Source organism: Puerhibacterium sp. TATVAM-FAB25, from assembly GCF_046535855.1.
Taxonomy (GTDB): domain Bacteria; phylum Actinomycetota; class Actinomycetes; order Actinomycetales; family Cellulomonadaceae; genus Puerhibacterium; species Puerhibacterium variabilis_A.
The window spans coordinates 1-112,670 of sequence record NZ_JAXUAK010000008.1 but is presented as its reverse complement, the minus strand read 5'-3'; the positions used below and the strand labels follow the sequence as shown (position 1 = coordinate 112,670).

The 112,670-nt window shown below is 75.9% G+C and carries 106 protein-coding genes and 1 tRNA gene (1 of these 107 running past the window's edge); 40 read left to right on the top strand and 67 right to left on the bottom strand.

Annotated features, from left to right (window positions below; translation table 11 throughout):
* Both U5M74_RS09715 and U5M74_RS09710 read right to left on the bottom strand, forming a co-directional pair.
* On the bottom strand, positions 1–1,044 hold the 5' portion of the coding sequence (locus tag U5M74_RS09715; protein WP_410908489.1) for a tRNA (adenine-N1)-methyltransferase. 123 nt of this gene lie to the left of the window's left edge; only the first 1,044 of its 1,167 coding nucleotides appear in the window; it begins with the start codon at positions 1,042–1,044; the stop codon falls past the left edge of the window.
* Between the two features lie 119 nt (positions 1,045–1,163).
* On the bottom strand, positions 1,164–2,357 hold the full coding sequence (locus U5M74_RS09710; protein WP_410908487.1) for a site-2 protease family protein: 1,194 nt from the start codon (positions 2,355–2,357) through the stop codon (positions 1,164–1,166).
* Positions 2,358–2,430: 73 nt separating this feature from the next.
* On the opposite strand from U5M74_RS09710, the gene U5M74_RS09705 reads away from it, so the two are divergent.
* Positions 2,431–3,348, top strand: a complete 918-nt coding sequence (locus U5M74_RS09705) for a RecB family exonuclease (protein WP_410908485.1) — start codon at positions 2,431–2,433, stop codon at positions 3,346–3,348.
* Between the two features lie 27 nt (positions 3,349–3,375).
* Here U5M74_RS09705 and U5M74_RS09700 read toward each other — a convergent pair whose 3' ends face one another.
* Positions 3,376–4,065, bottom strand: coding sequence for an HAD family hydrolase (locus tag U5M74_RS09700; RefSeq protein WP_410908483.1), 690 nt, complete (start codon positions 4,063–4,065; stop codon positions 3,376–3,378).
* A gap of 122 nt (positions 4,066–4,187) precedes the next feature.
* Between U5M74_RS09700 and U5M74_RS09695 the strand changes: the two genes are divergently transcribed.
* The 3 genes from U5M74_RS09695 to U5M74_RS09685 are packed head-to-tail and all read left to right on the top strand — an operon-like array spanning position 4,188 to position 6,815.
* The gene (locus U5M74_RS09695) at positions 4,188–5,123 is read left to right on the top strand and encodes a PfkB family carbohydrate kinase (RefSeq protein ID WP_410908481.1); all 936 of its coding nucleotides are present in this window, start codon (positions 4,188–4,190) and stop codon (positions 5,121–5,123) included.
* Between the two features lie 31 nt (positions 5,124–5,154).
* The gene (surE, locus tag U5M74_RS09690) at positions 5,155–5,928 is read left to right on the top strand and encodes a 5'/3'-nucleotidase SurE (RefSeq protein WP_410908479.1); all 774 of its coding nucleotides are present in this window, start codon (positions 5,155–5,157) and stop codon (positions 5,926–5,928) included.
* Positions 5,925–6,815, top strand: coding sequence for a PAC2 family protein (locus U5M74_RS09685; protein ID WP_410908477.1), 891 nt, complete (start codon positions 5,925–5,927; stop codon positions 6,813–6,815). The genes surE and U5M74_RS09685 overlap by 4 nt, the downstream gene beginning before the upstream one ends.
* Positions 6,816–6,901: 86 nt before the next feature.
* On the opposite strand, the gene mshC is transcribed toward U5M74_RS09685, so the two are convergent.
* Positions 6,902–8,173, bottom strand: coding sequence for a cysteine--1-D-myo-inosityl 2-amino-2-deoxy-alpha-D-glucopyranoside ligase (gene mshC, locus U5M74_RS09680; RefSeq protein WP_410908475.1), 1,272 nt, complete (start codon positions 8,171–8,173; stop codon positions 6,902–6,904).
* Between the two features lie 69 nt (positions 8,174–8,242).
* Entirely contained in the window at positions 8,243–9,112 is an 870-nt protein-coding gene (gene uppP / locus U5M74_RS09675; protein WP_410908473.1) for an undecaprenyl-diphosphatase UppP, read from the bottom strand.
* Positions 9,113–9,205: 93 nt separating this feature from the next.
* Between uppP and U5M74_RS09670 the strand changes: the two genes are divergently transcribed.
* Positions 9,206–10,150 carry an aldo/keto reductase gene (locus tag U5M74_RS09670; RefSeq protein ID WP_410908471.1) on the top strand — a complete coding sequence of 315 codons (945 nt, stop codon included), beginning with the start codon at positions 9,206–9,208 and terminating at the stop codon, positions 10,148–10,150.
* An 83-nt stretch (positions 10,151–10,233) separates the two neighbouring features.
* Here the strand turns inward: U5M74_RS09670 and U5M74_RS09665 are convergent, their stop codons facing one another.
* Positions 10,234–10,542, bottom strand: a complete 309-nt coding sequence (locus tag U5M74_RS09665) for a primosomal protein (RefSeq protein ID WP_410908469.1) — start codon at positions 10,540–10,542, stop codon at positions 10,234–10,236.
* 64 nt (positions 10,543–10,606) lie between these two features.
* On the opposite strand from U5M74_RS09665, the gene U5M74_RS09660 reads away from it, so the two are divergent.
* Both U5M74_RS09660 and U5M74_RS09655 read left to right on the top strand, forming a co-directional pair.
* Positions 10,607–10,834, top strand: a complete 228-nt coding sequence (locus tag U5M74_RS09660) for a DUF5703 family protein (protein ID WP_069983582.1) — start codon at positions 10,607–10,609, stop codon at positions 10,832–10,834.
* 10 nt (positions 10,835–10,844) lie between these two features.
* Positions 10,845–11,657, top strand: a complete 813-nt coding sequence (locus U5M74_RS09655; protein WP_410908467.1) for a fructosamine kinase family protein — start codon at positions 10,845–10,847, stop codon at positions 11,655–11,657.
* 60 nt (positions 11,658–11,717) lie between these two features.
* Here U5M74_RS09655 and U5M74_RS09650 read toward each other — a convergent pair whose 3' ends face one another.
* The 6 genes from U5M74_RS09650 to U5M74_RS09625 form a co-directional block, all read right to left on the bottom strand.
* Positions 11,718–13,463, bottom strand: a complete 1,746-nt coding sequence (locus U5M74_RS09650) for a RecQ family ATP-dependent DNA helicase (RefSeq protein WP_410908465.1) — start codon at positions 13,461–13,463, stop codon at positions 11,718–11,720.
* Between the two features lie 112 nt (positions 13,464–13,575).
* Entirely contained in the window at positions 13,576–14,931 is a 1,356-nt protein-coding gene (locus U5M74_RS09645) for a M20/M25/M40 family metallo-hydrolase (RefSeq protein ID WP_410908463.1), read from the bottom strand.
* Between the two features lie 3 nt (positions 14,932–14,934).
* Positions 14,935–17,049 (bottom strand): M3 family metallopeptidase, encoded by a 2,115-nt coding sequence (locus tag U5M74_RS09640; protein ID WP_410908461.1) that lies wholly within the window; start codon positions 17,047–17,049, stop codon positions 14,935–14,937.
* 83 nt (positions 17,050–17,132) lie between these two features.
* Positions 17,133–18,773, bottom strand: coding sequence for an ABC-F family ATP-binding cassette domain-containing protein (locus U5M74_RS09635; protein WP_410908459.1), 1,641 nt, complete (start codon positions 18,771–18,773; stop codon positions 17,133–17,135).
* A gap of 197 nt (positions 18,774–18,970) precedes the next feature.
* Positions 18,971–19,564 carry a GNAT family N-acetyltransferase gene (locus U5M74_RS09630; protein WP_410908457.1) on the bottom strand — a complete coding sequence of 198 codons (594 nt, stop codon included), beginning with the start codon at positions 19,562–19,564 and terminating at the stop codon, positions 18,971–18,973.
* Between the two features lie 33 nt (positions 19,565–19,597).
* Entirely contained in the window at positions 19,598–20,818 is a 1,221-nt protein-coding gene (locus U5M74_RS09625) for an AI-2E family transporter (protein WP_410908455.1), read from the bottom strand.
* 204 nt (positions 20,819–21,022) lie between these two features.
* On the opposite strand from U5M74_RS09625, the gene U5M74_RS09620 reads away from it, so the two are divergent.
* A tRNA-Leu gene (locus U5M74_RS09620) sits at positions 21,023–21,106 on the top strand.
* A gap of 51 nt (positions 21,107–21,157) precedes the next feature.
* On the opposite strand, the gene U5M74_RS09615 is transcribed toward U5M74_RS09620, so the two are convergent.
* Complete coding sequence (locus U5M74_RS09615; RefSeq protein WP_410908453.1) at positions 21,158–21,415, bottom strand: hypothetical protein; 258 nt, start codon at positions 21,413–21,415, stop codon at positions 21,158–21,160.
* 116 nt (positions 21,416–21,531) lie between these two features.
* Here U5M74_RS09615 and U5M74_RS09610 point away from each other — a divergent pair, with 116 nt between their 5' ends.
* Positions 21,532–22,113, top strand: coding sequence for a hemerythrin domain-containing protein (locus U5M74_RS09610; RefSeq protein ID WP_069983282.1), 582 nt, complete (start codon positions 21,532–21,534; stop codon positions 22,111–22,113).
* A 54-nt stretch (positions 22,114–22,167) separates the two neighbouring features.
* On the opposite strand, the gene U5M74_RS09605 is transcribed toward U5M74_RS09610, so the two are convergent.
* The 4 genes from U5M74_RS09605 to U5M74_RS09590 all read right to left on the bottom strand — a co-directional run bounded on the left by U5M74_RS09605 (position 22,168) and on the right by U5M74_RS09590 (position 26,174).
* On the bottom strand, positions 22,168–22,797 hold the full coding sequence (locus U5M74_RS09605; RefSeq protein WP_410908451.1) for a PilZ domain-containing protein: 630 nt from the start codon (positions 22,795–22,797) through the stop codon (positions 22,168–22,170).
* A 113-nt stretch (positions 22,798–22,910) separates the two neighbouring features.
* Positions 22,911–24,641: a putative bifunctional diguanylate cyclase/phosphodiesterase gene (locus tag U5M74_RS09600; RefSeq protein ID WP_410908449.1), complete on the bottom strand. Its 1,731-nt coding sequence runs from the start codon at positions 24,639–24,641 to the stop codon at positions 22,911–22,913.
* Positions 24,642–24,798: 157 nt separating this feature from the next.
* Entirely contained in the window at positions 24,799–25,755 is a 957-nt protein-coding gene (locus U5M74_RS09595) for a hypothetical protein (RefSeq protein WP_410908447.1), read from the bottom strand.
* Positions 25,756–25,928: 173 nt separating this feature from the next.
* Positions 25,929–26,174 carry an acyl carrier protein gene (locus U5M74_RS09590; protein ID WP_410908445.1) on the bottom strand — a complete coding sequence of 82 codons (246 nt, stop codon included), beginning with the start codon at positions 26,172–26,174 and terminating at the stop codon, positions 25,929–25,931.
* Between the two features lie 197 nt (positions 26,175–26,371).
* Between U5M74_RS09590 and U5M74_RS09585 the strand changes: the two genes are divergently transcribed.
* The 3 genes from U5M74_RS09585 to U5M74_RS09575 are packed head-to-tail and all read left to right on the top strand — an operon-like array spanning position 26,372 to position 29,833.
* Complete coding sequence (locus U5M74_RS09585) at positions 26,372–27,520, top strand: zinc-dependent alcohol dehydrogenase (protein ID WP_410908443.1); 1,149 nt, start codon at positions 26,372–26,374, stop codon at positions 27,518–27,520.
* Between the two features lie 11 nt (positions 27,521–27,531).
* Complete coding sequence (locus U5M74_RS09580; RefSeq protein ID WP_410908441.1) at positions 27,532–28,158, top strand: hypothetical protein; 627 nt, start codon at positions 27,532–27,534, stop codon at positions 28,156–28,158.
* Between the two features lie 10 nt (positions 28,159–28,168).
* Positions 28,169–29,833 (top strand): ATP-dependent DNA ligase, encoded by a 1,665-nt coding sequence (locus U5M74_RS09575; RefSeq protein ID WP_410908439.1) that lies wholly within the window; start codon positions 28,169–28,171, stop codon positions 29,831–29,833.
* 2 nt (positions 29,834–29,835) lie between these two features.
* Here the strand turns inward: U5M74_RS09575 and U5M74_RS09570 are convergent, their stop codons facing one another.
* Both U5M74_RS09570 and U5M74_RS09565 read right to left on the bottom strand, forming a co-directional pair.
* Positions 29,836–30,528 (bottom strand): hypothetical protein, encoded by a 693-nt coding sequence (locus tag U5M74_RS09570; protein ID WP_410908437.1) that lies wholly within the window; start codon positions 30,526–30,528, stop codon positions 29,836–29,838.
* Positions 30,525–31,298, bottom strand: coding sequence for a MerR family transcriptional regulator (locus tag U5M74_RS09565; protein WP_410908435.1), 774 nt, complete (start codon positions 31,296–31,298; stop codon positions 30,525–30,527). Before U5M74_RS09565 ends, U5M74_RS09570 begins: the two co-directional genes overlap by 4 nt.
* Positions 31,299–31,633: 335 nt before the next feature.
* On the opposite strand from U5M74_RS09565, the gene U5M74_RS09560 reads away from it, so the two are divergent.
* A complete protein-coding gene (locus U5M74_RS09560; RefSeq protein WP_410908433.1) occupies positions 31,634–32,299 on the top strand; it encodes a phosphatase PAP2 family protein in 666 nt (221 codons plus the stop codon).
* Between the two features lie 5 nt (positions 32,300–32,304).
* On the opposite strand, the gene U5M74_RS09555 is transcribed toward U5M74_RS09560, so the two are convergent.
* Positions 32,305–32,970: an O-methyltransferase gene (locus U5M74_RS09555; RefSeq protein ID WP_410908431.1), complete on the bottom strand. Its 666-nt coding sequence runs from the start codon at positions 32,968–32,970 to the stop codon at positions 32,305–32,307.
* Between the two features lie 201 nt (positions 32,971–33,171).
* Between U5M74_RS09555 and U5M74_RS09550 the strand changes: the two genes are divergently transcribed.
* From U5M74_RS09550 to U5M74_RS09520, 7 genes are all read left to right on the top strand, one after another.
* Positions 33,172–33,972: a metal-dependent hydrolase gene (locus U5M74_RS09550; protein WP_410908429.1), complete on the top strand. Its 801-nt coding sequence runs from the start codon at positions 33,172–33,174 to the stop codon at positions 33,970–33,972.
* 60 nt (positions 33,973–34,032) lie between these two features.
* Complete coding sequence (locus U5M74_RS09545; protein WP_410908427.1) at positions 34,033–34,611, top strand: DUF6529 family protein; 579 nt, start codon at positions 34,033–34,035, stop codon at positions 34,609–34,611.
* Positions 34,612–34,624: 13 nt separating this feature from the next.
* The gene (locus tag U5M74_RS09540) at positions 34,625–34,882 is read left to right on the top strand and encodes a hypothetical protein (protein WP_410908425.1); all 258 of its coding nucleotides are present in this window, start codon (positions 34,625–34,627) and stop codon (positions 34,880–34,882) included.
* A 314-nt stretch (positions 34,883–35,196) separates the two neighbouring features.
* A complete protein-coding gene (locus U5M74_RS09535; RefSeq protein ID WP_410908423.1) occupies positions 35,197–36,024 on the top strand; it encodes a serine protein kinase RIO in 828 nt (275 codons plus the stop codon).
* Between the two features lie 208 nt (positions 36,025–36,232).
* The gene (locus tag U5M74_RS09530; RefSeq protein WP_069983815.1) at positions 36,233–37,255 is read left to right on the top strand and encodes a 3-oxoacyl-ACP synthase III; all 1,023 of its coding nucleotides are present in this window, start codon (positions 36,233–36,235) and stop codon (positions 37,253–37,255) included.
* Positions 37,252–39,948 carry an alpha/beta fold hydrolase gene (locus U5M74_RS09525; RefSeq protein WP_410908421.1) on the top strand — a complete coding sequence of 899 codons (2,697 nt, stop codon included), beginning with the start codon at positions 37,252–37,254 and terminating at the stop codon, positions 39,946–39,948. The genes U5M74_RS09530 and U5M74_RS09525 overlap by 4 nt, the downstream gene beginning before the upstream one ends.
* On the top strand, positions 39,945–40,913 hold the full coding sequence (locus U5M74_RS09520; RefSeq protein ID WP_410908419.1) for an NAD-dependent epimerase/dehydratase family protein: 969 nt from the start codon (positions 39,945–39,947) through the stop codon (positions 40,911–40,913). The genes U5M74_RS09525 and U5M74_RS09520 overlap by 4 nt, the downstream gene beginning before the upstream one ends.
* 10 nt (positions 40,914–40,923) lie before the next feature.
* Here U5M74_RS09520 and U5M74_RS09515 read toward each other — a convergent pair whose 3' ends face one another.
* From U5M74_RS09515 to U5M74_RS09505, 3 genes are read right to left on the bottom strand one after another with little or no spacing between them, the layout of a single operon-like run.
* Positions 40,924–44,538: a PHP domain-containing protein gene (locus U5M74_RS09515; protein WP_410908417.1), complete on the bottom strand. Its 3,615-nt coding sequence runs from the start codon at positions 44,536–44,538 to the stop codon at positions 40,924–40,926.
* The gene (locus U5M74_RS09510; RefSeq protein ID WP_410908539.1) at positions 44,531–46,147 is read right to left on the bottom strand and encodes a DNA polymerase Y family protein; all 1,617 of its coding nucleotides are present in this window, start codon (positions 46,145–46,147) and stop codon (positions 44,531–44,533) included. The genes U5M74_RS09515 and U5M74_RS09510 overlap by 8 nt, the downstream gene beginning before the upstream one ends.
* A 57-nt stretch (positions 46,148–46,204) precedes the next feature.
* Positions 46,205–47,302 (bottom strand): hypothetical protein, encoded by a 1,098-nt coding sequence (locus U5M74_RS09505; protein WP_410908415.1) that lies wholly within the window; start codon positions 47,300–47,302, stop codon positions 46,205–46,207.
* 371 nt (positions 47,303–47,673) lie between these two features.
* Between U5M74_RS09505 and U5M74_RS09500 the strand changes: the two genes are divergently transcribed.
* Both U5M74_RS09500 and U5M74_RS09495 read left to right on the top strand, forming a co-directional pair.
* On the top strand, positions 47,674–48,204 hold the full coding sequence (locus U5M74_RS09500; RefSeq protein WP_410908413.1) for a YbhB/YbcL family Raf kinase inhibitor-like protein: 531 nt from the start codon (positions 47,674–47,676) through the stop codon (positions 48,202–48,204).
* Positions 48,201–48,785, top strand: a complete 585-nt coding sequence (locus U5M74_RS09495) for a YbaK/EbsC family protein (RefSeq protein ID WP_410908411.1) — start codon at positions 48,201–48,203, stop codon at positions 48,783–48,785. Before U5M74_RS09500 ends, U5M74_RS09495 begins: the two co-directional genes overlap by 4 nt.
* A gap of 135 nt (positions 48,786–48,920) precedes the next feature.
* Here U5M74_RS09495 and U5M74_RS09490 read toward each other — a convergent pair whose 3' ends face one another.
* The 9 genes from U5M74_RS09490 to U5M74_RS09450 all read right to left on the bottom strand — a co-directional run bounded on the left by U5M74_RS09490 (position 48,921) and on the right by U5M74_RS09450 (position 59,752).
* Positions 48,921–49,502, bottom strand: coding sequence for an SRPBCC family protein (locus U5M74_RS09490; protein ID WP_410908409.1), 582 nt, complete (start codon positions 49,500–49,502; stop codon positions 48,921–48,923).
* Positions 49,503–49,643: 141 nt separating this feature from the next.
* Positions 49,644–50,696 carry a siderophore-interacting protein gene (locus U5M74_RS09485; RefSeq protein WP_410908407.1) on the bottom strand — a complete coding sequence of 351 codons (1,053 nt, stop codon included), beginning with the start codon at positions 50,694–50,696 and terminating at the stop codon, positions 49,644–49,646.
* A 50-nt stretch (positions 50,697–50,746) separates the two neighbouring features.
* Complete coding sequence (locus tag U5M74_RS09480; RefSeq protein ID WP_410908405.1) at positions 50,747–51,586, bottom strand: TrmH family RNA methyltransferase; 840 nt, start codon at positions 51,584–51,586, stop codon at positions 50,747–50,749.
* A 51-nt stretch (positions 51,587–51,637) separates the two neighbouring features.
* On the bottom strand, positions 51,638–52,969 hold the full coding sequence (locus tag U5M74_RS09475) for an endo-1,4-beta-xylanase (protein ID WP_410908403.1): 1,332 nt from the start codon (positions 52,967–52,969) through the stop codon (positions 51,638–51,640).
* A 68-nt stretch (positions 52,970–53,037) separates the two neighbouring features.
* On the bottom strand, positions 53,038–54,972 hold the full coding sequence (locus U5M74_RS09470; RefSeq protein ID WP_410908537.1) for an ABC transporter ATP-binding protein: 1,935 nt from the start codon (positions 54,970–54,972) through the stop codon (positions 53,038–53,040).
* 122 nt (positions 54,973–55,094) lie between these two features.
* Positions 55,095–56,846, bottom strand: a complete 1,752-nt coding sequence (locus U5M74_RS09465; protein WP_410908401.1) for an ABC transporter ATP-binding protein — start codon at positions 56,844–56,846, stop codon at positions 55,095–55,097.
* A 204-nt stretch (positions 56,847–57,050) separates the two neighbouring features.
* On the bottom strand, positions 57,051–58,226 hold the full coding sequence (locus U5M74_RS09460) for an SPFH domain-containing protein (RefSeq protein ID WP_410908399.1): 1,176 nt from the start codon (positions 58,224–58,226) through the stop codon (positions 57,051–57,053).
* Positions 58,227–58,289: 63 nt separating this feature from the next.
* Positions 58,290–58,739, bottom strand: a complete 450-nt coding sequence (locus U5M74_RS09455) for an NfeD family protein (RefSeq protein WP_410908397.1) — start codon at positions 58,737–58,739, stop codon at positions 58,290–58,292.
* A 200-nt stretch (positions 58,740–58,939) separates the two neighbouring features.
* Complete coding sequence (locus U5M74_RS09450; protein ID WP_410908395.1) at positions 58,940–59,752, bottom strand: ABC transporter ATP-binding protein; 813 nt, start codon at positions 59,750–59,752, stop codon at positions 58,940–58,942.
* 60 nt (positions 59,753–59,812) lie between these two features.
* Here U5M74_RS09450 and U5M74_RS09445 point away from each other — a divergent pair, with 60 nt between their 5' ends.
* Positions 59,813–60,586 carry a hypothetical protein gene (locus U5M74_RS09445; RefSeq protein ID WP_410908393.1) on the top strand — a complete coding sequence of 258 codons (774 nt, stop codon included), beginning with the start codon at positions 59,813–59,815 and terminating at the stop codon, positions 60,584–60,586.
* A 74-nt stretch (positions 60,587–60,660) separates the two neighbouring features.
* Here U5M74_RS09445 and glgA read toward each other — a convergent pair whose 3' ends face one another.
* Positions 60,661–61,893 carry a glycogen synthase gene (gene glgA, locus U5M74_RS09440; RefSeq protein WP_410908535.1) on the bottom strand — a complete coding sequence of 411 codons (1,233 nt, stop codon included), beginning with the start codon at positions 61,891–61,893 and terminating at the stop codon, positions 60,661–60,663.
* Positions 61,894–62,009: 116 nt separating this feature from the next.
* Here glgA and glgC point away from each other — a divergent pair, with 116 nt between their 5' ends.
* Both glgC and serB read left to right on the top strand, forming a co-directional pair.
* The gene (glgC, locus tag U5M74_RS09435; RefSeq protein ID WP_410908391.1) at positions 62,010–63,251 is read left to right on the top strand and encodes a glucose-1-phosphate adenylyltransferase; all 1,242 of its coding nucleotides are present in this window, start codon (positions 62,010–62,012) and stop codon (positions 63,249–63,251) included.
* An 88-nt stretch (positions 63,252–63,339) separates the two neighbouring features.
* On the top strand, positions 63,340–63,969 hold the full coding sequence (gene serB / locus U5M74_RS09430) for a phosphoserine phosphatase SerB (RefSeq protein ID WP_410908533.1): 630 nt from the start codon (positions 63,340–63,342) through the stop codon (positions 63,967–63,969).
* Positions 63,970–64,023: 54 nt separating this feature from the next.
* Here the strand turns inward: serB and U5M74_RS09425 are convergent, their stop codons facing one another.
* The 5 genes from U5M74_RS09425 to fabG all read right to left on the bottom strand — a co-directional run bounded on the left by U5M74_RS09425 (position 64,024) and on the right by fabG (position 68,408).
* Positions 64,024–64,626, bottom strand: a complete 603-nt coding sequence (locus U5M74_RS09425; protein ID WP_410908389.1) for a cysteine hydrolase family protein — start codon at positions 64,624–64,626, stop codon at positions 64,024–64,026.
* A complete protein-coding gene (locus U5M74_RS09420) occupies positions 64,623–66,110 on the bottom strand; it encodes a purine-cytosine permease family protein (RefSeq protein ID WP_410908387.1) in 1,488 nt (495 codons plus the stop codon). The genes U5M74_RS09425 and U5M74_RS09420 overlap by 4 nt, the downstream gene beginning before the upstream one ends.
* Before the next feature lie 65 nt (positions 66,111–66,175).
* Positions 66,176–66,694, bottom strand: coding sequence for a SixA phosphatase family protein (locus U5M74_RS09415; protein ID WP_410908385.1), 519 nt, complete (start codon positions 66,692–66,694; stop codon positions 66,176–66,178).
* A gap of 36 nt (positions 66,695–66,730) precedes the next feature.
* Entirely contained in the window at positions 66,731–67,498 is a 768-nt protein-coding gene (gene fabI / locus U5M74_RS09410) for an enoyl-ACP reductase FabI (RefSeq protein WP_410908383.1), read from the bottom strand.
* A 142-nt stretch (positions 67,499–67,640) separates the two neighbouring features.
* Positions 67,641–68,408 (bottom strand): 3-oxoacyl-ACP reductase FabG, encoded by a 768-nt coding sequence (gene fabG, locus U5M74_RS09405; protein ID WP_410908381.1) that lies wholly within the window; start codon positions 68,406–68,408, stop codon positions 67,641–67,643.
* A gap of 227 nt (positions 68,409–68,635) precedes the next feature.
* On the opposite strand from fabG, the gene U5M74_RS09400 reads away from it, so the two are divergent.
* The 4 genes from U5M74_RS09400 (at position 68,636) to U5M74_RS09385 (ending at position 71,420) form a co-directional block, all read left to right on the top strand.
* Entirely contained in the window at positions 68,636–69,136 is a 501-nt protein-coding gene (locus tag U5M74_RS09400; RefSeq protein ID WP_410908379.1) for a DUF3099 domain-containing protein, read from the top strand.
* Positions 69,136–69,387 (top strand): hypothetical protein, encoded by a 252-nt coding sequence (locus U5M74_RS09395; protein ID WP_410908531.1) that lies wholly within the window; start codon positions 69,136–69,138, stop codon positions 69,385–69,387. Before U5M74_RS09400 ends, U5M74_RS09395 begins: the two co-directional genes overlap by 1 nt.
* A complete protein-coding gene (locus U5M74_RS09390) occupies positions 69,384–70,310 on the top strand; it encodes an SURF1 family protein (protein ID WP_410908377.1) in 927 nt (308 codons plus the stop codon). Before U5M74_RS09395 ends, U5M74_RS09390 begins: the two co-directional genes overlap by 4 nt.
* Before the next feature lie 201 nt (positions 70,311–70,511).
* Positions 70,512–71,420 carry a DUF559 domain-containing protein gene (locus U5M74_RS09385; protein ID WP_410908375.1) on the top strand — a complete coding sequence of 303 codons (909 nt, stop codon included), beginning with the start codon at positions 70,512–70,514 and terminating at the stop codon, positions 71,418–71,420.
* Between the two features lie 86 nt (positions 71,421–71,506).
* Here the strand turns inward: U5M74_RS09385 and U5M74_RS09380 are convergent, their stop codons facing one another.
* Positions 71,507–72,400, bottom strand: a complete 894-nt coding sequence (locus U5M74_RS09380) for a neutral zinc metallopeptidase (protein ID WP_410908373.1) — start codon at positions 72,398–72,400, stop codon at positions 71,507–71,509.
* Between the two features lie 138 nt (positions 72,401–72,538).
* On the opposite strand from U5M74_RS09380, the gene U5M74_RS09375 reads away from it, so the two are divergent.
* A complete protein-coding gene (locus U5M74_RS09375) occupies positions 72,539–74,137 on the top strand; it encodes an ABC-F family ATP-binding cassette domain-containing protein (RefSeq protein ID WP_410908371.1) in 1,599 nt (532 codons plus the stop codon).
* A 107-nt stretch (positions 74,138–74,244) separates the two neighbouring features.
* Here the strand turns inward: U5M74_RS09375 and U5M74_RS09370 are convergent, their stop codons facing one another.
* Positions 74,245–75,612, bottom strand: coding sequence for a permease prefix domain 1-containing protein (locus U5M74_RS09370; RefSeq protein ID WP_410908369.1), 1,368 nt, complete (start codon positions 75,610–75,612; stop codon positions 74,245–74,247).
* Positions 75,609–75,995 (bottom strand): PadR family transcriptional regulator, encoded by a 387-nt coding sequence (locus tag U5M74_RS09365; protein WP_410908367.1) that lies wholly within the window; start codon positions 75,993–75,995, stop codon positions 75,609–75,611. Before U5M74_RS09365 ends, U5M74_RS09370 begins: the two co-directional genes overlap by 4 nt.
* Before the next feature lie 141 nt (positions 75,996–76,136).
* Between U5M74_RS09365 and U5M74_RS09360 the strand changes: the two genes are divergently transcribed.
* The 3 genes from U5M74_RS09360 to U5M74_RS09350 all read left to right on the top strand — a co-directional run bounded on the left by U5M74_RS09360 (position 76,137) and on the right by U5M74_RS09350 (position 79,604).
* On the top strand, positions 76,137–77,138 hold the full coding sequence (locus tag U5M74_RS09360) for a LacI family DNA-binding transcriptional regulator (RefSeq protein WP_410908365.1): 1,002 nt from the start codon (positions 76,137–76,139) through the stop codon (positions 77,136–77,138).
* 172 nt (positions 77,139–77,310) lie between these two features.
* A complete protein-coding gene (locus U5M74_RS09355; RefSeq protein WP_410908363.1) occupies positions 77,311–78,477 on the top strand; it encodes a Gfo/Idh/MocA family protein in 1,167 nt (388 codons plus the stop codon).
* Positions 78,478–78,509: 32 nt separating this feature from the next.
* Positions 78,510–79,604, top strand: a complete 1,095-nt coding sequence (locus tag U5M74_RS09350; protein ID WP_410908361.1) for a Gfo/Idh/MocA family protein — start codon at positions 78,510–78,512, stop codon at positions 79,602–79,604.
* A 67-nt stretch (positions 79,605–79,671) separates the two neighbouring features.
* On the opposite strand, the gene U5M74_RS09345 is transcribed toward U5M74_RS09350, so the two are convergent.
* On the bottom strand, positions 79,672–80,772 hold the full coding sequence (locus U5M74_RS09345) for a PucR family transcriptional regulator ligand-binding domain-containing protein (RefSeq protein ID WP_410908359.1): 1,101 nt from the start codon (positions 80,770–80,772) through the stop codon (positions 79,672–79,674).
* 185 nt (positions 80,773–80,957) lie between these two features.
* Here U5M74_RS09345 and U5M74_RS09340 point away from each other — a divergent pair, with 185 nt between their 5' ends.
* The 3 genes from U5M74_RS09340 to U5M74_RS09330 all read left to right on the top strand — a co-directional run bounded on the left by U5M74_RS09340 (position 80,958) and on the right by U5M74_RS09330 (position 84,202).
* Positions 80,958–82,271 (top strand): cytosine permease, encoded by a 1,314-nt coding sequence (locus U5M74_RS09340; protein ID WP_410908357.1) that lies wholly within the window; start codon positions 80,958–80,960, stop codon positions 82,269–82,271.
* Positions 82,272–82,273: 2 nt separating this feature from the next.
* A complete protein-coding gene (locus U5M74_RS09335) occupies positions 82,274–83,806 on the top strand; it encodes an amidohydrolase family protein (protein ID WP_410908355.1) in 1,533 nt (510 codons plus the stop codon).
* Positions 83,807–83,953: 147 nt separating this feature from the next.
* Positions 83,954–84,202, top strand: coding sequence for a LuxR C-terminal-related transcriptional regulator (locus U5M74_RS09330; protein ID WP_069982480.1), 249 nt, complete (start codon positions 83,954–83,956; stop codon positions 84,200–84,202).
* Between the two features lie 239 nt (positions 84,203–84,441).
* On the opposite strand, the gene U5M74_RS09325 is transcribed toward U5M74_RS09330, so the two are convergent.
* The 13 genes from U5M74_RS09325 to U5M74_RS09265 all read right to left on the bottom strand — a co-directional run bounded on the left by U5M74_RS09325 (position 84,442) and on the right by U5M74_RS09265 (position 94,924).
* Positions 84,442–84,783: a YciI family protein gene (locus tag U5M74_RS09325; RefSeq protein WP_410908353.1), complete on the bottom strand. Its 342-nt coding sequence runs from the start codon at positions 84,781–84,783 to the stop codon at positions 84,442–84,444.
* 440 nt (positions 84,784–85,223) lie between these two features.
* Positions 85,224–85,454, bottom strand: coding sequence for a hypothetical protein (locus U5M74_RS09320; protein WP_410908351.1), 231 nt, complete (start codon positions 85,452–85,454; stop codon positions 85,224–85,226).
* Between the two features lie 349 nt (positions 85,455–85,803).
* A complete protein-coding gene (locus U5M74_RS09315) occupies positions 85,804–86,319 on the bottom strand; it encodes a hypothetical protein (RefSeq protein WP_410908349.1) in 516 nt (171 codons plus the stop codon).
* A gap of 48 nt (positions 86,320–86,367) precedes the next feature.
* Positions 86,368–87,513, bottom strand: a complete 1,146-nt coding sequence (locus U5M74_RS09310) for a DUF1963 domain-containing protein (protein WP_410908347.1) — start codon at positions 87,511–87,513, stop codon at positions 86,368–86,370.
* Positions 87,447–87,779, bottom strand: a complete 333-nt coding sequence (locus U5M74_RS09305) for a hypothetical protein (RefSeq protein WP_410908345.1) — start codon at positions 87,777–87,779, stop codon at positions 87,447–87,449. Before U5M74_RS09305 ends, U5M74_RS09310 begins: the two co-directional genes overlap by 67 nt.
* 257 nt (positions 87,780–88,036) lie before the next feature.
* Complete coding sequence (locus tag U5M74_RS09300) at positions 88,037–88,399, bottom strand: metal-sulfur cluster assembly factor (RefSeq protein ID WP_410908343.1); 363 nt, start codon at positions 88,397–88,399, stop codon at positions 88,037–88,039.
* 11 nt (positions 88,400–88,410) lie between these two features.
* The gene (sufU, locus tag U5M74_RS09295; RefSeq protein ID WP_410908341.1) at positions 88,411–88,893 is read right to left on the bottom strand and encodes a Fe-S cluster assembly sulfur transfer protein SufU; all 483 of its coding nucleotides are present in this window, start codon (positions 88,891–88,893) and stop codon (positions 88,411–88,413) included.
* A gap of 49 nt (positions 88,894–88,942) precedes the next feature.
* The gene (locus U5M74_RS09290; protein ID WP_410908339.1) at positions 88,943–90,268 is read right to left on the bottom strand and encodes a cysteine desulfurase; all 1,326 of its coding nucleotides are present in this window, start codon (positions 90,266–90,268) and stop codon (positions 88,943–88,945) included.
* Between the two features lie 28 nt (positions 90,269–90,296).
* Positions 90,297–91,064: a Fe-S cluster assembly ATPase SufC gene (gene sufC, locus U5M74_RS09285; RefSeq protein WP_069982493.1), complete on the bottom strand. Its 768-nt coding sequence runs from the start codon at positions 91,062–91,064 to the stop codon at positions 90,297–90,299.
* 50 nt (positions 91,065–91,114) lie between these two features.
* Positions 91,115–91,459 (bottom strand): non-heme iron oxygenase ferredoxin subunit, encoded by a 345-nt coding sequence (locus U5M74_RS09280; RefSeq protein WP_410908337.1) that lies wholly within the window; start codon positions 91,457–91,459, stop codon positions 91,115–91,117.
* Entirely contained in the window at positions 91,456–92,676 is a 1,221-nt protein-coding gene (gene sufD / locus U5M74_RS09275; protein WP_410908335.1) for a Fe-S cluster assembly protein SufD, read from the bottom strand. The genes U5M74_RS09280 and sufD overlap by 4 nt, the downstream gene beginning before the upstream one ends.
* A gap of 1 nt (position 92,677) precedes the next feature.
* The gene (gene sufB, locus U5M74_RS09270) at positions 92,678–94,105 is read right to left on the bottom strand and encodes a Fe-S cluster assembly protein SufB (RefSeq protein ID WP_410908333.1); all 1,428 of its coding nucleotides are present in this window, start codon (positions 94,103–94,105) and stop codon (positions 92,678–92,680) included.
* A gap of 12 nt (positions 94,106–94,117) precedes the next feature.
* Positions 94,118–94,924, bottom strand: coding sequence for a helix-turn-helix transcriptional regulator (locus tag U5M74_RS09265; RefSeq protein WP_410908331.1), 807 nt, complete (start codon positions 94,922–94,924; stop codon positions 94,118–94,120).
* Positions 94,925–95,160: 236 nt separating this feature from the next.
* Here U5M74_RS09265 and U5M74_RS09260 point away from each other — a divergent pair, with 236 nt between their 5' ends.
* The 3 genes from U5M74_RS09260 (at position 95,161) to U5M74_RS09250 (ending at position 97,980) form a co-directional block, all read left to right on the top strand.
* Positions 95,161–96,114, top strand: coding sequence for an ABC transporter ATP-binding protein (locus U5M74_RS09260; protein WP_410908329.1), 954 nt, complete (start codon positions 95,161–95,163; stop codon positions 96,112–96,114).
* On the top strand, positions 96,111–96,917 hold the full coding sequence (locus U5M74_RS09255) for an ABC transporter permease (protein WP_410908327.1): 807 nt from the start codon (positions 96,111–96,113) through the stop codon (positions 96,915–96,917). Before U5M74_RS09260 ends, U5M74_RS09255 begins: the two co-directional genes overlap by 4 nt.
* Positions 96,918–97,050: 133 nt before the next feature.
* Positions 97,051–97,980, top strand: coding sequence for a COX15/CtaA family protein (locus U5M74_RS09250; protein ID WP_410908325.1), 930 nt, complete (start codon positions 97,051–97,053; stop codon positions 97,978–97,980).
* 128 nt (positions 97,981–98,108) lie between these two features.
* Here U5M74_RS09250 and U5M74_RS09245 read toward each other — a convergent pair whose 3' ends face one another.
* The 12 genes from U5M74_RS09245 to U5M74_RS09190 form a co-directional block, all read right to left on the bottom strand.
* The gene (locus tag U5M74_RS09245) at positions 98,109–98,768 is read right to left on the bottom strand and encodes an NUDIX domain-containing protein (protein ID WP_410908323.1); all 660 of its coding nucleotides are present in this window, start codon (positions 98,766–98,768) and stop codon (positions 98,109–98,111) included.
* A complete protein-coding gene (locus U5M74_RS09240; protein WP_410908321.1) occupies positions 98,765–100,441 on the bottom strand; it encodes a CTP synthase in 1,677 nt (558 codons plus the stop codon). Before U5M74_RS09240 ends, U5M74_RS09245 begins: the two co-directional genes overlap by 4 nt.
* Before the next feature lie 66 nt (positions 100,442–100,507).
* On the bottom strand, positions 100,508–102,289 hold the full coding sequence (murJ, locus tag U5M74_RS09235) for a murein biosynthesis integral membrane protein MurJ (protein WP_410908319.1): 1,782 nt from the start codon (positions 102,287–102,289) through the stop codon (positions 100,508–100,510).
* Entirely contained in the window at positions 102,286–103,137 is an 852-nt protein-coding gene (locus tag U5M74_RS09230) for a hypothetical protein (protein ID WP_410908317.1), read from the bottom strand. The genes murJ and U5M74_RS09230 overlap by 4 nt, the downstream gene beginning before the upstream one ends.
* Positions 103,137–104,129 carry a copper transporter gene (locus tag U5M74_RS09225; RefSeq protein ID WP_410908315.1) on the bottom strand — a complete coding sequence of 331 codons (993 nt, stop codon included), beginning with the start codon at positions 104,127–104,129 and terminating at the stop codon, positions 103,137–103,139. Before U5M74_RS09225 ends, U5M74_RS09230 begins: the two co-directional genes overlap by 1 nt.
* Positions 104,130–104,226: 97 nt before the next feature.
* Positions 104,227–105,429 (bottom strand): putative cytokinetic ring protein SteA, encoded by a 1,203-nt coding sequence (steA, locus tag U5M74_RS09220; RefSeq protein WP_410908313.1) that lies wholly within the window; start codon positions 105,427–105,429, stop codon positions 104,227–104,229.
* Between the two features lie 7 nt (positions 105,430–105,436).
* A complete protein-coding gene (gene recN, locus U5M74_RS09215) occupies positions 105,437–107,170 on the bottom strand; it encodes a DNA repair protein RecN (RefSeq protein WP_410908311.1) in 1,734 nt (577 codons plus the stop codon).
* A 1-nt stretch (position 107,171) separates the two neighbouring features.
* A complete protein-coding gene (locus U5M74_RS09210; RefSeq protein WP_410908309.1) occupies positions 107,172–108,122 on the bottom strand; it encodes an NAD kinase in 951 nt (316 codons plus the stop codon).
* Entirely contained in the window at positions 108,119–109,039 is a 921-nt protein-coding gene (locus U5M74_RS09205; protein WP_410908307.1) for a TlyA family RNA methyltransferase, read from the bottom strand. The genes U5M74_RS09210 and U5M74_RS09205 overlap by 4 nt, the downstream gene beginning before the upstream one ends.
* A complete protein-coding gene (locus tag U5M74_RS09200; protein WP_410908305.1) occupies positions 109,039–109,365 on the bottom strand; it encodes a hypothetical protein in 327 nt (108 codons plus the stop codon). The genes U5M74_RS09205 and U5M74_RS09200 overlap by 1 nt, the downstream gene beginning before the upstream one ends.
* Before the next feature lie 188 nt (positions 109,366–109,553).
* Positions 109,554–110,567: an HAD-IIA family hydrolase gene (locus U5M74_RS09195; protein ID WP_410908303.1), complete on the bottom strand. Its 1,014-nt coding sequence runs from the start codon at positions 110,565–110,567 to the stop codon at positions 109,554–109,556.
* Positions 110,564–111,301 carry a hypothetical protein gene (locus tag U5M74_RS09190; RefSeq protein ID WP_410908301.1) on the bottom strand — a complete coding sequence of 246 codons (738 nt, stop codon included), beginning with the start codon at positions 111,299–111,301 and terminating at the stop codon, positions 110,564–110,566. Before U5M74_RS09190 ends, U5M74_RS09195 begins: the two co-directional genes overlap by 4 nt.
* On the opposite strand from U5M74_RS09190, the gene U5M74_RS09185 reads away from it, so the two are divergent.
* Positions 111,290–112,531, top strand: a complete 1,242-nt coding sequence (locus U5M74_RS09185) for a hypothetical protein (RefSeq protein WP_410908299.1) — start codon at positions 111,290–111,292, stop codon at positions 112,529–112,531. The genes U5M74_RS09190 and U5M74_RS09185 overlap by 12 nt on opposite strands.
* Positions 112,532–112,670: the final 139 nt, after the last annotated feature.

Below are 112,670 nucleotides of genomic sequence, written 5' to 3'. Positions count from 1 at the left end.
CGGCTCGAGGACGGAGCCGGCCGGCTGCCGGGACGCCTCGGCGGCCGACGCCGCGGCGGCCTGGGCCGACTCGGCGACGTCGCGCCGCACGCGGCGCAGCTTCTTGTCGGACACCGGGCGCTGGCCGAGCTCCTCCTCGCCCCACGCGGCGTCGGCGTCGGCGTCGGGCTTGGTGCCCTGCGGGCGCCGCTTGCGCTCGGGCGGCACGACGCCGTCGGCGAGCCGGCGGGAGGTCAGCAGGAACCCGGTGTGGCCCACCATGCGGTGCTGCGGGCGCACCGCGAGGCCCTCGAGGTGCCAGCCGCGCACCATCGACTCCCACGCGACGGGCTCGGCGAACCGGCCGTGCGCGCGCAGGTCCTCCGCGAGGCGGGACAGCTGCGTGGCGGTGGCGACGTAGGCGAGGAAGACGCCGCCAGGCACGAGCGCCTCGGCCACGGCGTCGAGGTTCTCCCACGGCGCGAGCATGTCGAGCACCACGCGGTCGACGGAGCCCGGCTCCGCGACGGTGGGCAGCACGTCGGACAGGTCGCCGATGCTCAGCCGCCAGGCCGGGTGCGGGCCGCCGAAGAACGTCTCGACGTTGCCGCGCGCGATGTCGGCGAAGTCCTCGCGCCGCTCGATCGAGTGCAGCTCGCCCTGGTCGCCGACGGCGCGCAGCAGCGACATGGTCAGGGCGCCGGAGCCCACGCCGGCCTCGACGACGCGGGCGCCGGGGAAGATGTCGGCCATCTGCACGATCTGCCCGGCGTCCTTGGGGTAGACGACGGCCGCGCCGCGCGGCATCGACAGCACGTAGTCGCTCAGCAGCGGCCGCAGCGCCAGGTACTCGACGTCGGCGGTGTTGGTGACGACCCAGCCCTCCGGCCGCCCGATGAGCTCCTCGTGCCGGAAGAAGCCCTTGTGGGTGTGGAACGTGGCGCCCGGCTTCAGCACGATGGTGTGCATCCGACCGCGCGGGTCGGTGAGCTGCACCTTGTCCCCGACCCGGAAGGGGCCACGGCGGATGTCGGCGCCCGTGGGGCGGTCAGCGGAGGAAGTCACGACGGGCCAGTCTAGTGGCGCGCGGTCGGGCCCGGGTCGGGCCCGGGTCAGATCCGGGTCAGATCCGGGTCGGGCCCGGGTCGGGCCTGGGTCCGTGGCCGGGCCGGCGCGCGGGCGGGTCAGCGCCGGCGGACGGCGCGCGCCACGTGCGCGACGTCGAGGACGCCGCCCACGCGGCCGTGCTCGAGGACCGGCACGACCCGGGCGCCGGCGGACGTGGCCGCCACGTGCTGCAGCAGGTCGGCGCCCGCGAGGTCCGCGTCGACGGCCGAGCCCGCGGGGAACGGCACGACGACGGCGTCCACAGGCGTCGTGGCCGCCGCCGCGGGCGGGACCGCGGAGGCGGCGGCGGGGTCGACCCAGCCGACCGGCTCGCCCGCCGGGGTGACCACGACGACCGCGGCGTCGGGCACGCCGGCCACCGCGCGGGCGGCGTCGGCCACCGATGCGCCCGACCCGACCACGACCGCGCGGGTGCCGAGCCCGCGCGCGGTGAGCCCGGCGACCGCCTCGCGGCGGCGGCCCGCGGCGACGGCCTCCCCCGCCCCGGACCACAGGAACGCCGCGAGCAGCGCCGACCACATGACGGTGACCCAGTCCGGGCGCACGCCGGCGACGAAGGGCCACACCAGCGCCCACGCCAGCACGCCCAGCGCGACGACGCGGCCGGCCCAGCCGGCGGCGACGGTGCCCTTGACGCGCGACCCGGTGACGGCCCACACCAGCGACTCGAGGATCTGCCCGCCGTCGAGCGGCAGCCCGGGCAGCAGGTTGAACAGGCCCACGAACGCGTTGGAGAACGCCGCCGCGTACAGCAGCAGCGCCGGGACGGAGGCGACGGGCGACAGCTGGAACAGCACCCAGAACACCACGGCGAGCACGACGTTGGTGAGCGGGCCGACGACGGCGACCAGCGCCCCGTCCACGGGCCGCCGGGTGGTGCCGGTGTAGGCGGTGTGGCCGCCCCACAGGGTCACGGCCAGCTCGGTGACGCGGTGCCCGCGCGCCCGCGCCACCAGGGCGTGCGCGACCTCGTGCAGGAACACCGAGCCGAACAGCAGCAGCACGAAGGCGAACGCGACCACCACGACGCCGCCGCCCTCCACGGCCGGCGCGAGCCGGCGCACCGTCGGCGCGAACACCAGGGTGAGGACGACGGCGGCCAGCACCCACGACGGCGTGATCACGACGGGCGCGCCGGCGACGCGTCCCACGACCCAGCCGCGCGACCGCGGCTCGGTGCGCACCCGGCTGGTCGGGTCGTTCGGGCCTCGGGAGGCGCCGGGCGGGGTCTGCGGCGCGGGCGTCGTCACCCGGCCAATCTATCCGTGCCGCCTGGGGACGACCTGGACGGCGGTGTGGGCGGCAGCGCCTAGGGTTGCTGGCATGACGACGACGGCCGCGACCGACCTGCTCCCGGAGGCCCTGGGCGACGGCCCGGTGCCCACCGAGGCGCCGGCGGAGCCGCGCCGCCCGGCGCTGTCGCCCTCGCGCGCCAACGACTTCATGCAGTGCCCGCTGCTGTTCCGCTACCGCGTGGTGGACCGGCTGCCGGAGCCGCCCAGCTCGGCCGCCGCGCGCGGCACGCTCGTGCACGCCGTGCTCGAGCGGCTGTACGACGCGCCGCTGGGCGAGCGCACGCGCGAGGCCGCGCTGAACCTGCTGCCGGGCGAGTGGGACCGCCTGCTGGAGGCCGAGCCGCGCTACGCGCAGCTCTTCCAGCCCGGTGGCGACGCCGAGGGCACGGCCCCGGACGCGTGGCTCGACGGCGCCGGAAAGCTGCTCGGCACGTACTTCACGCTCGAGGACCCGAACCGGCTGCAGCCCGAGGCGCGCGAGCTGCGGGTCGAGACGCAGCTGGACGGCGGGCCGCTGCTGCGCGGCATCGTCGACCGGTTGGACGTGGCCCCCGACGGCGCGATCCGGGTGGTCGACTACAAGACCGGCAAGTCGCCGCGGCCCGGCTTCGAGGCGGGCGCGCTGTTCCAGATGCGCTTCTACGGGCTGGTGCTCTGGCGCGAGCGCGGCGTGCTGCCCAAGATGCTGCAGCTCGTCTACCTCGGCGACGGGCAGGTGCTGCGGGCCGAGCCGCGCGAGCGCGAGCTCGAGGTCGCCGAGCAGAAGGTGCGCGCCCTGTGGTCGGCGATCGAGACGGCCGCGCGCACCGGCGACTTCCGGCCGCGCCAGAGCCGGCTGTGCGGCTGGTGCGCCCACCAGGCCGTCTGCCCCGCGTTCGGCGGCACGCCGCCGGAGCTCGACCCGGAGCTGGTCCGCGAGCGCCTGGGCGTCACCGTCGAGGCGTGAGCGGCCGAGGCGTGAGCCGCCGCGGGCTCAGGTGAGGTCGAGCACCTCGCCGGCGGCGATGCGCGTCATGGTCGCCACGTCCACCTTGGTCAGCGACGCCGCCCGGCTCAGGCCCTGCAGGTGCGGCACCGGCACGACCGCCTCGACGCCCAGCGTCGGCACGCCGGCCGCCATGGCGGAGGCGATGCCCGTGGGCGAGTCCTCGACGGCGACGCACGCGGCCGGGTCGACGCCCAGCCGGGCGGCGGCGGTGAGGTAGGGCTCCGGGTGCGGCTTGCCCTCCGTGACCTGGTCGCCGGTCACCAGGGTGCGGAACACGTCCGTGGGCCCCTGCGCGACGACCTCCTCGGCGAGCGAGGCGTACGACATGGTCACCAGGGCGCAGGGCACGCCGGCCGCGGCGAGGTCGCCGAGCAGCTCGAGCGCCCCCGGCTGCCACGGCACGCGGACCCGCACCTGGGCGATGACGCGCTCGAGCAGCCAGTCGACGATCTGCGGCGGCTCCAGGTCCACGCCGGCGTCCCGCAGGATCTCGGCGGACGTCAGGAGCGGGTTGCCCACGAGCTGCAGCGCCTGCTCGTGCGACCACGACCCGCCGTGGGCCTCGACCAGCTCGTGCTCCGCGGCGATCCAGTACGGCTCGGTGTCGACGATCGTGCCGTCCATGTCCCACAGGACGGCGGCGGGCAGGGCGGAGCGGGGCGAGGTCTCGGGCACGGCCCCAGCCTACGGGCGCCGTCCCGGTCCCCGTCCCCGCGGGCGTCCGACCGTCCCGCCCCGGGCACCACCTCGTCCCCGCCCGGCGGGTGAGCACCCCGGCCCCTGCCTAGGGTCGGGCCATGACTGACGACCGTGCACCCGCCCTGTGCGTCCTCGCCCCGGACCCGCTGCTCGCCGTCGAGATCGAGGAGGGCCGCGCCGGCGGCGGCCCCGAGATCCACGTCCACCTCGGCGGGCAGGGGCTGTGGCTCGCCCGCATGGCCTACTCCCTCGGTGCCCGCGTGGTGGTCTGCGGGCCGTTCGGCGGCGAGGTGGGCGACATCACCGCGCACCTGGCCCGTTCGGCCGAGCTCGAGCTGCGCACCACCGGGACGGCCGGTGCCGGCGCGCTCGTGCAGGACCGCCGCAGCGGCGAGCCCGAGGAGATCGCCACGATGCACGCCCAGCCGCTCGACCGGCACGGGCTCGACGACCTGTACGGCACCACGCTCGTGACGGCGCTGGAGTCCGACGTGTGCGTCCTGACCGGCTCGCGGTCGGACATCGGCGTGCCGGGCGACTTCTACGGCCGGCTCGTGGCCGACCTGCGCGCCTCCGACCGCCCGATCGTCGCCGACCTGTCCGGGGAGCCGGCTCGGGCCGTCGTCGAGGCCGGCTGCACCGTGCTGAAGATCAGCCACGACGAGATGGTCGAGGGCGGGTTCGCCAAGAGTGCCGAGCTCGACGACCTGCGCGGCGCGGCCCGCGCGATGGTCGGCGAGGGCCCGGCCGCCGTGGTGGTCTCCCGCGCCGACGAGCCGACGCTCGTCGTGTCGGGCGACGGCGACTTCCTGGTCATCGCGCCGCCGATGACCACCGTGGACCACCGGGGTGCCGGCGACTCCATGACGGCCGGCATCGCCGTCGGCGTCGGCCGCGGCGTGCCGCTGCCGCAGGCCGTCGCGCTCGGCGCGGCGGCCGGGGCGCTCAACGTGGCACGGCACGGGCTCGGCACCGGCCGGCGGGAGCAGATCGAGGCGTTCGCGGAGCGGGTGACGGTCGAGGGGCTGTCGTGAACGGGCGGGACCACCGACGGAAGGGGACGACGTGCTGGCACTGGTGACGAACGACGACGGGATCCGCTCCCCCGGCCTGGCGGTGCTGGCGCGCGTCGCCCACCGCGCCGGCTACGACGTGGTCGTGGCCGCGCCGGAACGGGAGTCGTCCGGCGCCTCGGCGGCGCTGCACGGCGCCGAGGAGGACGGCCGGCTGAGGATCGACGAGGTGCGGGCGCCGGGCCTGCCCGACGCCGTGCGCTCCCTGGCCGTGGCGGCCGACCCGGCGCTCATCGCGTTCGTCGCGGCGTACGGCGCGTTCGGCGCCAAGCCCGACGTCCTGCTGTCCGGGGTCAACCGCGGCCCGAACGTCGGCAACGCCGTGCTCCACTCCGGCACGGTGGGGGCTGCCCTGTCGGCCACGTCGCTGGGGATCCGGTCCATGGCCGTCTCCCTGGACGCCGCCGACCCGGCGCACTGGGAGACCGCCGAGGAGGTGGCGGAGCACGCCTTCGCCTGGTTCCACGGCACGGACCTCGGCCGGCGCACCCTCAACGTCAACGTCCCCGACGTGGCGCCCGCGGAGCTCGAGGGCCTGCGCCAGGCGCCCCTGGCGACGTTCGGCGCCGTGCACGCGCGTCTCGCCCGGGAGGACGAGGCTGGCGGCGTGCTGGTGACGTACGAGGGCACCGAGCGCGCCACCGAGCCGGACTCGGACGCCGGCCTCCTGGCGCGCGGGTGGGCGACGGCCACCCTCCTGGTCGCGCCGTGGGCGGACACGTCCCTCGAGGTGCCGCCCCTGGCACGCAATATGGTGGGCGGATGAGCACTCCGGACCACGAGCACGCCGTGCCCGAGCCCGTCGGCCGCCACGCGGCCCGCCACCCCGTCATGATCGCGGCCTTCGAGGGCTGGAACGACGCCGGGGGCGCTGCGACCGCCGCCCTCGAGCACCTGGCAGGGGTCTGGAACGCGCGCAAGGTGCACGAGCTCGACCCGGAGGAGTACCACGACTTCCAGGTCAACCGGCCGGTCGTGGGCCGCGGCCCCGGCGGCGAGCGGACCATCACCTGGCCGACGACGACGGTGTGGGTGGCCGAGCTGCCGCAGCGCACCGTCGTGCTCGTGCACGGCATCGAGCCGTCGATGCGCTGGCGCCGCTACTGCGCCGAGCTGCTCGACGTGGCCGAGGAGTGGAACGTCCGCACGGTCGTGACGCTCGGGGCGCTGCTGGCGGACGTGCCGCACACCCGACCCATCCCGATGACGGCGACGTCGGACGACGACGGGCTGCGCGCCGTGCTCGACCTGGAGCCCAGCACGTACGAGGGCCCGACCGGCATCGTCGGGGTGCTGCAGCACGCCGCGGGCGAGCGGGGCAGGCAGTCCGTGTCGCTGTGGGCGGCGGTGCCGCACTACGTGGCCAACCCGCCGTCGCCCAAGGCGACGCTGGCCATCCTGGCGCGGGTGGAGGAGCTCCTCGCCGAGCCGGTCCCGCTCGGCGAGCTGCCCGAGGACGCCGAGGCGTGGCAGCACGGGGTGGACGAGCTCGCGAGCGAGGACGCCGAGATCGCCGAGTACGTCCAGCAGCTCGAGGAGGCCAAGGACACCGCCGAGCTGCCCGAGGCCTCCGGCGAGGCCATCGCCCGGGAGTTCGAGCGGTGGCTGCGCCGCCGGGACACCGGCAAGCCGGACGGCGGCGACCGCCCCTAGCCGCCGACCTCAGCGCTGTGGGTACAGAACACGCCGGGCGTTCCGCGGAACGCCCGGCGTGTTCTGTACCCACAGCGTGGGAGGGGTCAGAGGCGCACGCCGAGCAGCGCGTCGACCGTCGCGACGACGAGCCCCGGGTCGTCCGACGCCGGGTCCGCCGCCCACGCGTCCACGGCGGCCAGGGCGGCGGGCGCGTCGAGGTCGTGGGCGAGCGCGCGGCGCACGGCGGCCAGCACCGTGCCGGGCTGCCCGGCCGCCGGGCCGGCGCTCTCGGCGGCGGCGCGCCAGCGGGCCAGGCGCTGGTGGGCGCCCTCGAGGTCGGCGTCCGTCCACTCCCACTCGGTGCGGTAGTGGTGCGCCAGGAGCGCCAGGCGGATCGCCGCCGCCTCCACGCCCGCCTCGCGCAGGCGCGAGACGAGCACGAGGTTGCCGAGCGACTTGCTCATCTTGGCGCCCTGGTAGGCGATGAGGCCGGCGTGCACGTGCACCCGCGGCGCGCCGTCGGCGCCGCGGCCCGACAGCAGCCGGTCGTGCGACGTCGACATCTCGTGGTGCGGGAACAGCAGGTCCGCTCCCCCGCCCTGCACGTCGAACGGCAGGCCGAGGCCGTCGCGGGCGATCACGGCGCACTCGATGTGCCAGCCGGGCCGGCCGGTGCCGAGCGAGCCGCCGTCCCAGGCGGGCTCGCCCGCGCGCTCGCGGCGCCACAGCAGCGGGTCGAGCGGGCTCTTCTTGCCGTCGCGCTGCGGGTCGCCGCCGCGCTCGGCGAACAGCGCGGTCATCGTCGCGCTGTCGAACCCCGACACGCGGCCGAAGTCGACGTCCGCGGTGAGGTCGGCGTAGACGTCGCCGAGCTCGGGGGCGTCTCCGCCGGCGCCCGGCTCGACCGGCACGCGGTAGGCGGCGCCCGCCTCCAGCAGCGCCTGGACGGCCTCGACGACGGCGGGCACCGACTCGACCGCGCCGGTCCACGTGGCCGGCGGCAGCATCCGCAGCGCCGTCATGTCCTCGCGGAACAGCTGCGTCTGCTCGGCGGCCAGGTCGCGCCAGTCGACGCCGGTGGCGTCCGCGCGCTCGAGCAGCGGGTCGTCGACGTCGGTGACGTTCGAGACGTAGGTCACGGCCTTGCCGGCGTCGAGCCACGCGCGCTGGAGCAGGTCGAACGCCAGGTAGGTGTTGGCGTGGCCGAGGTGCGTGGCGTCGTACGGGGTGATGCCGCACGCGTACAGCCGGGCGCTCTCGGCGGGCGCGGCCTCGACCAGCCCGCGGGTGGTGGAGTCGTGCACGACGACGGGGTCACGCCGTCCGTCCTGCGGTCCGGGGAGCTGAGGGATCTCGGGGGCCTGCCAGGTGCGCACCCGTCCACGATACCGGCCGCGGGCGGGCCGTCCTGACCGGGCGCCCCCGACGAGCGGCAGGGCCGCGGCTCAGACGACGAAGCCGCCCGTGGCGCTCAGCACACCGGTCAGCAGGAGCACCACCACGACCGCCGCCAGCACGATCCGGTAGACCACGAACGGCTTGTACGAGTACGTGGAGACGATCTTGAGGAACCCGATGATCACGACGTAGCCGACGCCGAACGCCACGATCGTGGCCAGCAGCGTCGCCAGCGCCCCGGGCGTGCCGGGCGCCGGGTCCTCGCCGACGGACTTGGCCAGCTGGTAGAAGCCGGACCCGAGCACGGCCGGGATGGCCAGGAGGAACGAGTAGTCCGCGGCGGCCTTGCGGGTGAAGCCCATCAGCAGGCCGGCCGTGATCGTGCCGCCCGAGCGGGACACGCCGGGCACGAGGGCGAGCGACTGCGCGAGGCCGAACGCCAGGGCACGGGGCGGCGTCAGCGCGTCGAGCGTGCGGCGGCGGGCCCCGACCCGGTCGGCCCAGCCCAGCAGCAGCGCGAACACCACGAGCATCGTCACGGTGATCCAGAGGTTGCGCAGGCTGGTCTCGATCCAGTCCTGGAACAGCAGCCCGAGCACGACGATGGGGACGGAGCCGAGGGCGATGTACCAGGCCATGCGCGCCTGCTCGTCGTGGGCGCCCATCCGGGCGCGCCAGCCGGTGCCGTCGCGCCCGCGCAGGGCGCGCCACCAGGCGACCAGGATGTCGCGGATCGTCCGGCGGTAGTACAGGACGACCGCGGCCTCGGTGCCGATCTGGGTGATCGCCGTGAAGGCCGCGCCCGGGTCGGACCCCATCAGATCCCCGACGATGCGCAGGTGCGCGCTCGAGGAGATCGGCAGGAACTCCGTCAGGCCCTGGACCAGACCCAGAAACATCGCTTCCCACGCACTCACGAGCGCCGACCCTACCCGCCGCGGGCGGGGCGCGCGGTGCGCGGGACCGGACGGGCGGGCCCGCAGGGCGCCGCCGCCGGTAGCCTGCACGGCATGGATCGACGGCGGGTGGGCAGGTCAGGGCTGCGCGTGTCGTGCCTCGGGCTCGGCACGATGACGTGGGGCCGGGACACCGACGAGGTGGACGCCGGCGAGCAGCTGCGCGACTTCCTCGACGCCGGCGGCACCTTCCTCGACACGGCGGCGGCCTACGGCGACGGCGGGGCCGAGAGCGTGATCGGCACGCTGCTGGACGGCAAGGTCGCCCGCGACGACGTGGTGCTGTGCACCAAGGGCGGCGGCCGCGGCGACGCCTCGCGCGGCAGCCTGCTGGCCGACCTCGACGCCTCGCTCGCCCGGCTCGGCACCGACCACGTCGACCTGTTCCTCGCCGCCGCCCCCGACCCCGGCACGCCGCTGGAGGAGACGGTCGGCGCCCTGCGGCACGCCGTCGACTCGGGCCGGGCCCGCTACGCGGGCCTGTCCAACCACCCCGGCTGGGCCACGGCGCGCGCCGCGAGCCTGCTGGAGCGCGCCGGCCTCGGGCTGACGGCTGCCGAGGTGGAGTACTCGCTGCTGCAGCGCGGCGTGGAGCGCGAGGTGGTGCCCGCCGCGGGCGCGCTCGGCGTGGGCGTGCTGGCCTGGTCGCCGCTGGGCCGCGGGGTGCTGACCGGCAAGTACCGCCGCTCCGTGCCGGCCGACTCCCGGGCCGCGTCCCCGCACCTGGCCGGCTTCGTCGAGCCGTACCTCGACGCGGCGTCGTCGGCGGTCGTGGCGGCCGTGGTCACGGCGGCCGAGGGCCTGGGCCGCACGCCGACGGAGGTGGCGCTGGCCTGGCTGCTGGCCCGCGGCGCGGTCGCGGCCGCGATCGTGGGCGCCCGCACGCCGCGGCAGCTGGCGACGTCGCTGGCCGCCGCCGACCTCGAGCTGCCGGCCGAGGTGCACGCGGCGCTCGACGACGTCTCCGACCCCGGCGCGGGCTACCCCGAGCGCTGGTGACCGGCCGCCCGCCGGCGCCCCTGGCGGGAACCGGCCCCGGCGGTGCCCCTGCGCGGCGGCGGTGACCCCGCGGCGCTGACGCCTCAGCGCGAGCGGTCGAGCTCCGTCGCGAGGTCCTCGTCGAGCTCGTCGACGTCGTCCGCCTCGTCGACGTCCTCGGCGTCCTCGGCGTCGTCCCCCTCGTCGTCGTCCTCCTCCTCGAGGACGAACGGCGTGACCTCCCCGTAGACCTGGGCCAGCGCGTCGTCGTAGACCTCGAACGCATCGGCGAGGACGTCGTAGGCGTCGTCGACCCGGGGGTCGTCGTCGCTGCGGCGTGTCGACACCGCGGTGAAGTGCGCCTCGAGCGCGGCGACGAGACGGTCCAGCGCGGCACGCGGGTCTGCGGTCATGGTCCGACGCTACCGCCGCCGGGGGCAGAATGGGGACCGGAAACCACGAGGAAGGACGGTGACGATGGCGGCGACCGACCATCAGCGGACCTCGGCGTGGCGCGCCCACGGCCAGTACGAGTACCGCGTCCTGACCATCGACCGCACGACGAGCGTCCCGGACGCCCGCCGCATGCTGACCGACGAGGCGGAGTACGGCCGCTGGGAGCTGGCGCGCACGCGCATCTCCATGGGCGGCACGCGCAAGGTGTGGCTCCGCCGCAAGATCATCAAGGTCGCCTCGACCCTGTGAGGGGCGCCCCGTGAGCGACGCCCCGGGCGCCGCGCCGGCCGTGTTCCGCAAGGCGCGCACCGGCGCGCCCGACGGGTTCTTCGCGTGCGAGGCGGCCGGGCTCGCGTGGCTCGCCGAGCCCGCGGGCGGCCCGCGCGTGGCCCGGGTGCTGGACGTCGGCGCCGACCACCTCGACCTCGAGCGGGTGCCCCCGGCCCCCGCCACGGCCACGGCGGCGCGCGCCCTCGGCGCCGCGCTCGCCGCCCTGCACGACGCCGGCGCGCCGGCGTTCGGCGCGCTGCCGCCCGGGTACGCCGCGGCGCGGCCCGGCGCGGCCGGGTTCTTCGGGCCGCTGGACGACCCGCTGCCGATGCCCGGCGGGGCCTGGCCGGGCTGGGCCGAGTTCTACGCCGAGGCCCGGCTGCGGCCGGTCGTCGCCCAGGGCCGCGCCCGCGGCGTGCTCGACGCCGACGACGAGCGGCTGGTGGAGCGCGTGTGCGCCCGGCTGCCGCGGCTGGCCGGGGCGTCGGCCGACGACGTGCCGGCCCGCCTGCACGGCGACCTGTGGTCCGGCAACGTGCTCTGGTCGCCCGACGGGGCCGTGCTGATCGACCCGGCCGCGCACGGCGGGCACCGGGAGACCGACCTGGCGATGCTGGCGCTGTTCGGCGCGCCGCACCTGGCCGAGATCCTCGCCGGCTACGCCGCGGCGCACCCGCTGGCTCGCGGCTGGCAGCACCGCGTGCGGCTGCACCAGCTGTACCCGCTCGCGGTGCACGCCGTGCTCTTCGGCGGCGGGTACGTGGCCCAGACGCGGGCGCTGCTGCGCGAGCTCGCGGGCTGAGCCGGGCCACGGACCGCGACGCCGGCCCGGAGCCGGGTGCCGCGGCCGGGCCCGAGGCGGTCAGGCCCGCTGCCCGGCCGCGCCGTCGGGCTCGAGCAGCCCGTGCTCGACGACCGCGAGCGCCAGGGTGCGGTACCCGTGAGCCTCGAACAGCACCGTGACGCGGTCGTCGGCCTCGTAGCCCATCACGGTGCCCGGGCCGAACTCGCGGTGCCGCACGCCGGCGCCCACGGCGAACGGCCGGTCGGCGGCGTCGACGTCGTGCTCGGCCGCCGTGCCCTCGCGGCACGTGTCGCACCGCCCGCACGGCGTGTCGAGGTCCTCCCCGAGGTAGGCCAGCAGGTACTGCAGCCGGCACTGCCCGGTCTCGGCGTACCCGCGCATCATCTCCACGCGCGAGTCGTCCATCCGCCGCCGCTCCTCGGCGAGCTCCACCGCGGCGTCGGCGACGGCGGCCGGGCGCGCGTCGCCGCTTGCCAGCGCGCGGGCGTCCTCGACCAGGGACCGCAGCCGGGCGAGCCGGCGCGGCAGGCCCGACGGCGTACGGTGGCCGCCCCGGCGCCCCTCCTGGGGCAGCGTGCCCGCCACCTCGAGCAGGTCATCCCGCCGGGGCGTGCCGCCGGCGAAGAAGCGGCGCAGGCCCAGGTCCTCGGGCCGGTAGAACAGCACGGCGGCGGCGTCCTGCCCGTCGCGGCCCGCGCGGCCGACCTCCTGGTAGTAGCTGTCCGGGGAGTCGGGCACGTCGGCGTGCAGCACGAAGCGCACGTCCGGCTTGTCGATGCCCATGCCGAACGCCGACGTCGCGACGACGACGTCGACCTCCCCCGCCGTGAACCGGTGCTGCGCCTCGTCGCGCTCGGCGCGGCGCATGCCGCCGTGGTACGCCGCGGCGCGCAGGCCGCGGCCGGCCAGCGCCTCGGCGAGCTCGGTGGTGCGCCGTCGGGTGGCGACGTAGACGATGCCGTTGCCGCCCGGGCCGTCGCCCGCCCGCGCGGCCTCGGCCGCGCGCTGGACCTCCGCCGCGGCCCGGTCCAGCACGGCGCGGTCCTTGTCGGCCTCGGTGAGGGCGCGCTCGACCGCCAGCTCGAGGTTCGAGCGGCCGAACCCGCGCACGATGACGGCCGCGTCGCGCAGGTGCAGGCGGCGCACGATGTCGTCGCGCACGGGCGGCGACGCGGTGGCGGTCAGGGCGATGACCCGCGGGCGCGGGTCGAGGGTGTCGATGCGCTCGCCGAGGCGCAGGTACTCGGGCCGGAAGTCGTGGCCCCACACCGAGAGGCAGTGCGCCTCGTCGACGGCCACGAGGCTCGGCCGGGCGGCGCGCACCGCCTCGAGCACCTCGTCGTTGGCGAGCTGCTCCGGGGCGAGGAAGAGGAACTCCAGCTCGCCGCGGGCGGCGGCCTCGAGCGTCGCGCGGCGCTCCTTCTCCGGCACCGCGGAGCTCAGCGCCCGCGCCGAGACGTCCTCGTCGCCCACCTCCAGCAGCGAGCGCACCTGGTCGCGCTGCAGCGCGATGAGCGGCGAGACGACCAGCGTGGGCCCGTCGAGCTCCACCCCCGGCAGCTGGTAGACGGCCGACTTGCCGGCGCCGGTGGGCAGCACCAGCAGCACGTCGTGCCCGTCCAGCAGCGCGCGGATCGCCTCCGCCTGCCCCGGGCGCAGCGACTCGTACCCGAAGACCTCGCGCGCGGTGCGCCGCACGTCGCGCAGGGTCGCGGTGCCGACCGGCACGGACGCGGAGCCGGTCCCGGAGCCGGAGCCGGAGCCGGTCTCGGGCTCGGGGCGGGACGAGGTGTCGTGCGGCATGGGCGCTCCAGGCGGGCGGGGGCGGGGGGACGCCGTCCATCATGGGGCCGCGCTCCCCCGCCCACCCGTCGGCGGGCGCCCGCGCCGGTGGTCGTGCCGGTGGTCGTGCGGCTCAGCAGGTGCCGAGCAGCCGGTCCAGCACCCGGGTGCCGAACCGCAGCGCGTCGGTCGGCACGCGCTCGTCGACGCCGTGGAACATCGCGACGAAGTCGAGGTCGGCCGGCAGGCGCAGGGGTGCGAACCCGTAGCCGGTGATGCCCAGGCGCGACAGCGACTTGTTGTCCGTGCCGCCCGAGAGCATGTACGGCAGCACCACCGAGCCCGGGTCCTCCGCGACCACGGCGTCCGCCATCGCGTCCACGAGCGACCCCGCGAACGGCACCTCCAGGGCGGTCGCCTCGTGGATCGGCTCCAGGCGCACGCCCGGCCCGGCCAGCTCGCGCAGCGTGGCCAGGCCCTCGGCCTCGTGGCCGGGCAGCAGCCGCACGTCCACGGCGGCGCTGGCGGTGCCGGGGATGACGTTGGCCTTGTAGCCGGCGTCGAGCTGGGTGGGGTTGGCCGTGTGCCGCAGCGTGGCCCCGACGAACGGCCGGGCCGGGCCGAGCGCGCGCACGAGCGCGTCGAGCGCGCCGTCGTCCTCGGGGTCGAAGGGCAGGCCGGTGAGGTCCGCCACCCCGCGCAGCAGCGCCTCGACGGTGGGCGTCAGCGTGGTCTGCCAGCGGTGCCGGCCGATCCGGGCGACCGCCTCGGCCAGCGCCGTCACGGCGTTGTCCTCGTTGACCGCCGAGCCGTGGCCCGCGCGCCCGGCGGCGAGCAGGCGCAGCCAGGCCAGGCCCTTCTCCGCCGTCTGCAGCAGGTACGCGCGCCGGCCGCCGACCTCGACGGAGAACCCGCCGACCTCGCTGATCGCCTCGGTGGCGCCCTCGAACAGCTCGGGGCGGTGCTCGACGGCCCACTCGGCGCCGTGCACGCCGCCGGCCTCCTCGTCCGCGAACATCGCCACGACGACGTCGCGCGCCGGCTTGCGGCCCTCGCGCACCATCTGGCGCACGACGGCGAGGATCATCGCGTCCATGTCCTTCATGTCGACGGCGCCGCGGCCCCACAGCAGCCCGTCGCGCTCCTCGCCGCCGAACGGGTCGACCGACCAGTCCGCGGCCACGGCCGGCACGACGTCGGTGTGCCCGTGCAGCACCAGCGCCGGGCGCGACGGGTCGGCGCCCTCGACGCGCGTCACCACGGACGTGCGCCCGGGGCGCGACTCGAACACCTCGACGTCGAGCCCCACCTCGGTGAGCAGCTCGGCCACGAGCTCGGCGGCCTTGCGCTCCCCCGGGCCGGAGTCGTCGCCGTAGTTCGAGGTGTCGATGCGCAGCAGGTCGCGGCAGATGCCGACGACCTCGTCCTCGGCGGTCGGCACGGGGGCACCGTCGGGGGCGGGGCGGGCGGTCGTCGTCTCGTCGGTCATCGGTCAGGCCTCCAGTCCACGGCGGGCGAGCAGCGGGGTGATCTCGGGGTCGCGCCCGCGCAGGTCGCGGAACGACGTCATCGGGTCCTGGGAGCCACCGCGGGCCAGCAGCCGGCGGCGGAACGCCTCGCCGTTGGCGCGGGCCAGGCCGCCGCGCTCGCGGTACCACTCCCCGGTGTCGGCGTCGAGCACCTCGGACCAGACGTAGGAGTAGTAGCCGGCGGCGTACCCGGAGCCCCAGACGTGGTTGTAGTACGTGGTGCGGTAGCGCGGCGGCACGGCCGCGAGGGCGACGCCGGCGGCCTCGAGCGCGGCCTGCTCGAAGGGCACCACCTCGTCCACCGACGTGGGCACGTCCTCGGGCGCGAGGCGGTGCCACGCCTGGTCGAGCAGCGCGGCGGCGAGGTACTCGGTCGTGGCGAAGCCCTCGCCCCACTGCCGGGAGGCGAGCATGGTCTCGACCCACTGCTCCGGCATCGGCTCGCCGGTGGCGTGGTGCACCGCGAAGCCGCGCAGGACCTGCGGCTCCCACGCCCACATCTCGTTGACCTGCGAGGGGTACTCGACGAAGTCGCGCGGCACCGCGGTGCCGGACTGCGAGGGGTAGCGCACGTCGGACAGCAGGCCGTGCAGCGCGTGCCCGAACTCGTGGAAGACGGTGATCACCTCGTCCCAGGTCAGCAGCGTGGGCTCGCCGGCCGGCGGCTTGACGACGTTGAGGTTGTTGACCACCACCGGCCGCTCGCCGAGCAGGTGGCTCTGGTCGACGAGCGCGTTCATCCAGGCCCCGCCCCGCTTCGAGCCGCGGGTGTACCAGTCGCCGAGGAACAGCCCGAGGCCCTCGCCGGGCCGGCCCGGCTCCGGGGAGTCGAAGACCTCGAAGACCCGCACGTCCGGGTGGTAGCCCACCAGGTCGGTCCGCTCGGCCAGCGAGATGCCGAACAGCCGGCGGGCCGCCTCGAAGACGCCGTCGCGCAGCACCCGGTCCAGCTCGAGGTAGGGCCGCAGGGCCGCGTCGTCGAGCGCGAACCGCGCCTGGCGCACCTGCTCCGACAGGAAGGCCCAGTCCGACGCCCGCAGCTCGGCGTCGGCGCCCTCGGTGGCGCGCAGCAGCGCCTCGAGCTCGCCCGCCTCGGCGCGGGCGTTCGCGACCGCGGCCGGCGCCAGCCGCGCGAGCATCTGCTCGACGGCGTCGGCGGTGCGCGCCGTGGCGTCCTCGGCGACGTACGCGGCGTGGTGCGGGTAGCCGAGCAGCCGGGCCCGCTCGGCGCGCAGGCGCGCGGTCTCCAGCACGATCGCCCGCGTGTCGTGCTCGCCGCCGTCGGCGCCGCGCGACTCCGACGCGCGCTGGACGCGCTCGCGCAGGTCGCGGCTGCGCAGGGACGCCAGCACGCCCTGGCGGGTGGGCAGCTGCAGCTCCAGCAGCCACGCGCCCTCGTGCCCGCGCGCCGCCGCCGCGGCGGCGGCCCCCGCCACCGCGTCCTCGGGCAGCCCGTCGAGCTCCGCACGGTCGGTGACCAGCACCGCGGCGGCGTTGGCGCCCGCGAGCAGGCGGCGGCCGAACTGCGCCTCGAGAATGGTCAGCCGGGCGTTCAGGGCGCGCAGCCGCTCCTGCTCCGCCGCCCCGAGCGCGACGCCGGCCCGGCGCATCCGGATGAGCAGGCGCTCCAGCAGGTAGGCGGTCCCGGCGTCCAGGTCCAGGTCACCCGACGCCGCGGCGTCGGCGAGCGCCGTGGCCCGGGCGTGCAGCCGCGCGTCCATCGCCAGGGCGTCCGCGTGCGCGGCCAGCCGCGGCGCCAGGCGCTCCTGGACGTCCTCCAGCCCGGGCGTGGCGTCCGCCGAGAGCTGGTTGTCGAACGCGCGCAGCGCGCGGTCCAGCAGCCGGCCGGAGCGCTCCAGCGCCTCGAGCGTGTTGGCTACCGTGGGCGGCGCCGGGTCGGTGGCGATCGCCTCGACCTCCGCGCGCTGCTGCGCCATCCCGGCCAGGATCGCCGGCTCGTAGTGCTCTTCGCGGACCGCCGCGTAGTCGGGCAGCCCGTAGGGCAGCGGCGACGGCGAGGCGAACGGGTTGGCAGGGTCGAGCGTGGCGCTGGCGGGGGCTGGCGCGGACGACGTCATGCGCCCATCCAAGCACCCGCGCCGGCCGAGCCGTGCCGACGCCCGCTCCGACGCCCGCTCCGCCGCCCGCGCCGACGCCCGCGCTACCGCACCCGGTGCAGCGTGCCGTCGCGCCCCAGCCGCAGCTCGACGTCCAGCCCCAGCCGGTCGAGGAACGGCCGGTCGTGGCTCACCACCAGCAGGGCGCCGCGGTAGGCGCCCAGCGCCTCGACGAGCCGGTCGGCGCTCGCCAGGTCCAGGTTGTTGGTCGGCTCGTCGAGCACCAGCAGCCGGGCGGGCGGGTCGGCTAGCAGCAGCCGCGCCAGGGTCACCCGGAACCGCTCGCCGCCGGAGAGGGTCGCGACCGGCCGGTCGACGGCCGCGCCGCGCACGAGGAACCGGGCCAGGCGGCCGCGCAGCTCGCCCGGCGGGACGCCCGGCGCACCCGCGCGCACCGCGTCCAGCACCGTCGCGGCGTCGTCGAGCACGTCGAGCCGCTGGGGCAGGTAGCCGACACGGTCGGTGAGCAGCGTCCCGTCCGGGCGGGCGCCGTCACCGGCGGGAGCACCGCCCTCGCCGGCACCGCCCGCAGGGCCGCGGCCGAGCAGGCGCTCGAGCAAGGTCGTCTTGCCCGCCCCGTTCGGCCCGGTGAGCGCCACCCGCTCGGGTCCCTGCAGCACCACCTCGCGCCCGTCGGCGCCCCGGAGCACGGCGAGGCGGCTGCCCGCCGGGACGCCGGGGTCCGGCAGGTCGACGGCGATCGCGTCGTCGTCGCGCACCGCCCGCTCGGCGGCCTCGACCCCCGCACGGGCGGCGGCCTCCTTGTCCGCCGCCTGGCCGCGGCGCGCGCCCTGCGCCTTCTGCGCGGAGTTGCGCCGGTCGTGGACGACCGCCTTGACGTACCTGCGGTCGGCCGCGTCCTTGCGACCCTGGCGCTGGGAGTGCGCGATGCGCTCCTCGGCCTCGATGCGCTGGCGCTTCTCGCGGCGCAGCGTCTGCTCGGCGTCCCGCAGGGCCCGCTCGGCGGCGGCCCGCTCGGTGGCCAGGCGCTCCTCGTAGGCCGAGTACGGCCCGCCGTAGGTGGTGAGCGCGCCACCGCGCAGCTCGGCCGTGGCGTCGACGAGCTCGAGCAGCGCCCGGTCGTGGGACACGACCACGAGCGCCCCGCGCCAGGTGCGCACGAGCTCGTAGAGGCGCTCGCGCCCGTCGCCGTCGAGGTTGTTGGTGGGCTCGTCCAGCAGCGCGACGTCGGCACCCCGCAGCCGCACCCCGGTGACGGCGGCGAGCATCGCCTCCCCTCCGGACAGGGTGCCGACGCGGCGGTCGAGGTCGGCGGGCAGGCCGCTCGCCGCGAGCGCCGCGACGGCGCGCTCCTCGGCGTCCCAGGCGTCACCGACGACGTCGAAGACCTCGGGCCGCACGTCGCCGGACTCGACGGCGCGCACCGCGTCGACGACGGCGCGCACGCCGAGCAGGTCCGCGACGGTGGCGTCGACGTCGAGGGTGAGGCGCTGGGGCAGGTGGTCGGCGACCCCGGCGACGGTGACCGTGCCGGCGGTGGGCCGCAGCCGGCCGGCGACGAGCCGCAGCAGCGTGGACTTGCCGGCGCCGTTGCTGCCGACGAGGCCGGTGCGGCCGCGGCCGAAGGCGCCGGAGACGCCGGCGATCGGGGTGGCCCCGTCGGGCCAGGCGAAGGTCACGTCGTGCAGGACGACGGCGGGCAGGGTGGACGTGGTGGCGGGCATGCGCGGGCTCCGGACGGTCGGCTGGTGCGCCGGCCCGGCCCCGCGGGGCGGACGGCGCGCGGTCAGGCGGCGGCCGGGGTGCCCGTCATGTCTGGTGCCTCACGATGCTGCTCGGGAGCCGTCCCCTCTCACGCGCGGCGGTGCCGCGGGGACACGACGAGGGTGGCACGCGGCGCGTGGGAGCACAACGCCTTTCCTCAGCGCGGCGCCTCCGCCGGCCACGGCGCGGCCGGCTCGCGCGGGTCTCCCGGCAGCAGCGAGGCGACCCAGGCGTCCCGCCGCACCCCGCGCTGGTCGGCGAAGCGCCGCAGCGTGCCCTCGAAGCGGAAGCCCAGCTTCCACGCCACCCGGCGCGAGGGCCAGTTGCCCACGTAGCCCAGCCACTGCACGCGCACCAGGCCCAGCCCCTCGGGGTCGAGTCCGAGGTCGGCGACGATCCGGGCCGCCTCGGTGACCAGGCCGCGGCCGCGGGCCTCGGGCGCGGCCCAGAAGCCGATCTCCCCGGTGCGCTCTCCGCCGCCGTCCGCCACGGCCATCCCCACCATGCCCTGCAGCGGTCCGGCGGGGTCGTCCGCGGGCCGCACCGCCCACGTGAGGTCGGACCCCGTCTCCCACCCGCGCCGCACGAACCCGGTGACGAACGACTCGCCGTCCGCGCGCGTGTACGGGCTCGGCACCGTGGTCCACCGCTGCACCTCGGCGTCCTGGCAGACCTCCGTCACCCGGTCGACGTCGGCGGCGGTGGGCGCGGACAGGTGCACGTGCTCGTTGACCAGGGGGAACGGTTCCATGCGCGGCAGCCTCTCACGCGCCGGCGGCGCCGCTCACGGGTTTTGCGCCGCGCCCCGGCCCGCCGCGCCGTCCGTGCCGTTCCCCCCGCCGTCGAGCTCCGTCGGCACGTCGCGCACGACGTCGTCGGCGTCGCCCGGCGGCTCGCCGCGGCGCAGGGTGGTGAACACCGTCCAGGCGACCGCGAGCACCGGCACGGCCACCACCGCGCCCAGGATCCCCGCCACCACCGTGCCCGCCGTGACGCCGAGCGCGATGACGACCGGGTGCAGGGCCACCTGCTTGCCCATGATGAGCGGCTGCAGCAGGTGCCCCTCGATCTGGCCGATGAGCGCGATGCCGAGGGTCACGACGAGCGCGGTGACCGGCCCCTCGGCCGCGAGCGCCACGACGGCCGCGACGATCATGGCCGCGGGCGCGCCGACCAGCGGGATGAAGGCGCCGATGAAGACCAGCACCGCCAGGGGCGCCGCCAGCGGCACCCCGAGGATCGCCAGGAGCGCGCCGGCGAGGATGCCGTCGGTGATGGCGATGATCACCGTACCGCGCGCGTAGCCGGAGAAGCTGTACCAGCCGGCGCTCGCCGCGGCGCTCCACCGCCACCGGTGCGGCTCGGGGAGCTGGTCGAGGAACCACCGCCACATCTGGCCGCCGGAGGTCAGGAAGAACACGGTGCAGAAGATCGACAGGGCGACGACGGCGAACCCCTCGGCCACCGAGCCGGCGCTGGCGACCGCCTGGCTCGCCAGGTCGTCGCTGTGGTCGCTGACCCACTGCCGGCCGGTGTCGATCCACTCGCTGATCTGCGCCCAGGACACCGGCAGGAACCCGCTCTGGAGCCAACGGACGATCTGCTCGATGCCGTCGTTGAACTCCCCCGCCAGCTGGCTCCACTGCCCCGCCACCGACGCGACCACGTAGGTGACGAGACCGCCGAACACGACGACCGCGGTGAGGAAGGCGAGCACCACGGCCAGGCGCCGGGGCATGGCCCGGGCGTAGTAGTCGGTGACCGGCTTGAGCACCGAGGTCAGCACCAGGGCGAGGAACACCGCGACGAACACGAGCTGCACGCGCGCGGTGGCGAAGACGACGAGGGAGACGGCGACGACGACGGCGACGAACCGCCAGGACCAGCCGGCCGCGGTGCGCAACCACGCGGGGACGTTCTCGCTCGTCGCGGCCCGCTCGGCGTCGCGCCGGGTCTGTACCAGACGACGGGCAGCGGGGCTCAGCGCCGGCCGGTCGTCGGTCACGTCGTCGCCTCCTGGGGTCGTTCCGCGCGCCGCGGCGCGCTCGTCGGACGCCGGGTCCAGCGTGTGACCGCGCGCCCGGTGTGCCCCAGTGTGCACCCGGTCACGATCCCCGGCAGGGGACCGGGCGGTTTGTCCTGGGACCCCGGTGACGTGCTATGTTTCTACCCGCACCGAGACGGCGCAGGGCGCCGCAACGGTCCACTCGTCCGGGTGGCGGAATGGCAGACGCGCTAGCTTGAGGTGCTAGTGCCCGTATAGGGCGTGGGGGTTCAAGTCCCCCTCCGGACACGTCGGGAAGGCCCCGGCTCCTCACGGAGCCGGGGCCTTCCGCATGCCCGCTCAGCCCGGTGCCCCGCGGCGCCGGCGCCGCGCGGCGCGCCGGGCGTCCGCCGCCGACCAGGCGCGGCAGGGCCAGCCCGGCACGCGGCCGCGGTGCGGCCCGCCGCACAGCACGCGGGCGCCGTCCTGCCACGGCTCGTGGAGCTCCATGACCCAGCGGTCGTTGTAGTCGGCCGCCGCGCCCACGGCGCGCGCGACGGCGCCGCGCACCCTGCCGACGACCCTGCCGACGACCGTGCCGACGGCGACCCGGACCATGCGACGCACCTCCTCGGGACGCTGGGGACGACGCTCCCGTGCACGATCCCACCTCGCCCGGTGCGACCGCACGCCGTCCTGCCTACGCTGGGAGCACCGCCCGAAGGAGGGCCAAGATGACCGACACCACCGCCAGCACCGGCGCCGGCGGCGCCGACGTGGTCGACATCCTCACCAGCGACCACCGGGACATGCTCGAGCTCATCGGCCAGATCGAGACCGCACCGGACGCGACGCAGCGCCGGGACCTGGCCGACACCGTCACCGCCGAGATCATGCGGCACGCCGTCGCCGAGGAGATGTTCGTCTACCCCGCGGTCGAGGAGCACATGCCGAACGGCTCCGAGGAGATCGCGCACGACAAGCAGGAGCACGAGGAGATCGTCCAGCTCCTCAAGCGGCTCGAGGACGTCGACGCCTCCGACGCCACGTTCATGGAGCTGGTGCGCGAGCTGGAGGCGCAGCTGCGCCACCACGCGAACGACGAGGAGACCGACCAGTTCCCGCAGCTGCGGGCGCACATCCCGCCGGACCAGCTCGTCGAGCTGGGCGTCAAGGTCCAGAACGCCAAGAAGCTCGCGCCCACCCGGCCGCACCCCACCGCCCCGCACTCGGAGCTGTTCCACAAGACCGTGGGACCGGGCGTGGGCATGGTCGACAGGCTGCGCGACAAGCTCACCGGGCGCTCCACCGGCTGACGCGCCGGCCGCCGGCGCGTCGTGCGGACGCCGGGCCCGTCCCCGGGCCCGGCGTCAGTACGATGCGCGCCGGCGGAGCTCCTCGCGCTGCAGGCGCGCGACGTGCCGGCTGAGCAGCTCGGTGCGCGCGGCGTCGTGCCCGAGGAACCGGCACCCGTAGTGCGTGACGTCGTTCAGCTGCTGCGTGCGCACGACGGCGACCCGCACGGGCACCTCGCGCACGCCCCCGGGGCCCTCCACGCCCGGGACGGCCAGCTCCAGGGTGTCGCCGGCCGCGAGCTTGCGCGGGGCGACCAGCCGCAGGCCGTGGGCGCTGAGGTCGACCAGGGTGACCTTGAGCTCGTCGTCCCCCGGCGCGTCACCGGCCGGCCTGGCGGCCGGTGTCACCGTCGCGGCCACGACCTCGTGCACGGCCACGCGCACGGCCTCGCGCTCCTGGAAGGTGGCGACCCGGACCAGGCCGGAGAGCTCGAGGGCGAGGTCCTCGCGGTGCGTGACGGTCCCGTCGTACACGCAGCGGCCGCGCACGTCGTCGAGCACCTCGGCACGGACCTGGGCGCCCACCGTCCAGGCGCGCCCCAGGCTCGGCAGCTCCACCCGCATGGCGGCGCCGTCGCACCACTCGACGTGGCCGGAGGCGTACACCCCGTCCATGTCGAGGTAGACCGGTCGCAGCTCGTGCATGCGCCTTCCCTCCCCTTCAGCTCGGCGGACGCGAGAGCGCGTGTCCGCCGCCGAGCGAACCTAGTGCTCGCGGTGGTCTTCCCGCAGGTCGAACGGCCTCTTTCACCCGCGGTTCACCCGAGCCCCGCCACGACCGCCGCGTCGCGGTCGCTCGGCACCGGGCGCCCGTAGAAGTAGCCCTGCACCTCGACGCAGCCCTCGGCCCGGACCCGGTCGAGCTGGTCCTGCGTCTCCACCCCCTCGGCCACGGTGGTGACCTCCAGGCGGCGCCCGAGCTCGGCGACGGCGCGCACGACCGCGGCGCTGTCCGACCTCTCGACCGCCTCGCGCACGAAGCTGCCGTCGATCTTGATCTTGTCGAAGGGGAACGCCCGCAGGTGGGCGAGCGACGAGTAGCCGGTGCCGAAGTCGTCGAGCGCGACGCGCACGCCCGCCTCGCGCAGGTACGTCAGCTCGGCCACGCTCGCCGCGGCGTCGACCGGCAGCAGTGCGGTCTCCGTCACCTCGAGCTCCAGGCGCGCCGGCGCCAGCCCCGAGGCGGTGAGCGCGCTGAGCACCGCCTCCACGAGGGTGCCGTGGCCGAGCTGCTCCGCGGAGACGTTCACCGCCACGCGCGCCTGGTCGGCCCAGCCGACGGCGTCCTGGCAGGCGCGCCGCAGCACGAGCCGCCCGAGCGCCTCGATGAGCCCGCTCTCCTCCGCCACCGGGACGAACTGCCCGGGCGGCACCCACCCGTGCGTCGGGTCGTGCCAGCGCGCCAGCGCCTCGCGCCCCGTCACGGTGCCCGTCTCGATGTCGACGATGGGCTGGTAGAAGACGAACAGGCCCTCCTCGTGCTCGATCGCGCGGCGCAGCGCGGCCTCGAGCCGCACCCGCTCGCGGACCTGCTCCTCCATCCAGCCGGCGAACACCCGCACCGACCCCTTGCCCGCCTCCTTGGCCGCGTACTGCGCCATGTCGGCCCGCGCGACGAGGGTCTCGGCGTCGGTCCCGTGCGCCGGGGCGTGCGCGATGCCGACGGACGCGCTCACCCGCGCGTGCCGCTCGGTGCCGAGCCGGTACGGCAGGCCGAGCCTGCTGACGATCCCGTCCGCCACGGCGGCGGCCCGGTCGAGGTCGCCGTGCGGCAGCAGCACCACGAACTCGTCGGCGCCGACGCGCCCCACGGTGCCCTCGGCCCGGTCGGCGGCGTCGCGCAGACGCGTCGCGGCCTGCCGGATGAGCATGTCGCCGACGAGGTGGCCGTGCACGTCGTTGACGGTCTTGAAGCCGTCGAGGTCCACGTACAGCAGGCACGCCGCCGCGTCCGGCCCCGCCAGCACGACGTCCAGCCGCTCGCGGAAGGCGTCCCGGTTGAGCAGCCCCGTCAGGCCGTCCTGGCGCGCGAGCCGGCCCGCCCGGGTGGCCGCCTCGATCTCCGTCGAGACGTCCTGCCACAGCAGCACCCCGGTCGGCGCGGCGTCCTCGAGGCCGTCCAGGCGCCAGACGACGGCCTCGAGCGTGCGCTCGCCGAACCGCTGCCGCGACCGCTCGGGCAGGGTCCCCGAGCCCGCAAGCAGGCGGCGCAGCTGGTCGGGGTCGCGGCCCAGGAGCATGTCCACGGGCGTGCCCACGAGCGCGTCCAGGGGCACGGGCACCGCGAGGGCGACGTCGGCGAACGTGCGCCGGCAGGCGTCGTTGAGGTAGCTGATCTCGAGCGACTCGGGGTCCACGGTCATCACGGCCACCGGCATGTGGTCGACCAGGCGCAGCAGCGACGCGAGCCGCACCCCCGGCTCCCCCACGCCCGACCGCGCGCGCCGCGCCACCCGGTCCGCGATGCTGTGCAGCACCGTCCTGCCCACTCGGCCTCCTTCGTCACACACCTCGCCGCCGCAGGGCGGCTCCCCACACGTCCCATCGGCCGCCGAGGCGCTCCGGTGAGCAGGACGGGTCAGGAGGGCCTCGGGGACGGAGCCGGGAGGAACCTGGGACGGAGTCGGCCAGGAGCTGCCCCCGAGGTCAGGACGACCGGCGGCGGGCCTCCCGGCGCCGGCGGCGCGCCGCGGTCGCGCGCTCCTCGGCCTGGTCGAGCTCGTCCTCGACCGCCGCCAGCGCCGCGCGCGCCGCGTCCTGCGCCGACCGGGCGCCGTCGGCCTCCTCGCGGGCGGCGGCGCGCCGGGCGATGAGCCGTTCCAGCTCCTCCTCCAGGCGGGCGAGCTCCCGCGCACGCTCGGCCGCGGCCTCCTCGGCCTCCCGCAGCCGCCGCTCCGCGTCGTCGCGGCGCGCCTCGAGCCGGTCCACCTCGGCCGCCGCCTCGCTCGCCTCGCGCTCGGCCGCGGCCAGCTCGTCGGCCGCGGCCAGCTCGTCGTCCTCGGCCGGCGCCTCCCCGGCCGGTGCCGCGTCCGCCGGCGCGGGCGCCGCGCCCTCCGCCTCGGGCACGGCGGCCCGCATCCGCACGACGTCGGCCGGGTCGCCGCCCTCGTCGACGATCCCGAACCCGACGTGCTGCAGCGCCCGCGACAGCCGGCCGGCCCGCACCACGGCGGCCGCGTCGGCGTCCATGACCGCGGCGGTGAGGGTCTCGGCGAGCCGGTCGAGCACCGCGTCCGAGACCGGGCGGCCGTCCACCTCCCCCGCCGCGCGCACCGCGTGCACGAGCGCGTCGGTGCGCTCGCGGCGCAGGCGGTCCAGACCCTTGATGCGCCCGCGGTCGCGGTCCTGGGTCGCGGCGCGCAGCTCGTCGCCGATCGCGGCGAGGGCGGCGACGTCGTCCGGGTGCTCCCGGGCGACCCGGTTCGCCACCCACGCCGCCACCGTCGGCTTCGTCAGCCGCTTCACGCGCGCCGCGCCGAGCCGGTCGCCCGACGCCGCCACGCGCTTGGCGGCGGCGTCGCGCGCGGCGACGAACTCCTCCAGCGGGCCGGCGTACAGCGCGTCGACGAGCGCGTCGACGTCGACCGGCTCCTGCGCGCTCACCGGCCCAGGGTGGCACGCCGCCGACGGCCTCGCCGGGCGCTCGCCCGTGCGTCCGGCGCGCGCCGGCGAGGGCGGCGACCGCCCAGGTCCTGGGCACGGCCGGGGCACGGCCGTGGCGATGCGCGGGCACGCCGGGGGCCCCGGACCGCTCGGCCCGGGGCCCCCGGCGTGCGTCACCCGTCGGACTGTGGGGCGGTGTTGTCGGTGCCCCCGAGCCTGGCGAGGAACTCGTGGCACTTCTGCGCGCGCTGCGAGTCCTCCGCCATCACCTGCTCGAAGAACTGGGCGATCTCGTCCTCGCCCGCGTTCCGGGCGTCGCGCACGTACTGCCCGTAGTCGTGCCCCGCCTTGAGCGAGTGGTACTGCACCGAGATGAGGTCGTAGGTCACGTCGTCGAACCCGGTCTCACCGGTCGCCATGCTGGTCACCTCCGTCGTCGTCGGGTGCCCGTGCCGGCCGCACGGGCCGTGCCGGCGCCCGGGGACGGAGCGCTCCGGCCCCGGGGCTGCACCCACTGTCGCCAGCGCCCGCGACGCTCACAACCGGACCGCCGCGAGTGCGTGGCCGCGGGGCCGGTGTGAGGCTGGCCGGGTCCGTCGACCACGAGGGAGCTGCGATGCGAGCCATGGTGTACCGGGGGCCCTACCGGGTCCGCGTGGAGGAGAAGGACATCCCGAGGATCGAGCACCCGAACGACGCCATCGTGCGCGTGGAGCTCGCCGCGATCTGCGGCTCCGACCTGCACCTGTACCACGGGATGATGCCGGACACCCGGGTGGGCCACACGTTCGGCCACGAGTTCATCGGGGTGGTCGACCAGGTCGGCACCTCGGTGCAGAACCTGCAGGTCGGCGACCGCGTCATGGTGCCCTTCAACATCTACTGCGGCTCCTGCTACTACTGCGCCCGCGGGCTGTACGCCAACTGCCACAACGTCAACGCCAACGCCACGGCCGTGGGCGGCATCTACGGCTACTCCCACACGACCGGCGGGTACGACGGCGGCCAGGCGGAGTACGTGCGGGTGCCGTTCGCCGACGTCGGCCCGAGCAAGATCCCCGACTGGATGGACGCCGACGACGCGGTGCTGCTCACCGACGCCGTGGCGACCGGCTACTTCGGGGCGCAGCTCGGCGACATCGTCGAGGGCGACACCGTGGTGGTCTTCGGCGCCGGGCCGGTGGGCCTCATCGCGGCCAAGTCGGCCTGGCTGATGGGTGCCGGTCGCGTCATCGTCATCGACCACCTCGAGTACCGGCTGGAGAAGGCGCGGGAGTTCGCGCACGCCGAGACGTACAACTTCGCCGAGCACGGCGACATCGTGCTGCTGCTCAAGCAGGTCACCGACTACCTGGGCGCCGACGTCGCGATCGACTGCGTCGGCGCGGAGGCCGACGGCAACCTCACCCAGCACCTGACGGCCGCCCGGTTCAAGCTCCAGGGCGGCTCGCCGATCGCGCTGAACTGGGCGATCGACGGGGTGCGCAAGGGCGGCACCATCTCGGTGATGGGCGCCTACGGGCCGATCTTCTCGGCCGTGAAGTTCGGCGACGCCATGAACAAGGGCCTCACGCTGCGGATGAACCAGGCCCACGTCAAGCGGCAGTGGCCGCGGCTGTTCGAGCACATCCAGGCCGGCCACCTCAAGCCGAGCGACCTGGTCACCCACCACATCCCGCTCGAGCACATCGCCGAGGGCTACCACATGTTCTCCGCCAAGCTCGACGGCATCATCAAGCCGGTCGTCGTGCCGGGTGCCGCCTGAGAGGAGCCGAGATGACCGAGCAGACCCCCGACGCCCAGGACGTGCAGGACGGCGTGACCCCCGAGAAGCCGCCCGTCTACACCGCCGCCAAGCCCCGCCTCGCCCCCTCGTCGGACGAGCTGCGGGCGCGCATCCCCGGCTGGGGCGCCGACCTCGACCCCAAGGACCGGCCGTCGGTGCCGCGAGAGCAGTCGCTGCCGACCGGCGCGCACTGGGACTTCCCGGAGCGCCAGCCCGAGACGTGGCCGCGGGAGCGGTCCGTGGAGCACCGGTTCCTCACCCCGGTGTTCGGCACGGCGCAGCCGCTGCGCGGGCTGTCGGGCGCGATCCGCCGGCTGGCGTACGAGCGCTGGAGCGAGGGCCGCGCCGCGCACTGGCTCACGCTCATCGCCGCCGACCGCGTCGACGTCCTCGAGCACACCCTGCGCTCCTTCGTCAGCGCCCGGCCCGACAACCCGGTGACCGAGACCGGCATCGCCAGCGAGCTGCGCCACCACCCCGTCGCCTCCCGCCGCGGCCGCGCGGACGTCACGCACCAGGCGGTGGACCCGCTGGTCAACGGGGCGCCGTGGATCCTCGGCGGGCTGGCCGCGGTCATGGCCGTGCGGGCGCTCGTGCGTGTCGCGCACCGCCGCTGAGGCGGCGCGGATGCTGCTGGACCGGGTCGCCGCCACGTCCGAGGCCGTGGCCGCGACCCGCTCGCGCCTGGCCAAGCGCGCGACCATCGCCGAGCTGCTGCGCGCCACGGCGGCTGAGGGCGCCGAGGCGCCACGGAGCGCGGCCGAGGACGTCGAGATCGTCGTCGCCTACCTCGCCGGCGAGCTGCGCCAGCGCCGCACCGGCCTGGGGTACGCGGCGCTGCGCGACCTGCCGCCGCCGGCGGCCTCGCCGACGCTCACCGTGGCCGGCGTCGACGCGGCGTTCGAGAAGATGGCGGCCCTGGCGGGGCCCGGGTCCGGCACGGCCCGGACGCAGGCGGCGGCCGACCTGTTCGGCGCGGCCACCGCGCGGGAGCAGCGCCTCCTGGTGGGCCTCGTGGCGGGCGAGCTGCGCCAGGGCGCCCTGGACTCGGTGGTGCTCGACGCGGTGGCCGAGGCGGCGGGCGTCGACGCCGAGGCGGTGCGCCGCGCCGTGATGCTGCGGGGTGCCACCGGCCCGGTGGCCCGCGCGGTGCTGGCGGCCGTCGCCGCGGGCGCCGACCCGGCCGCGGCCCTGGCGGGCTTCCGGCTCGAGGTGGGCCGGCCGGTGCGGCCGATGCTCGCCCAGTCGGCGCCGGACGTGCCCGCCGCGCTCGAGCGGCTGGGCGTGCCGGGCGGCACCCAGGGCGACCAGGGCGCCCAGGGCACCGCGTGCCTCGACGTCAAGCTCGACGGCATCCGCATCCAGGTGCACCGCCGCGGCGAGGACGTGCGGGTGTTCACGCGCTCGCTCGACGACATCACCGACCGCGTGCCGGAGATCGTCGCCGCCGTCCAGGCGCTCCCGGTCAGCGAGGCGGTGCTCGACGGCGAGGCCCTCGCCCTCGGCGAGGACGGCACCCCGCGGCCGTTCCAGGAGACCGCCGCGCGCTCCGCCACCCGCACGGCGGGCGCCGCCGTCGAGCCGGCCGGCGCGGCCGCGTCGGCGGACCCGCCGTCACCGGCGGCCGAGGTCGAGCTGGCCGCGCGGCTGGAGCTCGTGCCGTTCTTCTTCGACGTCCTGCACGCCGACGGCACCGACCTGCTCGACGCGCCGCTGCGCGAGCGGCTGGCCGCGCTGGAGCGCGTCGCGCCGGGGCGCACCGTGCGGCGCCTGGTCACCGCCGACGCTGCCGAGGCCCAGGCCTTCTTCGACGGTGCGGTCGCCGAGGGGCAGGAGGGCGTGGTGGTCAAGGACCTCGACGCGCCCTACGCCGCCGGCCGCCGCGGCGCCGGCTGGGTCAAGGTCAAGCCGCGCCACACCCTCGACCTCGTGGTGCTCGCCGCCGAGTGGGGCTCCGGCCGGCGACAGGGCCGGCTGTCCAACATCCACCTGGGCGCGCGCGACCCGGAGGGCGGGTTCGTGATGCTCGGCAAGACGTTCAAGGGGATGACCGACGAGATGCTCGAGTGGCAGACCCGCCGGTTCCTCGAGCTCGAGACCGGCCGCGCGCGCCAGGTCGTGCACGTGCGCCCGGAGCAGGTGGTGGAGATTGCGTTCGACGGCCTGCAGCGCTCGCCCCGCTACCCCGGCGGCCTGGCGCTGCGGTTCGCCCGCGTGCTGCGCTACCGCGACGACAAGACCGCTGCCGAGGCGGACACGATCGACACCGTGCGGGCCCTGGCCGGCGGCTGACCTCACCGGGCCCGGCCCGCACCCGCCTGCGTCGACCGCGATCCGTCGCGTGCGGCGGTGATCGCCCGCGCCGCGGCCGCGGCGTCGTCGACCCAGAGCGACACGCCCGTCACCCGGCGCTCGCGGCCGAGGGGGCCGCGCACGGTCAGCGGTCCGGTCAGCTCCAGGTCGAGGTTGGTGTCGCCGCCCAGCCCGCCGAGCGTCAGGCGTCCCGGGTCTGGGGCCACGCCGCCGCGGCGGCGCGTGGTGGCGTCGACCACCGCGGACAGCGGGACACGCGCCGCGACCCAGGCGCCGGCGCGCAGCACGAGCTCACCGTCGCCGTCGCCGTGGCGCACCAGGTGGGGGTGGACCCGCCGTGCGGCCCACCACAGGAACACCCACCCCGCCCCGTAGACGGACAGGCCCAGGACCGCCCACGCCGTCCACGCCCAGGCGCCGAGGCGCTCCCACGGGACGGCGAGGTGGACGACCGCCGCCTCCAGCGCCGCGGCGACGACGAGCCCGGCGCACGTCGTGCCGCTGCCCGCCGCGTAGGGCACGAGGACGTCGTCGGCCTCCTCCCGGTGCACGCGTCCGCGCGCGAGCAGGACCGCCGCCCGCAACCGGCGCACCTCGACGAGGCCCAGGTCCGCGACCGGCGGCGACCACCGCAGCAGCGCGCCCGCGGCGCCGTGCGCCGGCGCGCGGCTCACGACGCCCTCCGCTCGAGGACCGTGCGCAGCACCGCGCGCTGCGCCGGGTCCGGCAGGAGCGCCTCCAGCCAGGGGTGCCCGTCGTCGTCGGTCGGGGTGACGGCACCGGCGAGGGCGTCGATCTCGGCCACGGCCAGGACCTGGCCGAGCAGGTCGGCCGCGGCCTCGATCTCCGCGGCCGCACGGCGCGGGTCGCGCCCCGCCAGCGCCTCCATCCGGGCGGCGACGGCGCCCAGCGCCGCGGCGTGCCCGGGGTCCCCGGCGAGCCTCCCGAGGGTGTCGGCCACCAGCCGCTGGGCGTCCTCGTCGAGGACGCCGCGGTGGGCCAGGAGCTCCACGGCGCGCCGCTCCGAGGCCACCCACCCCTCGCCGTCCGCGCCCACCGCGTCGGCCACCTCCGCGAGCCCCGCGAGCACCTCGGGGGCCACGGCCGACGGGCTGTGGCCGGCGCGCACCTGGGCCAGGAGCGCGCGCAGCGCCCGCTCCTGGTGGTCGAGCCGCTCGCGCTCGGCGGTCAGCTGCGTGAGCACCGCCCCGAGCTCGCGCTCCAGGCCGCCGCCGTCCGCGTCGAGCGCCTCGCGGGCCTGGCGCAGGCTCAGCCCCGCGGCCAGCAGCCAGCGCACGCGCAGCACCCGCACCACGTCCGCGGCCTCGTACTCCCGGTAGCCGTTGGCGCGGCGGGCGGGTTCCACCAGGACGCCCGCGCGGTGGTAGTGCCGCACCGCCCGCGGTGTCGTCCCGGCGATCTTGGCCACGTCCCCGATGCGCATGCGCTCAGCATCGACCATGACGCCGCGACAAGGTCAACGGCACTCGGAGCCGCCGGACAACAAGCGGCCCCCACGGCTGTGGAGGTCCGTGGGGGCCGCTCGATCCGCTGTCTCATTCGGATCCCGCCGACGCTCGCGCGCCGGAAGTCTGCCCTCAGCCTACCCGACCGTGCCGCCGCACCGCCGCGCACCGCCGCCGCACGGCCCTCGCACGGCCCCTCGCGCGGTCCTCCCGTGGTCCGACGCCGGCGCCGTCCCGTACGACCCCGGGCCGACCGCCGGTCCCTCCCCCGGCCGGATCCGCCCGCGCGGCGCCGTCCGTAGCGTCGCGGCCCATGACCAGTCCTCGCCTCCCTCGCACCGCGCCCGCCGCCCGGTCCCCGCTCCCGCCCCGGCCGGTCCTCGGCCCGGCTCTCGCCGTCGTCCTGACGCTCGCGGCCGTGACCCTCGCCACGCTGCCGACCCGCGCCGACCTGTACCGCTCCGTCGCGGGCGGCGTCGAGCGCTCGTCGCTGGGCGGTCTCGTGGGGCTGGTCGCCGAGCACGGGCTGCTCGTCCTGGTCGCCACGGCCGGCGTGCTGGCCCTCGCCACGTGGCGGCGGGACCGGCCGCGGTTCGGGATCCTCGCCGCCGGCGGCGCCGGCGTTGTCCTCGCGTACGGGACGAGCGAGGCGGTCAAGCTCCTCGTGGCCGAGGCGCGCCCGTGCCGCGTCGTCGACGTCGCCACGGTGCTGGCCTGCCCGGCGGTCGGCGACTGGTCCTGGCCCAGCAACCACGCCGTCGTCGCCGGGGCGATCACCACCGCCTGCGTGCTCGCCGTGCGCCGGGCGGCCGTGGTCGCCGTGCCGGTGGCCCTGGCGGTGGCCGGCAGCCGGGTGGGCGCCGGCGTCCACTACGTGCACGACGTCGCGTCCGGGCTCGCGCTCGGGGTCCTCGTCGTGGCCGTCGTCGTGGCGGCCGCCGTCGCCGTGCGGCGGCGCGCCGCCGCGCGGGTGCGCTGACCGCGTCAGCGCACGCGGCGCACCAGCGCGAACCCGTCCCAGCCCTTGCCGCCGACCGTCTGCAGGGCGGTGGCCTCCAGCCGGTCGTCGGCGGCGATGTCGGCCAGCACCTGCCGCGAGCCGACGACCCGCGGGTCGTCGCTCGCGGCGTCGGCGACCGCGCCGGCCCGCACCACGTTGTCCACGACGATCAGCGAGCCGGGGCGCGTGAGCTCGAGCGCCAGGCGCAGGTACCGCGGGTTGCTCGGCTTGTCCGCGTCGACGAACACGAGGTCGAAGGGCTCGGCGCCGTCGTCGACCAGCCGCTGGGCCGATGCGGTGGCCGGCCCGACGACGACGTCCACCCGGTCGGCGACGCCCGCCCGCTCGAGGTTCTCCCGCGCCACGGCGGCGTTGCGCTGCTCGAGCTCCAGCGTGGTCACGTGCCCGCCGGGCCCCACCGCGCGGGCCAGCCAGACGGTGCTGTAGCCGGCGAGCGTGCCGACCTCCAGCACGCGGCGGGCGCCGGCGGCCTGCGTCAGCAGCGCGAGGAACCGGCCCTGGGCCGGGGACACCGCGGCGTGCGGCATCGTCGTGCGGTGCGCGGACTCCCGCGCCGCGACGAGCGCGTCGTCCTCCGGCACCAGCAGGTCCGCCAGGTAGGCGTCGACGTCGTCCCAGGAGCGCTCCATGCGCCGACCTTACGGCCGGGCCCCTGCTGTCCGGGCCGCGGGCGGGCACGCGCCGGACGGCGCCTTTTCCTCGGCCCCGCTTGGCACACTTTTCTGATGGGTCTCGGAGCGACGGCCGGGCTGTCGGCGCGGCCGTGTACGGTTCGCCGAGCCGGACGTTCCGGTCCTTCGGGAGAACCAACGCGAAAGGGGCGCACCGCCATGATGGGAGGGCACCACGCGGCCTCGGGCGCCGCGGCCTGGGTGGCCGTGACGGCCTCGACCCCGATCGCCCTGGGCTGGTACCCCGTGTCGGACGTCGGCGTGATGACCGGCGCGCTCGTGTGCGCCGGCGCCGCCCTGCTGCCCGACGCCGACCACCACTCGGGCACCATCGCGCACTCCCTGCCACCGGTCTCCGAGGGCGTCACCCGCGTCGTCGCCGCCGTGAGCGGCGGGCACCGCGCCGCCACGCACTCGCTGCTGGGCGTCCTGGTCTTCACCGCGATCGCGTGGGTGGCCGGCCTGGTCTCGGTCTCCACCGAGCGCTTCGGCGACGTGCTGGTCGGGCCGGGGGTCATGGCCGTGCTGCTCGTCGCCTTCGCGCTGCGCGCCCTCCGGCTGACCCGCAAGGGCACCCTGTGGCCCTGGCTCTCGTCCGTGGGCCTGGCGGCGCTCGTCGCCGTCTTCGCGCCCGAGGAGTGGTACTGGATGCCGTTCTGCGTGGGGCTCGGCTGCCTCGTGCACATCGTGGGCGACCTCCTCACCACCCGCGGCGTGCCGCTGCTGTGGCCGCTGCGCGTGCGCTCGCCCCGCTGGGTGCGCCGACGCGCCCTGGTGCTGGACGACCTCTGGACCGCCCGGGGCAACGTCTCGGTGCCCCTGCTGGGCGACGCCGGGTCGTGGCGCGAGTGGGTCGTGATGACCCCGGTGAGCCTGTACGCCGTCGTGGGCGTCGGCTGGGCCGCGCTGGAGCAGATGGGTTTCGACGTCGCGGGGGCCTGGCAGAACTTCACCCGGTGATGCCGCGCCGGGCCTGACCTGCCGCTTGCCCCGACCCGCGGCGGGGCGCACCGTGCTGTCATGGCCTCGGTGGACGCCTCCGGCCCCGCCTCCCGCCCCGGCGCCGGTGCGGGGTGGCGGTGGGCGCTGGCCGCCGCCGTCCTCGGTGGCGTCGCGGTCTCGGGTGCCCTCGCCGCCTACGCGGACGCCCACCCCGGCGACGGCACCGAGCTGTTCTCCCTGTGGTTCGGCTCGATGGTCGCCGCCAAGTCGTGGCTCGCCACCGGCGCCGTCGTGCTGCTCGCCGTCCAGCTGCTGACCGCGCTGGCCATGTACGGGCGCCTGCCCGGCGTGCGCAGCGCGCCGGCGTGGGTGGGATGGACGCACCGCTGGAGCGGCGTCACGGCGTTCGGGCTGACGCTGCCGGTGGCGTTCGCGTGCGTCTGGTCGCTGGGCCTCGAGGACGAGCCGGCCCGTGCGGCGGTGCACAGCGTCGCCGGGTGCCTGTTCTTCGGCGCGTTCACCGTGAAGATGCTCGCCCTGCGCGTGCGGTCGCTGCCGGGGTGGGTGCTGCCGCTGCTTGGCGGCACGGTGCTCACCCTGCTGGCGCTCACGTGGACGACGTCGGCGCTGTGGTGGTTCGCGCGGGGCGCGGCATGACCGGGGCTGCGCCGTGAGCGACGGCTCCCCGACCCGGCGCCAGGCGCTCGTCTGGATCGGCACGGCCCTCGCCGCCGGCGCCGTCGGGTACGGCGTCTTCACCGCCGTCGGCCCGGCGCCCGAGGACGAGCGGGAGGAGCGCGAGGATGCGCGGGAGGAGCGCGAGGACGCTCGGGACGACGCGCGGGACGACGCGCAGGACGACGCGCAGGACGCGGGGGACGACGCCGAGGACGCGGGGGACGACGCCCGCGACCGGGAGGACGGCTGAGGTGCGCGCGTGGTGGCAGCGCCTGCCGACCCTCGTGCTCGTCGCGCTGGCTGCGGCGACCGCGGGGGCGATGCTCGCCGGCCTGCGGTAGCGCCGGCCCGTAATTCCGTGGACCGCCCGGCGTCGCGCTGCCAGGATCGTGCGCACGGTCCCCGACGGGGGACCGGCCAAGCACCGCGGCCGCACGGCCGCGCCCGGGAAGGAGGCCGCCATGCACGACGACGTCGCACGCGCACGCCTCCCCCGCCACCGTCGCTGACACGCGGCCCTCGGGAGGCGCGGCCCTCGCCCCACCTCCCCTCAGGAGCACCCCCGTGTCCTTCGTCCTCACCCTGCCCGACGACGACCTCGGCCCCGGCCGCCGGTGGTCCACCTGGACCTCCGTCACCAAGGGCCAGCGCGGCCCCGAGCCGCGCCCCGGCTGGGTCGTCACCTCCGACGCCGCGCTCGACACCGAGCTCGGCATCCTCAAGACCGGCAAGGAGGCCGACGTCCACCTCGTGGAGCGCGCCGTGCCCGGCGACCCCGCGCGCCGCAGCCTCCTGGCCGCCAAGCGCTACCGCGGCCGCGAGCACCGGCAGTTCGACCGCGACGCCGAGTACACCGAGGGCCGCCGCCTGCGCCGCACCCGCGACCAGCGCGCGGTCGACGACCGCAAGTCCGCCTGGGGCCGTGCCGTGCGCGCCACCCAGTGGGCCGACGCCGAGTTCACGGCGCTCGGCCGGTTCTGGGAGGCCGGGGTGCCGGTCCCCTACCCGGTGCAGGTCGACGGCACCGAGATCCTCATGGAGTTCGTCGGGCACGCCGACGACGACGGCGCCTGTGTCGCCGCGCCGCGCCTTGTCCGCACGCGACCCGCGCCCGACCTGCTCGCCGAGTGGTTCGAGCAGCTGCGCGACGCGATGGGCGCCGTCGCGCGCCTCGGCTGGGCGCACGGCGACCTGTCGCCGTACAACGTGCTGGCCGACGGCGAGCGCCTGGTGCTCATCGACCTGCCGCAGGTGGTCGACCTCGTCGCGGTGCCCCGCGGCGCGGAGCTGCTGCACCGCGACTGCCGCACGATGTGCGCCTGGTTCGCGGCGCGCGGCCTGCCCGTCGACGCCGACGAGCTCTTCGCGGAGGTGTTCGCGCAGGTCTGGTGACCGCGGCGGGCGCGCGGCCGCGCGTCCGCAGGGGCCGCGGGCCCGGGCGGGCCGTGTGTCGTCGGTCACGCCCGGGCCGCGGGAACCGCGTCCTCGTGCGGGGCGTTCGACCCTCGGACCCCCGTGGACGCGCCTCGACCGGCTCGCAGGGGCACAGTTGTCCCAGACCCGCCGCGCGTCGGCGCCCGTACTGCGAGATGGAGCTTGAGTGTCCGGTAATGCCACGACCCGGTTCGGCAACGTGTCCCTGCTGGCGGTCGCCAGCCGGCTGCCGAGCCGCGTCACCACGTCGGACGAGATCCAGGACCGGCTCGGCTCCGCGCTGCGCCGCCTGCGCATCGCCGGCAACCCTCTGCAGCGCGTCGCCGGGGTGCTCGAGCGCCGCAGCTGGGGCGAGGGCGAGGACGCCGACAGCGCCACCGTGGCAGCCGGCGAGGAGGCGCTCCGCAAGGCCGGGGTCGCGCCCGGCGAGGTCGACCTGCTCATCAACACCTCGGTGACCCGCAAGCACCTCGAGCCGTCCGTCGCGGTGCGGCTGCACCACGGCCTCGGGCTGCCGAGCTCGGCGATCAACTTCGACGTCGCCAACGCCTGCCTGGGCTTCGTCAACGGCATGAGCCTGGCCGCCGGCATGATCGAGTCCGGTCAGATCCGGCACGCCATCGTCGTCAACGGCGAGGACGCCGACGACGTCCAGCGCACCACCATCCGCCGGCTGCTGCGGGAGGGCGTCGGCAAGGCGGACTTCATGCAGGAGTTCGCGACGCTCACGCTCGGCTCCGGCTCAGCCGCGGCGGTGCTGGGCCGCACCGACGAGCACCCCGGCGGGCACCGCGTGCTCGGCGGCGTCACCCGCGCGGCCACGCAGTTCCACGACCTGTGCGTGGGCAGCGTCGACGGGATGTTCACCGACGCCAAGGCGCTGCTCAAGGGCGGCCTCGACCTGGTGGTCACCGCCTGGCGCGAGGCGTCCCGCGAGTGGGACTGGTCGTCGATGGACCGCTACATCACCCACCAGGTCTCCCGCGTGCACACCGAGGCGATCGTGCGGGCGCTGCACCTGGACCGCGACCGGGTGCCCACCACGTTCCCGACGCTCGGCAACGTGGGGCCGGCGTCCATCCCGATCACGCTGGACCGCGAGCAGGCCAGCCTGCGCGACGGGGACCGCGTGCTGCTCATGGGCGTCGGGTCCGGGATCAACACGGCGATGCTGGAGCTCGCGTGGTGAGCGGGCTGCCCGCCCGCACCCCGCCCCCCGGACTGCCGCAGCTCGACCCCGCCTGGAGCCGCCTCGTCGAGGTCGACGGCGTCGGCGCCGACGCCGGGCAGCGCCGCACGTGGCACTGCCTGGACACCGGGCCGGTGCTCGCGGAGCGAGGCGTGCAGCCGGTCGGCACCGTCCTGGCGGTGCACGGCAACCCGACGTGGTCGTACCTGTGGCGCCGCCTCGTCGCGGGCTCGCTGGAGCGCGCCGCGCAGGGCGGCCCGGCGTGGCGTGTGGTCGCGGTGGACCAGCTGGAGATGGGCTGGTCCGAGCGCACGGGCACGCGCCGCGGCCTGGCACAGCGCGTGGCGGACCTCGGGGCGCTCACCGCGGGGCTCGGGCTCACCGGGCCCGTGGTGACCCTGGGGCACGACTGGGGCGGCGTGGTGTCGCTGGGCTGGGCGGTGGACCACCGCGCCGACCTCGCGGGCGTGGCGCTGCTCAACACCGCGGTGCACCAGCCGGCGGGCACGCCGGTGCCGGGCGTGCTCCGGCTCGCCTCGGCCCGCCCCGTGCTGCACGCCGGGACGGTGACCACGACCGCCTTCCTCGACACCACCCTGGCGCTCGCCCGCCCGGCGCTGGCGGCCGACGTCGCGGCGGCCTACCGTGCGCCGTACCGCAGCGCGGACCGGCGCGACGGCATCGGCGGCTTCGTCGCCGACATCCCGGCGGAGCCGAGCCATGCCAGCACGCCGGAGCTCGACCGCGTCGCGGCCGGCGTGGCCGCCCTCGACGTCCCCGCGCTGCTGCAGTGGGGCCCGCGCGACCCGGTCTTCTCCGACCGCTACCTGGACGACCTGGTCGACCGCCTCCCCCACGCCCGGGTCCACCGCTACGAGGGTGCCGGGCACCTGGTGGCCGAGGACGCGCCGTACGCCCCGGCGGTGCTGGACTGGCTCGGCGAGGAGGTGCTGCCGGCACCGGAACCTGAGTCCGGGCCCGAGTCCGGGACGGCGTCCACGACGGCGTCCACGACGGCGTCCGAGCCGGCGTCCGGGACGGCTCCCGGTTCGGCCGGGCCGGGGTTCGAGCCGCTGTGGGCGCGCCTGGACGCCCGCGCCGACGACGACGGCCCGGCGGTCATCGGCATGACGTCCGACCGCCCGCTCGTCGTGAGCTGGCGGCTGCTGGCGCGGCGCGTGCGCGAGATCGCCGCCGGGCTGCACGCGGTCGGCGTGCGCCGGGGCGACCGCGTCGCGCTGCTCGTGCAGCCCGGCCCCACGCTCACCGCGCTCGTCTACGCCTGCCTGCGCCTGGGCGCGGTCGTGGTGGTCGCCGACGCCGGCCTGGGCGTGCGCGGGCTCTCGCGCGCCGAGCGCGGCGCCCAGCCCGACTACGTCGTCGGCGAGACCCGCGGCCTGGCCGCCGCCCGCGCGCTCGGCTGGCCGGGCGTGCGCATCGCCGCCGGTCCGCTGCCCGCGGCGGCCCGCGCCGCGCTCGGCGTCCGGCACCGGCTGGTGAACGTCGCCGACCTCGGGCGCTCGGGCGCCCTGCCGCCCGAGCCGGGCCCGCAGGACGAGGCCGCGGTGCTGTTCACGTCCGGCTCGACCGGCCCGGCCAAGGGCGTCGTCTACACGCACGCGCAGCTCTCCGCGGTGCGGGACGCGCTGGCGGCGCACTTCGACGTCACCCCGGAGACCGGGCTCGTCACCGGCTTCGCGCCGTTCGCGCTGCTGGGCCCGGCCCTCGGCACACGGTCGGCGACCCCGCGCATGGACGTGTCCGCCCCGCGCACGCTCACCGCGCGCGCCGTCGCCGAGGCCGCGGCGGCGTCCGACGCCCGCATCGCGTTCCTCTCCCCCGCGGCGATCCTCAACGTCGTCGCCACGGCGGACGCGCTCACCGACGCCGACCGGGCAGCGCTGGCAGGCGTGCGGACGTTCCTGTCGACCGGCGCGCCGGTGAGCGCGGACCTGCTGGCCTCGACCGCCGCCCTGATGCCGCACGCGACGGCGCACACGCCGTACGGGATGACCGAGTGCCTGCTGGTCACGGACGTCACGCTGGACGGCATCCGCGCCGCCGCGGACGCGCCCGACGCCGGGGTCTGCGTGGGCGAGCCGGTGCCCGGCGTGCAGGTGCGCGTCAGCGCCCTGGACTCGGGCGGCGCCGCGACCGGCGAGCCCGGGACCGCGGCCGGGGTGCTCGGCGAGGTCGTCGTCAGCGCGCCGCACCTCAAGCAGCGCTACGACCGGCTGTGGCTCACGGACCGCGCCGCCGAGCGCGCCACCGGTCACGGGCGCTGGCACCGCACCGGGGACGTCGGCCACCTCGACGCCGAGGGCCGGCTGTGGATCGAGGGCCGGCTCGCGCACGTGCTCACCACCCCCGACGGGCCGCTCGCGCCGGTCGGCCCCGAGCAGCACGTCGAGCGGGTCGCCGCCGTGCGCCGGGCCGCCGTCGTGGGCGTCGGCCCCGCGGGCGTGCAGCAGCCCGTCGCGGTGGTCGAGCTGCACGCCGCGCCGCGCCGGGCGGGCCTGGCGGACGCGGACCTGGCGGACGCCGTGCGCGCCGCGGCCCCCGTGCCCCTGGCCGCCGTGCTCGTGGTGCCCGCGATGCCCACGGACATCCGGCACAACTCGAAGATCGACCGCACCCGGCTGGCCGCCTGGGCCGAGCGGGTGCTCGCCGGGGGGCCGGTGGGGCGCCCATGACGGTCCTGGTCACCGGCGCGTCCGGGTTCCTCGGCCGCGCCGTGGTGCGCGCGCTGCTCGAGCGAGGCGAGGACGTGCGCACCTTCCAGCGCCGCCCGTCGGGCGTGCCCGGGGCGCAGGACGTGCTCGGCTCGGTCACCGACGCCGCGGCGACCGCCCGCGCGGTCGACGGCGTCGACGGCGTCGTGCACCTGGCCGCGCGCGTCTCGCTGGCGGGCGACCCGGCCGAGTTCGAGCGGGTCAACGTGGGCGGCACGGCCACGCTCCTCGACGCCGCCGAGCGCGCCGGGGCGGCCCGGTTCGTGCAGGTGTCCTCGCCCTCCGTGGCGCACGCCGGCGACTCCCTCGTGGGCGTCGGCGCCGGCCCGGCGGACCCGGCGCACGCGCGCGGCGAGTACGCCCGCACCAAGGCGGCCGCCGAGCTGCTGGCGCTCGGCCGCGACGGGACGCTGCCCGTGGTGGCCGTGCGCCCGCACCTCGTGTGGGGGCCCGGGGACACCCAGCTCGTCGGGCGCGTGCTCGACCGCGCCCGCCGCGGCCGCCTGCCGCTGCTCGGGCACGGCGCCGCGCTCGTCGACAGCACGTACGTGGACAACGCGGCCGACGGCATCGTGGCGGCGTACGACCGCGCGCCGCAGGTGCACGGGCGCGCCTACGTGCTGACCAACGGCGAGCCGCGCACGGTCGCCGACCTGCTGGGCGGCATCTGCCGCGCCGCCGGGGTGCAGCCGCCGGCATGGCGCGTGCCCGCCGGGCTGGCGCGCGCCGCGGGCGGCGCGGTGGAGGCGGTGTGGCGGGTGCGGCCCGGGCAGGACGAACCGCCGATGACCCGCTTCCTGGCCGAGCAGCTGTCCACCGCGCACTGGTTCGACCAGCGCGCCACCCGCGCCGAGCTGGGGTGGACGCCGCGCGTCTCGGTCGACGAGGGCCTGGCGCGGCTGGCCGCGCACTACCGCGCCGCCTGACGCCGGCGGGTCACCGGAAGTCCCGCGAGCGGGTGTGCACCGGCAGCCGCAGCGGCGCAAGGTGCTCGGCGACGAGGTTGACCGCGCCGTCGGCCTTCTCCACCCGCCCGCGCACCACCATGGCGGGCGCCCCGCGCGCGACCGGCCGGAACCGCTGCCACAGCCCGGGCGAGCACACGACGTTGAGCAGGCCGGTCTCGTCCTCCAGCGACAGGAAGGTCGTGCCGCCGGCCGTGCCGGGCCGCTGGCGGTGGGTCACCACGCCGCCGACGGCGACCCGCCGCCCGGCGTCGGTGCCGAACGCCTCGGCGACGGTGACCACGCCCGCCTGCCGCAGCCCGTCGCGCACCAGCTCCAGCGGCGACAGACCGGGGGTGACGCCGGTGGCCCACGCGTCGGCGACGGCGGTCTCCACCTCGGTCATGCCCGGCAGCGCCGGGGCCACCACCCCGACGCTCACCCCCTCGAGCGTGCCCGGCCCCTCCTGGCCCAGCGCCCCGGCCGCCCACAGCGCCTCGCGCCGCGTCACGCCCAGGCCGTCCGTGGCGCCGGCGGTGGCCAGCGCCTCGAGCTGGGCGGTGGACAGGTCCACCCGCCGCACGAGGTCGCGCAGGTCCCGGAACGGGCCGCCCGACTCCCGCTCGGCCACGATGCGCTCGGCGAGGTCCGTGCCGACGCCGCGCACCTGCGCCAGCCCCTGGCGCACCGCGAGGCGCAGGTCCGGGTCGGGGCCGTGGGCGGCCTCGGGCGAGCGCGGCAGCGGCGTCGTCTCCGGCGGCAGGACGGCGTCGTCGGGCAGGCGCTCGACGCAGGCCAGCGCCCGGGAGGCGTTGAGGTCCGGCCGCAGCACGGTGACGCCGTGCCGGTGCGCGTCCGCGGCCAGCGACTGCGGCGAGTAAAAGCCCATGGGCTGCGCGGCGAGCAGCCCGGCGTAGAACGCGGCCGGGTGGTGCACCTTGAGCCAGGAGCTGGCGTAGACCAGGAACGCGAACGAGAAGGCGTGCGACTCGGGGAAGCCGAAGTCGGCGAACGCCTTGAGCTTGTCGTAGACCTCCTCGCGCACGTCCGGCGGCACCCCGCGCTCGGCCATCCCGGACATCAGCCGCCCGCGCAGCGCCTCCATCTTCTCGACCGACCGCTTGGAGCCCATGGCCCGGCGCAGCCGGTCGGACTCGGCGGGCGTGAACCCGGCGACGTCGATGGCCATCTGCATGAGCTGCTCCTGGAACAGCGGCACGCCGAGGGTGCGCTCCAGCGAGGGCTCGAGCAGCGGGTGCGCGTACCGGACCGGCTCGCGGCCCTGCCGCCGCTCGATGTACGGGTGCACCGACCCGCCCTGGATGGGCCCAGGGCGGATGAGCGCCACCTCCACGACGATGTCGTAGAACCGCCGCGGCCGCAGGCGCGGCAGCGTGGCCATCTGGGCGCGGGACTCCACCTGGAACACGCCCACCGTGTCGGCCGCGCACAGCAGGTCGTACACCGCCGGGTCCTCGTCCGGCAGCGAGTGCAGCGCCAGCCGCTCGCCCGTGCGCTCGGCGACCGCCTCGAAGGCGTACCGGATGGCGGTGAGCATGCCGAGGCCCAGCAGGTCGAACTTCACCAGGCCGGCGTCGGCGCAGTCGTCTTTGTCCCACTGCAGCACCGTGCGGCCCTCCATGCGGGCCCACTCCACGGGGCACACCTCGACCACGGGCCGGTCGCACATGACCATGCCGCCGGAGTGGATGCCCAGGTGCCGCGGCAGGCGCAGCATGCGGTCGGCGAGGTCGAGCACGGCGTCGGGGATCTCGCCCTGCTCCTGCGCCGACGGCGGCACCTGCGCGGGCACGACGTCGTGGGAGTCGTGCGCGCGCAGCGCCTCGGCCGCGCGGTCCGCCCGGCGCGCGCCGTCGTCCTGCGCGAGCGGGTCGGCCACGGGCGGGCCCCACAGCGCGGCGACCTGCGCGTCCTTGCGCCGCGTCCGCGGCACGACGGCGACGGCCGCGGGCGACGACGCGGCCTGCGCCGGGACCGCGGGAGGAGCCGGGGCCGCGGGGGCGGCCGCCGGGGCGCCCGCCGCGGCGCGCGCGTCGCGGACCTTCCGGTCGACGGACGGCGAGGCGGGGTCCGGGCCGCGCAGCGACCCCCACTGCTCGATCGACTTGGACCAGGCGTCCTGCTGCCCGACGTCGTACCCGAGCGCCCGGGCGGCGTCGCGCACCGCCGAGCGGGGCCGGTAGGAGATGACGTTGGCGACCTGCGCGGCGTGCGTGCGGCCGAACGTGGCGTAGACGTGCTGGATGACCTCCTCGCGCCGCCCGGACTCGATGTCGATGTCGATGTCGGGCGGCCCGTCCCGCTCGGGGGCGAGGAACCGCTCGAACAGCAGCCCGTGCCGCACGGCGTCGACGGCGGTGATGCCCAGGGCGTAGCAGACGGCGGAGTTGGCGGCGCTGCCCCGCCCCTGGCACAGGATGCCCTGGGTGCGGCAGAACTCCACGAGGTCGTAGACCACCAGGAAGTACCCGGGGAACCCCAGGTCCTCGATGACCCGCAGCTCGTGGTCGACCTGCGCCCACGCGCCGGGCACGCGCTCCGCGCCCCGCGGCCCGTACCGCTCGGTGGCGCCCCGCCGCACGAGCTCGCGCAGCCAGGACGCCTCGTCGTGCCCCGGCGGCACCGGGTACGGCGGCAGCTGCGGCGCCACGAGCTGCAGGTCGAACGCGCACTCGGCGGCGAGCCGTGCCGCCGCGTCGACCGCGCGCGGGTGCCGGTGGTGCAGCCGCGCCATCTCGGCGGCCGAGCGCAGGTGGGCCACCGGGCCGCCCGGCAGCCAGCCGTCCATGGCATCTAGCGAGCTGGTGGCGCGCACCGCGGCGAGGGCGCCCGCGAGGTCGGCGTCCCGGGGCCGCGCGTAGTGCGCGGCGGTGGTGGCCACCAGCGGCAGGCGCGCCTCGTCGGCGAGCAGCGCGAGCGCCGCGTGCAGGTCGACGTCGCGCGGGTCGCCGGTGGCGGTGACCTCCACGGCCACCGCGTCGCGCCCGAACACCCCGACCAGCCGGTCGAGCTCGCGCCGGGCGGCGTCCAGCCCCTGGGTGACGAGCGCGCGGCGCACGGCGCCCTTGCGGCAGCCGGTGAGCACCAGCCACTCGCCGTCCGCCTCCTGCCCGAGCTGCTCGAGGCGGTAGACGGCCCGGCCCTTCTCCCCCGCCTCGAGGTGCCCGGCCGCGATCGCCCGGGACAGGTGGCGGTAGCCCTGCGCGCCGCGGGCGAGCACGAGCAGGTGCTCCGCGCGCGGGTCGGGCACGCCCGTCGGCGGGTCGAGCACGGGGCGGCCGGCGGCGCCGTCCGCCCCGGTCCCGGTCCCCGCGGCGGGCGCGGGCAGGCGCAGCTCGGCGCCGAACACCGTGGGCAGGTCCACGAGCCGCGCCGCCTCCGCGAACCGGACGACCCCGTACAGCCCGTCGTGGTCGGTGAGCGCGAGCGCCTCCAGGCCGAGCCGGGCGGCCTCGGCGGCGAGCTCCTCGGGGTGGCAGGCGCCGTCGAGGAAGCTGAACGCCGAGTGCGCGTGCAGCTCCGCGTACCGCGGGGCCGCAGAGCGGGCGCCGGACGCCGGACGGGCGCCGGTCCGGGGGCTAGTCATAGACGGCCTCCGCCCGCCAGGCACCGCCGACCGCGGCGAGCAGCAGCCCGTGCCCGTCCTCGAGCACCACCTGCAGGTAGACGCGCCGGTGGGCGTCCGGCGCCCACCAGCGCTCGGCCACGGGCCACGGGCCGGCCCAGGCGACGACGCGCTCGGGCCCGGCCGTCCCCTCGCGCACGACGGCGACCGGCTCCCCGCTGGTGCCCAGCCGCGCGCCGACGACGACGTCCCGGCCCGCCGCGTCGAGCACGCGCACCGGGGCGGGCTCGAGCAGCAGCGTGGGCGGCGCGGGGCTCGGCAGCGCGCCCGGCCACGGCAGGGCGGCGTCCCGGGCCGGGGCGGCGTCCTCGCCGAACGGCACCAGGTGCACCCGGTCGCGCGGGTCGCGGCCGCCCTGCACGCGGACCGTGAGCACGGCGTCGCCGCCGAGCAGGCCCTGCACCCGTCCCAGGGCGCGGCGGGCGCGGGCGTCCTGCCCCGCGCCGGCGCCCCACAGCGCGGGCTGGTGCGTGCCTGCCGGCACCACCTCCTGCGCCGCGAGCGCGAGGTGCACGATCGGGGCGACGGCCGGTGCCGCGTCGTCCGCCCCGCTGCCGCGGGCCGCCCGGCGGGCCCCCAGGGCCGCGCCGGTGAGCCAGCCCTCGAGCTGCCAGCGCACCCGGTCGGTGATGCGCGCGGCGCTCAGCCCGCCGGTGGCGGCGTCGTCGGTGCGCCACACGCGCTCGAGGGTCGCACCGTCGTCGGTGGGGCCGTCCGGCCCGCCGGTGCGGGCGGTGATGCGCAGCCGCCCGCAGGCCAGGCCGCGCCGGGCGAGCATCTCGTGCAGCTCCTCGGCGAGGCGGCGCGCGGCGAACGTGGCGACGTCGACGCGCAGCGCGGGCGGGTCGAGGTCGGCGGCGACGGCGAGGTCGGCCTCGATGCGCCGGCGGGCAGGCGGGCGCACGTCCTCGCCGCGCGCCAGGCGGTGCGCCCAGGCGCCGAGGTCGCCGAACCGCGCCTGCACGACAGGGGCCTGCAGCCCGGCGAGGTCGCCGAGGGTGCGCACGCCCAGGCGCCACCACAGGTCGACGGCCTCGCGCACCGCGGCGACGCCGCCTGGGTCGGTGACGGCGTGCACCAGCTCGGCGGCCGGCCGGTGCGCGAGGAACGCGCGCGAGCCGCCGGGCGGCACGACGGCGTCGGCCCGCGCCGCGAGGATCGCGGCGAGGACGCCGTCGGCCACGCCCACGGCGCACTCGTAGCCCGTGCGCTCGGCGACGGCCTCGACCAGCTCCCGCGCCAGCGCGTGCTCCGACCCGTGGTAGCGGGCCGCGCCGTCCGCCGGCAGGAGCAGCAGGCCGGACCGGGCCACCTCGATGCCCGCCACGACGGTCTCGGCCGCGAGCGCCACGGGCTCGAACTCCCGGGCGTCGCGGGCGTCGTCGGCGGGCAGCAGCGCCAGCTCGGGGCAGCGCTCCTGCGCCTGGCGCCGGCGCATGCCGCGGCGCACCCCGGCCGCGCGGGCGACGGCGGAGACCGCGACGACGCTGTGCCCGGCGGTCTGGCCGCCGCGCGAGCGGGCGCCGAGCACGGCGGCCGGCACGTGCGCCTCCACGCCCCCGGCGGCCATGGCGGCGACGACCGGCCAGTCCGGCACCCACAGGACGGCGGTGCGGGTGGCGGCCACTCAGGCCACCACCCGCAGCCGGGCGGAGGCCGGCCCGCCCGCCGGCACCGTCGGCGCGGGCCCGGCGGCCGCGTCCGGCAGCCCGGCCGCAGGCTCGGCGGCCGCGGGCTCGGTGGCCACGTCCGGCAGCCCCGCCGGCAGCCCCGCGGGCAGCCCGGCCGGCAGCCCGGGGACGACAACCGTGGCCCGCAGCGGCACCTCGACGTCGATCTCCACGGGCCGGGCCGCCGCGCCGCGCCCGGTGCGCAGCACGCTCAGGGTGCGCCGGCGCAGCCACCCGGAACCGCGGTCGGCCCCCGACCACGAGCCGCCGCGCGCGTCGAGCCGCACGTGGGCGCCGGGCCAGACCTCCGTCGCCACGAGCACCGCTCCCCGCTCGCGGGCGCGCGCGGCCAGCCGCCGGCGGTCACCGTCGAGCAGCGGCGCCTCCGGCCCGACGACGACGAGGTCCATGCCGTCCAGCAGCGCCGCGACGGCGGCCGGGGCGTCCGGGCCCGGGGCGGGCACGAGCGCCACGCGCTCGAGCTCGACCCCGGCGTCGGCGGCCGCGAGCATCCCGACGGCCGGCGCCCCGACGAACGCCACCCACGCGCCCGCCCGGGACGCCGCGGCGAGCAGCGCGAGCAGCAGCGCCGTCGAGCCGAGCACGGCCACCGTGCCCCCGGCGGGCAGCACGCCGCCGGGCAGCAGGGCCGCCAGGTCGGGGTGCACGGGCCACGAGCCGGTCCCGGTCCGGGTCTCGGTCCGGGTCTCGGCCGCGCCGCCCGCCGTCCGTCCTGGCACCCGCACGGGCACCCGCACGGGCACCCGCACGGGCACCGTGTCGAGCACGGCAGCGGGCGGCGCCAGGGTGGGCGCCGCACCGGCCGCCTGGCGCGGCGCGGGGCGCCCGGTGACCACCGGGGTCCCCGGCGCCGCCGGCCGCCGGGCCGGGGCGCCCTCCGTCGGGGCCACCGTCGGGGCCACGCCCGTGCGCTGCTCCGCCGCCCGGAGCGCCGCCAGGGCGCGGTCCAGCCGATCCCGGTCCGCCGGCGCGGGCGCCGCCTCGGTCTCCGTGCCGCTCGCCGTGTCAGATCCCGCGGGGACGATGACGGTCATCGGTCTCCTCCCCGTGCGACGGACCTGCGCGGCCCGGCTGTCGCTCTGCTGTGGTCCTGCCGGCCGGGGGCACCACGAGGTGCCGGACGGCCGCCTGTTCGAACGCGTGTTCGAACGTCTGTTCCAGTGAACGCCGCCGCCCCGAGGCTGTCAACTGCACCGTTGGGTGCCGGGAGCGCGCGAGCGGGCTCGCGGGGCGACCTGCTCCGAGGCCGCAGAAGGGCCGCCGAGGGATCCGCCACCGGCCTGTGGAGAGTTCGAAGAGCCCGATTTTCACCCGCTCCGGGCGGCCTCGCCGCGGGCGCCGCATCCGTTGCCCCGGGCATCCGGAACGGTGGCAGCGACGCGCCCGCTCGGGCACGATGAGGACCATGAGCCTGGACCGTCCCTATCCCCCGGACCCGTACTCGCTCCTGCCCGAGGTGCCCTCGTTCACGCTGAAGAGCGCCGACCTCGACGACGGGCAGCGGCTGCCGGCCGCGTTCACGGTCGACGGCGAGGGCGTCTCCCCCGCGCTGGAGTGGACCGGCTTCCCGGAGGGCACCCGGTCCTTCGTGGTGAGCTGCTTCGACCCGGACGCCCCCACGCCGTCGGGCTTCTGGCACTGGAACCTCGTCGACGTCCCGGCGACCACCACGTCGCTGGAGCGCGGCGCCGGCGCCGCCGACGGCGCACGCCTGCCCGCGGGCGCCTACCAGGTGCGCAACGACGGCGGCACGCCGGGGTTCACCCCGGCCGCCCCGCCGCCCGGCGACCACGAGCACCGGTACTTCTTCGCGGTGCACGCGCTCGACGTGCCGGAGCTCGGCGTCGGCCCGGACGCCTCGAACGCCGGCGTGGCGTTCAACGTCGTCTTCCACACGCTGGCGCGGGCCGTCCTCGTCGGCACCTACCAGCGATGACCGAGAACCCGCCCGCGACCCTGCCCACGCTGGGCGACCTCGCCTGGGAGCCGGCGCTGGAGCGCCCGGACCTGCTGGCGCCCTCCGTGCTCGCCGCCCTACGTGGGTGGGCGGCCACGGACGCGCGCGTCGCCGCCCAGGTGGCCGTCACCGAGATCGACCCCGAGCACGCCGACACGGCCACGCTCAACGAGGTCCACGCCCTGCCGCCGGAGGCGTCGGCCAACTGCGTGGTCGTGGCCGGGCGCCGCGGCGACGACGAGCGCGTCGCGGCGTGCGTGGTGCCGGCGACGACGTTCGCGGACGTCAACAACCGGGTGCGCCGGCTGCTCGACGTGCGCAAGGCGTCGTTCCTGCCCATGGACCGCGCCACGAGCGAGTCCGGCATGGAGCACGGCGGCATCACGCCCGTGGGCCTGCCCGCCGGCTGGCGCGTGCTCGTGGACGCCCGGGTGACCGCGCCCGGCGCGCTCGCCCTCATGGGCTCGGGCGTGCGCCGGTCCAAGCTGCTGGTGCCCGGCGAGCTCCTGGCCGCGCTGCCGGGCGTCGAGGTGGTCGAAGACCTGGCCGTCGAGCGCTGACCACCCCGCCGACGGACACCCACCCACCGTTCCGGGTCCCTGGCGGTCCGAGACCGACCCCTCTGTCTCGGACCGCCAGGGACCCGGAATCGTCGGGGCCCGGAACGTCGGGACCCGAGATCGTCAGGGGTGGGACTACGAGGCCGCCGACGGCGGGAGCCGGTCGAGGGTGTCGGACCACCCCGCCCGGATGCCCAGCGCCAGCCAGCGCTCGACGTCCTCGCCGGGGACGGCGTCCGCGAAGCCCACGGTCACGGTCACCACGGTGATCGGGCCCGCGCCGTCGTGCGCGTCCTCGAACGTCACGACGACCTGCGGCACGGCGTCGAGCGCCGCCATCCCCTCCTCGGGGTCGAGCTCGGGCCAGCCGCCCACGGCGCCCCAGGCGAAGTCGAGGCGCTCGTGCGGCTCGACGTGCCGGTAGATCCCGCCGGTCACGTACTGCCGGCCGCTGCCCTCGCCCTCGGTGAGGTGCACGCGCCAGGCGCCGCCCACGCGCAGGTCGATGCTGGCGTCGAGGCCGCGGTCCACGCCGCGCGCGTCGCCGGCGACCCACCCCAGCCGGTCCGGGTCGGTCCACGCCGCCCAGACGTCGTCGCGCGGCGCGGCCACGGTGCGCCGCAGCGTGAATCCGCGCGCGGGTCCACCCGCCGTGCCGGAGGACGCGCCGGGGATCTCGGCGGGGGACGCGTCGGTGCTGCCGGTCGGGTCCGTCATCGTTCCTCCTGGTCGCGGGCGCGCGGCGGCGACGGCGTGCGCAGCGCCGCCTCCCCCCACCGTCTCCCGGGACGACGTCGCGCCGCCACCGGAAGCCGGTGACGGCGCGATCGCGAGGTGCCCCGCGGGCGGGCGCGGACGTCAGATCTCGGCGCGGCCCTTGCGCCAGTAGCCCATGAACGCGACGGCCTTGCGGTCCACGCCGCACTCGCCGACGAGGTAGCGGCGCAGCGTCTTGATCACTCCGGCCTCGCCGGCGAGCCACGCGTACAGCACGGCGTCCTGCACCAAGGCGTGGCCGGTCTGGTCGACCGGGACCTCCCAGAGGATCTCGGCGTCGACGTCGACGTCCTGGAGCTCACCGTCGAGGTCGACGCCGGTGGAGGACAGCGCGGGCGCGGTGACGGTGCCGAGGGGCACCTCGACCGGCTCTGGCACCGCCCTCTGGACCGGCTCCTGCGTGGGGCGCACGCCCATGGCCAGCAGGCGGTCGGCGGCCTCGCGGACGGCGGGGACCAGCAGCTCGCCGTGCTCGCGCCCGTCCCGCCCGAGCCAGTGCACCCGCACACCCTCGGGCGCGACGAGGGTCCAACGGTCCTCCGGGTGCGGAACCTCGAGGAACACCTCCCCGAAGGCGTCCACGGGCAGCGACTCGCAGATCGCGGCGATCGCCGGCACTGCGGTCTCGTCCCCGGCGAGCAGCAGGGCGTGCGCGCACTCCGGCGGCGCGAACTCCTTGCCGCCGTGCGCGCCCTCGTACTCGGCGTTGGGGCCCATGATCACCAGCGGCGAGCCCGGCCTGGCGCCGTTGGCCCAACGCGAGGCGGGGCCGGTGTCGCCGTGCAGCACCAGGTCGACGTCGACCTCGCGCAGGTCCGGGCGCACCGCACGGACGGTGTAGGTGCGCAGCGGGTTGCGCCGCTCCTCGGGCAGCGCGCGCCACTGGGTGAACCAGTCGGGGTTCTGCCGGTCGAGGTACTCCCACCCGCCGCACGGGGCCGGCAGCAGCAGCTTGATGCGCTGGTCGCGGCCGTTGTCGGCGAACCGGTCGAGGTCGGAGCCGGTGAACGTGATCCGCACGAACGACGGGCACAGGCGCGTCACGCGCGTGACCTCGACGTCGAACATGCGCCACGGCTGGGCTGCGGGCGCGGCCTGCTCGAGCAGGGCGGGGCGCTCGTCGAGGTCGGTCACGATGGTAAGCCTAACCTCAGTGAGGGGACGGTCAACGTGACCCGGGCCACTCAGGCCCGCGTCGCCCAGAACGCGACCGCGGACGCGGCGGCCACGTTGAGCGAGTCCACGCCGCCCGCCATGGGGATCTTCACCACGGTGTCCGCCGTCTCGACCGCCTGGGCCGACAGCCCGTCGCCCTCGGTGCCGAGCACCAGCGCGAGGCGCTCCGGCGGGTCGGCGGCCAGGTCGTCGAGGGACACGGCGTCGTCGGAGAGCGCGAGCGCGGCGACGGTGAACCCGTCCTCCTGCAGCTCGCGCAGGCCGCCCGGCCAGGAGGCGAACCGCGTCCACGGCACCTGGAACACCGTGCCCATGGACACGCGCACGCTGCGCCGGTAGAGCGGGTCGGCGCAGCGGGGCGAGACCAGCACGGCGTCCACCCCGAGCGCCGCGGCGCTGCGGAAGGCGGCGCCGACGTTCGTGTGGTCGACCACGTCCTCGAGCACCGCGACGCGCCGCGCCCCGGCCCCGTCGCGCGCGGCGGTCACCAGCTCGTGCACGCTCGGCAGGGCGGGGCGGTGCATCGCCGCGAGCGCCCCGCGGTGCAGGTGGAAGCCCGTGACGGCGCGCAGCACGTCCTCCTCCGCCAGGTAGACCGGCGTGCCCGCGGGCACGGCGTCGCCCTCGAGCACGTCGGCCATCGAGCCGAGCCACTTGTCCGCCATGAGGAAGGACCGCGGCCGGTGGCCCGCCTCCAGCGCCCGGCGGATGACCGTGGAGGACTCCGCCATGTACAGCCCCTCGGCCGGCTCGCGCACGGTGCGCAGCCGCACGTCGGTGAGGTCGGTGTAGTCGGTCAGGCGGGGGTCGGCGGGGTCGGTGATGCGGACGACGGCGGGCTGGGTCACCCGGGCATTCTCCCAGCCGGTGGGAGCGGCCCGGGCGACCCGGCCCGCTGCTCACCCCGCCAGCGTGGCCTCGACCTGCTGCTCGCCCGGGGCGTCGAGCACGACGGCCGCCGACCCGCCGCCGGCGGCGGTCACCCGGTAGTCGCCGAGGAACCCGCCGAACCGCACGCGCCCGGCGGAGTCCGTGCGCAGCGTCGTCGGCGGCAGCCACCACTCCCCCTTGACCAGCGAGCGCAGCCGGTCGTAGGCGGGCTTGGGCGAGCCGTCGGCGCGCAGCAGCCCGCCGGGGGCGTTCAGCCACATGCCGCGGTCGGACAGCCCCCAGTACGTCATCGCCTCGACGCTCGGGTGGCTCAGCAGCGTGCGGTAGTGCCGCTCGACCTCGTCGGCCTGCCGCTCCTCGCCCTCCGGGGTGGACGGCCAGGAGTCGACCCGCCAGTCGTTGAGGTCCACGACGTGCGGCGGCATGACGTCGCCGGACAGCAGCGTGGTCTCGGTGAAGTGGATCGGGATGTTGTAGCGGCTGAACCGCTCCAGGACCCGCAGCGTCTTCTCCTCGCCCCAGTAGCCCTGGTGCATGTGGGACTGCAGCCCGAGCCGGTCGATGCGGATGCCGGCCTCGAGCACCGCCTCGATGAGGCACTCGTAGGCGGTCGACATGTCGAAGTCGTTGAGCAGCAGCGTCGCGGCCGGGTTGGCGGCGCGGGCCTCCTCGAACGCCATCCTGATCATCTCCACGCGGCCCTTGACGCGGGCCAGCGGGGTGATGGCGTTCTCCTCCGCCTCGAACACCGGCATGATGACGACCTCGTTGATGGCGTCCCACGTGTCGACGACGCCGGCGAAGGCGCCCGCGTCCCGGCGGATCCGCTCGCGCTGCAGCCGTTCGACCTCCTCGAGCGGCTTGTCGAGCAGCCACTTCGGCTGGACGGTGTGCCACACCAGCGGGTGGCCCTTGACCACCACGCCCCGCTCGGCGAACCAGCGGGCCGCGGCGAGCAGCTCCGCGGTGCGCGGCTCGCCCTCGACCGGCTCGAAGCCGCCCCAGTAGAAGGGCAGCGTGGCCATGTTGAACACGTCGAGCCAGCGCTCGGCGAACCGGGCGTCGAACTCGGGGTCGGCCTCGGCCGCCGAGGCGCCGGTGTGGTCGGAGCCGCCCGAGGCGTAGCCGTTGGCGTGGTCGACGAGCTCGAAGCCGATGCAGCCGAACAGGAACCGGTGGTTGGTCTGCTCGACGACGACGTCGGCGTCGGCGAGCGGGGCGCCGTCCGGCCCGACGACGGTGAGGACGGCGTCGGCCCGGCGGTGGGCGAGGGCGGGGTCGGGCGTGCGGCCCGGGGCGGGCGGGGTGAAGAGCGACGGCGACGTCGACGGCGTTGTCATGGCGGAAGCGTGCCACATCGCGCGAATCGATTCGAGCCGGCACGGCGGTCGTGCGGCGCGCCGGCGCCTCAGACCTCGACGGCGCCCGGCTCCCCCGCCACCGGCGCCGCGAACTGCGAGCGGTACAGCCGCGCGTACGCGCCGTCGGCGGCGAGCAGGGACTCGTGGTCGCCCGTCTCGACGATCCGGCCCGCCTCCATCACGACGATGACGTCGGCGTCGCGGATCGTCGACAGGCGGTGGGCGATGACGAAGCTCGTGCGCCCGCGGCGCAGGGTGCTCATCGCCTGCTGGACGAGCACCTCGGTGCGGGTGTCCACGGAGCTCGTCGCCTCGTCGAGCACGAGGATCTGCGGGTCGGCCAGGAACGCCCGGGCGATGGTGAGCAGCTGCTTCTCGCCCGCCGACAGGCTGCTGCCCTCCTCGTCGAGCACGGTGGCGTACCCGTCGGGCAGCGTGCGCACGAACGGGTCGACGTGCGTGGCGCGCGCGGCGGCGAGGAAGTCCTCGTCGGAGACGTCGGCGCGCGCCCCGTAGCGCAGGTTCTCCTCGATGGTGCCGCGGAACAGCCAGGTGTCCTGCAGCACCATGCCGATCTGGGAGCGCAGGTCGTCGCGCGTCATCGCGCGCACGTCGACGCCGTCGAGCGTGATGCGCCCGCCGTCCACCTCGTAGAACCGCAGGAGCAGGTTGACCAGCGTCGTCTTGCCGGCGCCGGTGGGCCCGACGATCGCCACGGTCTGCCCCGGCTCGGCCACCAGCGACAGGTGCTCGATGAGCGGCGCGTCCGGGGTGTAGGCGAACGACACGTCCTCGAACGCGACGCGCCCGCGCACGGGCGCGGGCCGCCGCGGTGCGGCGGGGTCGGGCTCCTGCTCCGGCGCGTCGAGCAGCTCGTGCACGCGCTCGATCGAGGCGACGCCGGACTGCAGCAGGTTCATCATCGAGGCGATCTGCGTGAGCGGCTGCGTGAACTGCCGCGAGTACTGGATGAACGCCTGCACGTCGCCCAGGCTCAGCGTCCCGGAGGCCACGCGCAGGCCGCCCACGACGGCGACGACGACGTAGTTGAGGTTGGCGATGAACCCCATGGCCGGCTGGATGGTGCCGGAGATGAGCTGCGCCCGGCGGGAGGACTCGTAGAGCGCCTCGTTCTCCTCGCGGAACCGCGCGGCGGCGTCCTGCCGGCGGCCGTAGACCCGCACCAGGGCGTGCCCGGTGAACATCTCCTCGACGTGGGCGTTGAGCCGCCCGGTCGCCGCCCACTGCGCCACGAACTGCGGCTGGCTGTGCCGGGCGATCCGGGTGGTCACGAGGACCGACAGCGGCACGGTGACGAGCGCGACGAGCGCGAGCACCCAGGAGATGGAGAACATCATCGCCAGCACGCCCACCACCGTCAGCAGCGACGTGACGAGCTGGGCGAGGGTCTGGGTGGTCGTCTGGGCGACGTTGTCGATGTCGTTGGTGACGCGCGAGAGGATCTCGCCGCGCTGCTGGGAGTCGACGTGGGACAGCGGGACGCGGTGCAGCTTCGCCTCGACCTCGTCGCGCAGGCGGCGCACGGTGTTCTGCACCGCCACCGTCATGACCCGCGCCTGCAGCCAGCCGAACACGAACGCCCCCGCGTAGACCGCCAGCGCGGCCAGCAGGATCGGGCCCAGGCGCCCGAGGTCCACGCCCTGCCCGACGACGACGTGGTCCATCGCGGCGAGCATGTCGGCCATGCGCTCCTCGCCCCGGGCGCGCAGGTCCGTCACGACCTCGTCGACCGGCGTGCCGGCCGGCACGGTGCGCCCGAGCATCGCGCCGACGGCGCCCTCGAAGATCACGTTCGTGGCCGCGCCGAGCACCCGTGGGCCCACGACGGCGAGCGCGACCGAGACGACGCCGCACAGCGTCAGCAGCACCACCCGCGCCCGCTCGGGCCGCATGGACCGGGCGAACCGCAGCAGCGACCCGCGGAAGTCCGTCGCCTTCGCCACGGGCGCGCCCATCCCCATCGGGCCCGCGCCGGGCCCGCGCCGCGGCGGGCCGAAGCGGGCGGCGGCCGGCGCCCCGGCCGCGGTGCCGCCCGGCGGCGCGGGGGGCGCGCCCGGGGTCGCCCCCGGGGGCCGCCCGGCGCTCACGCCGCCTCCTCGAGGGACATCTGGGAGGTCACGATCTCCTGGTAGGTCGCGTTGCCCGCGAGCAGCTCGGCGTGGGTGCCGCGCCCGACGACCCGTCCGCGCTCGAGCACGAGGATCTGGTCGGCGTCGCGGACGGTGGCCACGCGCTGGGCGACGACGAGCACGGTCGCGTCCGCGGTGCGCGGCCGCAGGGCGGCGCGCAGACGGGCGTCGGTGGCGTAGTCGAGCGCGGAGAACGAGTCGTCGAAGAGGTACACGCGCGGGCGGCGGACCACCGCGCGGGCGATCGCGAGCCGCTGGCGCTGGCCACCGGAGAACGTGCTGCCGCCCTGCGTGACGGGTGCCTCGAGGCCCGCCGGCAGCGCCGCGACGAAGTCGCGCGCCTGCGCCACCTCCAGGGCCTCCCACATCTCGTCCTCGGTGGCGTCCGGTGCGCCGTAGCGCAGGTTGCTCGCCACCGTCCCGCTGAACAGGAAGGCCTTCTGCGGCACCAGCCCGAGCAGCGAGCCGAGGTCCGCCGTCGTCAGGTCGCGCACGTCGACGCCGTCGACGAGCACGCGCCCCGCCGTGGCGTCGAACAGCCGCGGCACGAGGTTGAGCAGGGTCGTCTTGCCGGCGCCGGTGGAGCCGACGACGGCGGTGACGGTGCCCGGCCGGGCGGTGAACGTCAGGTCGTGCAGCACGGGGGCGTCCGCCCCGGGGTAGCGGAACCCGACGCCCTCGAAGCGGACCTCCCCGCGCGGGCCGGCGCCGCCCGCCAGCGCGGCCAGCGGGGTGGGCCGGGCCGGCTCGGCGACCGAGGTCTCGGTGTCCAGGACCTCGGCGACGCGCTCGGCGGCGACGGCCGCGCGCGGCGCCATCATGATCATCATCGTCGACATCATCACGGCCATGAGGATGAACATCAGGTAGGACAGGAACGCCGTCAGCGCCCCGACCTGCATCTCGCCCGCGTCGATGCGCTGGGCCCCGAACCACAGCACGCCCACGCTGGAGACGTTGACGACCAGCATGACCGCGGGGAACGCCAGGGCCATGAGCTTCCCGGCGCCGAGCGAGGCGTCGTACAGGCGCGCGTTCGCCTCGCCGAACCGCTCGGTCTCGCGCCGCTCGCGCACGAACGCCCGCACCACGCGCAGGCCGGTGACCTGCTCGCGCAGCACCCCGTTGATCGCGTCGATGCGCCCCTGCATCTGCCGGAAGTACGGCACCATCCGCCACAGCAGCAGGCCCATGACGGCACCGAGGACCGGCACGACCACGACCAGCAGGCCGGACAGCTCCATGTCCTCCCGCAGCGCCATGACCACCCCGCCGACGAGCATGATCGGCGCCGCCACGATGACGGTGCAGGTCATCAGCACGAGCATCTGGATCTGCTGGACGTCGTTGGTGGTCCGCGTGATGAGGCTCGGGGCGCCGAGCCGGCCGACCTCGCGCGCCGAGAAGTCCTGCACGGCGTCGAAGACGTCACGCCGCAGGTCGCGCCCGAACGCGGTGGCGGCGCGGGCGCCGAGCGCCACGGCGCCGACGGCGCAGAGCACCTGCAGCAGGCTGACGCCGAGCATCCAGCCCCCGGTGCGCAGGATGTAGGCGGCGTCGCCCTGCACGACGCCCTCGTCGATGATGTCGGCGTTGAGCGTCGGCAGGTAGAGCGACGCGAGCGTCTGCAGCAGCTGCAGCACGAGCAGCGCCGCGACGGCACCGCCGTAGGGGCGCAGGTAGGTCCGTGCCAGTCGGACGAGCATCCGGGCTCCAGGTCTCTCGATCGTCCCGCTGGGACAGCCTCCACCCGCGGCGCTGGCGCCGTCCACGGCAATGCCGGGCCGTCCGCTCTCGGCGTCAGGCGGGGCGTCAGGCGGGGGCGCCGCGCGAGCACCACGCACGACGACGGGGGCCCGGGAGCGCGTGCTCCCGGGCCCCCGCGGTCCGGCCCGCCGGCCCGCGCGGCGTCAGGCGTGCGGCTGCGGCTCGGTCGGCGGCAGCGGCGGCTCCTGCTCGCCCGACGGGCGCTGGCCGGCCTCCGTGGCCGGGTTGAACGGCAGCCCCGAGCGGGTGCCCGAGCTCGTCGCGTCCGCGGTGGCCGCCTCGGACTGCCGCTTGGCCTCGCGCAGCGCCTCGGCCGGGTCGGTCAGCGCCGCCCCGCCCAGGGTCTCCATCCGCTCGCGACGCAGCGCGCGGACGGCCTCGGTCTCCTCGCCGGCGCCCTCGGCCGGCGGGGTGGGCACGCCGGGGACGCCGGAGCCCCCGAAGCCCTTGGAGATGGAGCCGAGCGCGGCGGTGAACTCCGTGGGCACGACCCAGAGCTTGGAGGCGGTGCCGTTGGCGATCTGGGGAAGCATCTGCAGGTACTGGTAGGCCAGCAGCTTCGGGTCGGCGTCACCGGTGTGGATGGCGTCGAACACCTGGAGGATGGCGCGGGCCTCGCCCTCGGCGCGCAGCACCTGGGCCTGCGCGTCGCCCTCGGCCCGCAGGATCGCCGACTGCTTCTCGCCCTCGGCGGTGAGGATCTGCGACTGCTTGACGCCCTCGGCCGTGAGGATCGCGGCGCGGCGGTCACGCTCGGCGCGCATCTGCTGCTCCATCGACCCCTGCACGCTCGCCGGCGGGTCGATCGACTTGAGCTCGACCCGGTTGACGCGGATGCCCCAGCGGCCCGTGGCCTCGTCGAGCACGCCGCGCAGCTGGCCGTTGATCTGGTCGCGGCTGGTGAGCGTCTGCTCGAGGTCCATCGAGCCGATGACGTTGCGCAGCGTGGTGACCGTCAGCTGCTCGATGGCGGTGATGTAGTTGGCGATCTCGTAGACCGCCGACTTCGGGTCGGTCACCTGGAAGTAGATGACGGTGTCGATGCTCACCACGAGGTTGTCCGAGGTGATCACCGGCTGCGGCGGGAAGGACACGACCTGCTCGCGCAGGTCCACGCCGGCGCGCACCCGGTCGATGAACGGCACCAGCAGGTGCAGGCCGGGCTCGAGGGTCCGCGAGTAGCGCCCGAGCCGCTCGACGATCAGCGCCGTGGCCTGCGGCACGATGCGGACCGCCTTGACCAGCGCCACGACGACGAAGATGAGGATCAGCAGGAGGACCAGGTACAGGACGATCGTCCCGGGCTGGAAGTCGGACACGGCGGTCCCTTTCTGTCGGATCGTGCGGTCCAGCGAGCCGGACGACCGCGTCGCCCGGAGGTTTCAGACGGTGCGGGGCTCGACCACCGCGGTGGCGCCGTCGATGCGCACCACGAGCACCTCGGTGCCCACGGGCAGCACGGCGCTCACGCCGGGGACGCCGTCGTCGGGCAGCCGGGCGCTCCAGACCTCGCCCATGAGCTTGACACGGCCGCCGAGCTCGGAGACCTCGCTGACGACGACGGCGGGCCGCCCGACGTGCGCCGCGGCGTTGGTCTCGGTGAGCGGCACGCGGTCGCGCAGGTGCCGCAGCAGCCACGGGCGCAGGGTCACCAGCAGCAGGACCGAGGTCACCGCCGCGATGACGAGCTGGAGCCACAGCGGGGCGCCCGCCGCGCTCGCGACGCCGCCGGCGAGGGCGCCGCCGGCGAGCATGATCAGCACGAGGTCGAGCGAGACGATCTCGACGAGGGCGAGCACCAGTGCCGCCCCGACCCACCACAGCCACTCCATGGCCGTCCCCTTCGCCGTCCCCCGCCTGCTCAGGCTTTGACCAGGACATTACCAACTCGTGCGACGTCGTGGAACTCGACACGACGCCGTCACCTGGCGGGATGCGTCCCGGGCGTGCCCCGGCCCGGCGGCTCGGCGCCGGCCGCGGCTCTGCGCCGGCCGCGGCTCGGTGCCGGCCGCGGCTCGGTGCCGGCAGCGGTTCAGTGCCGGGCGGTGGTGGCGGCCGAGCGGGCCGCCCGCGCGAGCCAGCGGCCGCCGCCGTGGGCGACGAGCAGCTCGACGCCGAAGGCGCCGGACAGGTTCTCCGCGGTGAGCACGTCCTCGAGCGGGCCGGCGGCGTGGATGCGCCCGTGCGGACCGAGCAGCAGCAGGTGCGTGAAGCCCGGCGGGATCTCCTCGACGTGGTGGGTCACGAGGACCAGGACCGGCGACGCCGGGTGACCCGCCAGCTCGGACAGCGCCCCGACGAGCTCCTCTCGGCCGCCCAGGTCGAGCCCGGCGGCGGGCTCGTCGAGCAGCAGCAGCTCGGGATCGGTCATCAGCGCCCGGGCGATCTGCACGCGCTTGCGCTCGCCCTCGGACAGCGTGCCGTACGTGCGGTCGGCCAGGTGGTCGACGTCGAACGCGGCGAGCAGGTCCGCGGCGCGCTCGGCGTCGAGCTCCTCGTACTCCTCGCGCCAGCGCCCCGTGACGCCGTAGGCCGCGGTGAGGACCACGTCGCGCACCGTCTCCGAGCCGGGGATGCGCTCGGCCAGCGCGGCCGACGACAGGCCGATCCGGGGCCGCAGCTCGAACACGTCGACCTTGCCGAGCGTCGCGTCCAGCAGCTGGGCCGTGCCCGAGGTGGGGTGCATGCGCGCCGCGACGATCTGCATCAGCGTCGTCTTGCCGGCGCCGTTGGGGCCCAGGACCACCCAGCGCTCGCCCTCGTTCACCTGCCAGTCCACCGAGTCGAGGATCGTGGCGGTGCCGCGTCGGACGGTGACGCCCTTCAGGTCGAGAACCGTGGTCATGCGGGCGACCTTACCGGAGCGACGTATCGCTCCCGGGCCCGCGCCGGTACCCTGGGCGCCGTGTCCGCCGACCCTGTCGCCCTGACCCGCAGCACGGTGCTCGCGCTGTGGCTGCAGGCCGTGGGCGCGGCCCCGGGCGTGGCCGTCCGCTCCGTGCAGGACGACGACGAGCCGCACACGGTCATGGGCCTGCCGGGCTTCGGCGACGACGCCGCCGGGCTCAAGGACCTGGTCGCGGCGTGGTCGTCCGGCCCGCGCGAGGTCTGCGCCGTCCTGCCCGCCCCCGGTGACCCGGCCGGCGTGCCCGTCCCCGCGACGCACGACGCCACCGAGGCGGGCGAGTGCGTGCTCGTCGCGACCCCGGGCGGCGCGTGGGCGGCGGTCCCCCGGATCACCGCGTTCGGCAGCGCGCTCGAGACGGGCCATCTCGTCGAGTGGCAGGTCGTGCCGGTGCCGGCCTGGTCGACGGCGGTGGCCGGCGCGGTGGGCTCGCTCGCCGACGCCGAGCGGGAGCTGCGCACCTCGCTCATCACCGCCACCGAGGCGCTCGACACGCTCGACGTCGCCCGCTGGCGCGACGACGCGGCGGACGCGATCGAGGCGGTGCGCCGCTCCTCGACGTCGTCGTGGCCCGTGCCGCCGCTGGACGGCCGCCGGGCCCGGGTGCTGCAGCTCGCGTCGCGGCTGCTCGCCATCGTCGACCTGGCCACGGCGGACGACGGCGGCGCCGTCAACCTCTGGCAGGCCGACCAGCGGTCGACCGCCCTGCGCGAGGTGGCCCGCACGGCGCGGCACGCGCTCGCCGCCGCCTCGTACGCTCGCGTCGACGGCTGAGTACTCTCGCGTCGACGTACTCTCGCGTCGACGGCTGACGGGTCCCGCCCGGGCGCCCTGGTCCGGCGGCGCCGTCAGGCGCCCTCGAGCACCCGGTGGTAGACGTCCATCGTCCGCTCGGCGATCGCCGCCCAGGCGAAGTGGTCCTCCGCCCGTCGGCGCCCCGCGGCGCCCATCTCGGCCGCCCGCGCCGGGTCGGCCAGGACGCTCAGCAGCGCCTCGCCCAGGTCGGCCACGAACCGGTCCGGGTCGAGCGGCGTGCCGGTGCCGTCGTCGGCCTGCTCGATCGGCACGAGGGCCCCGGTGACGCCGTCGTCGACCACCTCGGGGATGCCGCCGGTCGCGGTGCCCACCACCGGCAGGCCGACCGCCATCGCCTCGAGGTTGACGATCCCGAGCGGCTCGTAGACCGACGGGCACACGAACACCGTGCTCGCGGCGAGCACCGCGACGAGGTCGGGCCGCGGCAGCATCTCCTCGATCCACACCACGCCCGCGTCGTCCCCGGCCCCGCCGCCGCGCGCGGTGCGCAGCCGCGCGACGAGCTCCTTGACCTCCGCGAGGATCTCCGGGGTGTCGGGCGCGCCGGCGCACAGCACGAGCTGCACGTCGCGCGGGAGCACCTCGGCCGCGCGCAGCAGGTACGGCAGGCCCTTCTGGCGGGTGATCCGCCCGACGAACACGACCGCGGGCCGCTCGGGGTCGATCCCGAGGCGGCGCACCGTCGCCTCGGCGTCCGCATCACCGGCCGGCGGACGCACCCACCCGGCCAGGTCGATCCCGTTGTGCACCACGTGCACCCGCTCGGGGTCGAGCTCCGGGTACACGCGCAGGATGTCCGCCCGCATCCCCGCCGAGACGGCGATGATGCCCGCCGCGCCCAGGTAGGCGGTGCGCTCGGCCCAGCTCGACAGGGCGTACCCGCCGCCGAGCTGCTCGGCCTTCCACGGCCGCAGCGGCTCGAGGGAGTGCGCCGAGACGACGTGCGGGACGCCGTGCAGCAGGCCGCCCAGGTGGCCGGCCATGTTGGCGTACCAGGTGTGCGAGTGCACGAGGTCGGCCCCGGCGACGTCGTCGGCCATCTGCAGGTCGACGCCGAGCGTGGCCAGGGCCGCGTTGGCGCCCGTCAGCTCGCCCGGCACGGAGTAGCCGGTGACGCCCTCCGTCGCCGGGTCGCGCGGCCCGTCGAAGCAGCGCACCCGCACGTCGGCGTGCGGGCGCAGGACGGCGGAGAGCTCGGCGACGTGCACGCCGGCGCCCCCGTAGACGTGCGGCGGGTACTCGCGGGTCAGCAGGTCGACGCGCAGGCGGCTGGTGGTCACGGGGCCACGGTAGCGACGCTCGCGCGCGCACGCGGCTCGGCGCCCGCGGCGCGCCGTGGCTCCGACCAGCGGAAGGACGACGCTGGCTCTATCGTCAGTGCATGGTGCACAACCCCCGCGTGCTCGCGATCGTCCTCGCCGGCGGAGAGGGCAAGAGGCTCATGCCGCTCACGGCGCAGCGCGCCAAGCCGGCGGTGCCGTTCGGCGGCATCTACCGCCTCATCGACTTCGCGCTGTCGAACGTGATCAACTCCCGCTACCTGCGCGTCGTCGTGCTCACCCAGTACAAGTCCCACTCGCTGGACCGCCACATCTCCAAGACGTGGCGGATGTCGCCCCTGCTGGGCAACTACGTCTCCACGGTCCCGGCGCAGCAGCGCGTCGGCAAGCACTGGTACCTCGGCAGCGCCGACGCGATCTACCAGTGCCTCAACATCATCGACGACGAGCGACCCGACATCGTGGTCGTGGTCGGCGCCGACCACGTCTACCGCATGGACTTCTCCCAGATGGTGGAGGCGCACATCGAGTCGGGTGCCCGCGCCTCCGTGGCGGCGATCCGCCAGCCCATCGCCCTGGCCGACCAGTTCGGCGTGATCGACGTCGACCCCGCCGACCCCACCCGCATCCGCGACTTCCTCGAGAAGCCGACCAACCCCGTCGGCCTGCCGGACTCCCCGCAGGAGGTCCTGGCGTCGATGGGCAACTACGTCTTCGACGCGGACGCCCTCGTCGAGGCCGTCACCAAGGACGCCGCCAACCCCGACTCCCGCCACGACATGGGCGGCGACATCGTGCCCGCCTTCGTCGCCGAGGGCACCGCCGGCGTCTACGACTTCATCCGCAACGACGTGCCCGGCTCCACCGACCGGGACCGGGACTACTGGCGCGACGTCGGCACGGTCGAGGCGTTCTTCGAGGCCAACAAGGACCTCATGGCGATCCAGCCGGTGTTCAACCTCTACAACGACGAGTGGCCGCTCTACACGGGCTACACCGGCCTGCCGCCGGCGAAGTTCGTGCACGCCGGGCCCGGGCGCCTGGGCCACGCCGCCGACTCGATCGTCTCGCCTGGTGTGCTCGTCTCCGGCGCGACCGTCGCAGGGTCCATCCTGTCCCCGGGCGTGCACCTGCACTCGTGGGCCACGGTCACCGACGCCGTCCTCTTCGACGGGGTCCAGGTGCACCGGCACGCCCAGATCCACCACGCGATCCTCGACAAGAACGTCGTCGTGGGCGAGCGGGCCAGGGTGGGCGTCGACCACGAGGAGGACCTGGCCCGCGGCTTCACCGTCACCGAGTCGGGGATCACCGTCGTCCCGAAGGGAACGGTCGTTGCCTGACAGCACCCCCCACGGCTCCACCCCCACCGGCGCCCGTCACGACGAGGACGCCGGGCGCCGCGGCACCGGCGCCCGCCGGCGCCTCGTCGTGACCGACGTCGACTCGACGTTCATCCTGCAGGAGGTCGTCGAGCTCCTCGCCGAGCACGCCGGCACGCGCGAGCAGGTCGCCGAGGTCACCGAGCGCGCCATGCGCGGCGAGCTCGACTTCGCCGCGTCGCTGCGCGCGCGGGTGGCCACGCTCGCGGGCCTGCCGGTGAGCGTCTTCGACGCGGTGCGCGACGCCGTCGTCCTCACGCCCGGCGCGGCCGAGCTCGTGGCCGGGTGCCGGGACCGCGGGTGGGCGTTCGGCCTGGTCTCCGGCGGGTTCGCCGAGATCGTCGAGCCGCTCGCCGCGTCGCTGGGCATCACCCGGGTCCGGGCCAACCGCCTGGAGGTGGCCGACGGCGTGCTGACCGGCCGCACCCTCGGCCCGGTCGTCGACCGCACGGTCAAGGCCACGACGCTGCGCGCGTGGGCCGACGCCGAGGGCGTGCGGATCGAGGACACCGTCGCGGTGGGCGACGGCGCCAACGACCTCGAGATGATCGCCGCCGCCGGCGTCGGCATCGCGTTCCGGGCCAAGCCGGTGGTGCGGGCCCAGGCGCCGTGGGCGCTCGACGGCCGCCTCGACGAGGTGCTCGACGTCGTCGAGCGCGCCGAGGCCGCCCGCGTCTGACGCCCGCCCGCCGAGCGGCCGACGCTCAGCGGCGCGGCGCCCGGCGGCTGGTGCTCACCGGCCGGCGAGCACGGCGTCGACGGTGGTCACCTCGACGAGCGGCGCGTACAGCCGCATCGCGGCCAGTGCCCGCTCGTGGTCGGCGTCGCTCGCGCCGGCGCACGCGTCGGCCGCCACCAGCACCCGGCGTCCGGCGTCGGCCGCGGCCAGCGCCGTCGACAGCACGCAGCAGTCGGTGGAGACGCCGGCGAGCACCAGGTCGCCCGCCCCGCCGGTGGCGGCGTCGAGCTCCGGGCCCCACTTGCCGAACGTCGTGGCGGTGACCGTCGGCGCGCCCGCCGCGTCGCCGGCGAGCTCGTCGACGATCGCGTACAGCGGGTCGTCCGGCGGCACGAGCGCGAACGGCCAGTCCTCGAAGTAGGCGCGCCAGGCCCCCTCGGGCCGCCGCGGCGCGACGTACCGCGTGAACACCGTGCGCCCGGCGAACGCCGGCAGCAACCGCCGCACGCCGGCCAGCGCCGGCGCCCAGCCCGGCGCGGCCCACGGGCTCGGCGGGTGGGCGAACACGTTCTGCAGGTCGACGAGCACCAGCGCGGCGTCCGGGCCGGGCGCCGCCGGCGGCGTCGTGCCCGGGCCGGCCGCGGCGACGCCGCTCACCGGCCCTCCTGGTGCCGCACGGCGCGCGCGGTCAGCGCGAGCGTGCCGGCGAAGCCGACCACCAGGGACACGAGCACGCCGAGGTTCGCGAACGCCCAACTGCCCTCGGTGCCGCCGAGCGGGCCGAGCAGGTAGCCCTGCCACGCCAGCCACGGCGCGGAGGCGTTGGTCACCAGGCCCCAGCCGAGCACCGTGCCCACCACGACGAGCGCGACGGCGCTCCAGCGCACGGCGCCGTAGCGGCCGCGGGCGTCGTAGAGCTCGGCGTCGGCGTAGTCGCGGCGGCGCAGCAGGATGTCCGCCAGGAGCACCCCGCACCAGGCGGCGATCGGCACGCCGAGGGTGATGAGGAAGCCCTGGAACGGGCCGATGAACGAGTCGGCGACGAACACGATGTAGGTCGCGCCGAGCACCATGAGCACGCCGTCGATCAGCGCGGCCACCCAGCGGGGGGCCGGCAGGCCCAGCGACAGCAGCGCCAGGCCCGAGGAGTAGATGTCGAGGGCCGCTCCCCCGACCAGGCCGGCGAGCGCCACGACCGCGAACGGGATCAGGAACCACGTCGGCAGCAGCGTCGACAGCGCGCCGATGGGGTCGGCGCCGATGGCCGCGTTGAGCTCCGGGTCGGAGCCGGCCAGGAGCAGGCCGAAGACCAGCAGCACGACCGGCGCCAGCGAGGCGCCGAACGTCGTCCAGCCGACGACGGCGCGGCCCGAGCTGCTGCGCGGCAGGTAGCGGGAGTAGTCGGCCGCCATGTTCACCCAGCCGAGGCCGAACCCGGTCATCATGAACACCAGCCCGCCGACGACCTGCGGCGCTCCCCCGGCCGGGACCGCCGCCACGGCCGACCAGTCGACGTGGTCGAGGACGAGCAGCACGTACACGAGCGTGAGCACGCCCGTGAGCACGGTGATCAGCACCTGCAGGCGCATCACGAGGTCGAAGCCGAACACCCCGGCGGCGACCACCACGGCGGCCACCACGACCAGCGTGACGACCTGCGTCACGGTGCCGCCGCCCCAGCCGAGCTGGCCCAGCACCGTGGAGGTGGCGAGCGTCGCCAGCGCGACCAGCACGGTCTCCCAGCCCACGGTGAGGACCCACGACAGGAAGGACGGCAGGGCGTTGCCGCGCACGCCGAACGCGGCGCGCGAGAGCACCATCGTCGGCGCGGAGCCGCGGCGACCGGCCAGCGAGATGAACCCGCAGAACAGGAACGACACGACGATGCCGACGACGCCGACGGCCACCGCCTGCCAGAACGAGACGGCGAAGCCGAGCAGGTAGGAGCCGTAGCCCAGGCCGAGCACCGAGACGTTGGCGCCGAACCACGGCCAGAACAGGCTGCGGGGCCGGCCCTTGCGCTCGGCCTCGTCGATCGTGTTGAGCGCGTTGAGCTCGACGGCGAGGCCCGCCGGCGGCGGCGCGTCGGGGGTGGCCGCGGCGGGCGCACCGGGGCGCTGGGGCCCGTTCACGGTGGACATGAGCGGGATACTGCCAGAGCGGGGCCCCGGCGTCAGCACCCCGGGCCGGTCGGCTCTTGGGCTGGTCAGTCCCCCGGCCGGGACACCTCGGCGAGGTGGGCGCCGGCGCGGCCCCACCCCGCCCACTCGGCGTCCGACCGCAGCAGCGACCAGGTGGCGGTCGGCACGCCGACCCGCACCTGCGCGAGCGCCGCGTCGTCCGACCCCGGGGCGGCCAGGTGCGCCGCCGCGGCCGCCATGGTGGGCTCGTGCCCGACGACGAGGACGGTGCGCACGTGCGGGTCCAGCCCGCGCACCAGCGCGAGCACGTCGGCGACGGACGCCTCGTAGAGCTCCGGGCGCAGCCGGACGTCGACGCCGGGGTCGCCCAGGTGGGACGAGAGCAGCTCCCAGGTCTGGCGGGTGCGCAGCGCCGTCGAGACGAGCGCGACGTCCGGGACGAGAGAGGCCGCGGCAAGCGCCTTGCCGACGGCGCCCGCCTGGCTGCGCCCGCGCAGCGCCAGGGGGCGCATGTCGTCGGGGACCTGGCCCCGGGCGGGCTCGGCCTTGGCGTGCCGCAGCAGCACGAGCCGTCGTGCGGTCATCGTCTCCCTCGGGTCCGGACGTCGCAGGGGTGGGGCCTACTGCCCCATCGCGTGCACGCCGCCGTCGACGTGCACGATCTCGCCGGTGGTGGCGGGGAACCAGTCGGACAGCAGCGCGCACACCGCACGGGCGGCGGGCTCGGCCGTGGTCTGGTCCCAGCCCAGGGGCGCCCGGCGCGGCCAGGCGTCCTCCATCGTCTCGAAGCCGGGGATCGACTTGGCCGCGGTGGTGCGGATCGGGCCGGCCGAGACGAGGTTGCAGCGGATGCCGTCCGGGCCCAGGTCGCGGGCCAGGTAGCGGTTGGCCGACTCCAGGCCGGCCTTGGCGACGCCCATCCAGTCGTAGACCGGCCAGGCGAACTGCGCGTCGAAGGTCAGGCCGACGACGGCGCCGCCGTCCGTCATGAGCGGCTTGGCGGCCACGGCCAGCGACTTGTACGAGAAGGTCGAGACCTGCAGCGCCGTGGCGACGTCCTCCCAGGAGCCCGAGAGGAAGTTGCCGCCCATCACGGACTGCGGGGCGAAGCCGATCGAGTGGACCACGCCGTCGAGGTGGTCGACGTGCTCGCGCACGGCGTCGGCGAGGTTCTCGAGGTCCGCCGCGTCGGTCACGTCGAGCTGGACCACCGGCGCCTCGGCCGGCAGCCGCTTGGCGAACGCCTGCGTGAGCTTCATCTGGCGGCCGAACGACGAGAGCACGACCTCGGCGCCCTCCTCCTGGGCGAGGCGCGCCGCGTGGAACGCGATCGAGCTGTCGGTGAGCACCCCGGTGACGAGGAGCTTCTTGCCGTCGAGCAGACCCATGATGACCTTTCGGTGAACGTGTGCAGAAGGGAGCGTAGCGGCACCGCCGGGGTACGACGTGCCGCCGGGCGGTCGCGGCCGGGGCCGCGACCAGCGAGGGGACCGGGGCGCGGTCCGGCCGCGCCCCGGTCGTGCGCGAGCGTCAGTGGCCCATGCCGAGGCCGCCGTCGACGGGGATCACGGCGCCGCTGACGTACGCCGCGGCGTCGGAGGCGAGGAACTGCACGACGCCGGCCACCTCGTCGGCCGCGGCGAACCGCCCCGCCGGGATCGCCGTCTTGTACTGCGCCTGGGTGTCCTCGGGCAGCGCGGCCGTCATGTCGGTCTCGACGTAGCCCGGGGCCACGACGTTGGCCGTGATCCCGCGCCCGCCGAGCTCGCGGGTGATCGAGCGGGCCATGCCGACCAGCGCGGCCTTGGAGGAGGAGTAGTTGACCTGCCCCGGCCCGCCGTAGAGGCCGACGACCGAGCCGACCAGCACGATGCGGCCGCGGCGCAGCCGGATCATGCCCTTGGCGGCGCGGCGCACGCAGCGGAAGGTGCCCGTGAGGTTGACGTCCAGCACGGCGGTGAAGTCGTCGTCGGACATGCGCATGAGCAGGCCGTCGCGCGTCACGCCCGCGTTGGCGACGAGCACCTCGACCGGGCCGAGGTCCTTCTCGATCGCGGCGAACGCCGCGTCCACCGCGGCGCTGTCGGTGACGTCGGCCACGTAGCCGTGCACGCCCTGCGGCAGGTCGCCGCCGCGGTAGAGGGTCGCCACGGTGTCGCCGGCGGCGACGAACCGCTCCGCGATCGAGCGGCCGATGCCCCGCGCGGCGCCGGTGACGACGACGACGCGGGCCGGCGCGGCGCCGTCCTGCCCCTGGGGGGCGGCCTGGGTGGTGGCCTGCGGGCTCGGTACGGTCACGGGGGTCCTCTCCTCGGGCGGCGCGCGGGCCCGCCCGTCGGGGCAGGTCCGCGCTCTGGTCCGGTGGTGACGGTACCGGCGCGCCCCGGCGCGGCGTGCGCACGGCGCTGACCGCATCGCGTCGCGGACTTGTCGGTTTCCTACAACGGTCGAAGGCGGGCCATGGCGGGGCCGGGCCGCCGCCGGGCGGGTCCTGCGGGCCGCGCGGGCCCGCCTAGACTGGGACGGTGAGCAGCACGCGCGCGACGTCGTCGCGCTCCGGGCACGGCGACGATCCGGACCACGAGGTGCACTCCATCACGAGCGCGCCCCAGGGCCTGTCGGAGGACCAGTCGCGTCGTACGCGCCGCTACCTCGTCCAGATGGGCATCCGTGTCGTGTGCCTCGCCGGCGCCGTCGCGATCGACCACTGGGTGCGCTGGGTCCTCGTCGTCGGGGCGGTCGTCATCCCGTACGTGGCGGTGCTCTTCGCCAACGCCGGGCGCGACCGCACCAGCCGTGAGGTGCCGCCCCTGCCGCCGCAGCAGCCGCAGGCGCTGCCGGAGGCGCCGACCGCGCCCGAGCCGAGGGAGCGCCACGTCGTCATCGAGCACGTGCCGGACCCCGCGGACGACGGGCCCGGCGCCCCGCGCGACGCGACCGGGCCCGACGCTGCGAAGCCCGACGCCACGAAGCCCGACGCTGCGAAGCCCGACGCTGCGAAGCCCGACGACGAGGAGAACCCGTGATCGACCTCCTGCGACCCGACCCGGTGGCCGAGGGCGAGCTGCTGTGCTCCGCCAAGGGCTGCCGCGAGTCCGCCGCCTGGGGGCTGCTGTGGAACAACCCGAAGCTGCACACGCCCGAGCGCCGCAAGGTGTGGCTCGCGTGCGACTCCCACCGGGACCACCTCGAGGACTTCCTGTCGCGCCGAGGGTTCTGGAAGCAGACCGTGCCGACCGACGAGCTGGACCGCACCGACCCGGACGCGCGGCCGTGACGGCCGCTCCCCCGGCCCCGGCCGCCGCCCGCTCGCCGCGGACGCGCCGCCAGTGGGTCACGCTCGGCGTCGGCGCCGTCGTGCTGGCGGCGCTGTGCGTGCTGGCGGCGGTGTGGCAGTGGCACCGCTACACCGACCGGACGACGCAGATCCAGCTGGTCGAGTCGAACTACTCCGCGCCGGCGGCCCCCCTCGGCGAGATCCTGCCCGGTCCGGGAGCGGCCCTGGCCGCCGACGACGTGTGGCGCCCGGCGACGCTCACCGGGCGGTACGTCCCCGAGGCCACCGTGCTGCTGCGCAACCGTCCCGTGAACAGCACGCCGGGCTTCCACGTGCTCGTGCCGTTCGAGTCCGACGACGGCACGGTGCTCGTGGTGGACCGCGGGTTCGTGCTGCTCGGCGAGGACGCGAGCCGCCCGGACGCCGTGCCCGAGCCGCCGGCCGGGCCCGTGACGATCGTCGTGACGCTCCGCGCGGACGAGCCTGCGTCCAGCCGCGGCGCCGCGCCGGGGCAGGTGCAGGCGATCGCGACGAGCCAGGTGCTGGCCGCGGGGCCGGGGGGTGCGGGCTGGGCCGAGGGCCGCACCGTGGAGGCGTACGGGCAGCTGCGCTCCGAGGACCCCGCGCCGGCGGAGGCGCTCGGCGCGCTGCCGCCGCCCGACACGGACCCGGGCTCGCACCTGTCGTACACGTTCCAGTGGTGCGTCTTCGCCCTCGGCGCGGTGGCCGGCTACGTGCTGCTGTGGCGGCGCGAGACCCGCGGCGACAGCGTGACCGCTGGCGACCTGCTGCTCGCCGAGGCCGAGGCCGCCGGCGACGCCGGCACGGGCGGGTCCGCGGTGCGCGCCCGGCGGCCCGAGCGCCGGCGCCGGCCCACGGACGAGGAGCTCGAGGACGCGCTGCTGGAGCGCCACCCCGACTGACCCACCTGTTGTGGGTACAGAACACGCCGGCCGTTTCGTCGAACAGCCGGCGTGTTCTGTACCCACAACGCTCGGGGTGGCCTGGGATCGCGCGGGCGCGGCGACGCGCGGACGGTGCCCCCAGCCGCGGCCGGGCGGGCGTCGTCCACAGCGGACGAGCGGGCCCGGATGCCAGACCGTCCGCCCGTCGAGGCTGCGGCCATGGACGACGCCGCTCCCCCGCTTGAGAGCCTCCTCGCCGCCGGCCCGCTGCGCGTCGCCGACGCGCGCCGCGCCGGCGTCGCCGCACACCGGCTGCGGTCGGTGCGCCTCACCGTGCCGTTCCGCGGCGTCCGCACCGCCACCGCGCCCGACGCGCTCGCCTCGACCTGCCGAGCGCTCCTGCCGCTGCTCCACCCCAGCGTGGCGTTCAGCCATGTGACCGCCCTACGACTGCTGGGGGTCGACGTCCCGTGGCAGCTCGCGACCGACGAGCGCCTCCACGTCGTCACCCGTGTCGAGGGCCACCGCCCGCGAGCGCGCGGTGTCGTGAGCCATCGCAGCCGCCAGGCCGAGCTCGACGTCGTGGACGTCGGCGGGCTGCCCGTGGTCGCGCCCGCGCACACGTTCGCGCACGTCGCCCCGGCGCTGCGGGTCCCGGCCGACGTCGTCGCCCTCGGCGACGCGTTCCTGCGCTGCGAGCGCCCGCTCACCACCGTCGACGAGCTGCGCACCGTCGCCGAGAGGACCCGCAAGGTCAAGGGCATCGCGACGGTGCGCGCGGCGATCGAGCATCTGCGCGCGGGCACCGACTCGACCATGGAGAGCCGCGCCCGCATGCTGCTGGTCGACGCGGGGCTGCCGTGCCCCGCCGTCAACCAGGTCGTCCGCGACCCGGGCGGCGCCTACGTCAAGCGCGTCGACATGCTGTACCCGCAGTGGCGGGTCGCGATCGAGTACGACGGTGACCAGCACCGCACCGACCAGGCGCAGTGGCGCGAGGACGTCCGGGCGCGCCGGCTGCTCGAGTCGCTCGGCTGGATCGTGATCGTGGTGGTCGCGGACGACGTGCCGCACGACCCCCGCGGCCTCGTGCGGCGCGTGCGGACCGCGGTCGCGGCCCGGTCCTGAGCCTGGCGCCCGAGCGTTGTGGGTACAGGACACGCCGGCCGTTTCGTCGAACGGCCGGCGTGTTCTGTACCCACAACGGCAGGGCGTCAGAGGGTGGCGGCCTGCAAGGCGTTGCAGTCGGCCATGGTGCCGCCCTCGTAGCCGATCGAGAACCAGCGCACGCGCTGCTCGGACGTGCCGTGCGTGAAGCCTTCCGGGTGGACGGCTCCGGTCGCCTGCTGCTGGATGTGGTCGTCGCCGACGGCGGCCGCGGCGTCGAGCGCCTGCCGCAGCTCGGCCTCGGTGATCGGCTCGAGGAAGGTCACTCCGGTGTCCGGGTCGACGGTCGTGGCGGCGTGCCCGACCCACATGCCGGCCAGGCAGTCGGCCATGAGCTCGATGCGGACGGAGTCGGACTCCGGGCCGCTGCCGCCGCGGTCGGCCGCGTCCATGGCCCCCACGAGGTTCTCGACGTGGTGTCCCACCTCGTGCGCCACCACGTACTCCTCCGCCAGCGGGCCGCCCTGCGCGCCGAACTGCTGCTGCAGCAGGTCGAAGAAGGACACGTCGACGTAGACCGTCTGGTCCGGCGGGCAGTAGAACGGACCGGTCGAGCTCGACGCCGTCCCGCAGGCGCTGTCCGTCTGCCCGGAGAAGCTCACCACCGGCGGCTCGCTGTACCGGACGCCCGCCTGCTGGGGCAGCACCTCGGCCCAGTAGGCGTCGAGCGCCTGCACCGTCGCGGACAGCCGGCACTCGCGGTCGGAGTTGGCCTCCTCGGCCGAGCAGTCCCCGACGAACTGCTCCTGGCCGGTCGGTGCGCCCTGGCCGCCGCCGGTCAGCGCGTCGGTGAGCCGGCCGACGTCGCCGTCGTTGCCGAAGAACAGCGCCAGCAGCGTCACGAGCACCGCGCCGATGCCGCCGCCGGCGATCAGGCCGCCGCGGCCGCCGCCGCGGCTGACCCGGCCGCCCTCGAACTGGCCACCCTCGTTGAACGTCACCCGGAGACGCTAACCGTGGCCGACGCCGCACGCCCGCGAGCGATATCGGCGGGACCCGGCGACGAGGCGGTCGGTAGACTCGGAGGGCCGTCGCCGCCGCCGGCCCCCGCGATCCCCACCCCGAGGACTTCCGAGACTGTGATCACCGCCCACGGCGTCGAGCTGCGCATCGGCGCCCGCGTCCTGCTGCACCAGGCCAGCTTCCGCATCGGCCCGGGCGACCGCATCGGCCTCGTCGGCCGCAACGGCGCGGGCAAGACCACGCTCACCAAGACCCTCGCGGGCGAGGCCCAGCCCACGGGCGGCCAGATCGTGCGCGGCAGCGAGATCGGCTACCTCCCGCAGGACCCGCGCACCGGCGACCTCGACGTCGTCGCGATGGACCGCGTGCTCTCGGCGCGCGGCCTGGACAAGGTCGTGCGGCAGATGCGCGAGACCGAGGGGCAGATGGCCTCGGCCGACCCGGACACCGCCGCCGCGGCGCTCGAGCGCTACCCCAGGCTCGAGGCGCGGTTCATGGCCGCCGGCGGCTACTCCGCCGAGTCGGAGGCGCACCGCATCACCAGCAACCTCGGCCTCGACGACCGGGTGCTGGGCCAGCCGCTGCAGACCCTGTCCGGCGGCCAGCGCCGCCGCATCGAGCTGGCGCGCATCCTGTTCTCCGGCGTCGACACGCTGCTGCTCGACGAGCCGACCAACCACCTCGACGCCGACTCGATCATGTGGCTGCGGGACTTCCTCAAGGCCTACCCCGGCGGCTTCGTCGTCATCTCGCACGACGTCGACCTGCTGCGCGCGACCGTGAACAAGGTGTTCCACCTGGACGCGAACCGCGGCGAGCTGGACCAGTACAACCTGGGCTGGGACAAGTACCTCGAGCAGCGCGAGCAGGACGAGCGCCGCCGCCGCCGCGAGCGCGCGAACGCCGAGAAGAAGGCGTCCGCGCTCATGGCACAGGCGGAGAAGATGCGCGCGAAGGCCACCAAGGCCGTGGCGGCGCAGAACATGATCCGCCGCGCCGAGACCATGCTGTCCGGGCTCGAGGGTGAGCGGCAGTCCGATCGCGTCGCCAAGCTGCGCTTCCCCACCCCGGCGCCGTGCGGGCGCACCCCGCTCACGGCCAAGGACCTGTCCAAGTCGTACGGCTCGCTCGAGGTGTTCACCGGCGTCGACCTGGCGATCGACCGCGGCTCGCGCGTCGTCGTGCTGGGCCTCAACGGCGCCGGCAAGACGACGATGCTGCGCATGCTCGCGGGCGTCGAGCAGCCGGACACCGGCGAGGTCGTGCCCGGCCACGGGCTCAAGCTGGGCTACTACGCCCAGGAGCACGACACGCTCGACATGGACGCCACCGTCGTGGAGAACCTGCGGCACGCCGCGCCCGACCTCAGCGACACGCAGGTGCGCAGCGTGCTGGGCTCGTTCCTGTTCTCCGGGGACGACGCCGAGAAGCCGGCCCACGTGCTGTCCGGCGGCGAGAAGACCCGCCTCGCGCTGGCCACGCTCGTCGTCTCCAGCGCCAACGTGCTGCTGCTCGACGAGCCGACCAACAACCTCGACCCCGCCTCGCGCGCCGAGATCCTCGGCGCCCTGGACACCTACGAGGGCGCCGTCGTGATGGTCACGCACGACGACGGCGCGGTGGAGGCGCTGCGCCCGGACCGGGTGCTGCTGCTGCCCGACGGCGACGAGGACCTCTGGAGCGACGAGTACGCGGAGCTGGTCTCGCTCGCCTGAGCCGCCCGCGAACACGACCCGCGCCCGCGCCTCCCGCTGTGGGTGCAGAACACGCCGGTCGATCCGAGGATCGACCGGCGTGTTCTGTACCCACAACGTCCAGGGCGTCAGGCGAAGGCGAACAGCGGCGGGAACACCACCACGACGACGGCGGCCCACACGGCGTAGACGGGCAGGTAGTGCGTCTGCCACCGTTCCAGCGCGCCGAACGGCCGGCGCCGGCGCAGGAAGCCGACGGTCAGCCACGCGGCCCGCACCAGGTGCACCAGCAGCAGCAGGTTGAGCCCGAGCGCGGCCACCTTGTTGGCGCTGAAGCCGAACTCCGCGATGCGGGTCGCCATGGCGGTGAGCATGACGACGTCGACGGCGATCGCCGCCACGACGAGCACGAGCTGCAGCCCGTCGAAGAACCGCGGCGGCGCCAGCGAGTCGCGCGCCGAGATCGCGTACAGGAGCAGGCACAGCACCAGCACGAGGATCGCGTCCATGAGGATGAGCAGGTCGCGGTCGACGTCCACCAGCCTGCCGGCGGTGAGCAGCACGCCCAGCAGGGTCAGCAGCATGACGATCGTCAGCGGGGTGAAGACCCGCGTCAGCACCGGGGCGATGTTCTCGACGACGTCCTGCTTGGCCTCCACGAGCCAGGCGGCGACGACCAGGGCGCCGGGCACGGCCAGCGGCAGCACCCAGTCCTCGAGCACCGGCTCGAAGTCGACGCCGACGAGCTGCAGCACGCCGGCGGTCAGGCCCACGAGGACGCCGCCGCCGATGGCCAGCAGCGTCCAGTAGATCGCCAGCTCGCCGGTGAACCGCACGAAGTCCATGCGCCGGCCGTCGGAGCGCCACCGCCCGCCCACGTAGGCGAGCCCGACCAGCAGCCACAGGACCACCGGGGCGTGCAGGGCGGCCAGCACCGCCGTCGCCCCGGGCCCGCCGCCCGGGGCGTCGTCGAACGGGTAGACGTTGAGCACCACGGCGAGCGCCGCGTACGGCACGGCCAGCGCCGCCAGCGACCGGGCGGTGAGCCGGCGCTTCCAGGCGAAGTAGCCGACCACGAACGGCAGCACGAGCAGGGCGGCGTTGCGCACGATCGCGTCGTCGGCCGCGAGCAGGGCGATGCCCACCTTGAGCGCCGCGCCCGCGCCCACGGCGAGCGCCAGCACGACGGCGAGCTCGCGCCACGGCGTCGCGCCGCTGCCGCCCCGGGCGCCGCCGTCCGGCACGACGACGAGCTGCTTCCACAGCCGCTCGGAGTGCTCGCTGGCGAACTCGCGGGAGACGGCGTCGAGGTCGCCCATCCGCTTGATCGCCACGAGGAACGCCTCCTCGTCGTCGAGCCCGGTGGCCACGAGGTCGGCGACCTGCTCGCGCAGGTGGTCCTCGAGCTCGTCGACGTCGGCGGTCGAGATGGCGCGGCGCCGGTGGACGTACGTGCGCCACTGCGCGATCTGCTCCTCCACCTCGGGGCGCATCATGCCCACCCCGCCGCCGGCCGGGCCGGCCCCGCGGGCAGCTGCGGCGCATGGTCCTGGGCGTGCTGCCAGACCTGCTTGAGCGCGTCGGCGACGACGCTCCACTGCTCCTGCCGCTGGACGAGCGCGGCGCGGCCGGCGGGCGTGAGGGCGTAGTGCTTGCGGCGCCGGCCGGCCTCGGACGTGCCCCACGAGGAGGACACGTGCCCCTGCCGCTCGAGCCGGTGCAGCAGCGGGTAGAGCATCCCGTCCGACCACTGCATGCGACCGCCGGAGAGGTCGGCGACCCGCTTGAGGATCGCGTACCCGTGCAGGTCGCCCTCGGCGAGGATGCCGAGGACGAGCGGCGTGGCCGACGCCGCCACCAGGTCCTTGTCGATGTGCACGGAACCTCCATACCTAGAAGTGCGAGGGATTGAACCCTAGCAGCACTAGGTATGCGTGGTGTGGTGGCGGCGTGCACGGATCACGACGGCGGCGGGGTGGCGCCGCCCCGGTCCGCCGGCGGGAGGGGCCACACTGGGTCCGTGCCATCCCGCCGGCCCACCAGCCACGACGTCGCGCGCGCCGCCGGCGTCTCGCAGTCGACCGTCTCCTACGCCCTGTCCGGCAAGGGGACGATCTCGGCCGCCACGCGCGAGCACGTCCTCGCGGTCGCCGCGCGGCTCGGCTACCGGCCCAACCTCGCGGCGCGCTCGATGCGCACCCGCCGCTCCGGCCGGCTCGCCGTCGTCACCGGGGCCGCGGTCGACAACCGGCTGCAGATGCTCACCGGCGCCGGCGAGGTCGCCGCCGAGGCGGGCTTCGCGCTCGACACGCACAGCGTCGAGGGCACGGCCGAGGACCGCACCGCGCGCGTGGTCGAGCTCGCCCTCGGCGGGCAGGTCGAGGGCGTGCTGACGTTCCTGCCCGTGCTGCCGGACGCGCTGGCGCTCGGCGCGGACGCGGCGCCCGTGGTGGCCGTGGGCGCGTTCGACGAGCAGATGCGCAGCGCGGGCGAGCTCGCCGACGCGAGCCTGCTGGCCACCGTGCTGGACGCGCTGTTCGACGCCGGCCACCGCCGGTTCCTGCACGTGGCAGGCCCCGAGCAGTACGCGTCGGCGCGCGCACGCCGCGACGTCTACCTCGCCGCGGTGGAGCGCCACGGCGTGGCGTCCCTCGGCGTGGTCGGCGGCTCGTGGTCCGCCGAGCAGGGCCGCGAGGCCGTCCTCGCGCTGCCCGCCGACGCTCCCCCGCTCGCCGTCGTCGCGGCGAACGACGTCATCGCTCTCGGCGTGCTGCGCGGCGCGGCCGAGCGCGGCTGGTCCGTCCCGGGCGACCTCGTGGTCACCGGGTGGGACGACGCCGAGTTCGGCGCGTACACGACGCCGACGCTCACCACGATCGCCGTCGACCTGCACGAGGCGGGCCGCCGGGCGATGCGCCGGCTGGTGGCGGCGGTGCAGGGCACCGAGGCCGCCGCGACCGCGACGCCGCTGCAGCGCGTGGTGTGGCGCGAGTCGACCGGGACCGTCCCGCTCGCCCGCTGAGGAGACCGCGGGTCCGCCCCGGCGCGGGACACGCACGCTCCCCGTCCTTGACATCGCCCCGGCGCTTCCCGACGATGGTGAACCGTCGGCATCATACGTATGATGCCGGCGCGGCGAGGAAGCCGAGCACCGGTCCCGCGCCGTCGCCCACCCCCACGTGCACGGAGGAACCATGCTCAGGATCGGCATCGTCGGCACCGGCGGCATCGCCGTCGCCCACGTCGAGGGATACCGCCGCTTCGAGGACGAGTGCGAGGTCGTCGCGGTGTGCGACGTCGTGCCCGGCAAGGCGGCGGAGCGCCGCGGCGAGCTCGGGCTGCCCGGCGCCCGGGCCTACGAGCGGCTCGAGGACATGCTGGCCACCGAGCAGCTCGACCTCGTCAGCGTCACGACGCCGCCGTCCACCCATGCCGAGCTGGCGATCACCGCCCTGCGGGCCGGCGTCGACGTGCTCGTCGAGAAGCCGATGGCCCCGTCGCTCGAGGAGTGCGACGCGATGATCGCCGCCGCCGCCGAGCACGACCGGGTGCTGTCCGTCGTCGCGCAGAACCGGTTCCGTGACGACATGGCCACCCTCAAGGAGGTGCTGGACTCCGGGCTGCTCGGGCCCGTCTCGCACGTGCAGGTGAGCTCGGCCTGGTGGCGCGGCACCGCCTACTACGACCTGTGGTGGCGGGGCACGTGGGAGTCCGAGGGCGGCGGCTGCACGCTCAACCACGCCATCCACCACCTCGACCTGACCCTCTGGATGCTCGGCGCGCCGCGCGCCGTCACCGCCGTGCTCACCAACGCCCAGCACGAGAACGCCGAGGTCGAGGACCTCTCGGTGGCCGTGCTGCAGTACGACCGCGCGCTGGCCGAGGTGACGAGCTCGGTGGTGCACCACGGCGAGGAGCAGGCGATCGTCGTCCAGGGCCGGCACGCCCGCGTCTCCCAGCCGTGGAGCGTGGCCGCCGAGTCCGCCGCGCCCAACGGCTTCCCCTCGCCCGGCGGCGACGCCGCCCGCGTCGCCGCGATCGAGGCGGTGGCCGCGGCGCACCGACCGCTCGAGCACGAGGGCCACGCAGGGCAGATCGGCGACGTGCTGGGCGCGGTCCGCGAGCGCCGCCGCCCGGCGATCGACGGCGCCGACGGGCGCCGCGCCGTCGAGCTGGTGACCGCGATCTACGAGGCCGGGATCGAGCGCCGGACCGTGGACCTGCCGCTGCAGCCGGACGACCCGTACTACCGTGCGGGCACGCTCGTCGAGCGCGCCCCGCGCTTCTACGCCAAGACCGCGTCCGTGACCGACCTGCCCGGCGCGATCACCGTCGGCGCCGGCGCGGACGCCGCCCGCTGACCCCCGCTCGACGACACCGAGGAGAACGCCTGATGACCGCGACCAGCGGCGCCGCCTACGCGCCCGAGCCCCTCCCCCGTCCCGTGGTAGAGCCGGGCGACTTCCCGTTCGCCGCGATGCGCCTCGACCACGGGCACATCTACGGCATGTGCGAGGGGCTGGCCGCCGCCGGCGGCACCCCCGCGTGGGTGTACGACCCCGACCCGGCCAAGGTCGAGGCCTTCCGCGCGAGGTTCCCCGACGTGCGCGTGGCCCGCAGCGAGGAGGAGGTGCTCGCCGACGACTCGGTCCGCCTCGTCGCCGGCGCGGCCGTCACCTCCGAGCGCTGCGCCCTGGGGCTGCGCGTCATCGAGGCGGGCAAGGACTACTTCACCGACAAGGCACCGCTGACCACGCTCGAGCAGCTCGAGGCGGCGCGCGAGGCCACCGCGCGGACGGGCCGCAAGTACGCCGTCTACTACTCGGAGCGCATCCACGTCGAGGCCGCCGTGCTGGCCGGCCAGCTCATCGAGCGCGGCGCGATCGGCCGGGTGGTGCAGGTGATGGGCCTGGGGCCGCACCGCCTCGGCACCGGCCGCCCCGACTGGTTCTTCGAGAAGGAGAAGTACGGCGGCATCCTCTGCGACATCGGCAGCCACAACTTCGAGCAGATGCTGCACTTCGCCGGCGCCACGGACGCGACGGTCACGCACGCCGCGATCGCGAACTACGCCCACCCGGAGCACCCGGAGCTCGACGACTTCGGCGAGGCGACGATCGCCATGGACACCGGGGCCGCCGGCTACGTCCGGGTCGACTGGTTCACGCCCGACGGGCTGAGCACCTGGGGCGACGGGCGCACCTTCATCCTCGGCACCGAGGGCTACCTGGAGCTGCGCAAGTACGTCAACGTCGGCACCGACGAGGGTCCGGGCCACGTGTTCCTCGTCGACGGCAAGGGCGAGCATCACCTCACGACGAACGGCGAGGTGGGCTACCCGTACTTCGGGCAGCTCATCCTCGACTGCCTCGAGCGGACCGAGACGGCGATGACCCAGGAGCACGCGTTCAAGGCCGCCGAGCTGAGCGTGCGCGCCCAGCAGCAGGCGACCGTGCTCGCCGCGGAGCGGGCGGTCGCCGGCGCCTGAGCCGCGGAGCAGATCCGGCGGGCGGCGCCCGCGCGCCCTGTGGGGGGCGAGCGGGCGTCGCCCGCCGCTACCCGGGCGGCGCCGAGCTCAGCGCGATGCGTAGCGCCACCCGGCCGGCGGGCTCGCGCACCTCGAGCCCCGTGAGGCCGTCGATGCGGTCCAGCCGCTTGCGGACGGTGTTGGGGTGCAGGTAGAGCACGGCCGCGGTGCGGGCGACGGACCCGTCGTGCGCGAGGAACGCGCGCGCGGTGGCGAGGAGCGACGCGGACCGCTTCCGGTCGTGCTCGACGACCGGGCGCAGGACGTGGTCGCGGAAGGGCTCCAGCTGCTCGGCGGTGAGCCGGTGCAGCAGCCCGTCGAGAGACGCGAGGTCGCGCGGGCCCGCCGTCCGTCCCCGCCCCAGGGCGACGTCGAGCGCGGCCACCGCCTCGCCGAGCACGCGCCGGACGTCGCGACCGGCGGCCGGTCCACCGTGACCGAGCAGCACGTCGTCCGCCATGGACGCGACGAGCTCCGCCACCGCCCCTGCCGTCCCGAGCACGACGGTGCGGTCGCGGACGTACCCGACGCGGTGCGGCCCGGGGACGTGCGGCAGCCGCTCACGGCCGGCGAAGCAGGCGGCGGCGAGCTCCACCCCGGGCCGGTCGAGCTCGCCGAACCGCTCGAGGAGCACGACCGGGTCCGCCAGGCCGCGCCGGACGGCGTCGAAGAGGTGCCCTGCCGCCAGGCGGTCCTGCGCCAGCACCCACATGCGGGTCTGCTCCTGCGCGAGGCGCTCGGTGAACGTCACGAACGGCACCGTGCGCGGCACCCGCAGGACGGGCAGCCCAGCGGCGTCCGCCGCCGCCAGCAGCGGGCCCGGCGGCCTGCTCGTCACGACGTCGACCCCGTAGCCGATCGCGACCGCGCCCGCGCGCACCAGCGCGTCCACGAACTGCCGGCACTCCGCCGCGCCGCGCAGCTCGAGACCCGTCGTGAGGACCACCTCGCCCCCGCGGAGGAACGGTGACGGGTCGAGCAGCTCGGTGGCCTGGGCCCAGCGCACGTGCCGGTCCAGTCCCGTCGTGCTCCCGAGGAGGTCGATCGGGACGTCGGGCCAGCGCAGCATGTCGCCGACCCGCACCTGCAGGGGGACCGCCGTCGCCGGGGTCGCCGGAGCCTCCGTCACGCTCCCACCGTAGGGAGGCGCGATGTCGCCCGTGTTTCCGCCCGGTGTCGGTGCCCACACCGACGGCGCGGCCGCGGTGGCGCGACGTCCACCAATCCCGCCACGACCTTGGGCGCCGCCCCGGCGCCCGGTCTACTTCCGTCGCACGGAGCAGCGCTCCGACCACCGACGGAAGGGCACCCGCGATGACCACCACGACGCCGCCTCAGTCCGAGGCGCTCGACCGACCCCCGGTCGTCGTCGACCCCGACTACCCGCTGGAGCGGGTCCCGGCAGCACGGCGGCGCGGCCCCGCGGCCGTCACCATCGTCATGGCGGGCTTCTGCTTCTTCACCCCCACCATGGTCACCGGTGGACAGGTCGCCGGCGCGCTCGACTTCCCGGTGTTCCTGGCAGCGGCCGCCGCGGCGTCGCTCATCCTGGCGGTCTACATCGGCGCCCTCGGCCTCATCGCGGCTCGCACGGGCCTGTCGACCGTCCTGACCGCGCGCCTCGTCCTCGGCCGCGCCGGCGGGAAGTGGGCGTCCATCCTCCTCGGCGGGACGCAGGTCGGCTGGTACGGCATCACCATCGCCGTGCTCGGGGACCTCTTCGGCGCGGCGCTCGGCTGGGAGACGACATGGCCCGTGGTCGTCGCGGGTGGCGTCCTCATGGCCGTCACCGCCTACCGGGGCTTCCGCGGCATCGAGCTCCTGTCGTGGATCTCCGTGCCGCTGATGCTCGTGCTGTGCGCCTGGATGACCGTCCGGTCGTTCGACGAGGCCGGTGGGTGGGCCGGACTGCTCGGCACCTCCGGCGACGGCTCGATGCCGCTGGCCACCGCGATGACGATGCTCGTCGCGACGTTCGTGTCCGGCGGCACCCAGGTCGGGAACTGGGCGCGGTTCTCGACGCCCCGGATGAGCTCGTTCTGGATGATCGTCGCCGGCGTCGGCGTCATCCAGGCCGCCATGCTGTTCTTCGGCGGCGTCGGGAGCGCGGCGTTCGGGATCCCGGACTTCTCCGAGCTGCTGCTGTCGATGGGCCTGGTCGGCGTCGGCCTGCTGCTGGTGGTCGCCAACCTCTGGACCACGAACGACAACACGGCCTATGCCTACGGGGTGGCCGGCGCCGAGCTCTTCGGCAAGAACGACAAGCGCCCGTTCGTCGTGGGCGGCACGGCGATCGGCATCCTCCTGGCGGTGACCGGGCTCGGTGACGCCATCGGCTCCTTCCTCACCGTGCTCGGCACGCTGATCCCGCCGCTCGGCGGCGTCATCATCGGGACGTTCCTCCTCGTGTGGAAGGGGCGCGACCCCGGCACACCGGTCGACGCCGCCCCGATGGTCGTGTGGCCCGGCGTGGTCGCGTACGTGCTCGGCGTCGCCACCGCCGTCGTGACCAACGAGCTCGCCGTCGGCATCCCGCCGCTGCAGGGCCTTCTCGTCGCCGCCGTCGCCGCGCCCGTGGCCACGGCCCTCACCGCCCGCCCCGCCCGCCCCGCCCAGGAGAACCGCTGATCATGGCCACCGTCATCAAGGACGCCACCGTCATCACCATGGACGCCGCGACCGGCAGCACGCCCGTCACCCGCTCCGTCCGCATCGAGGACGGCGTCATCACGCACGTCGACCGCACGGTGGAGGTGCGCGAGGGCGACCACGTCATCGACGGCACCGACCGCCTCGTGGCGCCGGGTTTCGTCAACGCCCACACCCACTCGTGGGAGTACCTCTACAAGGGCCGCTACGACAACCTTCCGCTCGAGCTCTGGATGCTGCTGTCGTACCCCATCCTGGGGCTGGAGCCGCTCAGCCCGGAGCTCGTGGGCCTGCGCAGCCGGCTGTTCGCGATGGAGTCCCTCAAGAACGGCGTCACGACCCTGGTCGACGACGTGCTGGAGACCCCGACGCAGGACCACGCCCAGCTCGCCGCCGTCTTCGACGCCTATGAGCAGGTCGGCATCCGTGCGAACGTCTCCGGGCACGTCATCAACCGGCCGTTCGTCGACACCCTGCCGTTCGTGGCCGACATGCTGCCGCCCGATCTGGTCGCCGACGTCCGCACCCAGCCGCTGCTGACGGCCGACGAGTACCTCGACTACTCGCGCGCCGCGATCGACACCCACCACGGCCGGGCGGGTGGGCGCCTGCGGTACATGCTGGCGCCGTCGGGCCCGCAGCGCTGCACGGACGACCTGCTCGCCGGGGCCACGGACCTGGGCCTCGACCGCGGTCTGGAGATCCACGTCCACGTGCTGGAGACGCGCGTCCAGGCGGTCACCGGCCACGAGCTGTACGGCACGACGCTGGTCGAGCACCTCGCCGCCATCGGCGCGCTGTCGCCCAACACGACGTTCGCGCACGGCATCTGGGTCACCGACGCGGACGTCGAGCTCATCGCCGACCGCGGCGTCTCCGTCTCCCACAACCCCATCTCGAACCTCAAGCTGGGCTCGGGACTCGCCCCGTGGCGGCGGTACCACGACGCCGGCGTCACGCTCGGCCTCGGCTCGGACGGCTGCTCGTCGTCGGACAGCCCGCGCCTGCACGAGGTCATGAAGACCGCCGCGCTGCTGCACAAGGTGGGCGGGCCGGACTTCAGCACCTGGTCGACGGCCGCGGAGGCCCTGAGCGCCGCCACCGTCGGCGGCGCGCGGACCGCGATGCTCCATGACCGCGCCGGCTCCGTCGAGGTGGGCAAGCGTGCCGATCTCAACGTCTACGACCTGGGCACTCTGGCGTTCACGCCGCGGTCCCGGCTCGACAACCAGCTCGTGTACTCCGAGAACGGGTCGTCGCTCGTGTACGTGCTGGTGGACGGCGAGGTGGTGGTCGACCACGGGCGTCTCACCCGTGTCGACGAGGAGGCGGCGATCGCCGAGCTGCGCGAGCTGATGCCGAAGATCGCCGAGTGGCAGGACGCGCTCGACACCCGCAACGACGTGTTCGTCCCCGCCTTCACCGACATGCACCGTCGCTGCGCCGAGATGCCCGTCGGGGTGGAGCGCTGGACCGGCCAGGAGCCGAGCCGGAGCCCGGTGCGGGTTCGCTGAGCCCGGGCGCCGCGAACCCACGCGACCAGGGAGTTCGCCTGCGGCGGGTGAAAACATCTGCGGAACCGCGTCATGATCCCGGCCCTACCGCCTCTCTAGTGGTAGAGCCGGTACCCAGCCGCCGGCCGGCCGCACTGGAGGAAAACCATGACCCTCGTCGAGACGCACAGCCCCGCACCCGTCGTCGTGCCCGCCGCCCCGCTGACCCGGCGCGAGCTCGTGGTGCTCGCGAACCTCGCCGAGGACGTCACGCTCGAGCAGATCGCCAGCCGCCTCTTCGTCACGCGCAACACCGTCAAGTCGCAGGTCCGCAGCGCCTACCGCAAGCTCGGCGTCTCGACCCGCGCCGAGGCCGTGGCGTGGGCGCGCCAGGCGGGGCTCAGCGCCACCAACTGACGGTCCGGATCACCGACGCGAACCCTGCCGGAGACGACACGACGCGAGGCGGCGGCCAGGACTCCCCTGGCCGCCGCCTCGTACCTGGACGCCGGACGGCCCGACGGCTGCACTGTCGGAGCAGGCGAGCTCGCCCTCTGACAGGCCCGGGACGGCCACGACCAGCCGAGGTAGTCCTCGACGGTCCATCCAGAACGTCTTCTCGATCCCCGGCCTCACCACCGGTGCCCCCGGGGCCATCAGCTGGCGGGGTCGTAGTGGAACGCCCGCACCTCCTGCGCGCACCGGCAGGCGACCGCGAGCTTCGCGGCCCACTCCAGCGCCGCCTCGCGGGAGGGCACCTCCAGGACCGCATAGCCGCCCTCGAGCTGCGTCGTCTGCGGGTACGTGCCCTCGGTCACCGCGCCGTCCCCGTCGACCATGACGGGCGGGACGCTCTCGTCGATCCCGCCGCCGAACACCCAGACGCCGGCATCCTTGGCCTCCTGCACCACCGCGTGCGATGCGTCCGAGACTGCCGGCAGCTCGTCGTCGGACACCTTCATGGCGCTGCTGGGGAACGAGATCAGGTACTTCGTCATCGCGTCGACTCCTTCGTCGTGTGCACGGACGAAGACCATCCTCGCCGACGAAGACGCGCCGTGCGCGTGTCTCCGACAGGGATCCAGGTGGCCCTGACGGCCGTGCCTGGCCGCCGTTGTCCGAGCCGGGACGTCCGACCGGGTATGACAGAGGGGTCCTCGCCGGTCGACCGACCGGCGAGAACCCCCGCGCCTCGCGATGCTCAGACGTTGACCGGGTAAACACCCCTCAAGCTGCAGGTTCGCAGGATCTTGGCGATCTGCGGGAGTGCCATGGGGGAACCGGTGCGTCGCGTGCGCTCCCCTGGGGCGGGAGCCGCAGGACCCTGACGGGTCAGTAGAGACCTCATGTCCGGGCGGCTGCCCGTACCGTTCGATCGTACGGGCCTCGGCCGGCACTTGGGCGTCAGTAGTGACCGCCAGCGACGATCACGCTCCTGCTACCGGCGGAGGTAGTCCTCGACGGTCGTGTCGAAGAGCCAGCCGGCTTCTTCACCCTGCTCGTTGATCCGCCACGCGAAGGTGGCTTGCGCCTCGGCGAGGTTCCGCGCTTCAGAGGGCGACGCCTTCCGTGCCCACTTCGCCTTGATGCCTACGGCTCGAAGGACGCCCTTTGCCTCGGCCAGGCTCGATGCACGAACCATCGCCTCCGCCGGGCGGAAGGACGTCACGTCAGGGCAGCTTAGTTCCGACATCCAGAACGTCTTCAGTGTCGGCGAGCCCACCGGTGCCCTCCCTTCCCTTTGCTGCTTCCCTCATCTGATGTGCTCCGCGCCTGGCGCCAGCGCTGCTCGTGGGTCTGGCCAGCCACCAAGGTGCCCGAGCCATGCGCTCAACTTCCACTGCCCCTGGATCTCGAAGGTGTCGGCCGGCCCTGACGCGCTCTCAGTCGCAGCGTTGCCGGGTCGAGGTCGGCTTCCGGGGGCACCGGTAACGTCCGTCCATCCGGATGAGTCGCACCGCGCCCGATCAGCCGCAGTCGGCGCTCGAAGTGGGCACGCGCGCGACCGCGTTCCGCTGTCAATGCCTCACTGGCCCATCACCGGCTTGGAGGTGAGGCCTCCGCACGCGGCGCCACCGCGGGCGCACGAGCGCCACGTAGGCAGTCCAGAGCCGTCCGGGCAGCCTGTCGTACAGCGCCACAGGCTGATCGGGACGCTCGGGCCGCAGGAGGTCGAGGCCCTGCGAGTACAGAGCCGAGCCGCGGCTTCCGGGGTCGCGCGGCATGACTCCCGTGGCTGCCCAGAGTGACTCACGAATCCACTGGCCCGCCCCGTGGACGCGGAAGTTGCCGACGCGCTGCGGGGCGTGACGGTCGCGCTCGAGGCGTCGGTCTGTGATGCTCGCCTGGTAGGCCACGAGGAGCTCTTCCACGTACTCGTCGAAGAGATTCGCCTCCTGGGTGCCCACGGGCATGGGCGTCGCTCCCCACGATTCGAGGAGCGCAACGACGTCGACGAGGTTCGGCGCCTCAGGCACATCGAGCTCGCGGCGCGCCCGGTGCAGCACTTCTGCGTAGGCAGCCGCGCTCGTCAACGTGCCTGCGCTCCTCTTTCCCGACCGTCCCATCTCGTGCTAGTCCGGTCAGGAGCTGCGGATGAAGGACACGACGTCGTCGAACCGGGCCGCGGCCAGGTCGCTGGACCGGATCCAGATCTCGAGCCGGCCACCGTCGCCGAACACCAGGTCGAAGGTGTGATCGGCAGCGACCTCGAGCAGCAGCAGGTGCTCGTCCTCCGGGACGGTCAGTGGCAGGCGCTCGCTGAGCAGTGCGCGGTCCTCGTCGGCGATGTCGGAGTCGGGCGAGGGCAGGCCGAACAGGTGGGCCACGGCGCCGACGCGGGCGACGAACGGGTCGCGATCGAGGTCGCGCAGATACTCGTCGGTGTAGGAGCCGTTGCGCGCGACGCGGTAAGCCTCCTCCTGCAGCTGGTCCACCCGGTCGAGCGCCGCGAACCCGGCGTGCGGAGCGGCCCGGAATGTCGCAAGCGCGCGGTAGCTGGCATGCGATGCGGCATAGGACGAGGCAGATGGGTTGATGGCGGTGCGCCGGCGCACGTCGGCCTCGGCCAAGTACCGCACCGTGGCGCCACCGCCTGGACGACCGGGGTCGGTGCGGGAGTCGCCAAGGGTCGTGTGGAAGACCTGCAGCAGCCCACGCTTCGGCAGCGGATACCGGCGCAAGACACTCGCCACGGCCTCGTCGTGGACCGCCTCGCGCGTCAGGGCGCTGCAGTCGACCTGCAGCAGGAAGACGGCGTCATCCGGGAGCGGGCGAGCGTCCGGCGTCAGCGTCGGCACGCCGCCGATGCGCGACAGGTCGCGGTACTCCTCGTCCTCGGGCCAGACCTGCTCGGCCTCGTACGGGTCGGCTTCGAATCCCTGCTCGGCGAGGTAGATCGCGGGCGCGATGTCCAGCTCGTCGGCGACGTCGCTGACGCGTGGGTCGGCCCGCAGCGCCTCGACGTCGCCACCCAGCTCGAAGACCGCCCCGGTCAGCACCTCGTGCAGCAGCGCTCGATCGGCCTCGTCCGTGGTGTCCTCGACGCGATCGCGCAGTTCAGCCAAAAACTTTGCATCCGCGCGCACCTCGGCCAGCGCCGCGTTCGCCTCGTCCGCCAAGGCGTTCCAGCGCGCTACAGGCACCTCATGGATGCGGGGCGTCAGCTCGGCGATGCGACCGGCGAGCTCGAGGTAACGCTGCCAGGCGGGGCTGGGCACGTCGCGCATGGGACCATCCTCCGGTACACCCAGTACGAGCAGCGCGTGGACCCGCCGAGAGAGCGGGTCCAGGCCCGGCGGACACCGTCGGTGACGTCGAGCCGCGTGAGCTGCGCGAGCGGGATGTCGCCGAGCTCGGGCAGGATCCGCGTCGCCAGGACGCGCTCGTAGCGGTACCGCGTCGAGGGGCGCAGCGTCTTGCCGTCGACCGACCGCCGGGCCCACTCGGCGAGCGTCAGCGCTCGGCCGCGGGCCTGACGCGCCTCGGCCGCCATCTTGTCGCCGAAGGTGCGCGAGTGCCGCGCGAGGTCCGGTCCGGTGTACCGCGCACGCCAGCTGGTGGTGCGCTGTGTGTCCGCGTTCTTGCCCGCCGACCTGCGGCGTCGGCCCGACTTCCGTGGGGGGACTGGCGGGGGAATGGATGGCCCCTCATGGCCATCTCGGGCCACTTCTGTCCCCGACCCGGAATGTGAAGCCGCAGGTCAGGCGGTGTTCCCGCCGGTCGGCCGACCGGCGAGAACTCCATGTTTGTTCAGACGTTGAAGCCGAGCATCCGCAGCTGCTCCTTGCCCTCGTCAGTGATCTTCTCGGGGCCCCACGGCGGCATCCACACCCAGTTCACGCGGAAGTCGGCGACGATGCCCTCGAGGGCGGACGCGGACTGGTCCTCGATGACGTCGGTCAGCGGGCAGGCCGCCGACGTGAGCGTCATGTCGATGGTGGCGTGGTTGTTCTGGTCGATCTGGATGCCGTACACGAGGCCGAGGTCGACCACGTTGATGCCCAGCTCCGGGTCGATGACGTCGCGCAGCGCCTCCTCGACGTCCGCGACCGTGGTCGGGGACGGCGACGCCGCCGGCGGGGCTACGGCCCCGGTGGTCGTCTCCTCGGTCATGCGGTCCTCCTTCAGCCGGCCAGCGCGCCGCTGCGCGCCAGCGAGTCCTTGAGCGCCGCCCAGCCGAGCAGCGCGCACTTGATGCGGGCGGGGTACTGCGAGACGCCGGTGAACGCCGTCGCGTCGCCGAGGGCGTCCTCGGCGTCGTCGTCCAGGCCCTTGCCGCGCGAGCCCATGAGGTCGTGGAAGACGGCGTCCAGCCGCTCGACCTCGGCGACGGGGCGGCCGCTGACGAGCTCGGTCATCACCGAGGCCGACGCCTGGGAGATCGAGCAGCCCTGCCCCTCCCAGGAGACGCCCGCCACCACGGGGCCCGCGCTGTCGGCCGCCGGGACGACGTCGACGCGCAGGGTGACCTCGTCGCCGCAGGTGGGGTTCACCTGGTGCGACTCGCCGCCGAGGTGGCCCTCGGCCACCGCGACCAGGCCCCGGCCGTGCGGGTGCCGGGCGTGGTCGAGGATCACCTGCTGGTACATCTGCTCGAGGGAGCTCACGTGCTGGGTCGTCCTTCGTCCGATTCCGTTCGATCCGCCGGGCCGGCGGTCACTCCACCCCGAAGAACGCGCGGACCCCCGCCAGCGCTTCCCGGAACGCCACGACCTCGTCGACGGTCGTGTAGACCGAGGCCGAGGCGCGGGCCGTGGCCGCCACGCCGAACCGGCGGTGCAGCGGCTGGGCGCAGTGGTGGCCCACCCGCACGGCGATGCCCTTGTCGTCGAGCACCTGCCCGACGTCGTGCGCGTGCACACCGTCGACGACGAACGAGACCACCGCGAGCCGGTCGGCCGTGTCCGCCGGCCCGACGATCCGCACACCCGGGATGTCGGCGATCCTGACCAGCTCGGCGGCCAGCGCCCGCTCGTGCGCGGCGACGTTCTCCATGCCGAGCTCGCCGAGCCACTGCGCGGCCACGCCCATGCCCACGGCCTGGGCCACCATCTGCGTGCCGGCCTCGAACCGCTGCGGCGGCGGGGCGTAGGTGGTGGCCTCCATGGTCACGACCTCGACCATGGACCCCCCGGTGGTGACCGGCGGCATGGCCTCGAGCAGCTCGCGCCGGCCGTACAGCGCGCCGACGCCGGTGGGCCCGAGCATCTTGTGGGCGCTGAACGCGGCGAAGTCCACGCCGAGCGCGTGCACGTCGACCGGCAGGTGCGGCACCGACTGGCAGGCGTCGAGCACGGTGAGCGCGCCGACGCGGCGGGCGGCGGCGACCAGCTCGGCCACCGGGGCGATCGCGCCGGTCACGTTCGAGACGTGACCGAAGGCGACCACGCGCGTGCGGTCGGTGACGACCTGGTCGATGCCCGACAGGTCGAGCCGGCCGTCCTCGGTCACCGGGAACCAGCGCAGGACGGCGCCCGTGCGGGCGCACAGCTCCTGCCACGGCACGAGGTTGGCGTGGTGCTCGGCCTCGGTGACGACGATCTCGTCGCCGGGGCGCAGCACGAACCGCTCGGCCGCCGCTCCCCCGCGCCCCGCCGTGGCGTTGCCCATCGCGTAGGCCACGAGGTTGAGCGCCGAGGTGGCCCCCGGCGTCCACACGACCTCGTCGGTGTCGGCGCCGACGAACACCGCGACCGCCGCCCGGGCGTCCTCGAACGCCTCGGTGGCCTCCTCGGCGAGCTGGTGGGCGCCGCGGTGCACGGCGGCGTTGCGGGTCTCGTAGAAGTCGACCTCGGCCTCGAGCACGACGTTCGGCTTCTGCGACGTCGCGGCCGAGTCGAGGTAGACGAGCGGACGGCCACCCCGCACCGCGCGCCCCAGCAGCGGGAAGTCGGCCCGCACGGCGGCCCAGTCGACGGTGTCGACGGCGGGCGCGGCGGGGCCGGGCGCCGCGGCCGGGCGCACGGTGTCGGTGGTGGTCATCTGCGTCGTCTCCTCGGTGTGCCGGGCGTCAGGCCATCGTGGCGCCGGTACCGACGTACCGGTCGTAGCCCTCCTCCTCGAGCCGCTCCGCGAGCTCGGGGCCACCCTCCTCGGCGATCTTGCCGTCGACGAAGACGTGGACGAAGTCGGGCTTGATGTAGCGCAGGATGCGCGTGTAGTGCGTGATCAGCAGCACGCCGACGTCGGTGGTCTCCTTGGCGCGGTTGACGCCCTCCGACACGATGCGCAGCGCGTCGACGTCGAGCCCGGAGTCGGTCTCGTCGAGGATCGCGAAGTGCGGCTTGAACAGCTCGAGCTGCAGGATCTCGTGGCGCTTCTTCTCGCCGCCGGAGAAGCCCTCGTTGACGGAGCGCTCGGCGAAGGACGAGTCGATCCGCAGGTTCTCCATGGCCGAGCGGACCTCCTTGCCCCAGGCGCGCAGGGACGGGGCCTCGCCCGCGATGGCGGTCTTGGCGGTGCGCAGGAAGTTGGCCACGGACACGCCGGGCACCTCGACCGGGTACTGCATGGCGAGGAACAGGCCGGCGCGGGCGCGCTCGTCGACGCTCATCGCGAGGACGTCCTCGCCGTCGAGCGTGACGGTGCCGCCGGTGACGGTGTACTTCGGGTGGCCGGCGAGCGCCGAGGCGAGCGTGGACTTGCCGGAGCCGTTCGGGCCCATGATGGCGTGCGTCTCGCCGCTGCGGATCGTCAGGTCGACGCCGCGCAGGATGGGCTTGGCGCCCTCCTTGGTCTCGACGCTGACGTGCAGGTCGCGGATCTCCAGGGTGGACATGCTGTGGGTTCTCCTGGTCGTTCGGGAAGCTGGGGGGTACGGGGTCGGCGTCAGGCGACGGCGACCGGCGCGTCGACGTCGACCATGACCTGGTCGCCCTCGACGGTCACCGGGTACACCGGCACGGGCCGGGTCGCGGGGAGCTGGACGGGCTTGCCGGTGCGCACGTCGAACTGCGAGCCGTGCAGCCAGCACTCGACGAGGCAGCCCTCGACCTCGCCGTCGGACAGCGAGACCGCGCCGTGCGAGCACACGTCCGACAGCGCGTGGTAGGCGCCGTCGCCGTCGCGCACGAGCGCGACGGGCACGGGGGCGCCGTCGACGCCCGTGAGCTCGACGAGCCTGGCCTCCTCGGGGGCCAGCTCGTCGACCGCGCAGGCGAACTGTGCCGTCACCGGCCGGCCTCGCCGGTGATGACGCTCATCGACTTCTCCAGCTCGGCCTCGATGGAGGCGAGCAGGCGCTCCTCGACGGCCGGCACGCCGATCTCGTCGATCAGCTCGGCGAAGAAGCCGCGCACCACCAGGCGGCGGGCGTCGACCTCGGGGATGCCGCGGGCCATGAGGTAGAACAGCTGCTCGTCGTCGAACCGGCCGGTCGCGGACGCGTGGCCGGCGCCCTCGATCTCGCCGGTCTCGATCTCGAGGTTCGGCACGGAGTCGGCGCGCGCCCCGTCGGTGAGGACGAGGTTGCGGTTGAGCTCGTAGGTGTCGGTGCCCTCGGCGTCGGCCTGGATCAGCACGTCGCCGACCCACACCGCGTGCGCGCCGCTGCCCTGCAGGGCGCCCTTGTACGTCACGCGGGACTTGCAGCGCGGCTGGCCGTGGTCGACGAAGAGGCGGTGCTCCTGGTGCTGGTCGGTGTCGGCGAAGTACAGCCCGACCATCTCGACCTCGCCGCCCTCGGCGGAGAACGCCGCGTCGGGGGTGACGCGCACGACGTCGCCGCCGAACGTCACGACGACGTGCTTGAGCACGCCGCCGCGGCCGACGAGGGCGCGCTGCGAGGACGCGTGCACCGCGCCGTCGGACCAGTCCTGGACGGACACGACCGTCAGGTGCGCGCCGTCCTCGACGACGATCTCCACGGTCTCGTCGAGCAGCGCGTCGCCGTCGTGGTCGAGCACGACCACGGCCTGCGAGAACTTCTCGGCGCGGATGAGCACGTGGGTCGCCGTGGCGGCCTTGCTGACGCCGTCGACGCGGATCGTGGTGACGTCGGAGGCGACGGCCTCGGCCGGGACCGTCACGACGGTGGCCTCGGTGAACGCGTTCCAGGCGGTCACGGCGGTCCGGTCGCCGGGCTTGCCGACCCTGCCGAGGCGCTCGTCGTCGCGGCCGACGGTCTCGACCTCGACCTCGGGCGCGGCGGTCACGGTGGTGCGCACGCCGTCGCTGCCGAGCTCCGCGGAGAACAGCAGCTGGAGGCGGGCGACCGGGCTGAACCGCCACTCCTCCTCGCGCCCGGTGGGCACGGGGATGTCGGCCAGGTCGAACGAGGTCACGCGCTCGGCGCGCGAGCCCTGCGGGACGACGCCGTGCGAGTGGGCGCCGTCGGCGACCGCGCGGGAGTGGTCCGTGGACAGCGTGGTCTTCTCAGTAGCGGTCGTCATGTCAGCCGACGGACCCTTCCATCTGCAGCTCGATGAGGCGGTTGAGCTCGAGCGCGTACTCCATGGGCAGCTCGCGCGCGATGGGCTCGACGAACCCGCGCACGATCATGGCCATGGCCTCGGTCTCCTCCATGCCCCGGGACATCAGGTAGAACAGCTGGTCCTCGCTCACCCGCGAGACCGTCGCCTCGTGCCCCATGGACACGTCGTCCTCGCGGACGTCGACGTACGGGTAGGTGTCGGACCGGGAGATCTGGTCGACGAGCAGCGCGTCGCACAGCACGTTCGAGGCCGAGTGCGAGGCGCCCTCGAGCACCTGCACGAGGCCGCGGTAGGACGTGCGCCCGCCGCCGCGCGCGACCGACTTCGAGACGATCGAGCTCGAGGTGTGCGGCGCGGCGTGCACCATCTTGGCGCCGGCGTCCTGGTGCTGCCCCTCGCCCGCGAAGGCGATCGACAGCGTCTCGCCGCGGGCGTGCTCGCCCAGCAGGTAGATCGCCGGGTACTTCATGGTGACCTTGGAGCCGATGTTGCCGTCGACCCACTCCATGGTGGCGCCCTCGGCGGCCGTGGCGCGCTTGGTCACCAGGTTGTACACGTTGTTCGACCAGTTCTGGATCGTCGTGTAGCGCACGCGGGCGTTCTTCTTGACGACGATCTCGACGACGGCCGAGTGCAGCGAGTCGCTCGAGTAGATCGGCGCGGTGCAGCCCTCGACGTAGTGCACGTAGGAGCCCTCGTCGGCGATGATCAGCGTCCGCTCGAACTGGCCCATGTTCTCGGTGTTGATCCGGAAGTAGGCCTGCAGCGGGATCTCGACGTGCACGCCCGGCGGCACGTAGACGAAGGAGCCGCCCGACCACACGGCCGAGTTCAGCGCGGCGAACTTGTTGTCGCCGGCCGGGATCACGGTGCCGAAGTACTCCTGGAAGAGCTCCGGGTACTCGCGCAGGCCCGTGTCGGTGTCGACGAAGATGACGCCCTGCTTCTCCAGGTCCTCGCGGATCTGGTGATACACGACCTCGGACTCGTACTGCGCCGCGACGCCGGCCACGAGGCGCTGCTTCTCCGCCTCGGGGATGCCGAGCTTGTCGTAGGTGGCGCGGATGTCCTCGGGCAGGTCGTCCCAGCTGGCCGCCTGCTTCTCCGTGGAGCGCACGAAGTACTTGATCCGGTCGAAGTCGATGCCGGAGAGGTCGGCGCCCCAGGACGGCATGGGCTTCTTGCCGAACAGGCGCAGCGCCTTGAGGCGCTGGTTGAGCATCCACTCGGGCTCGTTCTTGAGCGCCGAGATGTTGCGCACGACGTCCTCGCTCAGGCCGCGCTGCGCGGTGGCGCCGGCGTCGTCCTTGTCGTGCCAGCCGTACTCGTACGAACCGATCGAGGCGATGATCTCCTCGTCGGTGCGCTGCTCCGTGGGTGCAGTCATCTCGTTCCTTCCTCAGTGCCGCGCGATGCGGCCGGCAGGCTGCGGGGTCGGGGTGGTCGTTGGCGCGCCGGCGCCCGGCGCGTCGGGCGACGGGGCGGTCGCCGCCGGCGCGGTGGCCGGCGGCGCCAGCGGCAGGTTGGTGACGCAGGCGTGCGCCCCGCCGGCGATGGTCGCGAGCCGCTGCACGTGGGTGCCGAGCAGGCGGGCGAACGCGCGGGCCTCCGCCTCGCACAGCTCGCCGAACTCCTCGGCGACGTGCTGCACCGGGCAGTGGCCCTGGCACAGCTGCGCGGCGGGCACGAGCGTGGCCGCCGGGCCGGGCCGCACGGACGCGGCGTAGCCGTCGGCCGACAGCAGGGCGGCGAGCTGCTCGGCCCGCTCCGAGACGTCGGTGGCCGTCAGCCGCGGGGCGTAGCGCTCGACCAGGGCGGCGTACCGCTCGTCGGCGAACGCCGCGACGGCCGCGCTGCCGCCCGCCGCGCGCAGGTGACGCAGCACCTGCGCGGCGAGCTCGCCGTAGCCGCCCTGCAGCTCCGACTGCCCGCCCGAGGTGACGACGTACGCGCGCGCGGGGCGCCCGCGGCGGGCCTGGCCGCGCCCGGGCAGGCCGTGACGGACCGCGATCTTGCCGTCCTCCTCGAGCAGCCCGAGGTGCCGGCGCACGCCCGCGGAGGTCAGCCCGAGCCGCGCGGCGAGGTCGCCGGCCGTCACCGGGCCGGTGCTGGCGACGAGCTCGAGGACGCGCCGACGGGTGGTCGACTCGGCCTCGGTCGCGGGGTCGGCGGCCACGGCGGCGACGCGCGGTGCGGTCGACGTCATGCGGTCACCTCCAGCTCGCTTCTCGGTCCCACGTCGGTCTCGGGGCGCGCTCCACCCCGGGGCGCCTCTCGATATAACAAACATCCTTGTTGCGTAATCCCGGATGTCAAGGAAGGTTCGCCTCACACCGCCGTCCTGCCGGCGCCCCGCCGGGCCGTCGGGGACGCCTCCGCCGACGCCCGCGCCGACGCCCGCGCCGGCCTCGGGACGCACCCTGGCCACGTAGGATCCTGCGGGTGCCCACCACCTCCGCCCCCTCCGGCGCGGCCGTCGCCGTGCGCGGGCTCGTCAAGCGCTACGGGGGCCGCACCGTCGTCGACGACCTGAGCCTGGCCGCCCGCGCGGGCGAGGTCACCGCCGTCCTCGGGCCGAACGGTGCCGGCAAGACCACCACCGTGGAGTGCTGCGAGGGCCTGCGCTCCCCCGACGGCGGCGAGGTCCGCGTGCTGGGTCTGGACCCCCGCGCCGACGCCGCGGCGCTGCGCCCGCGTGTCGGCGTCATGCTGCAGGACGGCGGCCTGCCCAGCGGCGCGCGCGCCGGCGAGGTGCTGCACCACGTCGCCGCGATGTACGCCCGCCCGCGGGACGTCGACGAGCTCGTCGAGCGCCTCGGCATCGGGTCGTTCGTCCGCACCACCGTGCGGCGGCTGTCGGGCGGCCAGCGCCAGCGCCTCGCCCTGGCCGCGGCGGTCGTGGGGCGTCCCGAGGTGGTCTTCCTCGACGAGCCGAGCGCCGGCATGGACCCCCAGTCCCGGCTCGCGGTCTGGGAGCTGGTGCGCGAGCTGCGCGCGGCGGGCGTCGCCATCGTGCTGACCACCCACCTCATGGACGAGGCCGAGTCGCTCGCCGACCTCGTGCACGTGGTCGACCACGGCCGCGTCATCGCCTCCGGCGCCGTCCCCGAGCTGCTCGCCGCCGGGGCGGACGGCCCGGACGGCGCGACGTCGGTGCGGTTCGACGCGCCGGCCGGCCTCGACGCCGCCGCCCTGACCGCCGCGCTCGGGCCGGGCTGGACCGTCGCCGAGCCGCGGGCCGGCGCGTACGTGGCCACGGGGCCCGCGGGGCCGCGGGCCGTGGCGGCGCTGACGGCCTGGCTGGCCGACCGCGACGTGCTGGCGACCCGGCTCACCGTGGGCCGCCGCACGCTGGAGGACGTGTTCCTGGACCTGACGGGACGGCACCTGCGATGACCACCACCGATCCCGCGCCGCTCGAGCCCGGCGCCCCCGCGACCGGCACGCCGGCGCCCGCCGCCGCGCCCGCGCTGCGGCGCGTGCTGGCGCAGGCCGGCTTCGAGACCCGTGCCATCCTGCGCAACGGCGAGCAGCTCCTGGTCACCGTCGCGCTGCCCGTCTTCCTGCTGGTCGGGCTCGTCGCGACCGACGTCCTGGAGCTCGACACGGGCGGCGCGAGCCGCGTGGACTTCGTGACCCCCGGCGTCCTGGCGCTGGCCTGCCTCGCGACGTCGTTCACGTCGCAGTCGATCGCCACGGCGTTCGACCGCCGCAACGGCGTGCTGCGGCTCCTGGCCACGACGCCGCTCGGCCGTGGCGGCCTGCTGGCGGGCAAGGTGCTGGGCGTGCTCGCCGTGCAGGCGGTGCAGGTGGTGATCGTCTCGGCCGTCGCGCTGGCGCTCGGGTGGCAGCCGCACCTGGCCGGCGTGCCCGCCGCGATCGGCTGCCTGCTGCTCGGCACGGCCGCGTTCACCGCGCTGGCGCTGCTGCTGGCCGGCACGCTGCGCGCGGAGGGCGTCCTCGCCGTCGCCAACCTCGTGCTCGTCCTGCTCGTGGTGGCCGGCGGCACGCTCGTGGCGCCGGACCAGCTCGCCCCCTGGCACGCGCACGTGGCGGAGTTCCTCCCCTCCGGCGCGCTCGCCGAGGCGATGCGCGGCGCGCTGCTCGGCACGGGCGTGCCGCCGCTGTCCGTCGTCGTGCTCGCCGCGTGGACGGCCGCGTTCGGCTGGGGCGCCGGGCGGCTCTTCCGCTGGAGCTGAGCGCCCGCGGCGTCCCGGCGCGCCGGACCTGTGCGGGCGCCCCGCCCCGGGCGGGCGAACGTCACACCGCGGGACGCCGCGGGCGGCTCCCGGGAGTGCCGGGCACGCCCCCGCGCGCACTAGCGTTGGTGGGGTGACCGCGACCGCCGCCCCTGCACCCGCCCGCGACCGCCTCGCCCCGCTGCGCCGCTGGACGCCCGCGGTGCTGGTGGCGAACCTGGTCGGTCAGATCGTCATCATCGTCACCGGCGGCGCCGTCCGGCTCACCGACTCCGGGCTGGGCTGCTCCACGTGGCCGCAGTGCCACCCCGGGCAGTTCACGGCGCAGTACCACGCCGCCACGAGCTACCACGAGATCGTCGAGTTCACGAACCGCACCCTGACCGGCGCGCTGGGCGTGATCGGCCTGCTCGTGCTGCTGCTCGTCTGGACGGACCGCTCGCGGACGCCCGCGTACCGCCGCCTCGGCGCCGCGCCCCTGGTCGGGGTGCTGGCCCAGGCCCTCATCGGCGGCGTCGTGGTGCTGCTGCACCTGCACCCCGGCTGGGTGTCCCTGCACTTCGGCGTGTCGGCCGGGCTGGTGTGGGTCTCGGCCTACCTGCTGCACCGCCACCGCGAGGGCGACGGCGCTCCGGTCCGCGTCGCCTCGGCCGCGGTCACGCGCACGGGCTGGGCGCTCAGCGCCCTGCTGGTGGCCGTCGTGGCCGCCGGCGTGGTGGTCACGGGCGCGGGCCCGCACAGCGGCGACGACACCGTCGGCTACCGCTTCGCCGTCGACCCGCTGCTGGTCACCCGCCTGCACTCCGGCGCGGTGTGGCTCTTCGTCGGCGCGCTGGTCGTGCTGCTCACCCAGCTGCACCGCACGCCCACCACGCCCGCCGTGACCCGGGCCCGGCGCGCCGCGTGGCTGCTCGTCGTCGTCACCCTGCTGCAGGGCGCCGTCGGCTACACGCAGTACTTCACCGGCCTGCCCGCCCTGCTCGTGGGCGCGCACATGCTCGGAGCCGCCCTGCTGGTGTGGGCGACGGCCAACGCCGTCCTGCACCTGCGCACCCGCGCCTGAGGAGCGCCCCGCGGGGCCGCCGCTCCCCGGAGAGCGCTGTGGGTACAGAACACGCCGTGCGATCTGGAGATCGCACGGCGTGTTCTGCACCCACAGCGAGAGGCGGCTCGGCGGTCGGCTTCCGGCGGTCAGGCCGGCAGCGTGCCGCGCCGGTACGGCCAGGGGGCGTCGGCAGACCGCAGGGACGCCCAGCCGCCGGCGCGGGCGGCGTGCGCGGCCAGGACCCCGACGACGGCGGACGGGTTGTGCAGGGCGCCGGACAGCACGAGCGCCACGGCGTCCTCCAGGGCCACCCAGCGCGCCTCGATGCCGGCCTCCTCCTCGGTGCGGGTGTGCCGCTCGGCCTCCGGCACCGGCCGCAGGCCGCGGGCGAGGAACACCCGCAGCGCCTCGTTGGTGGCGCCGGGCGAGGTGGCGAAGTCCACCAGCACGTCCCACCGGTCGGCGGCGAGGTCGGCCTCCTCGTGCAGCTCGCGCGCCGCGGCGGCCTGCGCGGGCTCGCCCTCGACGTCGAGCAGCCCGGCCGGCACCTCCCACAGCTCGGCGCGCACCGGGTGGCGGTACTGGCGCAGCAGCAGCACGCGGCCGTCGTCGTCGAGCGCGACGACCGCCACGGCCCCGGGGTGGTCGAGGTACTCGCGGGTCACCTGCTCGCCGCCGCCGAGGTCGACGACGTCGCGCACGAGGTCGAAGATCCGCCCGGCCGCCACGCGCTCGTGCGCGACGACCGGACGGGGCGCGACGACGTCGGCCGGCGTGCCGCCGGCGTCCTGCGCGCCGGCGCTCACGCCGTGCGCTGACGCTCGAGCGCCGCCGCGACGAGCCCGGCGAACAGCGGGTGGGAGCGCGTCGGGCGGGACTTGAACTCCGGGTGCGCCTGCGTCGAGACGTAGTACGGGTGCGTCTCGGCGGGCAGCTCGACGAACTCCACGAGCTTCGAGCCGGCCGTCGTGCCCGAGATCCGCAGGCCCGCGGCCTCGAGCTCCTCGCGGTAGGCGTTGTTGACCTCGTAGCGGTGCCGGTGCCGCTCGCTGACGTGCTCCGAGCCGTAGGTCTTGGCCACGACGGAGCCGGGCACGAGCGTGGCGTCCCAGGCGCCGAGGCGCATGGTGCCGCCCAGGTCGCCCTCGCCGCCGACGATGGCCTCCTGCTCCGCCATCGTGGCGATCACCGGGTGCGCCGACTCCGGGTCGAACTCCGTCGACGAGGCGTCGGTGTAGCCGAGCACGTTGCGGGCGTACTCGATGACCATGGACTGCAGGCCGAGGCAGATGCCGAGGGTCGGCACGAGGTTCTCGCGGGACCAGCGCAGCGCGCCGATCTTGCCGTCGATGCCGCGCACGCCGAAGCCGCCGGGCACGAGCACCGCGTCGACGCCCTCGAGGGACGCCGCGGCGCCCTCCGGGGTGCGGCAGTCGTCGGCCGCGACCCAGCGGATCGAGACCTTGGCGTCGTTGGCGAAGCCGCCGGCGCGCAGCGCCTCGGTCACCGACAGGTAGGCGTCCGGCAGGTCGATGTACTTGCCGACCAGGGCGATCTCGACGGCGTGCTCGGGCGAGTGCACCCGCTCGAGCACCGTGCTCCAGCCGTCCCAGTCGACGTCGTGGAACGGCAGGTCGAGGCGGCGCACCACGTAGGCGTCCAGCCCCTCGGAGTGGATGACCTTGGGGATGTCGTAGATGCTCGGCGCGTCGGCGCAGTTGATGACGGCCTCGTTGTCGACGTCGCACATCAGGGCGATCTTGCGCTTGATGCCCTCGGGCACCGCGCGGTCGGACCGGAGCACGATCGCGTCGGGCTGGATGCCGATGCTGCGCAGCGCGGCCACCGAGTGCTGCGTCGGCTTGGTCTTCAGCTCGCCGGAGGGGCCGATGTACGGCACCAGCGACACGTGCAGGAAGAAGCAGTTCTCGCGGCCGAGCTCGTGGCGCACCTGGCGCGCCGCCTCGAGGAACGGCTGGGACTCGATGTCGCCGACCGTGCCGCCGATCTCCGTGATGATCACGTCGACGTCGGCGCCGGCCTGGGCGCGCATGCGCTCCTTGATCTCGTCGGTGATGTGCGGGATGACCTGCACGGTGTCACCGAGGTACTCGCCGCGGCGCTCCTTGGCGATGACGCGCGAGTAGATCTGGCCGGTGGTGACGTTCGAGCTCGCCGGCAGCTCGACGTCGAGGAAGCGCTCGTAGTGGCCGATGTCCAGGTCGGTCTCGGCGCCGTCCTCGGTGACGAACACCTCGCCGTGCTGGAACGGGTTCATCGTGCCCGGGTCCACGTTGAGGTACGGGTCGAGCTTCTGCATGGTCACGCGCAGGCCGCGCGAGCGCAGGAGCCGGCCGAGGGAGGAGGCAGTCAGACCCTTGCCGAGAGACGAGGCCACACCGCCCGTCACGAAGATGTGCCGCGTGGTGAGCGCGGCGTCGGAGCGGAGGGACCGGGGCTGGGTTCGGTGGTCTGCCACGGAACTCCATCCTAACCGACGGCACCGACGCCGGGGCCGTCAAGGTGCGTGGCGCTCGTCGCGTCCTCAGCGCCGGCGCAGGCCGCGCACGCCGGCGCGCAGCGCAGGGTCCGCCACGGCGCACAGCACCACGACGACGGCGGCTGCCAGCGCCGCCAGCGCGCCCCCGCCGAGGTCGGCGAGCAGCGCGCCGCCGTCGAAGGCGGTCTCCCCCGGCGCGTCGCCGCGCCCCCCGCCGACGAGGGCGAGCACGCCGCGCCCGGCGAGCGCGCCGAGGACCACGCCGGCGGCCAGCACGGCCAGGGCGCGCGGCACGCCCCGCAGCGCCTCGGCGCCGACGTGCCGGCGCACCGCGAGCAGCAGCCCGACGGCCGCCACCAGCATGCCGAGCGTCGTGGCGCCGCCGAGGCCCGCGAGCGCGACGTCGGGCGCGGCCGGCAGCGCGTCGCCTCCGGTCAGCGGCGGCAGCACGACGAGGAGGGCGGCCGAGCCGGCGGCGGCGACCAGCCAGCCGGCCGCGGTCGCGACGACGGCGGACCGGCCGCGGTCGATGGCGTACAGCGCGCGGGACAGGTGCAGGATCAGGGCGAAGCCGATCAGGCCGGGCGCCATCCACGTGAGCCCGGCGGCCAGGCCGGGCGCGTCGCCGCGCACCACGAGGTCGAACACGCCCTCGACGGCGGGCGCGGCCGCGACCAGCACGGCGATCCCGACGGCGACGACGACCAGGAGCGTGCGGGTCGTCGACGCGACCAGGGCGCGCAGGTCGCCCGTGCGGCCGTGCGCCGCGTGCTCGGCGATCCGCGGGAACGCGCTCGTGGCGATGGGGAAGGCCAGGACGGCGTACGGCAGCAGGTACACCTGCTGGGTGTAGAGGAAGACCGTGTAGGCCGAGTCGCCGCCGAGCGGTGTGGAGACCTTCAGGACAGCGAAGACCGCGAGCTGCTGGGCCACCAGGGCGCCGACGCCGGCGAAGGCCAGCCGGGCGGCGCGGCGGCCCTCGCCCGCGGGGAACCGCAGGGTCGGGCGCAGGCGCAGGCCCGTGCGGCGGGCGGGCACCACCAGGGGGACGGCGAGGAACGCGACGCCGACCGTGGTGCCCCAGGCCAGCCAGCCCAGCGCCTCGGCGCTCAGCGCCGAGACGTCCGCCTGGTCCCCCGCGGCCAGCACGCCGAACACCGCGTACACCGCGATGACCACCACGCTGGAGACCAGCGGTGCGAACGCCTGCCAGAAGAACCGCTTGTGGGCCTGCAGGATGCCGCCGAGCACCACGGCCACGCCGTACAGCGGCACCTGGACGGCGAAGACCCGCAGGAACGTGGTCGCCACGGCGACCTTGGCGGGGTCCTCGCCCAGGCTGAGCGCCTCGGCGATCGGCCCGGCGAGCGCCGCGAGCAGCACCCCGAGGGGCACGAGGACCGCGAGCGTCCAGCCGAGCAGGGCGGACGCGCTGCGCGAGGCCGCCTCGCGGGCGCCGGCGGCGTCCGCGCCGCCCGCCTCCGCCCGGCTGAGGTGCCCGGCCAGCAGGGGCACCACGGCCCCGGCCAGGGCGCCGCCCGCGGCCACCTCGAACAAGATGTTCGGCAGCATGTTGGCCTGGTTGAAGACCTGGCCCACGCCGTCCGACCCGAGCCAGTAGCCCTGGCCGAGCCACCGGCCGAACCCGACGACGCGGCTGGCCAGCGTGACGACGGTGATGAGCAGGGCCGCGCCGGCGAGCGTCTGGACGGTGCGGCGCCGCCCCGCGCCCGGCGCGGTGGCGGGCGCGGGTGCCGGCTCGGGGTCGGGCGTCGGGGCGGGCGGGGCCGGGACGTCGTCGCCGGGCGCGCCGACGGGCGTGCTCAAGCCGCCGGGTCCTCGGTCCGGGGCCGGCGACCCAGCTCGTCGACGGCACGCAACCACGGGGTGCGCTCGATCACCTGCGTGAAGCTCACGCGCTCGCTGGCCAGGGTGAGCCCGACGACGCCGGCGAGCGCGGCGAGCCGCAGCGGGCGCGGCAGGCCGAGCGCCAGCCGCGTGCCGACCAGCGCGCCCAGGGCGTTCGCGCCGCCGTCGCCGAGCATGTCGCGCTCCCCGAGGTCGCCGCTCCACGCGGCTGCGGCGGCCCCGGCGACGGCGCCGCAGGTCGCGGCGGCGGGGCCGCCGGCGGGCAGCACGGCCAGCGCGGCCGCGGACTTCAGCGCGCGGCCGGGCCGCAGGTCCAGGAGGTTGAGCAGGTTGGCCGTGCCCGCCACGAGCGCGCCGTTGACGGCGACGTCGGCCGCCCAGCGGGCCGGTCCCCCCGTGCGGCGGGTGCCGACCGCGGCCGCGAGCACCGACGTCGCGCCGATCCCCAGCACCTTGAGCCCGCCCGTCGTGAGCCGGCCCCGGGCGAGTGCGCCGAGGTGGCCTCGGAGCCCCTTGGTGCGCGTCGTGGTGTCCTCGGTGAGGTCGTCGACCAGCCCGAACGCGCCGGCCCCGGCGGTCGCGACGACGGCGGCGGCGGCCCCGCGGCCGCGGGCGCCGGCCAGGGCGCCGGCGACCAGGCCGGCCGCGACGGCGGGGCCCTCGAGCAGGCTGATGGGCTCGCCGCGGTGGTTCGTGCGGGTCCAGCGCCCGGCGCTGCCGGGCAGGCCCGCGTCGAGCGCGCGGCGCACAGCGGCGGTCGCCGCGGCGCCCGCGAGGGCGGCACCGGCGACCCGCGCCAGGCCCATCAGCCCTCCCCGTCCGTGGGCGTGCCGGTGGGCACCACGGGCGGCAGCGGCGTCGCGCCGTCCTCGAACCCGTACTGGCCCACCTCGTCGGCGAGGCCCGCGGCCACGGCGAGCGGCACGACGATGCGCCCGATCGGCGTCTCGATGCCGCTGACCGTGCTCACCTCGCGCGCGACCGCGTCGTCGGCGCGCACCGCGGACACGAGGTCGCCGCCGGCGGCCGTCGGCCCGGCGACCACCGTGACCGGGGACACGGACCGCACCGTCCCGGCGAGCTGGAGGAACGTCTGGACGACCTCCTGCTCCGGCGTCGGCTCGGCGTTCTGCCCGTCGGCCGCCTGGGCGGCCGTCGTGCCGGACATGAGGACCACGGCGTCCGCGGGGGCCGTCTGCTCGTCCTCCACCTCCAGGAGCTCCGCGTCGACGAGCTGCTGCGTCAGGGCGCCGGCCTGCTCGCTGCGCGACTGGGCCTGCGGACCGGTCGCCCCGGTCATGGCCACGCCGAGCGCCGCCGCGAGGGTCTCCGGCGTCTCGGCGCCGTCCTCGGCCGCGCCGGCCGCCTCCAGGGTCGGCCGCAGCCCCTCGGCGACGGTGTCGCGCAGCTCGGCGTGCTCGGCGTCGGTCCAGGCGGGCGTGAGCACGGCGCTGGCCACGACCGTGCCGCCGGCGGCCTCGACCTGGTCCACGACGCCCTGCTCCACGTCGCCCGCGACGTCGTCGAGGTCGACGATCGCGACGCGCCGGCCCTCGAGGGTGCCGGCCACGAGCTGCGGCCCGGCGGCCTGCAGGAACGTCAGCCGCTGCTCCGCCGTCGTCTCGGTGGCGGCCAGCTGGTCGCGCAGGTCGTTGCGCTCGCCGCGCAGCGCGTCCACCTGGTCGGTGAGCTGGTCGCCGATGGCGCCCTGCAGCGGCCCGGCGCCGAGGATGATGCCGACAGCGAGCGCGAGGAACACGGAGATCAGCGAGACGAGGTGGTAGCGGAAGTCGATCACGGGAGGTGGGGGTTCCTTCGAGTGGTCCGGGTGGTCCGGGCGGTCGCGAGCAGGTCAGGTGCCGGGCGGCGGCGGCGTGCGCGCTCGCCGCCGCCGGTCAGCCGCCGAAGAGGCTACCGACCCAGGACACGAAGTCGTCCAGCCGGGCGCCGGTGATGCCGAAGAAGGCCTGGCCCACCGACGTCGACCACATGGCCGCGAGGACCGCCGCGATGCCGGCGAGCGAGAGCAGGGTGAGCTGGAGGTTCGAGATGGAGGGGCGGTACAGGCGGGAGACGCCCTTGGCGTCCACCAGCTTGCCGCCGACGCGCAGGCGCGTCAGGAAGGTGCTGGCCATGCCGGCCCGGCCCTTGTCGAGGAACTCCACGAGGGTGGCGTGCGTGCCGACCGCGACGATGAGCTCGGCGCCCTCGTCGTCGGCGAGCAGCATGGCGATGTCCTCGCTCGTGCCCGTCGCGGGGAACACGACGGGCTCGACGCCCAGCGCCTGGACCCGCTCGAGGCCGGGGGCGTTGCCGTCGCGGTAGGCGTGCACCACGACCTCCGCGCCGGAGGACAACGCCTTGTCCGACACCGAGTCCATGTCGCCGACGATCATGTCGAGCTTGAAGCCGGCGTCGAGGATCGCGTCCGCGCCGCCGTCGACCCCGACGAGCAGCGGCCGGTTCTCCTTGATGTAGGACCGCAGCATCGCCAGGTCCTCGCGGTAGTGGTACCCGCGCACCACGATCAGCACGTGGCGGCCCTCGAAGCGGGTCTTCACGGCCGGCACGCCGACGCCGTCGAGCAGCAGGTCCCGCTCGCGACGCAGGTAGGTCATGGTGTTCTCGGCGAACCGCTCGATCTCGTCCGAGAGGCCCTCGCGGGCGGCCGCGAGCTCCTTCTCGACCGTCTCGGGCGTCTGGCGGGTGCCCGCGGCGACCTCGCGGCCGCCGCGCAGCACGCGCCCCTCGGCCACCTCGACCTCGACGCCGTCGGGCAGGTCCATCACGGCGGGGCCGAGGTCGTCGACGAGCACGATGCCGGCCTCGAGCAGGATCCCGGGGCCCGCGTTCGGGTACCGGCCCGACGTCGAGCGGGCGGCGTTGAGCACAGCGGCGGGCTGCGCCCGCACGAGCGCCTCGGCCGCGACGCGGTCGATGTCGACGTGGTCGATGACGGCCACGTCCCCGGGGGCGAGCCGCTTGGTCAGGTCCTTGGTGCGCCGGCCCACGCGGGCAGGTCCGCGCGTCGCGCCGTCGGCGCTGGTGGCGGACGGGCGGCTGGCGGACGGGACGGCCTTGCGGAGGATCGATCTCATATCGCCCTCATCGTCCCACGGTGGGGGACTCGAGAAGCTCGAGAGCGTGCGTCCGCGCCGCCTCGCTGTCCTCCTGGCCGGAGAGCATGCGGGCGAGCTCTCGCACGCGGTCGTCCCCCGCGACCTCCTGGACGCCGGTGACGGTGCCCTCCTCACCAGCAGACTTGGTCACCACGAGGTGGGCGTCGGCGAACGCCGCGACCTGGGCCAGGTGCGTGACCACGATCACCTGCGTGCTGCGGGCCAGGCGCGCCAGCCGGCGGCCGACCTCGACCGCGGCCCGGCCGCCGACGCCGGCGTCGACCTCGTCGAACACGAACGTCGGCAGCACCGCCGCGACTCCGCCGTCCTGGGCCTCGGCGCGCTCGGCGGCCGCGGTGGCCAGCGCCACCTCGACGGCGAGCATCACGCGGGACAGCTCGCCGCCGGAGGCCCCCTTGCCGAGCGGGCGGGCGGGCGCGCCCGGGTGCGGCACCAGCGAGAACGTGACGGCGTCGGCGCCCCACGCGCCCGGCTCGTCGGCCGGGTCGACGGCCACCTCGAGCCGCGCGCCGCCCATGGCGAGCCCGGCGAGCTCGGCGGTCACCGCCGCGGCGAGCCGCTCCCCCGCGGCCGCGCGGCCGGCGGTCACCTCGGCGCCGAGCCGCGCCAGGTGGGAGTCGAGCTCGCCGATGCGCTCCTGCATGCCGCGCAGCCGCTCGCCGCCGTCGTCGAGGTCGAGCAGGCGCAGGCCCGCGTCGGAGGCCCAGCGCAGCACGTCGTCGACGGTCTCGCCGTACGAGCGGGTCAGGGTGGTCAGCTCCGCCAGCCGCGTGTGCGCGGCCTCGAGGCCGGCCGGGTCCGCCTGCAGGTCGTCGACGTAGGCCGCCAGCTCGGTGGCGACGTCGGCCAGGAGGTAGCCGGCCTCGGCGACGCGCGAGCCCAGCTCGCCGAGCGCCGGGTCGTCGCCCGCGGCGGCCTCGAGCGCGCGGCGGGCGCGCGTGAGCAGCTCCGCGGCGCTGGCGGCGGACTCCACGTCCTCGCCGGCCAGCGCCTCGTGCGCCTCGGTCGCCGCCACGCGCAGGCCCTCGACGTTGCCCAGCCGCGCCACCATCGCCTGCAGCTCGGCGTCCTCCCCGGGCTTCGGGTCGACGCGCTCGACCTCCGCCAGGCCGAGCCGCAGCAGCTCCGCCTCGCGCGCCCGCTCGGCCGTGCGGGCGGTGAGGTCGTCGATCTCCGCCTGCAGGGCCGCGCGCTCGGACCAGGCGGTCCGGTAGGCGTCGACGACCGCGACGTGCTCGGGTCCGGCGAACGTGTCGAGCGCCTCGCGCTGCTTCGACGCCGTGCGCAGGCGCAGCTGGTCGGTCTGGCCGTGCACGGTGACCAGCTCGTCGGCGATCTCCGCGAGCACGCCCTGCGGCACGCTGCGTCCGCCCAGGTGGGCGCGGGAGCGGCCGCCGGCGGCCACCGTGCGCAGCACGACGACGGTGCCGTCGTCGTCGGCCTCGCCGCCGGCCTCCTCCACACGCTGGGCGACCGCCGGGCGGTCGGCGACCTGCCACCGGCCCTCGACGACGGCGCCGGTGGCGCCGGGGCGCACGGCGCCCGCGTCGGCCTTGCCGCCCATGAGCAGGCCGAGGCCGGTGAGCACCATGGTCTTGCCGGCACCGGTCTCGCCGGTGATCACGGTGAGACCGGCGGGCAGCGTCACGCGCGCGGCGCGGATGACGCCCAGGTTCTCGATGGCGATCTCCTCGAGCACGTCACACCTCCGAGGCGTCGTCCGGCCCGGTGGCGGCGCGGGCACGCGCGGCGGCCGCGGCGTCGTCGGCCGCCTCCCGCCAGCCCACCACGGGCAGGTTGAACTTGGACACGAGCCGGTCCGTGAACGGCGCCGGCGACAGGCGGGCGAACCGCAGCGGCTGCGCGCCGTACCGCACCTCGACCGTCGAGCCGAGGGGCAGGTCGATGCGGCGGCGGCCGTCGCAGGTCAGGACCGCGGGCACGGGGCTGCGCTCGAGCACCGTGACCCGGTAGGCGGCCCGACGCCCGATGACCAGCGGCCGGGCGAACAGCGCGTGCGCGGACAGCGGCACGAGGAGCACCCCGTCGACGTCGGGCCACATCACCGGGCCGCCCGCCGAGAAGGCGTGCGCGGTGGAGCCGGTGGCCGTGGACATCACGACGCCGTCGCACCCGAAGCTCGACAGCGGCCGGCCGTCCACCTCGATGCCGACCTCGATCATCCGCTCGCGCTGGGCCTTCTCCACGGTCGCCTCGTTGAGCGCCCAGCCGCGCACCGGCTCCGGAGCGCCGGGCAGGTGCACCTGCACGTCGACGACGCCGCGCTCCTCCACGACGTAGTGGCGCCGGGCGATGCGGTCGACGGCCGCGCGCAGGTCCTCGCGCTCGCTCTCGGCGAGGAAGCCCACGTGCCCGAGGTTGACGCCGAGGATCGGCACGTCGGTGCCGTGGGTCAGCTCGGCGGCGCGCAGGATCGTGCCGTCGCCGCCGAGCACCATGACGACCTCGGACTCGACGACGCCCTCGCGGGTGCGGGCCACCGCCATGTGGTCGCCGAACGACTCGGCCAGGTCGTCGTCGTGCAGCGCCACCTCGAAGCCGGCCGACTCGAGCTCGCGCACGGCCTCCTGCAGCGCCGCGACGGCCTCGGGCCGGCCGCCGTGGGTGACGATGAGGACTCTGCGCGTCACGGGGCTCCTCCGGGGACAGGGACGGTGAGGACGGGCGGGACGGCGGTCGGCGCGCCGTCGGCGGCGGGCTGCCAGGCGACGGCTCCGGCGACGGCGCCGCGCAGCGCGTCGTCGTCCACCGCGGGCGGGCGGTCGGGCGCGGCGGCCTGCGGTGCCCGCTCGAGCCAGACGAAGTACTCCCGGTTGCCGCTGGGGCCCGGCAGCGGGCTGGGCACGACGGCGCGCGGGCGGAGCCCCTCGGCCGATGCCGCGGCCGCGACGTCGCGCACGGCACGCTCGTGCAGCGCCGGGTCGCGCACCACGCCGCCGCTGCCGAGCCGGTCGCGGCCCACCTCGAACTGCGGCTTGACCAGCAGCAGCGCCGGGGCGCCGGGCGGCAGCACGCGCGCCAGCGGCGGCACCACGAGCGTCAGCGAGATGAAGGACAGGTCGCCGACGACGAGGTCAGGGACGCGCCCGAGGTCGCCGGGCGCGAGGTCGCGGACGTTGAAGCCCTCGACGACGGTCACGCGGTCGTCGGCGCGCAGCTCGGGCACCAGCTGGTCGTGGCCGACGTCGAGCGCGACGACGTGCGCCGCCCCGCGGCGCAGGAGCACGTCGGTGAAGCCGCCCGTCGAGGCGCCGAGGTCCAGGCACCAGGCGCCCTGGACGGCCGCGACGAGCGCCGCCCCGACGGGGTCCGCGGCCAGGGCGTCGAGGGTCCCGGCGAGCTTGAGCCCGGCGCGGGACGCGTAGCCGGGGTCGTCGGGGTCGGGCACGACGGCCAGGTCCGCACCGTCGGGCACCGCGGCCGACGGCTTGGTCACCGGGCGGCCGGCCAGCAGCACCCGGCCGGCGCTCACGAGGGCCGCCGCCTGGGTCCGCGAGCGCGCCTGCCCCCGCCGCACCAGCTCGGCGTCGACGCGTCCACCCGCCATCAGGCGCCGCCGCCCGGGGTGGGACGGGACTCTAGCCGGGCGCGCAGCGCGTCGTGGACCGCCTCGAAGCGCGCCGCATGCTCGGCGACGGGCAGGGCGTCCAGGTCGTCGAGAGGCCCGAGCGCGCCGTCGCCGGCGGGCTCGACGAGCCCGCCGGTCCGAGGCGCGGCCGGGCGCGGCGGCCCAGGACGCGGTGCGGCGGGCACCGGGCGTGGACCGGCACCCGCGCTCCCCGCCGGCGTGCCGTCGGGCGCGGCGGCACCCGCGGGGCGGGCGGCGTCGGCGTCCTGCGGCATGGGGTCCTCCGGGATCGTCGCTGTCGGCATCGGTACGCTGCGCCGGCGCCGAGCGGTCTCGGCACCGCCCTAGTCTGCGTCATCGCACGCGTCGGGGCGCGGCCGGCTCAGCGCCGACCGTGGTGCGCCTCCACGCTACCGCCCGGCCCCGACAGCGCGCCCTCGCGGACGACGACCCGCGTCACCGCGTCACGGTCCCTGACCAGCACCTGCACGCGTCAGGCGGTCAGCTCCGGGACGCTTGCGGCGTCCAGCGGCTGCCCCGCGTCCACGGCGGCCCAGGCCGCGGCGCACGCCGCGCGGACCACGTCGATGCCCGTCGGCCCCTGCCGGTCGAGCTCCAGCCGGCCGCCGGTCACGCGCGCGGCGCGACCGCCGCACTCCCACCAGCCCTCGGCCCCGGCGACGGGCAGCGGGTGCGGCTCGAGCAGGCCGCGCAGGTCCGCCGCCACGAAGGTGGGGCGCAGCTCCTGCGGCGCGAGGACGTCGTCCCGGGCCGAGGAGACGCCGGTCAGCACGTGCAGCCCCGGGTACTCGGCGGCGCGGGCGCCGGCGAGGTCGGTGTCGAGCCGGTCGCCGACGACGAGCGGGCTCGTGGCGCCGGCCCGCTCGGTCGCGAGCCGGTACATGGTGGGCGTCGGCTTGCCGGCGCTGTCGGGGCGCACGCCGGTCGCCGACACGACGGCGCCCACGAGCGCCCCGTTGCCCGGCGCGTACCCGCGCGCCGTGGGCAGCGACCCGTCGAGGTTGCTCGCCACGTGCCAGGCCCCGCGCCCGACGGCATAGGCCGCCTCGGCCAGGTCCGTCCAGCCGACCTCGGGCGCGTAGCCCTGCGCCACGGCGACGGGCTCGTCGTCGGCGGAGGCGACCACCACGAAGCCGGCCGCCTCGACCGCGGTGACCAACCCCTTGCCACCCACGACGAGCACCCGCGCACCCGGCTCGAGCCGGGTGCGCAGCAGGGCCGCGCACGCCTGCGCCGCGGTCATCACCTCGTCGGCCGTCGTCGGGATGTCGAGGCCCGTCAGCTGCGCGGCCACGTCACCCGGCTCGCGCGAGGCGTTGTTGGTGACGAACACCAGGCGCATGCCCCGCTCGCGCGCCGTGGCGAGGCCGTGGGCGGCGTGCTCGATGGGCAGGTGGCCGCGGTAGGCCACGCCGTCCAGGTCGACGAGGGCGAGGTCGTACGCCTCGGCGAGTGGTCGCTCGCTCGCCAGGAGCCCCGGCGTCACTCGCGCTCCTCGCTGTCCGCGTCCTCCGCGTCGTCCTCGTCGGCGTCGTCCTCCGCGTCGGCCCCGTCGTCGACGTCGGCGTCGTCCTCCGTGTCAGCATCCGCCTCGTCGTCGGCCTCGAGAAGCGCTTCCTCGTCGGCCTCGAGCTCGTCGTCGACCTCCTCGTCGAACATGTCGTAGACGACCACGTCGTCCTCGGGCAGCACGTTGCCGGCCGCGCGGTCGAGGGCCTCGGAGTCGACCTCCGCCAGCAGCGCCGCTGCCTCGGCGGTGCGCCCCGCGGCCTCGAGGACCGCCGCGCGCGCCTGCAGCACGCGCAGGGCCATGTCGCCCTGCTGCGCCGGGATCTTGTCGAGCACGGAGAGCGCGGCGTCGTGCTCGCCGAGGTCTGCCCGCGCGCCGCTGAGGACGAGCGCCAGCTCGACGCGGCCCGTTCCGGTCAGCGTGTCCGCCTCGGGCGACGTCGCGAGGGCGACGGCGCGCTCGGGCCGCCCGAGGCCGCGCTCGGCGTCGGCCATGATCGGCAGGTGCTCCGAGGAGCCGTTGAGCCGGCGCACCGTGCGCAGCTCCCGCAGCGCGTCGGCGTAGCGGCCCGTCCGGTACGCGGCGATGCCGGCGGCCTCGCGGACGACGTCCACGCGCCCGCCGCGGCGCACCGCGGCCTGGGCGTGCTCGTACGCGCGCTCCGGGTCGACGTCGAGGAGGCGTCCCGCCATGACCAGGTGGAGCCCCACCCGCTCCGCGTTCTCCTTGCTCAGACCGCGCAGCCGCTGACGAGCGTCGCGGTCGAGGTCGCGGAACGACACGTCCTCGGCGATCTCGGGCTCGGGGACGCGCTCGCGCTCGGGACGCTCCGGGCGCCGCTCCTCGCGGCCACCGAAGCCGCCACGACCGCCGGAGCCGCCACGACCGCCGCGGTCGTCACGCGGACCGCCGCGACGGTCGTCGCGACGGAACCCGCCCTCACGAGCCGGACGGTCGGACCGCTCACCGCGGTAGCCGCCCTCGCGCGCGGGACGGTCGTCGCGACGGAACCCGCCCTCACGAGCCGGACGGTCGTCGCGACGGAACCCGCCCTCACGCGCAGGGCGGTCGGACCGCTCACCGCGGTAGCCGCCCTCGCGCGCGGGACGGTCGTCGCGACGGAACCCGCCCTCACGAGCCGGACGGTCGTCGCGACGGAACCCGCCCTCACGCGCAGGGCGGTCAGACCGCTCACCGCGGTAGCCGCCCTCGCGCGCGGGACGGTCGTCGCGACGGAACCCGCCCTCACGCGCAGGGCGGTCGGACCGCTCACCGCGGTAGCCGCCCTCACGCGCAGGGCGGTCGGACCGCTCACCGCGGTAGCCGCCCTCGCGCGCGGGACGGTCGTCGCGACGGAACCCGCCCTCACGAGCAGGACGGTCCGAGCGCTCACCGCGGTAGCCGCCCTGACGGTCGTCGCGACGGAACCCGCCCTCACGAGCCGGACGGCCGGACCGCTCACCGCGGTAGCCGCCCTCACGAGCCGGACGGTCATCGCGACGGAACCCGCCCTCACGAGCCGGACGGTCCGAGCGCTCACCGCGGTAGCCGCCCTCACGAGCCGGACGGTCATCGCGACGGAACCCGCCCTCACGAGCCGGACGGTCGGACCGCTCACCGCGGTAGCCGCCCTCACGCGCGGGACGGTCGGAACGCTCGCCACGGTAGCCGCCCTGACGGTCGTCCCGCCGGGCATAGCCCGAGCCTTCCCCGTCGCGGCGGCGCGGGCCGCCGTCCTTGCGATCGTTGCCCGACCACGAGGGCCGATCACCGCGGGGCGGACGGCCGTCACGCCGGTCGCGGCGCTCACCGCCGGACCGGCCGTTGTCGCGATAGCTGCCCTGATCGCGGGCGGAGTCGTTCACGCTGTTCCTCTCGAGAGCGGAAGGTCAAGAAATTCTCCCACGAGGGAGCGGTGCGATGCCCGGCTCATCGTGTGAGCCGGGCCTGACGGTGAGCGCGCCGACTGCGCGTTTGCCGGCGATCCGCGACCGGAGGGCTCGTGCCGCGCCGGCGCCTCACCGTGCATGCCGGAAAAGCACGAGAGGCCCACCCGTACGGGTGAGCCTCTCGTGTGAA

Excerpts from the sequence above, each read along its gene's own strand:
- U5M74_RS09705 (WP_410908485.1), top strand. The coding sequence starts at position 2,431 with ATGACGACGACGGCCGCGACCGACCTGCTCCCGGAGGCCCTGGGCGAC.
- U5M74_RS09695 (WP_410908481.1), top strand. The coding sequence starts at position 4,188 with ATGACTGACGACCGTGCACCCGCCCTGTGCGTCCTCGCCCCGGACCCG.
- U5M74_RS09685 (WP_410908477.1), top strand. The coding sequence starts at position 5,925 with ATGAGCACTCCGGACCACGAGCACGCCGTGCCCGAGCCCGTCGGCCGC.
- U5M74_RS09670 (WP_410908471.1), top strand. The coding sequence starts at position 9,206 with ATGGATCGACGGCGGGTGGGCAGGTCAGGGCTGCGCGTGTCGTGCCTC.
- U5M74_RS09665 (WP_410908469.1), bottom strand. The coding sequence starts at position 10,542 with ATGACCGCAGACCCGCGTGCCGCGCTGGACCGTCTCGTCGCCGCGCTC.
- U5M74_RS09660 (WP_069983582.1), top strand. The coding sequence starts at position 10,607 with ATGGCGGCGACCGACCATCAGCGGACCTCGGCGTGGCGCGCCCACGGC.
- U5M74_RS09650 (WP_410908465.1), bottom strand. The coding sequence starts at position 13,463 with ATGCCGCACGACACCTCGTCCCGCCCCGAGCCCGAGACCGGCTCCGGC.
- U5M74_RS09645 (WP_410908463.1), bottom strand. The coding sequence starts at position 14,931 with ATGACCGACGAGACGACGACCGCCCGCCCCGCCCCCGACGGTGCCCCC.
- U5M74_RS09640 (WP_410908461.1), bottom strand. The coding sequence starts at position 17,049 with ATGACGTCGTCCGCGCCAGCCCCCGCCAGCGCCACGCTCGACCCTGCC.
- U5M74_RS09635 (WP_410908459.1), bottom strand. The coding sequence starts at position 18,773 with ATGCCCGCCACCACGTCCACCCTGCCCGCCGTCGTCCTGCACGACGTG.
- U5M74_RS09630 (WP_410908457.1), bottom strand. The coding sequence starts at position 19,564 with ATGGAACCGTTCCCCCTGGTCAACGAGCACGTGCACCTGTCCGCGCCC.
- U5M74_RS09615 (WP_410908453.1), bottom strand. The coding sequence starts at position 21,415 with ATGGTCCGGGTCGCCGTCGGCACGGTCGTCGGCAGGGTCGTCGGCAGG.
- U5M74_RS09610 (WP_069983282.1), top strand. The coding sequence starts at position 21,532 with ATGACCGACACCACCGCCAGCACCGGCGCCGGCGGCGCCGACGTGGTC.
- U5M74_RS09605 (WP_410908451.1), bottom strand. The coding sequence starts at position 22,797 with ATGCACGAGCTGCGACCGGTCTACCTCGACATGGACGGGGTGTACGCC.
- U5M74_RS09590 (WP_410908445.1), bottom strand. The coding sequence starts at position 26,174 with ATGGCGACCGGTGAGACCGGGTTCGACGACGTGACCTACGACCTCATC.
- U5M74_RS09585 (WP_410908443.1), top strand. The coding sequence starts at position 26,372 with ATGCGAGCCATGGTGTACCGGGGGCCCTACCGGGTCCGCGTGGAGGAG.
- U5M74_RS09580 (WP_410908441.1), top strand. The coding sequence starts at position 27,532 with ATGACCGAGCAGACCCCCGACGCCCAGGACGTGCAGGACGGCGTGACC.
- U5M74_RS09575 (WP_410908439.1), top strand. The coding sequence starts at position 28,169 with ATGCTGCTGGACCGGGTCGCCGCCACGTCCGAGGCCGTGGCCGCGACC.
- U5M74_RS09565 (WP_410908435.1), bottom strand. The coding sequence starts at position 31,298 with ATGCGCATCGGGGACGTGGCCAAGATCGCCGGGACGACACCGCGGGCG.
- U5M74_RS09560 (WP_410908433.1), top strand. The coding sequence starts at position 31,634 with ATGACCAGTCCTCGCCTCCCTCGCACCGCGCCCGCCGCCCGGTCCCCG.
- U5M74_RS09555 (WP_410908431.1), bottom strand. The coding sequence starts at position 32,970 with ATGGAGCGCTCCTGGGACGACGTCGACGCCTACCTGGCGGACCTGCTG.
- U5M74_RS09550 (WP_410908429.1), top strand. The coding sequence starts at position 33,172 with ATGATGGGAGGGCACCACGCGGCCTCGGGCGCCGCGGCCTGGGTGGCC.
- U5M74_RS09545 (WP_410908427.1), top strand. The coding sequence starts at position 34,033 with ATGGCCTCGGTGGACGCCTCCGGCCCCGCCTCCCGCCCCGGCGCCGGT.
- U5M74_RS09520 (WP_410908419.1), top strand. The coding sequence starts at position 39,945 with ATGACGGTCCTGGTCACCGGCGCGTCCGGGTTCCTCGGCCGCGCCGTG.
- U5M74_RS09515 (WP_410908417.1), bottom strand. The coding sequence starts at position 44,538 with ATGACTAGCCCCCGGACCGGCGCCCGTCCGGCGTCCGGCGCCCGCTCT.
- U5M74_RS09510 (WP_410908539.1), bottom strand. The coding sequence starts at position 46,147 with ATGGCCGCCGGGGGCGTGGAGGCGCACGTGCCGGCCGCCGTGCTCGGC.
- U5M74_RS09505 (WP_410908415.1), bottom strand. The coding sequence starts at position 47,302 with ATGACCGTCATCGTCCCCGCGGGATCTGACACGGCGAGCGGCACGGAG.
- U5M74_RS09500 (WP_410908413.1), top strand. The coding sequence starts at position 47,674 with ATGAGCCTGGACCGTCCCTATCCCCCGGACCCGTACTCGCTCCTGCCC.
- U5M74_RS09495 (WP_410908411.1), top strand. The coding sequence starts at position 48,201 with ATGACCGAGAACCCGCCCGCGACCCTGCCCACGCTGGGCGACCTCGCC.
- U5M74_RS09490 (WP_410908409.1), bottom strand. The coding sequence starts at position 49,502 with ATGACGGACCCGACCGGCAGCACCGACGCGTCCCCCGCCGAGATCCCC.
- U5M74_RS09475 (WP_410908403.1), bottom strand. The coding sequence starts at position 52,969 with ATGACAACGCCGTCGACGTCGCCGTCGCTCTTCACCCCGCCCGCCCCG.
- U5M74_RS09470 (WP_410908537.1), bottom strand. The coding sequence starts at position 54,972 with ATGGGGATGGGCGCGCCCGTGGCGAAGGCGACGGACTTCCGCGGGTCG.
- U5M74_RS09465 (WP_410908401.1), bottom strand. The coding sequence starts at position 56,846 with ATGCTCGTCCGACTGGCACGGACCTACCTGCGCCCCTACGGCGGTGCC.
- U5M74_RS09455 (WP_410908397.1), bottom strand. The coding sequence starts at position 58,739 with ATGGAGTGGCTGTGGTGGGTCGGGGCGGCACTGGTGCTCGCCCTCGTC.
- U5M74_RS09450 (WP_410908395.1), bottom strand. The coding sequence starts at position 59,752 with ATGACCACGGTTCTCGACCTGAAGGGCGTCACCGTCCGACGCGGCACC.
- glgC (WP_410908391.1), top strand. The coding sequence starts at position 62,010 with ATGGTGCACAACCCCCGCGTGCTCGCGATCGTCCTCGCCGGCGGAGAG.
- U5M74_RS09420 (WP_410908387.1), bottom strand. The coding sequence starts at position 66,110 with ATGTCCACCGTGAACGGGCCCCAGCGCCCCGGTGCGCCCGCCGCGGCC.
- U5M74_RS09415 (WP_410908385.1), bottom strand. The coding sequence starts at position 66,694 with ATGACCGCACGACGGCTCGTGCTGCTGCGGCACGCCAAGGCCGAGCCC.
- fabI (WP_410908383.1), bottom strand. The coding sequence starts at position 67,498 with ATGGGTCTGCTCGACGGCAAGAAGCTCCTCGTCACCGGGGTGCTCACC.
- U5M74_RS09385 (WP_410908375.1), top strand. The coding sequence starts at position 70,512 with ATGGACGACGCCGCTCCCCCGCTTGAGAGCCTCCTCGCCGCCGGCCCG.
- U5M74_RS09370 (WP_410908369.1), bottom strand. The coding sequence starts at position 75,612 with ATGATGCGCCCCGAGGTGGAGGAGCAGATCGCGCAGTGGCGCACGTAC.
- U5M74_RS09355 (WP_410908363.1), top strand. The coding sequence starts at position 77,311 with ATGCTCAGGATCGGCATCGTCGGCACCGGCGGCATCGCCGTCGCCCAC.
- U5M74_RS09350 (WP_410908361.1), top strand. The coding sequence starts at position 78,510 with ATGACCGCGACCAGCGGCGCCGCCTACGCGCCCGAGCCCCTCCCCCGT.
- U5M74_RS09340 (WP_410908357.1), top strand. The coding sequence starts at position 80,958 with ATGACCACCACGACGCCGCCTCAGTCCGAGGCGCTCGACCGACCCCCG.
- U5M74_RS09335 (WP_410908355.1), top strand. The coding sequence starts at position 82,274 with ATGGCCACCGTCATCAAGGACGCCACCGTCATCACCATGGACGCCGCG.
- U5M74_RS09330 (WP_069982480.1), top strand. The coding sequence starts at position 83,954 with ATGACCCTCGTCGAGACGCACAGCCCCGCACCCGTCGTCGTGCCCGCC.
- U5M74_RS09325 (WP_410908353.1), bottom strand. The coding sequence starts at position 84,783 with ATGACGAAGTACCTGATCTCGTTCCCCAGCAGCGCCATGAAGGTGTCC.
- U5M74_RS09310 (WP_410908347.1), bottom strand. The coding sequence starts at position 87,513 with ATGCGCGACGTGCCCAGCCCCGCCTGGCAGCGTTACCTCGAGCTCGCC.
- U5M74_RS09305 (WP_410908345.1), bottom strand. The coding sequence starts at position 87,779 with ATGGCGGCCGAGGCGCGTCAGGCCCGCGGCCGAGCGCTGACGCTCGCC.
- U5M74_RS09300 (WP_410908343.1), bottom strand. The coding sequence starts at position 88,399 with ATGACCGAGGAGACGACCACCGGGGCCGTAGCCCCGCCGGCGGCGTCG.
- U5M74_RS09290 (WP_410908339.1), bottom strand. The coding sequence starts at position 90,268 with ATGACCACCACCGACACCGTGCGCCCGGCCGCGGCGCCCGGCCCCGCC.
- sufC (WP_069982493.1), bottom strand. The coding sequence starts at position 91,064 with ATGTCCACCCTGGAGATCCGCGACCTGCACGTCAGCGTCGAGACCAAG.
- sufD (WP_410908335.1), bottom strand. The coding sequence starts at position 92,676 with ATGACGACCGCTACTGAGAAGACCACGCTGTCCACGGACCACTCCCGC.
- sufB (WP_410908333.1), bottom strand. The coding sequence starts at position 94,105 with ATGACTGCACCCACGGAGCAGCGCACCGACGAGGAGATCATCGCCTCG.
- U5M74_RS09265 (WP_410908331.1), bottom strand. The coding sequence starts at position 94,924 with ATGACGTCGACCGCACCGCGCGTCGCCGCCGTGGCCGCCGACCCCGCG.
- U5M74_RS09255 (WP_410908327.1), top strand. The coding sequence starts at position 96,111 with ATGACCACCACCGATCCCGCGCCGCTCGAGCCCGGCGCCCCCGCGACC.
- U5M74_RS09230 (WP_410908317.1), bottom strand. The coding sequence starts at position 103,137 with ATGGGCCTGGCGCGGGTCGCCGGTGCCGCCCTCGCGGGCGCCGCGGCG.
- steA (WP_410908313.1), bottom strand. The coding sequence starts at position 105,429 with ATGAGATCGATCCTCCGCAAGGCCGTCCCGTCCGCCAGCCGCCCGTCC.
- U5M74_RS09205 (WP_410908307.1), bottom strand. The coding sequence starts at position 109,039 with ATGGCGGGTGGACGCGTCGACGCCGAGCTGGTGCGGCGGGGGCAGGCG.
- U5M74_RS09200 (WP_410908305.1), bottom strand. The coding sequence starts at position 109,365 with ATGCCGACAGCGACGATCCCGGAGGACCCCATGCCGCAGGACGCCGAC.